This is a genomic window from Streptosporangium roseum DSM 43021 (assembly GCF_000024865.1).
Lineage (GTDB): Bacteria > Actinomycetota > Actinomycetes > Streptosporangiales > Streptosporangiaceae > Streptosporangium > Streptosporangium roseum.
The window spans coordinates 9,024,698-9,139,085 of the sequence record NC_013595.1 but is presented as its reverse complement, the minus strand read 5'-3'; the positions used below and the strand labels follow the sequence as shown (position 1 = coordinate 9,139,085).

The following is a 114,388-nucleotide window of genomic DNA, read 5'->3' as shown; positions in this document are numbered from 1 at the left end:
CGACGCCCGTACGGCGGCGCGGCCGGGCAGCCCGCTGGGGACGGTGGCCAGGTCGAGGCGGCCGAGCTGGGCGGTGTTGCCCCAGTCGAAGCCGCGGTCGCGCCAGATGTCGCCGGTGTGGTGCGGGGAGGCGAGCACGCGGTCCTGGAACTCCTTCTCACCGGTGGTGAGGTAGAGCTCGGCCGCCGCCCAGTAGAACTCGTCGGTCACGTCGCCGTCGTTGTAGGCGCCGCCGCCCACGCCGTCCGCCGGGTCGGCGTAGCGGGCCGGCTCGGCCTTCGCGGCGGCCCACGCCTTCCGGGCCGCCTGCAGGTTCCGCGCGGCGAACGCGGCGTCGTAGGGCGCGAACAGCCGGGCCGCCTGGGCCGCGGTGGCGGCCAGGTTGAGGGTGGCGGCGGTGGACGGCGGGTGCAGCTCCCGCCGCTGCGGGTCGAGGTGGGGCAGGAGCGGCAGGCCGGTCCAGGCGGCGTCATGGATCTTGTGGTGGGCCATCCCGGCGTGCGGTTCACCGTGGGGGACCTGCATGTCGAGGATGAACTCCTGCTCCCAGCGGGCCTCGTCCAGGATGTCGGGCACCCCGTTGCCGCTCTCGGGAATGTCCAGCTCCCCGTCCTCGAAGGCGCCCCGCGTCCTGCCCCGTTCGAACTCGGCCATCAGCTGGTGGACCGACACGCCGCCGTTGACCACGTACTTGCCGTGGTCGCCCGCGTCGTACCAGCCGCCGCTGACGTCGAGGGAGTAGTCGCAGACGCCCGGCTGGCAGGGCACGCTCACGTCGCCCTGGTTCGGGGTGACGCCGGCGTGGCCGGCGGGCCTGCCGTATCCGGGGCGGAGGGAATCCAGGATCTCGATGCCGCTGCGCTGGGGGTAGTAGAACTTCAGCGCGTCGGTGCGGAGCCGGTCGTAGAAGCCGCCGTCGAGGTCGAAGGGGCGGCTGGTCTCGCCGTCGGCCTCCAGCGTGTAGCCGGTGCCGGGAGCGGTGACCGAGCCGAAGTCGATCGAGTGCACGTTCTGGCCCGAGCTCCCGTCCACCCCTCTCGGGGTGGTGGTCCCGGTCGCGACGACCGTGGAGCCCCTCCTGAGCCTCCAGGTCACGGCCTCGGTCCTCTCGGTGACCAGGGTGGCGTTCTTCGGGCCCGCCGGCAGGTAGCCGGCCATGTTCACCCGGACGCGCGGTCCGGTGTCGGGCTTGTAGACGTCGGGCTCGGCGCCGCCCTTGAGCGAGACGTCGTCCACGCAGAAGCGCCAGGGAGTGGCGCTCCCCCCGAGCTGGAACACCACCTGGGCGTCCGGCAGGCCGACGGGGGAGGTGAAGGTGTAGGCGTAGTCGTTACCGGACACGCTCAGCTCGGGGTTGGCCGACAGATACTGCGTGTAGGGGTCGGCGGGGAGCTGGATGAGGGCCTTGGCGACGTGGCCGGGGGTCGCGACGCCGAAGAAGGAGTATTCGTAGGTCTCGTCCTTGACCAGCGCGACGTCGTTCTGGCCGACGATGACGTCCCACGGGTTGACGGTGCCGCCGGGGACGTCGGCGCAGAGCCGGCCGGTGTCGAGCTCCAGCGTGGTGTTGCCGGTGCTCCACCAGGGAGCCGTGCCGGTGTCGAAGGTGCCGTTGACGATCTGTTCCGGGGCGTCGGCGGCGGCCGAGGGGGCCGGCTCCGCCAGCGCGGCGGGCGAGGGGGTGAGCGTCACCAGGGCGGCGGCCATGGTGAGGGCGAGCCAGGCGGACGGTCTGATCACGGAGGATTCCTTCGGGCGGGGGATGCATGATCAGGTGGGAGCGCTCCCACAAGGAGATGGGCCGATGTTTTCAGCGCGTTTCGCCGCCGTCAACGGACGGCTCCCGGGACTCCGGGCTGACCGGGCGAATGACCGATTTGCCCGATGTAACTTTCAGGTTCCCGCAGGCGGTCCCGCCGGGACCGTCACCCGGCCGTCCAGTCGAGCTCCGGGCCGCGCGGCACGATCCGGCTCGGGTTGATGTTCGTCTGCGTCATGAAGTAGTGCCGCTTGATCTGGTCGAAGTCGGTCGTGTCGCGGAACGCCGGGATCGCGTACAGGCGCCGGGCGTAGGCCCACAGCACCGGATAGTCGGTCAGCCGCCGGACGGCGCACTTGAAGTGGGAGTGGTAGACCGCGTCGAACCTGGCGAGTGTCGGATAGAGCCGCACGTCGCTCTCGGTGAGCGCGTCGCCGTGCAGGTGGGAGCGGGTGGCGAGCCGTTCCTCCAGCAGGTCCAGGGTGTCGAAGACCTTGGTGACCGCCTCGTCGTAGGCCTCCTGGGAAGTGGCGAACCCGGCCCGGTAGACGCCGTTGTTGAGCCCGTCGAAGATCACCTCGTTCAGCGCGTCGATCTCCCCGCGCAGCGCGGCCGGGTAGAGGTCGGGCGCGCCCTCGGCGTGCCACGGCGCGAAGGCGGTCTCCAGCGTGAGGGTGATCTGCGGGTAGTCGTTGGTGACCAGCCGCTCGGCGGCGGCGTCCCAGACGCAGGGCACGGTGTAGCGGCCCCGGTAGCCGGGATCGGAGGCCAGGTAGAGCTCCGAGAGGTATTCCACGCCGGTGACCGGGTCGCCGCCGGGGATCCGCCAGCCCTTCTCGTCCCTGATCGGGTCGACGATCGTCACGCCGACGACGTCCTGGAGGCCGAGCAGCTCGCGCACGATGAGCGAGCGGTGCGCCCATGGGCAGGCGTAGGAGGCGTAGAGCCGGTAGCGGCCGGGCTCGGGCGGATGCTCGCCGCCCTCCTCGATCCGCGCCGTGAACCGGTTCGGCTGCCGCACGAAGCGTCCGCCGTCGGAGATCTCGCGTCCCAGCTTCATGAGGCGACGGTACGCCACCCCGCGTAGAACATGATTCGGTTCAGGGGGCAGAATGCGGGGCGACGAAGGGAGCCGGGGACATGGTGACGGCGGCGAACGAGGCACAGCGCGAGGCCTGGCGGGCCGGGGGGTTTCCCGAGGTGGAACGGGTGCGGCCGGGGCTCTGGTCGATCCCGGTGCCGATCCCGATCAATCCTCTCCGCTACGTGCTGGTCTACGCCCTCGAACTCCCCGACGGGGTGGCGATCGTGGACGCGGGGTGGGACACCGACGAGGCGTACGGCGCGCTGGCCGCCGGGCTCGGGACCGCCGGATACGAGGTGACCGACGTCAGGGCCGTCCTGGTCACCCACATCCACCCCGACCACTACGGGCTGGCCGGGCGGATCCGCGAGGTGTCGGGCGCCTGGATCGGGCTGCACCCGGCGGACTCCCGGCTGCTGCGCGACCGCTACGACGAGGCCGGCGTCGACGACCTGGTGGCGCGGGAGCGCCTGCTGCTGGTGCGGTCCGGCGTGCCGCTGCCCCTGCTGGACGAGCTGGCCGGGGCCTCGATGATGCTCCGGCACTACGTGACCATGGCCAGGCCCGACCGGCTGATCGAGGACGGCGACCTCCTCGGCCTGCCCGGCTGGGACCTGCGTGCGGTCTGGACCCCCGGTCACTCGCCGGGGCACGTGTGCTTCGTCGAGCAGGAGCGGCGGCTGCTGTTCTCCGGCGACCACGTGCTCCCCCGGATCACGCCCATCGTGGCGGTCCATCCGCAGTCCGCGCCCAACCCGCTCGCCGACTATCTTGAGGCGCTGGCGGCGGTGCGCAAGTTCGACGTGGACGAGGTGCTGCCCGCGCACGAGTACCGGTTCCTGGAGCTGGCCGACCGGGTCGACCACGTGATCGCCCACCATGAGGAGCGGCTGGCCGAGATCGAGACGGTGGTCGGCGCCGGGGACGGGATCACCTGCTGGGACGCGGCGACCAGGCTGCGATGGGCGCGCCCGTGGGAGACCATCCCGCCGTTCATGCGCCGGGGGGCGAACAACGAGACGCTGGCGCACCTGGTCTGGCTGGAGGCCAGGGGACGGCTGCGCCGGGTCGCCGGGGAGCCCGACCTGTGGTTTCCCGCGTAATCCCTGGTGAGGCCGGTTTGCTTGCTTCCCTCGGAGTATTTCATGCAAAACAAGTAGGAAATATTGACTTAGTGCCGAGTCGTGCGTAGCTTCTCCGGTATGGGCCTCTATCTGACCCGGTGTGCACATGTCGACTTCTGTCGAGTGTCCAGCGCCCAGTGTCCGTGATCACGAACCGACTCCACCGTCCCCCCCTTTCTCAGGACGTCACTCGTGATCAAGCTCAGACATGTCCCCCTCTCCGTGCTGCTGGTGGGGCTCCTCACCGCCTGCGGCGCGCGGGCCGCCGCGGAACCCGGCGGCCCCGAGACCCTGGAGCTCCGCTACCAGGGCAGCGCCGGCGCCGTCACCTTCCCCGAGTTCGCCGAGGAGCTCGGCTACCTCGGCCCCATCAAGCTCAAGTGGATCGGCAACACGATCTCCGGTCCGCAGGACATCCAGGCCGCGGCCACCGGTCAGACCGACTTCGGCGGCGCCTTCAACGGCGCCATCGTCAAGCTGGCCGCGGCCAAGGCCCCGATCAAGGCCGTGATCGGCTACTACGGCAGCGACAAGGACAGCTACATCGGCTACTTCGTGGCCGACGGCTCACCGATCAAGGGCCCGCGCGACCTGATCGGCAAGAAGATCGGGGTCAACACCCTGGGCGCGCATCTGGAGGCGGTGCTCAAGGAGTACCTCAAGCGCGGCGGGCTGACCCCCGATGAGATCAAGCAGGTCGAACTGGTCGTCGTGCCGCCGGTCAACACCGAGCAGGCGCTCCGCCAGGGCCAGATCGACGTGGCCGCGCTGAGCGGCATCCTCCGCGACAAGGCGCTGCGGCGCGGCGGGATCCGCCCGCTCTTCAAGGACGTCGACCTGTTCGGCCCCTTCACCGCCGGGAGCGTCGTGCTCACCGAGCGGTTCATCGAGCGGAACCCGAACACCACGAAGAGGTTCGTCGAGGCCTTCGCCAGGGCCGTCGACTGGACGCAGACCCACTCCCGCGAGGAGGTCGTCGCCAAGGCGAAAGAGATCATCGCCAAGCGGAAGCGGAGCGAGGACACCACCGCCATCGAGTTCTGGAAGAGCAGCGGGGTGGCCAACAAGGGCGGCGTGATCGACGCCAGGGAGTTCCAGACCTGGGTCGACTGGCTGGAGCGCGAGGGCGAGATCAAGAAGGGGCAGGTCAGGACCGAGGACCTCTTCACCAATGCCTACAACCCGTTCGGAGGCACCCGATGAAGATCCAGATCCAGGGAGTCGGCAAGGAGTTCCGCGTCCGCGGCGCCGACCGGCTGTTCACCGCGCTCGACGACGTCACCCTCGACGTGCGGGCCGGGGAGTTCCTCACCCTCGTCGGGCCGAGCGGTTGCGGCAAGTCCACCCTCCTCGACCTGCTCGCCGGGCTGACCGAGCCGACCAGCGGCCGGATCCTCCTGGACGGCGCCCCCGTCGACGGCCCCGGCCTGGACCGGGGGATCGTCTTCCAGCAGTACGCGCTGTTCCCCTGGCGCACCGCGCTGTCCAACGTCGAGTTCGGGCTGGAGGCGAAAGCCGTACCGAAGAAGGAGCGCGCCGAGCGGGCCAGGTCCTATCTGGACCTGGTCGGGCTGCGCGGGTTCGAGGAGCGCTATCCGCACGAGCTCTCCGGTGGCATGCGCCAGCGCGTGGCCATCGCCCGGAGCCTCGCCTTCGACCCGGACGTGCTGCTGATGGACGAGCCGTTCGCCGCGCTGGACGCGCAGACCCGCGAGTCCCTCCAGGAGGAGCTGCTGCGGATCTGGGAGAAGACCGGCAAGACGATCGTGTTCATCACCCACGGCATCGACGAGGCCGTCTATCTCGGCCAGCGGGTCGCGGTCATGACCTCCCGGCCCGGCCGGATCAAGCGGGTCGTCGACGTCGAGTTCGACTCCCGCGACGGGGACCTGCGGGCCGACGCGCGCTTCGGCGAGTACCGGCACCAGGTGTGGACGCTGCTCCGTGACGAGGTCGCGGCCGCCAGGGCGGAGGAGGCGGTCCCCGTTGGCTAGCCTCTCGACCGGCGTCACCGCCGCCGGTCTTCCGGCAGGCATCTCCTCCGGCCTGGGGCGCCTGGCCGTGACGGCGGGCCGGCGCGTCGCCGCCCTGGGCGTGCTCGCCGCGCTCTGGGAGAGCCTGCCCCGCCTGCGGGTGGTGGACCCCACCTTCCTGACGCCGCTGTCGGAGGTCCTGGTGGCCTGGTGGGACCTGCTCCTGTCCGGGGAACTGCTCGACCACACCCAGGCCAGCCTGATCAGGTCCCTGGCCGGGTTCGCCCTGGCGATCGTCGTGGCCATCCCCCTCGGCCTGCTGATCGGCTGGTACAAGCCGGTGGCCGACCTGCTCAACCCGGTGCTCGAACTGTTCCGCAACACCGCGGCGCTCGCCCTGCTCCCGGTGTTCGTGCTCATCCTCGGGCTCGGCGAGACCTCCAAGATCTCGATCATCCTGTACGCCTGCGCCTGGCCGATCCTGCTCAACACGGTCGCCGGGGTGAAGAGCGTGGACCCTCTGCTGATCAAGTCGGCCCGGTCGATGGGGCTCCGGCCGGTCCGGCTGTTCCAGAAGGTGATCCTCCCGGCCGCGGTGCCCACGATCTTCACCGGCATCCGGCTCGCCGGGGCCTACTCGATCCTGGTGCTGGTCGCCGCCGAGATGGTCGGCGCCAAGGCCGGCCTGGGCTACCTGATCACCTACGCCCAGTTCAACTTCCGGGTGCCCGACATGTATGCCGGGATCCTCACGATCTCCGTGCTCGGACTGCTCTTCAACCAGCTCCTCGTCCGTCTGGAGCACCGTTTCTCGACGTGGAGGACCTCCTGATGGGCACCAGGAAACTGCATCTGAACGCCTTCCTGATGGGCGTCGGCCACCACGAGGCCGCCTGGCGGCACCCGCGCGCCGAACCCGCCAGGATCGCCGACGTCCGGCACTACCAGGAGCTCGCCCGGACCGCCGAGCGCGGCAGGCTCGACTCGGTCTTCCTCGCCGACGGCCTGGCCCTGTGGGGCGACGTCAGGCACAACGCGCTCGGCGGGCTGGAGCCCCTCACGCTGCTGGCGGCGCTGGCCACGGTGACCGAGCACATCGGCCTGATCGCGACGGTCTCCACCACCTACAACGAGCCGTTCCACGTGGCCCGCAAGTTCGCCTCGCTGGACCACATCAGCGGCGGCCGGGCCGGCTGGAACATCGTCACCTCCGCGAGCGAGGCCGAGGCGCACAACTTCGGCGTCGAACGCCCCGCTCACAAGGACCGCTACGACCGCGCCGCCGAGTTCCTGGAGGTCGTCACCAAGCTCTGGGACAGCTGGGAGGACGGAGCGATCCTGGGCGACCGCCGCAGCGGGGACTACGCCGACACCACCAGGATCCACGCCCTCGACCACGTCGGCCACCACTTCCGGGTCCGAGGCCCGCTGAACACCTCCCGCCCCCCGCAGGGCCACCCCCTGCTGGTCCAGGCCGGATCCTCCGAGGACGGCAAGGAGTTCGCCGCCCGCTTCGCCGAGGCCGTGTTCACCGCGCAGCAGACCCTCCAGGAGGGCCGGGAGTTCTACTCCGACCTCAAGTCCCGTCTCGGCCGGTACGGCAGGCGCGGGGACGAGCTGCTGGTCCTCCCCGGCATCTCGCCGATCATCGGCTCCACCGAGCGGGAGGCGCTCCTGCTGGAGAAGGAGCTCGAAGAGCTGATCATCCCCGAGTACGGCGTGCGGCAGCTCTCAGGGATCCTCGGCGTGGACCTGTCGGGCCATCCGCTCGACAGTCCCCTGCCCGAGGTGACCCCGCCGGCCGACGGCCAGCAGAGCCGGTTCAAACTCGTCACCGATCTCGCCCGGCGTGAGCGGCTGACCCTGCGGGAGCTGATCAACCGCCTGGCCGGAGGCCGGGGGCACCGCGTGGTCACCGGCACTCCCGAGCAGGTCGCCGACCGGATACAGGAGTGGTTCACCAGCGGCGCCGCCGACGGCTTCAACATCATGCCGCCGGTCCTGCCGAGCGGCCTGGAGGACTTCGTCGACTACGTCGTGCCCGAGTTGCAGGTCCGTGGCCTGTTCCGCACCGAGTACGAAGGCCGCACGCTGCGCCAGAACTACGGCCTGGCGCGTCCAGCATCCCGTTTCGAGCAGAAGGTGCCGGTGGCTTCATGAGCATCGTGACCGTGGTGGGCAACCCGCGAGCCGGGTCGCGCACGTATGACGTGGCCGTCCAGGCCACCCAGACCATCGCCCGGCGGATCGGCCACGAGGGGCCGTCCGAGATCGTCGACCTGTCCGCCCTCGCCCCCCTGCTGTTCGTGCCGGAAGCGTCGTCCGCCGTGGAGGCCGCGCTGGATCTCGTCACCCAGGCGAGCGTCCTGGTGGTGGCGAGCCCGACCTACAAGGGCACCTACACCGGCCTGCTCAAGACCTTCCTCGACCGGCTGCCGGGAGGCGCGCTGGCCTCCACCGTCGCGCTGCCGCTGCTGGTGATGGGGGACGCGCGGCACGCCCTGGCGGTGGAGGTCCACTTCCGGCCGCTCCTGGTCGAGCTGGGCGCCACCGTCCCCACCCCGGGCCTGGCGCTGCTGGAGTCCGACATCCCCGGCCTCGACGCCGTTCTCGGCCGCTGGGCCGGCCGGGTCGCCCCTCAGGTCGCCGCGGCACTCAGGGAAGGAGCTTCGGCATGACATCGGGAAGAGATGGGGTTATGAATGGGTTGCCGACCATAAGCGTGTTTCATGCCGCCGAGGAGGAAACGTGATCGGGCGGAGCGAGGTAGCCGGAGAGCGGAACACCTTGACGAGGTTCGACGAGCCGTCGAGGTCCCACGAGCCCGCGCGTCCCCTCGGCCCCCCGAGCGAGGACTCATGACCGAGACCCTGCCCGGCCGGGCGGTCGACGGCGAGCGGTTCCGGCAGGCGCTGGCCGTCCACGCCGCCGGGGTGGTCGTGGTCACCGCGCAGTCCGAGGGGATCCCGGCCGGCCTGACGGCCACCTCGTTCTCCTCGGTCAGCCTCGCGCCCCCGCTGGTCTCCTTCTACGTCGACCAGTCCTCGACCACCTGGCCCTGGCTCCGCCAGGCCGACCACTTCGCGGTGAACGTGCTGGCCAGCGACCAGGCCGAGCTGGCCTCCCGGTTCGCGCGCAAGGGCGTCGACCGCTTCGCCGCCCCGACCTCCTGGCGGCCCGGCCCGCTGGGCGTCCCCCTCCTGAACGGCGCGTCCGCCCAGCTGATCTGCTCACCGCACTCCACCGTCGACATAGGAGACCACGTCCTCGTGGTCGGCCTCGTCACCGAGACCAACCTCGACCCCGGAGGCCGCCCGCTCCTCTACCATCAGGGCCGCTTCGGCCGCTTCACCCCGCACTCCTGACTCCGTACGGGGAACGCCCCCGCCAGGGGCGTTCCCCGTACGGAGGGCGGGTCAGCGGCGGCCGCCCTTGCGACGCCCGTTGAAGCTCGACCCGTTGCAGACGCCTGTGCACTGATGGCAACTGCTCCCGCAGCCAGTGGTGACGCGGCCGGTGTCGGTGGCCGTGTCGTCCGATCCGTCGTCTGTGTTGCTGTCTTCATAGTTTTCATATTCGATTGCGACTTTAGTCCCTATACCGCCCTTTTGGGGGGCGTTATAGGCGTCGCCGTACGGCACGTGGAACGAGCCAGCCTCGGCCTTCTCCCCGACCGCGGGGACGTGCCTGTCGATCCTGATGTAATACCACCGGAAATCGCGTTTCCTGCCGTTACAGGTGCGGTCGGAGACGCGTGTACGGGTTTCCTTCCGCACGCAGACCATGACGCGGTCCTCGATCTCCACAATGGAGATGTCGTCTCCCCGCCCGCCCTTCTTCGCGGCCCGCAGGATCTCGCCGGACGGCTCCCGGAGCGACCCCTTCCCGGCCCTCTTCCCCAGGGCGGGGACGCGCTTCTCCGCCGGGATGAAGTACCAGACATAGCCTCGCTCGGCGTCGTCGCAGCGCTGGTCACCGACGCGGATCCGGTTGTCCTTCCGCACGCACACCTCGATGTGGACCTTCTCCTCCTCGCCCTCATTCGGAATCTCCCCGTCGTCCTCCACCACGGACTGGACCGGGGGAGGGGGATTGCCGGCACGTGGAGCGGGCGCCGTACAGGCCGTAAGGGCGAAAGCGGTCACGAGAATGGAAATCAACGTACGCGGTGCGGATGTCAAAGGGCCCCTGACGTGATCGTTCTACTGATACGAGCGGAAAACGGATATCTCCGTACTGAGGTTCCGTATGTCGCATGCCAGTATCACTGATCTTTAATTCGTGGAGTTACGACGACTTGAGGAGTAGGCCGGTCCCGGCCAGGCAGCCGTCGATCAGATGCGGCCGGTACTGGATCTTCTTCAGCCCGCGCTTGATCACACGCACCAGGTGGTCCAGGCTCGTCGCGGCGAGGTTGGCCAGACCGCCGCGGTTCAGCAGCGACCAGATGCCCTCCACCGGATTGAGGTCGGAAGCATACGACGGCAACTGGAAGACCCGCAGCCAGTCGCCGTTGTCGGCGATGAAGTGCCGCATCTCCGGGCAGAGGTGCCGGTTCAGGTTGTCCCAGACGAGCACGATCGGCGCGCCGAGCTGCACATGGGCCATGACGATCAGATCGCGGTAGTGGCGCCAGGTGAAGCTCGCCGCCTCGCCCTTGCGCCGCCGGTAGCGATGCATCCGGTAGATCAGCCGGGACCGTTGCCCGGGCCGGTAGCAGGCCAGGGCGGCGACCGAGGCCCTGCCCTCACGGCGGCCCGGCACCTTCACCACCGGCGTCGCCCCGCGCCGTCCCCAGGTGCGGGCCACCGGTGGTCTCATCGTCGGGCCGCACTCGTCTTCGAAGCAGACCCACGCGCCCAGGTCCGCCGCGGTGGTTCCACCAGCGGCCACACCTCCGCCTTCCATGCCGCGATCGCCCCCTCGTCCCGCTCGCTCGCCCGGCGGGAGGGCACCTGACACGACCAGCCGTGCCGCTGCAGCAGCTTCCACACCCCCCGGCAGGGAGTACGACGGGTGGAACATCCGGCCGATCACCCGCCGGATGCGCGACAGCGTCCAGCACTGGTCGTCCCAGCCGTGCGCGGCCGGCTCCTGCAGCAGCGCGGCCTCCAGCCGAGTGAACTGCGCATCACTCAGCCGGGGCAGCGACGCCGGGCCTTTGGAGACCAGGGCCGCGCCACCGCCGCGGATCCAGGCCCGGCGCCACCGATTGGCCGACATCCGGGTGCCCCGTAGTTCTTTGGCGACTTCGGTGTCGGTGTAGTCACGGGCGAACAGTTCGGCCGCGCACAGCCGTACCTGCTCACGCTTGGCTCGTTGGGCGGTGGTCAGCCCACTGCCTTGCGCATACCGCATGACCTGGACATACTGCAGCAACCCGACCATTCACATGATCACCGAATATCACGAATTAAAGATCAGCAGTGGTAGGCGGCGAGGAAGACGCGGGCGCCGGCGGCGGCGTAGCGGTCGAGGTCGGCCTCGGCGTCCTGGGACCGGCCGGTGAACATGGCCTTGTTCACCGGAATCCACAGCAGCAGGCCGGAGAAGTGGTTCGCGGCCAGGAGGGCGTCGTCGATACGGAGCAGCCCCTGGTCAGCCAGGCGCTGGAAGGTCGCCGCCAGCGTGGCGAGCCCTCGTTCGAAGCCCCGCTCGTACCACTCGGCGCCCAGGTCGGGAAAGACGTCGGCATTGGCGATGATCAGGCGCCGCAGCTGAATGACCTGAGGGTGGGTGAGGGTGGTCAGGAACTGGCGGGCGAGTCGCGTCAGGCTCTCTTCCAGGTTGGAAGCGTCGATCGGGATGTCGGCCAGCAGGTCGATCGTGGTGTCGAGCCGGTCGGTGGTGGCCAGCACGATCTCGGCGAACAGTTTCTCCTTGTCCGCGAAGTGCTTGTAGACGGTCTGCTTGGACACCGCGGCCAGCTTCGCGATGTCGTCCATGCTCGTTCCCGGGTACCCCTTGTCCAGGAAGGCGCTGGTCGCGGCCTTCAGGATTACCTCGTGCTTGCGCGCTGAACGGCTGTCCATCATCGACTCCTTTTCCATCCGTCTCACCCTCCCGCAGAAGAGTACTGGACTGACCAGTACCCGTTTGGGTACTGTACCGTCTAGTTCCGAAGCGGGGCTTCCGGCCCTGCGTATCGCGCAGAAATTTGGAGTGGTTCCTCATGGACAAGGTGTTCTCTGCCGACGGCACGGTCATCGCATACGAGCAGCAGGGTTCAGGCCCTGCCGTGGTGCTCGTCGGCGGCGCTTTCATGACGCGCGGCGATTTCGCCGAGCTCGCCAGCCTGCTGGCCGAGCACTGCACCGTGATCTCGTACGACCGCCGGGGCCGCGGCGACAGCGGGGACAGCCCGGAGTACGACGTGCAGCGCGAGGTCGAGGATCTGGACGCGCTGATCGAGCGCGTGGGCGGCGAGGCGATGGTCTTCGGCATGTCCTCCGGTGCCGTACTGGCGCTGGAGGCCGTGGCCCGGGGCAGCGCCGTCTCCCGGCTGGCCGTGTACGAACCCCCCTTCATCACCGATGACAGCCGTCCGCCGCTGCCCGCCGACTACGTCGCCCACCTGACGGAGCTCGTGGGGCAAGGAGCGTACGGCGATGCCGTGGCCTACTTCATGACCGCGGCCGTGGGGATGCCCGCCGAGGCCGTCGCCGGGATGCGCCAGGCCCCCTTCTGGGCCGGTATGGAGGCCACCGCCCGCACCCTGCCCTACGACGGCCAGGTCATGGGCGACACCATGTCCGGCCGGCCGCTGCCCGCCGACCGCTGGCAGTCCGTGACGGTTCCCGTTCTCGTCGGCAGCGGGGACGCGGGCGCACCGCAGATGCTCACCGGCGGGCGGGAACTCGCCGCGATGGCCGACAACTTCGCCCTGCACGTCTTTCCCGGCCAGGAGCACAACATCGGCCCGGAGCTCCTCGCCCCCGTCCTGACCGGCTTCTTCACCACCGGGGAGCAGGCGTGAGCAAGGGCACCCGCTTGGTGCAGGAACTGCCCGCCTCGACCGACGCGTTCGTGTGGTTGCGGCTCTACCAGGTCGAGATGCAGGAGTTGATCCCCAGCGGGCGGCGGGCTGTACGGAAAACGGCGCCTATGGGTTGTCGGGCGCCTCGATGTTTTCGACACCTTTCTCACACATGATCAGCGCCTTTGCAGTCCCCGGCGCACCGCGAGCTGATCATGTTCATCAACCGATCGATTCTTGGACAAGGCCTGTGCCGCTGGAAACGCCCTCTGTGCTGACCGGCAAGCCCCGGCAGCCGGATCGCCGGCCTATGGAGTGGAAAGGACGCCATGGCAGACTCTGCACAGCCGTACCTGCTCACGCTTGGCTCGTTGGGCGGTGGTCAGCCCACCGCCTTGCGCATACCGCATGACCTGGACATACCTCAGCAACCCGACCATTCACATGATCACCGAACATCACGAATTAAAGATCAGCAGTGGCGCTTTTCCCGTGGCCCCCGAGCTCCACGGAGCGGATCCGCCACGACGGGGCGGGCGGTGGCGGTCAGGTGAGACGGACGGTGCCCCGGCCGGTGGCGAGGGGCAGGTCCAGGAGGGTGCGGATGCCGGGCGGGGCGGCGCAGAGGGCGGAGACCGTGTTGACCGCGTGGGCGGCGGCGCCGGCCAGGCCGTGGGACATCTCCTCGACGGCGAGCGTCATCTGGGGGACGCCCTCGATGTGGATGGTGAAGCCGGGCTCGGGCCAGCGGCGCACCTTGGTGGCGTCGGCCTTGTAGACGCACTCCACGGTCATGAAGGGACGGCCGCGGACGAGGCCGGTGAACGTCCAGCGGGAGGCGCAGACGGTGCCGACCCTGACCAGGCCCGCGGCGACCTCGAACTCCTCGGCGGCGAGCTCGAACTCGTCGCTCTCCTCGACCTCGTCGAGGGTCACGTCGAGGTTCCCCGCCACGAACTGCACACTCTCGGCGAACAGCGAGCGCTGGAAGGCGCGGAACGGGCGGACGGCGGCGGCGTAGTCCTTGGCCGAGCGGGTGAAGCCGAACAGGTCGACCACGATCTGGCGGGACGGGTGGCCCCGGAAGTCGGAGGACTCGCGGACGTAGATGTGGTCGATCCGGTTGGACAGCCCGGTCAGGGCGAGGGGGAGCATGTCGCTCATGAAGCCGGGGTTGATGCCGGTGCCGTGCAGGGAGGCGTTTCCGGCGCGGCAGGCGGCCTCCAGGCGTTCCACCACGCCGGGGCCGTAGCACTGGGGGTACACGAACCCGGTCGTGGTGACGACGTTCTTGCCCGAGGCGAGCAGGGCGCAGATCGTCTCCACGTCGGTCGGGTGGCCGCCGCCGAAGTAGGACGCGGGCAGCGGCATGTGCAGCACGCAGTCGGCCTCGGTGGCGAGGATCTCGTCGACGTCGTCGGTGCAGGTGACACCGGTCGCGGGCAGCCCGACGAGCGTTCCGGCGTCCTGTCCCAGCTTGTCGGGGTCGTAGACGAGGACCCCGACGAGATCGAACTCCGGACGGGTGATCAGAGCGCGCAGTGAGTAGCGTCCAACGGCGCCCGTAGCCCATTGGATCACTCGAAGGGGCGGAGATGAGGGCATGCGTTGCCTCCAGCCCGGGTCTCTGGGCGGGGCCGTGCTGGGAGGAGTGTCGTCGTTGACCCTCGCCCTGTTCGGGGCAGAAACTTTAGCAGAAATTCACACGCCCGATCACTATCCGCGACGATTCGGCGGCCTGTCGTCTCTCGTCATGGTCCTGCGGGGACCGGCAGGCTATGGTGCAAGAAAAACAGAACTATGTTCTCGTGGGAGAGTGCGGATGTCAGAGCTGAGGTTTGACGGCAAGGTCGCGGTCATCACCGGTGCCGGGCACGGTCTCGGTCGCTCACACGCGCTGTCGCTGGCCGAACGCGGCGCCAAGGTCGTCGTCAACGACCTCGGCGGCGCGCTGGACGGCACCGGCGCCTCCGCCGGCCCGGCCGCCGACGTGGTCGAGCTGATCAACAAGAACGGCGGCGAGGCGGTCGCCAGCACCGACAACGTCGCGACCCCGGAGGGCGCCAAGGCGATCGTGCAGGCCGCGATCGACGCCTTCGGGCGGCTGGACGTCGTCGTCAACAACGCCGGAATCCTGCGCGACAAGTCCTTCGGCAAGATGAGCGTCGAGGAGTTCGACCAGGTCCTCGCCGTCCACGTGCGCGGCTCCTTCCTGGTCAGCCGCGCGGCCTTCCCCTACCTCAAGGAGCAGGGCTACGGCCGGATCGTCAACACCTCCTCGCCCGCCGGACTGTTCGGCAACTTCGGCCAGGCCAACTACTCCACGGCGAAGATGGGCCTGGTCGGCCTGACCAAGACGCTCGGCATCGAGGGCGCCAGGGCCGGGATCAAGGCCAACGCGATCGCGCCGGTCGCCTGGACCCGGATGACCGAGGCGCTGCTGCCGGCCGAGTTCGAGGCCAAGTTCACCGCGGAGCGGGTCAGCACGCTGGTGACGTTCCTGGCACACGAGTCCTGCGAGACCAGCGGGGAGGTCTTCAGCGTCGGCGGCGGCCGGATCGCCCGGGTCTTCGTGGCCGAGGGGCCCGGCTGGCGGCAGGACGACCACACGGTCGAGGACATCCGGGACAACTGGGAGGCCATCATGGCCGAGCAGCCCTACCTGACCCCCACCACCCTCGGCCAGCAGGCGTCCGCCTCCATGAAGGCCATGCTCTGACCGGATGACCGCGGAAAGGGCGTCCGCTCGGGTGGGGACGTCCTTTCCGGCGGTCCGGGCCCGGACCGGTCCGTACGGTGGGACTCCGTTCCGGAGAAGGCCGGTCCGCGATGCCGTGGGGCCCGAGGACGCGCCGCTCGGGGCCGGCCGGATGGTCGGCGGGCGCCCCGGAGCGACCGGGACGGCGGCGACGCCGCTAGGCCACGGCCGACCGGATTCCCAGGGCGAGCAGGGTGACCGCGGCGATCCTGGTGACGACGGTCCTGAAACGGGGAGTGCCCAGCATCCGGCCCGCTCCGCCGATCAGGCAGGTCCAGACCAGCAGCCAGACCGCGATCAGGAGTGCGTGGGCGGTGGCGAAGGCGAGGATCTGGCCGGTGACGGGCCGGTGCGGAGCGATGAACTGGGGGATCAGGGTCAGGTATATGGAGGCGGCCTTCGGGTTGAGAACGTTGCCGAGCAGGGCCTGGACGTATGGAGATCCGGCGGCCTTGGGCAGGTGCCGGCGGGAGACGGCCGGTGCCCGTGGGGTGGCCGAGCGCCAGGTCCATGCGGCCAGGCCGATGAGGTAGGCCGCGCCGGCGAGCTTGACGGCGGTGAAGGCCTGGCTGGAGTGCATGATCAGGGCCGACAGGCCGGCGACGGCGAGTCCGGCGTGCACGTACAGGCCGGTGACCGTGCCGAGGATCACGGGCACCGCCCGGCGGCGGCCCTCGTGGGTGACCTGCCGGGTCAGCAGGGCCAGGCTGGCGCCGGGGGTGGCGATCAGCGGGAAGACCGCCGCCAGGAACGCGGCGAGGGAGTAGAGGGGGACCACGGTGCCTCCGGGGCGGCGCTCAGGGGGACCACGGCGCTGCCAGGACGCCGGTGCGGACGGTGGGTCAGAGCACGACGCGGTAGTGGGTGGTCAGCCGGAGATCTTCGGTCAGGACGTGGAAGGCGAGGCCGGGAGGCTGGTCGCGGTCCGCGGGACGGTCGCCTTCCCAGGGCAGGCGGAGAGTCCAGGTGATCGCCGGTCCGACGATCAGGGGGCGCCCGGCGAACGTGGAGGCGGCGGCGGTGTGGGCGTGGCCGGTGACGACCGCGGCCACCCGGGGGTGCGCGTCGAGCAGGGCGGCGAGGTCTTCGGGCCGCCGGAGCATCCCGGAGTCGGGCAGCGGGTGGTGGAGCTCGACCGGCGGCTGGTGGAAGGCGATGAGCGCCGGAGTGCCCTCCGGGAGGCCGGCGAGCGTGGTGTCGATCCAGTCCAGGGTTTCGGCGTCAAGGCGCCCCTCGTCGCGTCCGGGGATGGTGGAGTCGCACATCAGGATGGCGGTGCCGGTGACGTGGTGCACCCGGTTGATCGGGCCGTCGGCGGCCGGTTCGCCCAGCAGCGCCTTGCGGTAGGCCGGGCGCGCGTCGTGGTTGCCGGGACAGGTGAGCACGGGGAAGGGCGCGGACAGGATGCGGGCCGCCTCTTCGTACTCGGCCTCCGTGCCGTGGTCGGCGATGTCCCCGGTGACCAGGAGGGCGTCGACGGCGTGCGGCAGTGCCCGCAGGTAGTCCATGACGCGGGTGGCGCGCCGGGTCGCCCGCTCGCTGCCGTCCAGGTGCAGGTCGCTGATCTGTGCCAGCAGTGTCGTCATCGTCGGTCCTTCCCTCTGCTGCGGCGGAAACGGCCCGCCGGGGTGATGGTGGATCACCATAACGGAGAATTTCGTTTCTCCGTTAGTAAGGTAATGTGACGGCTGAGGATTCGGGTGCGCGGAGGAGGGGCATGGAGCGTCGTCTGGCGCTGGAGCTGGCGAGCACGGTCCGCCACGACGGGGACGGCGGTGTCGCCGACGACCTGGCCACCGCCGAGGGCACGACCCGCTGGCTCGGGGAGCGTGCCGGCCTGCTGACCGGCTGCGGCGTCGCCGGCGGCTTCGAGGCCGACGACGCCCTCATGGACGAGATCGTCGAACTGCGGCAGGCCGTACGCGCGCTGTTCGCCCGGGCCGTGAGCCCCGCGCCGGCCAGCCCGGCGGACGCCCACCGCCTGATGCCCGCCGACCGGGCACTGGCTCTCCTCAACGCGGCCGCCGCCCGGGAGCTGGTCGCCCCGCAGCTCGACTGGCCCGGTGAGTCGCTCCCCGAGGCCCGGCTGCTGTCCGCGGAGCGCGACTCGGGCCTGCGGATCGTGGCGGCCCTCGCCCGCGCCGCCATCGAGTTTCTGGCCGGTCCGGAGCGCGAGCGGCTGCGGGCCTGTGCCGCACCGCGCTGCGTGCGGTACTTCCTCAAGGAGCACGGCCTGCAGGAGTGGTGCAAGCCGTCCTGCGGCAACCGCGCCAGGGCCGCCCGGCACTACCGCCGTCAGCGCGCCGCGGACGCCGGCTGACCCACCCGGCGCGACCGGCCGCTCGGGAGCGGCCTCGACCACGGCCTCGACCACGGCCTCGACCACGGCCTCGACTACGGCCTCGGGACACGCCGCGGGCGCCGGCGCCTCCCATGTCCTCGTCGCGACTGTCCTCACCGCGACCTACGCAGGCAAGGGCGGCCTGTCCCTCGGTGCCGACCTGACCCCGTGGCCCCGGCGGAGGGCTGCACCGGGTCCTCCGGCGTCCGGGTGTTCAAGCCCCTGGCACGCCGGTTGGCAGTAGAAGCTCGCGCGGTGAGCTGACCCCGCGTCCCCGCTTCCCGTGCCTCGCGTCCCGCTTCCCGTGCCTCGCGTCCCGCTTCCCGCTTCCCGTGCCACCCGGCCAATGTCCGCCGACTTTTGTGGAAATCTGCAAAAGTTGGCGGACATTTCGATAAAAGCCTTCACAACGCGAGCAGAAGGGGGTTAGCTTCTGCACACCAACTCCCACTGCGGAGGTGCTGTGAAGCGCATTACCGCTCGGCCGGAGAACCCCCACCAGGCCGCGCTGCTCCGGCTGCTGCGAGAGCGGGCGCGGTCGCGTGCCGAGCTCGGCGACGTGGCCGAGCTCTCACGCTCCAGGCTCAACCTCGAACTCGACCGGCTGGTCGAGCTGCGGCTGGTCGAGCAGGCGGGCCTGGCGGCCTCGCGCGGCGGACGCAGGTCGGGCATGGTACGGCTGGCCGCGACCATGCGGTTCGCCGGCATCGACGTCGGCGCCACCTCGGTCGACGTGGCCGTCACCGACGGCGGGCTGGAGGTCCTCGGCCGCGCGAGCGAGCCCTGCGACGTGCGCGACGGACCGGTGGCCGTGCTGGACCGGGCCACCGAGATGCTCGCCAAGCTGCGCGACCAGGGACTGTTCACCCAGCTCCACGGAGCGGGGATCGGCGTCCCCGGGCCGGTCAGCTTCCGGGAGGGAGTGCCGGTCGCGCCGCCGATCATGCCCGGCTGGGACCGCTACCCCGTCAGGGAGACGCTCGGGCAGGAGCTCGGCTGTCCCGTGGTGGTCGACAACGACGTCAACATCATGGCCCTCGGCGAGCTCCACGCGGGGCTGGCCAAGCAGGTCGACGACTTTCTCTTCGTCAAGATCGGCACCGGGATCGGCTGCGGGATCGTGGTGGACGGCAAGATCTACCGGGGTGTCTCCGGCAGCGCCGGCGACATCGGCCACATCCGCGTCGACGACGCCGGCCCCATCTGCGCCTGCGGCAACGCCGGCTGTCTTGAGGCCTATTTCGGCGGTGCCGCTCTCGCCAGGGAGGCCACGGCCGCCGCCGAGCGCTCGCCGTACCTCGGTGAGCGGCTCCGGCGGACGGGCACGCTCACCGGCGAGGACGTCGCCGCGGCGGCCGCGCTGGGCGACGCCGAGGCGGTGCGGCTGATCCGTGACGGCGGCCACCGGGTCGGCCTGGTGCTGGCCGGGCTCGTCAGCTTCTTCAACCCCGGCCTTGTGATCGTCGCCGGAGGCGTGGCCCGGCTGGGCCACCTGCTGCTGGCGGAGATCAGAAGCGTCGTCTACCGCCGGTCGCTGCCCCTGGCGACGGGCAACCTGCCCATCGTGCTGTCGGAGCTCGGCGACAGCGCCGGAGTGATCGGCGCGGCCCGGCTCTGCAGCGACCACGTTTTCTCGGCTCCATGAACAACCAGCGAGGCCTCATGTCCGAAAACAGTCCCTTGTTGCTGATGAAGGGGATCGTCAAGCAGTTCCCCGGTGTCCGCGCGCTCGACGGCGTCGATCTGGAGGTGCTGCCCGGTGAGGTGCACTGCCTGCTCGGACAGAACGGTGCGGGCAAGTCCACCCTGATCAAGACTCTCGCGGGCGCGCACCAGCCGGACGAGGGCACCATCACCCTGGGCGGTGAGCCGGTACGGCTGAGCAGCCCGATCGCGGCGATCCGGCTGGGTATCTCCACGATCTACCAGGAGCTGGACCTGGTGGAGGGGTTGAGCGTGGCCGAGAACGTCTTCCTCGGTCATGAGCCGGCCCGGCTGGGGTTCGTCGGTCAGGGGGAGGCCAACCGGGCTACCCGGGCGCTGCTGGAACGGCTGGGGCACGGGGAGATCCGGCCGACGACGCAGGTGGGGCGGCTGTCGCCGGCGGCCAGGCAGGTGGTCAGCATGGCGCGGGCGCTGTCGCACGACACCCGGTTGATCATCATGGACGAGCCGTCGGCGGCGCTGGCCCATGACGAGGTGGACAACCTGTTCCGGATCATCCGGGAGCTGACCGCCCAGGGGGTGGCGGTGGTCTACATCTCCCATCGGCTGGAGGAGATCCGGGAGATCGGCGACCGGGTGACGGTGCTCAAGGACGGCCGCACGGTGGCGGTGGGACTGCCGGCCCGGGAGACCCCGACGCGGCAGATCGTGGCGTTGATGACCGGCCGCAACGTCGAGCACGTCTTCCCGCCGCGCCCTGAGGCGCCCGCGACGGGGGAGGAGGTGCTGCGGGTCGAGGGGCTCACCGTCCCGGGCGTGTTCGCCGACGTCTCCTTCGCGGTGCGGGCGGGGGAGATCGTGGGGCTGGCCGGGCTGGTCGGCTCGGGCCGTTCGGAGATCATCGAGGCGGTCTACGGCGCGCGCCGCTTCTCGGGCACCGTCGTGCTGGAGGGCCGGCGGGTACGGCGCGGCGGCACGGCCGAGACCGTCAGGCTGGGCATGGGCCTGGCCCCGGAGGAGCGCAAGGCCCAGGCGCTGCTGCTGGAGCAGAGCGTGGCGCGCAACATCTCGCTGGCCAGCCTCGGCCGCTACTCCCGGTTCGGCTGGCTGGACCGGCGCCGCGAGGCCGCGGACGCGCGCGCTCTGGTGGAGACGCTGGACATCCGCCCGCCCGATCCGGACCGGCCGGTCAAGACGCTGTCGGGTGGCAACCAGCAGAAGGCGGTGCTGGCGCGCTGGCTGCTCAACGGCCGCAAGCTGCTGCTGCTGGACGAGCCGACCCGCGGGGTGGACGTCGGCGCGCGGGCGGAGCTGTACGCGGTCATCCGCAAGCTGGCCGACGAGGGGATCGGGGTGCTGCTGGTCTCCAGCGAGGTGCCCGAGGTGCTCGGCCTGGCCGACCGGGTGCTGGTGATCCGGGAGGGCACGGTCATCCACGAGGCCGACGCCGGTGACCTGGACGAACATCGAGTACTGGACATGATCATGGAAGGCAGTGCGCTGTGAGCGACCCGCAAGGCCAGGCTCCCGCGAGCCCGGCGAAAGCTGCCCAGAGTCCGGTGGAGGCCGTCCGGAGTCCGGCGGAGAGCGTGCAGCCTCCGGGGGAGGCGGTGAAGGCGCCCGCCGATGAGCGCGGCCGGGTCGAGGCGTCCGGACACCGGTCCGCCGGGCCTTCCGGCCCGCTGGCCCGGCTGGGGGAGGTGCCGCATCTGGGGCTGGTGGCGGCGCTGGCGCTGCTGACGGTGGTCGGGCTGGTGACCGTGCCCGACACCTTCGCCAGCACCTCCAACCTGGTGAGCATCCTGGCGCTGGCGGCCACGATCGGGGTGATCACGGTGGGCGCGACCTTCGTGATCATCGGTGGCGGGATCGATCTGTCGGTGGGGGCGGTGATGGCTCTGGCGTCGGTGTGGGCGACCACGCTGGCCACCCAGTCCTACGGGCCGCTGGTGATGATCGTCTGTGCGGTGCTGGTCGGGACCGGGGCGGGGCTGGTCAACGGGTGGCTGATCGCCTACGGGCGGCTGGTGCCGTTCATCGCGACGCTGGCGATGCTGGTGGCCGCCCGCGGGCTGGCCCAGCGGATGTCGGATCGCAAGACCCAGCTGGTGCAGCAGGGCAACGAGATGATCGTGGAGCTGTCGACCACCAGGGTGCTGGGCGTCCCGGTGCTGGTCTACGTGTTCGCGGTCGTGGTGGTGGCGGGCTGGGTGCTGCTGAACCGCACCACGTTCGGCCGGCGCACCTTCGCGGTGGGCGGCAATCCGGAGGCGGCGCGGCTGGCGGGCATCGACGTGCGGCGGCACACGGTGTGGCTGTATGCGCTGTCGGGGTTGTGCTGTGGCATCGCGGCAGTGTTGATCATGGCGCGGACCACCACGGGTTCCTCCACGCACGGGGATCTGTACGAGCTGGACGCGATCGCCGCGGTGATCATCGGGGGGACGTTGCTGACGGGGGGCCGGGGGTCGATCGTCGGGTCGATCCTGGGTCTGCTGATCTTCACGGTGATCACGAATCTGTTCATTCTCAACGGGCTCAACACCAGCGATCAGCTGATCGCCAAGGGCCTGATCATCGTGGTGGCCGTGCTGCTGCAGCGGCGCAGCCTCCGCTCCTCGACCTGACGCCCCCGCCCGCCGCGGACCGTCAGGGGCCCGCGGCGGGCGGGGGCGCCCGCTCACCGACGGATCCGTCACCGTCCGGTCCCGGCCCTCGGGCCGCTGCCGGATCCGGATCCGTCCCCTTCCGAAAAGCCTTCCCGAAGCAGTCCTCCCCTCCGAAAAACCGGTCTTCCCCTCCGCGAAGGAGCATGGTCATGACAGAAAGAGTCGCCCGTCGGGGTTTCCTGGTCGGTGGAGCCGTCATCGGCGCCGGCGCGCTGGTGACCGCGTGCACCGGCAACACCCCGGCCCCCGAGGCAGCCGCCTCCAGCGCGGCACCGGCACCGGCGGCCACCGGCGGCAACGATGCCCCCGGTGACAAGGTCGTCATCGGGTTCTCGGCGCCGGCGGCCGATCACGGCTGGATCGCCGCGATCGCCAAGAACGCCGAGGCCGCGGCCAAGCAGTACAGCGATGTGGAGTTCAAGCCGGTCGAGCCGACCAACGACATCAACGCGCAGATCTCGGCGGTGGAGTCGCTGATCGCGGCGAAGGTCGCCGCGCTGGTGATCCTGCCCAACGACGGCCAGCAGCTCAACCAGATCGCCCGTCAGGCCTCCGACGCGGGCATCCCGGTGATCAACCTGGACCGGGTCTTCCCGGACAAGCTGTCGTATCGCACCTGGATCGGCGGCGACAACTACGGCATGGGGGTCGCGGCCGGGCATTACATCGGCAAGACGCTCAAGGACAAGGGGGTGGCCGACCCGGTGATCCTGGAGATCCAGGGCATCGCGACGCTGCCGCTGACCCAGGATCGCAGCAAGGGCTTCGAGGACGCGCTGAAGACGTACGGGTTCAAGGTGACGGCCAAGCAGGACGCGCAGTTCACGGTGGAGTCGGGCACGAAGGTGACCAGCAACCTGCTGCAGGCGCACAAGAAGATCGACGCGATCTGGAACCACGACGACGACCAGGGCATCGGGGTGCTGGCGGCGGTCAAGGAGGCCGGTCGCAGCGAGTTCTTCATGGTGGGTGGGGCCGGATCGGCCAACGCGATGCGGGAGATCCAGGCCGACAGCGGGGTGTTGAAGGCCACCGTGACCTACAGCCCGACGATGGCCGCCTCGGCGGTGAAGCTGGCCCGGTTGATCGCGCAGGGCAAGGGGATGAGCGATCTGCTGGAGAACCAGGTGCCGCAGTCGATCACGCTGGCCTCCGAGACCATCACCAAGGACAACGTGGCGAAGTACCTGCCGCTGGGATTCGAGTCCTGATGGCCGCTGACGACAGGCCGACGCTGGGGATCGGCATGGTCGGCTACGCGTTCATGGGACGGGTGCACTCACAGGCCTGGCGCAGCGTCGGCGCGTTCTTCGACCTGCCGGTCCGGCCGGTGATGGCGGCGCTGGGCGGCCGCTCGAAGGAGGCCACCACCGCCGCGGCCCGGGACCTGGGCTGGGCGGCGGCCGAGACCGACTGGCGTGACCTGATCGCCCGGGACGACGTGCAGGTGGTCGACATCTGCACCCCCGGCGACAGCCACGCCGAGATCGCGATCGCCGCGCTGGAGGCGGGCAAGCACGTCATCTGCGAGAAGCCGCTGGCCAACAGCGTGGCCGAGGCCGAGGCGATGGCCGCGGCCGCCCGCGCCGCGGCCGGGCGCGGGGTGCATGCCATGGTCGCCTTCAACTACCGGCGGGTGCCGGCGATCGCGCTGGCCCGCCGGTGGGTCGCCGAGGGCCGGCTGGGGCGGCTGCACCACGTGCGCGCCCAGTATCTGCAGGACTGGATCGCCGATCCGGCCTTCCCGCTGGTGTGGCGGCTGCAGCGGGAGCGGGCCGGTTCCGGCGCGCTGGGCGACATCGGCGCGCACGCCGTCGACACCGCCCAGTTCATCACCGGCGAGCTGCTGGCGGGGGTGTCGGCGCTGACGGAGACCTTCGTCACGGAGCGTCCGCTGGCCGGGGTCTCGGCCGGGCTGAGCGCCACCGGCGCCACCGCCCCGGCCGGCGGCGCGGCAGACGGCCCGGCAGGCGGCGCGGTGGCCACCGGGACGGTGGACGTCGATGACGCGGCGCTGTTCATCGGCCGTTTCAGCGGTGGCGCGCTGGGCTCGTTCGAGGCGACCCGGTTCGCCACCGGCCGGAAGAACGCGCTGCGGATCGAGGTCAACGGCTCCCGGGGGAGCCTGGCCTTCGACTTCGAGGCGATGAACGAGCTGTGGTTTCACGATCACACCCTGCCCGCGGCCGATGCCGGGTTCCGCCGGGTCATCGTCACCGAGGCCGAGCATCCTTACGCGGCGGCGTGGTGGCCGCCCGGTCACGGGCTCGGCTACGAGCACACCTTCACCCATGAGATCAAGGACTTCGTCGAGGCGGTCGCCGCCGGTGTCGCTCCGGTACCGTCCTTCGACGACGGGCTGCGGGTGCAGCGGGTGCTGGCCGCGGTCGAGGCGAGCGCGGCCGACGGAAGCCGTTTCACCCCTGTGGAGGAATCGTGACCCGACCCATCACGCTGTTCACCGGCCAGTGGGCCGACCTGCCGTTCGAGGAGGTGTGCCGGCTGGCCGCCGGGTGGGGCTACGACGGCCTGGAGATCGCCTGCTGGGGCGATCACTTCGAGGTCGACAAGGCCCTGGCCGACGACTCCTACGTCGAACGCAAACAAGCGGTGCTGGCCGAGCACGGCCTCAAGGTGTGGGCGGTCTCCAACCACCTGGTCGGCCAGGCCGTGTGCGACCACCCCATCGACGCCCGGCACAAGGCCATCCTGCCGGCCCGCATCTGGGGCGAGGGCGACGCCGAGCAGGTGCGCCGCCGCGCCGCCGAGGAGATCAAGGACACCGCGCGGGCCGCGGCCAGGCTGGGGGTGGACACGGTGGTCGGGTTCACCGGCTCGGCCATCTGGCACACCGTGGCGATGTTCCCGCCGGTGCCGGCGGCGATGATCGAGGACGGCTACGCCGACTTCGCCGACCGGTGGAACCCCATCCTGGACGTCTTCGACGAGGTCGGGGTGCGTTTCGCGCACGAGGTGCATCCCAGCGAGATCGCCTACGACTACCACACCACGGTGCGGACCCTGGAGGCGATCGGGCACCGGCCGGCGTTCGGGCTGAACTGGGACCCCTCGCACATGGTGTGGCAGCAGATCGACCCGGTGGGGTTCATCCTGGACTTCGCCGAGCGGATCTACCACGTCGACTGCAAGGACGCCAAGGTCCGTACCGGTGACGGCCGGCGTGGCCGGTTGGCCTCGCATCTGCCGTGGGCCGACCCGCGGCGGGGCTGGGACTTCGTCTCCACCGGACGCGGGGATGTGCCGTGGGAGGAGTGTTTCCGGGCGCTGAACGCCATCGGGTACACAGGGCCGATCTCGATCGAGTGGGAGGACGCGGGGATGGATCGGCTGGCCGGGGCGCCGGAGGCGCTCGGGGTGATCCGCGGGCTCAACGCGATCACCCCGCCGGCCACCGCCTTCGACTCCGCCTTCTCCTCGGAGTGAAGGAGGTACGGCCCGCACCCGCCGATCGCGCCGGCGAGGCGGGCCGTACCGGAACGGGTCAGTCCAGGACGACGATCTGGCGCAGGACCTCGCCGCCCCTCAGCGCGGCCACGGCCTCGTTGAGGTCGGAGAGCTTGATGCGGGCGCTGATCATGCTCTCCAGGTCGAGCTTGCCCGCCTTGTACAGCTCGGCGAAGAACGGGAAGTCCCGGCGGACGTCCGACCCGCCGTACAGCGAGCTGAGGATGTTCTTCCCCTCGAACAGCAGGTTGAAGGCGCTCAGCGGGACGATGTCGTCCATCGCGCCCGCACCCACCACGATCACGTCGCCGCCTCGGCGGGTGGCCTGCCAGGCGGTCATGATGGCGGCGGACTTGCCGACGGCCTCGAAGCCGTAGTCGAATCCCCTGCCGCCGGTCAGCGATCCGACCGCGTCCATGAGCTGGTCGGGGGTGATGGCGTGGGTGGCTCCGACCTTCTTGGCCAGCTCGTGCTTGGACTCCAGCGGGTCGATCGCCAGGATCGTGGTCGCTCCGGAGATCCGGGCGCCCTGGATCACCGACAGGCCGATGCCGCCGCTGCCGACCACGGCCACGGTCGAGCCGGCCTTCACCCGGGCGGTGTTGAGCGCCGCGCCGACCCCGGTGGTGATGCCGCAGCCGATCAGCGCCGCCGCCTCGTAGGGCACCTCGGGATCGACCTTGATCGCACCCTGCCAGGGCACGACGATCTCCTCGGACCAGGTGCCGCATCCGGCCATGCCGAACGCCGGGGTGTCGCCCCCGTAGCGGAAACGGGCGTTGACGAAGCTGTCCATGACGTAGGTCATGCACAGGAACGGCTGGTTCACCAGGCAGTTCGCGCAGGTGCCGCAGGCCGGGGTCCAGTTGACGATGACGTGGTCGCCGGGCTGGACCGTGGTCACGTGGTCGCCGACCTCGACGACCTCGCCCGCCCCCTCGTGGCCGGGGATGACCGGGAGCGGCATGGGCAGCAGCCCGCTGATCACCGACAGGTCGGAATGGCAGACGCCGGTCGCTTTGATCTTGACGCGGACGTCCGCCGGGCCTGTCGGGGCGAGGGTGAAGTCGTCGCGGATGTCGAGCTTGTCGTCGCCGACGGCATGCAGAAGCGCACCACGCATGGGGGGTCCTCCTAGTTCTCCTCAAGGGAGAGGGCGGCTTTGGGACAGGACCGCACGGCGTGCCGGACGCGGTCCATCATCTCCGGCGGCGGCTCAGGCAGCAGCAGGTGCAGCTGGTCGTCGTCGTCGAGCTCGAAGACCTCCGGGGCGAGTCCCGTGCAGACCGCGTTGGCCTCGCATACCAGATAGTCGACTTTGATCTTCATGTCAGCCTCCTAGACCGGGGTGGCGAGCTTACGGTGATCCCATGAGATCACTCGAGTGGGCTCCACCACGAAGGCGACCCTCTTGTGGCCGGTATAGGCGACATACTCCGTGAGAAGCTCCTCGGCGTCAGGCATTCCCGCCATCCGCCGGGCGACGTTCATGCCGATCTCAAGGATGCCCTCGGAGTCGTCGATCCGCCGGGCGGTGCCGTACAGCAGGACGCCGCGCAGGTCGGAGTACTCCTCCCCGGCCTCGATCAGGCAGCTCACCCGGGCGTCCCGCTGGATGTTGAGCGTCTTCTGGGCCTTCCCGTAGGTCCAGAAGGAGATCCTGCCCTCGGTCAGCCCGTAGAACATGGTCACCATGTGCGGTGTCCCGTCGGGGTTGATCGTGCCGAGCTGAAGTTTCCGCGACTCACCGATGAAGGCGGTGATCTCGTCCTCGGTCATCACGATGCGAGCGCGCTGGTTCACGGTGCAAAGTAGAACACGTTCCATAAGGCCCGGCAAGGGCCGTTCGGAATGTTGTTCGGTCTGGATAGTCTGCTCGGATGAGCAACGCGAGCATGCCTGCCGACCTGCTGTACGCGGCCCGGCGAGCCAAGGGTTTCATGCCTCACGCCGAAGGTCTCGCCCTGTTCGAGACCGCCGTCGAGTACGGCCCGCGCGGGCCGATCTGCGAGATCGGCACCTACTGCGGCAAGTCCGCCGTCTACCTCGGCGCGGCGGCCAGGCAGGCCGGTTCCGTCGTCCTCACCGTGGATCACCACCGGGGCTCGGAGGAGATCCAGCCGGGCTGGGCGCACCACGACCCCACGCTGGTGGACCCCCGCTTCGGCAAGATGGACTCGCTGCCCACCTTCCGCGCCACGATCGCCTCCGCCGGGCTCGAGGACGAGGTCATCGCGATCGTCGGCCGGTCGGAGCGGGTCGCCGCTCTGTGGCGAACCCCGCTGGCGGTGCTCTTCATCGACGGAGGCCACTCCGAGGAGCCGGTGACCAAGGACTACGAGGGATGGGCCCCGCACGTCATCCAGGGTGGCGCGCTGGTCTTCCACGACATCTACCCCGACCCCGCCACCGGCGGGCAGGCTCCGTACCACGTCTACCAGCGGGTCCTCGCCTCCGGCGCGTTCAAGGAGGTCAGGCAGGAGGGCTCGCTGCGGGTGCTGGAGCGGGTCGGCCCCGGCATCGGCTAATGGGAGCTACCGGGTCGGCTGTTCGGGCAGACTCGGTACCTGTAGCCGCTGGTGAGTGAGCACCCTCGTCGGCCGGACCTTGGAGTCCTGGGGTCAGATCGTGCCCTCACCGGTGGTCAGGGGTCTTGATCGCTGATGGGATGTCGTGCCCCCCGAGGATCTGGGGTGAGCACTGATCCATTAGTTCGCGGGCCGGCCCCTGCAGGCTGCTGACCGCTGTTGTCGATCGTCGTGGAGGTCGGGTTGCTGTTCGTCGGTGATGACTGGGCTGAAGACCATCACGATGTCGAGGTCCAAGACGAGGACGGCAAGGTGGTCAAGCGGGTCCGGCTGCCCGAGGGGATGGCCGGGATCACCCGGCTGCACGACCTGGTCGGCCGGTTCGTGGCCGAGGACGCCGACCCGTCCGACGTGCTCGTCTGCATCGAGGTCGATCGGGGCCCGTGGGTGCGGGCGCTGGTGGCCGCGGGCTATCGGGTGTTCGGCGTCGATCCCAAGCAGGCCGCCCGGCACCGGGAGATCCTCGGCAGCTCGGGGGCCAAGAGCGACAAGGGCGACGCCCACGCCCTGGCCGACATGATCCGCACCCGCCGCAACCAGCTGCGCCAGGTCGCCGGGGACTCGGAGATCGCAGAGGCCGTCAAGGTCGTCACCCGGGCGCATCAGACGTTGCTGTGGGAACGCACCCGGCACATGCTGCGCCTTCGGGTGGCGTTGCGGGACTACTTCCCCGCCGCCCTTGCCGCCTACAAGCCGCTCGGCCTCACCTCGGAGGCGGTGCTGAGGCTGCTGGCCAAGGCCCCCACCCCCGAGACGGCGGCCAAGCTGACGATCAACCAGATCAGCGCGACGCTCAAGGGCCGCCGCGACATCGGCGCCAAAGCCGCGGCGATCCAGGACGTGCTGCGGGGCGAGCACCTCGGCCAGGCCCCGCTCGTCACAGGTGCCTACGCCTCCACCGTGAAGGCCCTGGCCGCCGTCATCACCGTCCTGAACAGCGAGATCAAGACGCTTGAGGGTGAGGTCGAGGCTCATTTTGGCCGGCACCCGGACGCTGAGGTCATCCTCAGTCAGCCGGGCATCGGCGTCGTCCTCGGCGCCCGGGTGCTCGCCGAGTTCGGAGACGCCGAAGGCCGCTACGTGAGCGCGAGGGCCCGCAAGAACTACGCCGGAACCTCGCCGATCACCCGGCAGTTCGGCAAGACCAAGATTGTCCAGGCCCGGTTCGTCCACAACGACCGGCTCGTCGACGCTCTCCATCTCCAAGCCTCCTGCGCCCTCCTTCACGATCCTGAGGTCCGCGCTTACTACGACCAGCTCAAAGCCCGTGACGTCAGCCATAACGCCGCTCTCCGCCAAGTCGGCAACCGCCTGGTGGGCATCCTCCACGGCTGCCTCAAAACCCACACCACCTACGACCAGGCAACCGCATGGTCACATCGCAACCACGACCTCGCCGCTTGACATCTAACGTCCAGGGATGTCTGACCTCACCGCCGTTCCCCGGTCATGATCGAGACCGCGACCGGCTCCTCCACGCCCCTGACCCGGACCACCGTCGAGGCGATCAGGTCGGCGCCGGCCCGCAGCAGCAGCCAGCCACCCTCATGGCCGTCCACGACGGTGAGCGGCGTCGTCGGCGGGCGGCCCGCTCCGGACAGGCATTGGAGAGCGGTCCAGATCCGGGTGGTCACGGTCTCCTCGGGCTCGTCGCAGCACGGCCGCAGCTCGTCGATCAGCGAGACGGAGGCCGGTCCCAGCGTTCCCCGCGCCCGGCCCACCCGTTCCCAGGAGCAGTGGGCCGGGCCGTCCACGCCGAGCACGAGGTCGCCCAGCCGGCTGTGGGACGTCCCGCCGTCCATGGTCACGTGCAGCGCCGGATCGAGGCCGAGGGCGACCGCGGCCCGCTGCAGGTAGACGGCCAGCAGGTTCGGCGGCCACGGGTCACGCCGGGGGAGCGGGCCGACGTCCTTCATCCGCAGCCCGGTCCACGCCGCCACCAGCCGCCCGCGCACGTCGGTGGCGGTGACGTCCCAGACGTACTCGCCCCCGTCGTGGTGCCGCTCGGTGGCGTGCAGCCTCACGTCCCCCTGTGACGGGCGGACCACCAGCCGCTCGCCGCCGACCGGCAGCAGCCGCCGGTGCGGCACGCACGCCTGCAGCGCGTGGATCGTGGCGTCGCTCAGCCCCGGGCTGCCCAGCACCGGCCTGTCCTCGAACCAGCCGTCGGGGTCGTCGCCGTGCAACTCGCCCCGGCATCCCCGCGCCTCGACGAGGGTCAGCTCCCTGACCCGCTGGAACCGGCCGGTGTGGAAGCACAGCGCGCCGTACAGCTCCCCGGCGTCCAGCGGCTCGGCGCCGTCCCGGTTCAGCTGCGGTACGGCCAGCGTCTCGTCGGCCGGGTCCACCGGGAACACGGCCCTGAAATGGTCGACGCGGAATTCCGTCTCCTCGCTGCGGACCACCACCTCGACCGTCTGCCCGTGCCGGAGCGCGCATACCCGGATCGTGGTGCCGCCCTCGTCGGGCACGGCCACCGGCCGGTCGAACGTCATCTGCCCGGCCTCGTCCAGCGGCCGCCCCGCCAGCACTCCGGCGGCCTGCGCCATCGCCTCCAGCGCCACCACCGCGGGCAGTACCGCCAGGCCGTCGATCCGGTGGTCGTCCAGGTAGGAGTCGCTGCTGAGCGACAGGCGGCTGTCGGCGACCAGCTCCACGCCGGGGACGTGCACGCGGACCTCGTCGAGGAACCGCCCTCCCGCCGGGCAGGGGGCGGCGGGTCCGCCCAGCCTGCCGTGGACGGCCACGCTGGGCGGCAGGTTCCCGGTCCTGAGCAGCGTGAGGAACAGCTCCACCCCCTCCTGCGGCGTGATGGCCGTCACCTCCGCTCCGGCGGCACCCGGCCGCCGTTCGTGGCCGGTCCCGGTCCACACCGGCCAGTCGATGTGCAGCCCGCCGATCCTTCCGGCCCGCTCCCGCAGCAGCCCCTCGGCCAGCGCGCGGTGGCTCCCGCCGGCCAGGCCGTACCGGCCGGCCACCGATCCGAAGGTCACCACCCGCCGGGGCGTGGTCGCGGCCAGCAGGTTGTCCAGGCCGGTCAGCCCGGACACGATGTGCCTTTCGGCGTCCTCGGCGTGCCTTTCGGCGTCCTCGGCGGCGAGGTCGGTGAACCGGTCCGGCCGGTCGGCGTCCGCCTGGTGGATCACCATGGTGACCGGCCCCAGCGCGCTCTCCAGCTCCCGTACGGCGTGCGCCGCCTCCCCCGCGTCACCGGCATCCGCCGTCGCGCAGCCGTACCGGACGCCCCTGCGGGCCAGCTCCTCCAGGTCTCCCGCCGGGATCGCGTCGCGGCCCGGCCGTCCCCGCCCGAGCAGGGCCAGCCCGCACCCGCTCGCCTCGGCCAGCGCCATGGCACAGGCGACCGCGATCCCCTCGCCGCCCCCGCTGACCAGCACCACGTCCCCCGGACCCACCGGGAGCGGCCCCTGCCCGTCGAGGGTGAGCGGGACCCTTCCCGACGGACGCCCGGCATCGAGACCGAGGCCGGGATGCTCCCGCCCCAGCGACGCCAGGAACCCGGCCAGGGCGTCGCCCTCGCAGAGCACGGCCAGCCCCTCGCCGCCCGCGATCGCCTCGCGGACCGCCGTGACCAGCGTCCCGACCGCCCCCGGCCGCAGCGGATCGTCGATCACGACCCGCCTGACCGGCGCCTCTCCGTCCTCCGCCCCAAGCCGGACGCCGCGACGGCCCTTCCCCTTCCCGGGGCGGTCCTTCCCGTTCCCCGGGCGGTCCTTCCCGTTCGGGGCGGGAGGAGTCTGGCCGCCGGGACGCGCCTCCCCGGTCCCGGCGGGGACGGGCCGCTCGGCGGTCGCCGGGTCGTCGGCGAAACACCGCACCCAGCGCGCCACGCCGGCCACCGGCCCGGCGTCCGCCCGCTCCCGGCACGCCCTCCCGTCCGGGTCGTCCCCCTCCTCCGCGTCCTCTCGGGGGGTGGCCTCGGAGCCCCCGTACGGGACGGCCGGGCAGGGGCCGGAGATGAAGACGCGGTCGCGCCAGATGTCGACGGGCCGGGCCGGATGATCACCGTAGAGGGCGGTGAGATCCGGGATGGCCATGGCGGCCCAGAGGGCGGCGGCGGCCTCGGCCGAGGGGACCCCCGCGGGAGAGGGCGGCGCCGTTCCGTCCTGCGCGTCCGGTCCGAGATACACCCCCGGCAGGGTGGCCGGCAGGCCGGACTGGGCGCCGTCCAGCCAGTCCAGGGCGAGAGCGGCCCGCTCGGCGAGCTGTTCCGCCGACCCCGCCACGATCGCGATCCGCGACGGCCCGGCGGGAACGGTCCCCAGCGCGTACGCGAGATCGCACAGCTCTGCCTCCGACCACCGCGCCGCCTGGTCCGCGACCCGCTCCAGCACCGGCCGCACGGCTTCCAGACCCTCACCCGAGAACGCGAACACCACCGGCTCCTCCCGCGAGGGCCCGTCGGTCACCCGCCGTCGCGGAGCTGCTCCCGGTACGGCCTCCGGCGTGGTGGGGCGGCTGTCCCCGCCGGTCGGCACCGGGGCGGTCAGGACGAGGTGGGCGTTGACGCCGCCGGACCCCGTGGCGCTCACCCCCGCGTGGCGGGGCCCGGCGGGCCACGGTTCGGGGACGGCCAGGACCCGCAGGGGGGCGCCGGGGGCGGTCAGCAGGGGGTGCGGGGATCCGCAGCCGGTGGTCGGGGGCAGGACGCCGGAGGCGATGCCCAGGGTGGCCTTGATCAGTCCCGCGACTCCGGCGGCCGCCCCGGTGTGCCCGATGTTGGCGCTGACGGAACCGATCGCCGCCCCCCGCACGGCGCCGGGCCCGGTGGCCGCCCGGCCCGGTGCGCCGGATCCGGTCACCGCCCGCCGCGCGGCGTCGGACAGGCGCGCGGCATCCGCCAGCAGGCGGGTGAGTGCGGTGAGCTCGACGGTGTCGTCGCCGGCGCCGGCGCCCTCGAACAGGGCGACGGCGGCGGGGGAGACACGCGCGTGCGCGTAGGCGCGGCGCAGGGCCAGGAGTCGGCCGTCGGCCTCGGGGCGGGCGTCGGCGCCGGGGCGGGCGACGCCGTCCCCGCCGTCGCAGGACACGCCCCAGCCGGTGATCTCCGCGTGGATCCGGAGCCCGGCGGCGCGGGCGTCGGCCGTACGCGCCAGGGCGACGATCCCGCAGCCCTCACCCGGCCAGAAGCCGTCCGACCGGGTGTCGTAGATCCGCATGCGCTCGCCGGCCAGCGCGCCCGCCTTGGCGAGGCCGACCAGCTCGAACGGGTCGAGGCCGAGGTCCACGCCTCCGGCCAGCGCGAAGTCCACGCTTCCGTCCAGCAGCGAACGGCAGGCGGTGATCACCGCCAGCAGGGACGAGGCGCATCCGCCGTTCACCGTGTATCCGCCGCCGCGCAGGTCGAAGTGGTTGCAGATGCGCGCGGCGACCGTGCCGGCCAGGCTCTCCCCGGAGATCTCGGGCAGCGGCCGCAGATACTCGGCCTCCGCCTGGGCCAGCAGCCGGGCGGTCGTCTCCTCGGGGAGCTCGGCCAGGGCCGAGGACAGCACGCGCCGCACGTACGGCCAGCGCAGCCGGAGCGCGGAGGTCCGGGCGACCTCGCCGGTCAGGGTGTCGCCGACGACCACCGCGACCCGGTCCCGGTCGAGCCCCTCCCCGCCGGGCGAGCCCGCGTCCGCCAGGGCGCGGGACGCGGTGTCCAGGGCCAGCCAGTGGGCCGGGTCGGTGACGCGGTGGACCGGGTCGGGGACGCCGAAGGCGGCCCGGTCGAACTCCCAGCCCTCGATCAGGGCGGCACGGGTGCTGTGGGTCCGGTCGGGGGCCGACCGGTCGGGGGAGTGGTGGTCGGCCAGGTCCAGCCGTTCGACCGGCAGGCGCCGGAACGCCCGCCGCCGCGACACCACCGCCTCCCACAGTGCCCCCGGATCGGGCGCGTCCGGATAGGTGCAGGCCAATCCCACGATCGCGACGGACATTAGGAGTACCCCTCAGGTGTTCGCATGGGTCATGGCTGGGCGCCCGCCGGCACCTCGGACAGGCCGCGCGCGCCGGCGGGAACGGGGACGGTCGCCGGGCGGACGCGGGCGAGCAGGGCCAGGCCCGCCCCCCGGCCGGCGCAGACGATCAGGAGGGCGGACAGCAGCCCGGAGACGACGTGGAAGTGGAACTGGACCAGCAGGCCGTGTGCCGCCGCCGTGGCCAGGCCGAACACGACCTGGCCACGCGGCCGGGCGGGAGTCGTGCCCAGGTCGGTGAGCACGTAGCCGGTGGCGAGGACGGAGGCCACGCCGGTCATCGGCAGCAGGGCGCCGATGACCGAGACGTCGGTCAGCCCACCCCGGGCCAGCCCCTGCAGGACGGACCCGCCCACCCAGCCCAGGACCAGCGGCAGCCGCCCGACCAGTCCGGCGTTCACCGCCGAGCCCAGCACCAGCACCAGCCCGGCCAGCGGCACGAGCGAGCCGGGCGGCCCCGGAACCCATTCGGCGAGCCCGTACGGCGGCGCGACGCCGACCCACGGGAACAGCAGCACCACGGCGAGGGCGCCGGAGCACGACGGGTTCAGGTAGTGCCCGCCGGGCGTGTCGCCGGTGCGGTGCCCCGCCACGCCCGGCGCCCTGACCCGCAGGACGTACGTGCTGCCCACGCCGATCAGGACGGCCAGTACGACCGGCATCGGGTCGGCGCCGCCGTACAACAGCATCGCGCAGGTCAGCCCGGTGATGTAGGAGGGGAGGAAGAAGTCGGCCACCTGGCCGGGCGTCCCCCGGTAGCGGGCCGGGCGCCGCCACGCCCACGCCTCCACGGTCTCCAGCACGAACTCGGCGATCATCCCGGTGACCGCGCCCGCGATCGGTGTCAGGTAGGCCTGCTCGAAGCCGAGCACGGTGTGCCCGAGCACGGTCATCACGGTGATCGACCCGGCGAAGCGGCGGAGCGCCCGGCCGCGCTTCCAGGCGGCGTCCATGATCAGTCCATCTCCGAGGCGCGGCCGTCGGCCAGCAGGATCCGGTGCCAGCCGGGCCTTAAGGACACCGACGCGGTACGGAGGACGCCGCAGGCGTCGCGCCAGGACAGCTCGACCGGCGACGGGCCGCCCGGCGCGTCGCCGCCCAGGCCGAACAGCAGCTCCGGCGCGGAGACGCCGTTGTGCCCGTTGGCCGGGTAGAGCTGCCGGCTGAGCGTGCGCCCGCCGGGCAGGCGCACCGTGGCGGTGGCTCCGATCGCGGGACGCGTCCAGGTCCGGCCGGGCGCGGTGGGACGGGCCAGGGGCGGGCGGGACGGAGGGCCGGAGCCGGCTGGGGCGGGGCCGATCAGGGCGGAGAGCGTCAGCCTGGGCCGGGCCAGCGGGGGACGGGCCGGAAGGGGGCTGATGAGTGCGGAGAGCGGGGAGGCGGGACGGCGCGAGCGGGAGCCGGTCTGCGCGGAGAGCGGCGGGACGGAAGGGGGCGAGAGGGGGCTGATGAGTGCGGAGAGCGGGGAGGCGGGACGGTAGGTGAGGGGGCCGGTCTGCGCGGAGAGCGGCGGGACGGCGGCCGTGCCGCAGGATCCGGCGGGCAGGCGGAGCCGCAGGCCCACGAACGGGGCGGTGGCGCCGTTGTTGCGGTAGAGCACCGAGGCGGCCCACTGGTTGGCGACCGCGAAGTCCAGCCGCCCGTCGTCGTCCACGTCGCCGACGGCGAAGGACCGGCTGACCGTGTCGCCGCCGACCCCGGCCCGCCGGGCCACGTCCACGTAACGGCCGCCGGGACCCCGGACGAAGAAGCTGTTGGTGCCGCCGCCCGCCTCGCCCCCATTCCCGGCGCCGACCTCGTCTCCGGCTCCGGTGTCCGGCGTCGGCTCGGACGGGAGCGAGCCACCGGAGACCGCCGTTTCCAGTGGTGGCGCCCATCGGCCGCTCCCACCCCGGACGGGCCCGGTCGCGTGCATGATCTCGTCGGTGCCGTCGTTGTCGAAGTCGGCGGCCTTGACGTCCCAGGACCATCCGGTACGGCTCAGCCCCAGGTCCTCGCCGTGGTCGTCGTAGGGCGCGTGGCCCTCGTGGAGCCCGCCCGGCCGGGAGACGAAGGCGAAGTCGCTCTCGTGCGCCCCGGGGTCCCCGGTGATGTTGCTGACCAGGATGTCCGGCGTGCCGTCGGCGTTGAGGGCGGTGAAGCCGACCCCCATGCCCTTGGAGGAGTCCTGGCCGACGACGTTGGACCGGGGGGTGGTCAGGTGCCTGGTGCCGCGTGCCTCCCGGAACCTGATCCTCCCGGGTACCGACTCGTTGACCAGCAGCTCGTCCGGCCCGAAGTCGTTGGCCACGTACAGGTCGGGCCGCCCGTCGCCGTCCAGGTCCTGGGTGCCCAGCGCGAGCGTCCACCCCCTGCCCCCGGTCCCGGCCCCGTCGAACGCCCCCTCCGCCTCGGCGAACCGCGCGGGCCCCGTCGCCCGGTAGAGACGGTTGGCACCCCCGTCGCCGGCGTCGGACGGCGAGCCGGGCATCGCGCCGCCGGCGCTGTCCGCGGTGCCGTCCAGCACCCTGGCGCCGTCCGGGAAGTAGTTGCCGAAGACCAGGTCGAGGCGGCCGTCGCCGTCGAAGTCACCGGCCGTGGCGGCGCCGGTGTTCCAGATCTCCGGCTCCGGGGTCAGGTCGCGGTGGCGGAAGGCCGCGCCGGACGGCGGGGCGCCGGGGACCCGCACGAACAGTGAGGGGGAGCGGCCCCAGTAGTAGACGACCAGGTCCTGCCAGCCGTCCTGGTCGAGGTCTGCCGGCAGGCACCCCGTCGGCGCCTCGTACGGCCCGCGCTCCGGCGCGGCCAGTGCGAACGGCCGGTAGTGCTGCGGCGTGCCCGGCGCGGGACTCACGGTCACCGTGTCATGGCGCGGGTCGACCAGGCACACGTCGTCGGAGACGACCGCGTTGTCGGCGTCGAACAGCGCGACGCCCGCGCCCGTCGAGGACACCCAGGCACGGATGTCCCGGTAGGCGGGTGCGACCGGCCGGAGGTTCCGGTCGCCCGGCCGGTCGGCCGGGCCGAGAGGGCTGGCGGTGAAGGAGAAGCCCGCGGCGGCCTCCGCCGCGGAGGTGTCGGGCAGCCCGGTCAGCCTCCAGCCGGCGGTGCAGGCCGCCAGTGCCAGAGCCCCCGCCGCGTACTTGCGAATCCCCGATGTCGCTTTCACGGCTCCCCCGAGCTGTGGTCAAGAGTCGCGGTTGCGCCGCGCCCAGGCCTTCCTGATCCCCGCCCGCCAGGCCTGGTAGTGGTCGCCGCTGTGGGCGTTGTGCCCCAGGGCGATGAGCGCGGTGTCGGTCCAGCCGCCCGCCTCGTCGACCTCCACCCCGCACAGCGCGGGCGTGGCGGCGACCGTGTGCTCGGGCACGATCCCGGAGATCAGCCGGGAGGCGCACGCGAAGGCGCTGCCCTGCACGAGGTGGGCGCGGAAGCCGTCCTCGGCCGCGGCCACGCTCAGCCGCTCCAGCTCGGCGGCGCTCGCCCCGCCGGTGTAGGTGGCGGCCAGGCCCACGCCGCTCCACAGGTCTGCGCGGCGGCCCGGGGGGAACTCGGCGATGCGCAGGATGACGTCGTCCACGCCCGCGCACTCGTGGAACCAGAGCATCCGGCCCAGCCCCTGATCGAAGATCGCCCGCCGGGTCCGGTCCATCAGACCCGCCGAGCGCTGCCGCCCGACCGTCCGGTCGGTGACGAAGAAGCCCTGGTGGAAGCCGAAGCCGTCGAACGCCAGCCAGCGCAGCAGCGGGTGGACCGAGCGGATGCCCCACATCGGCCGCATGCGCAGCCGGGCGTACGCCCAGCCCACGCCCAGGTGGATCATGTGCGGATAGCGCATGCCCTGCCCGCTGAGCAGGTCCCTGAGCCGCCGGCCGCCGGTGATCGTCAGCACGTCGAGGGTGGTGCAGGCCATGCCCGCGCCCTCGTAGGCGAACCCGCGCAGCTCCTCGTGGATGTCGTCGATCCGCCCGGTCTCGCCCGCGATCACCGCGTTGAAGCCCGTCAGGAACGACTGGCTCGCGGTCTCCAGCCGCTCACGGGCCGGGCCCAGCCGGAACCGGCGCGGGCCGAAGTCGACCTGCGCGAGATCCTGCCAGAACAGGCCCGACAGCCCCCGGGGCCTGGTCAGCTCCAGCTCGGCCGGGTCCACCGGGTTCACCGGCGCCGTGGCGACCACCTGCGCCGCCGGTGCCGTGGCGACCACCTGCGCCACCGGCGCCGTCGCGACCACCGGGTCCATCGGGGCCGTCTGGGCTGTCAGGTCCATCGGGACCGCAGGGTCCACCGGGTCCGCCGAGGCGGGGACGGCCGGCTCTGGTGTGCCGCCGGCGACCTTCTCCGCCTCCGTGACCTGCCCAGACTTCGATCTCTCCGCACCGGGGGCCGTCCGGGCCCCGGTGTCGCCCGCGCAGGGGACCTTCCCCGTGCCGGGGATCTTCCAGGCTCCGGTCCTCCCACGCTCGGGGGCCTGTTCCACGCCGCCCTTCTCGACGTCGGCGACCCGTTCCGCGTTGGAGCTCCTCCCGGATCCGGCCGTCTCCGCGGCGGAGGCCCGCTCGGTGTCGGGGGCCCGCTCCATGCTGGGGGCCCGCTCCATGCTGAGGGGCCGCTCGGTGTCGGGGGCCCGCTCCGCGCCGGGGGGCCGCTCCGCGCCGGGGATCTGCTCCGCGTCGGCCCTACCGACTCCGTCGCTCTGAGCCACTACTCGGGTGCCCTCCGCATTGCTCACAGGCTTGAACGTAGTAAGTCGCATTCTGGCCTTCAAGCACTGTGTTTCGGATTCCTGGCAAAGAAAGCGCTATCGGCCCGGCACACAACCTTGGCGTGATGAGCCCCGAACCGTGTTGATCCTGGGTGGCCGAGACCTCTGCTGGAGCACGCGTACACCGATCGGTGTACGCGCGGGTGTCTGCGGATGGACGACGCCGGGGGCAGGGGGCCGTCCCTAACGTCTGGACCATGAAAAAGACAGTTCTTACCGGTGTCGGCATCGGCGTCGCGGCTTTCACGATCTCGGACGTGGTCAACAGGGAGATGAGCCCCGTTGGCGAGACCATCAGCAGGTTCGTCAACACGGGTGCCGGTTGGCTGGTCCCGCTCGGGCTGGTCGCCGTCGCGCTCGCCGCGGCGGCCCTGACGGTGGCGGTGGCCCGGACCGGTGCCAGCCGTGCGGGAACCTGGCTGCTCGGCATCTGGTCGCTGGGGCTCCTGCTGGCCGCGATCTTCCCCGCCGACCCGCCGGGGCAGTGGGACAATCCGTCGGTTTCGGAGAGCGTTCATGGTTTCTCCGCCTGGGCGGCTTTCGCGGCCTTCACGGCCGCCGCCGTGGTGCTCACCAGGGCTTGGCCGCGGAACGCCCTGCTCACCGGGGCGACTGTTGCCTTGGTGTCTGGAATGATCCTGTTTGTGGTCACCCTCGTCGATGTCATGGTCTCCCGGTCTCTGCCCCCGGTGGTGGGGCTGACCGAGCGCATCGCCGTCGCCGCCTGCCTCGGCTGGATGGCCCTGGCCGCCCTCCGCCTGCCTCGCACCAGTCGATGATCACCACTGTGCTGCCCGCCGTTCTCACGACTGTCGCCGTCCTGACCGGGATGGCGGCGGTCGGCGCCCCGATCGGCTGGCCGGCGATCACGATGGGGATCCTGCTCGGCGGGCTGTTGGTGGCGCGGCGGCGATGGCCGGTCGGCGTCCTGCTGATGTCGGCGGTCGTGCTGATCGCCTTCCAGGGGGCGGGGCTGTTCGAGGGCGGCTGGGTGTGGCCGCTGACGGTGGCCGCCTACACCGTCGCCGCGGCGGGCCGGACCCGCTGGGCCATCGGTGTGGGACTGTTCCTGCTGGTCTACGCACTGGCCTGGGACTGGGCCGTCACGAACGGCTCCCCTGCCCGCGCACTCGCGGCGGGTGGGGCCGAGACGCTCTGGCTGGCGCTCGTGCTTGCGATCGGCAATGCCCGGCACCTCCAGGCGCGCTGGCGGGCGCAACTGGAACAGGCGCGCGAGGCGGACGCCCGCCGACGGCTCGCCGAACAGCGGCTGGAAATCTCCCGCGAGGTCCACGACATCGTCGCCCACACCCTGGCCGTGGTCGGCGTCCACCTCAACGTGGCCGCCGACGCGCTGGAGGAGTCTCCCGAGGAGACGCGCGAGGCCCTGCGCACCGCGATGGACGTGCGCGGTAAGGCCATGGCGGACCTGCGCTCGCTCATCGGCGTCCTGCGGATCGACGGTGACACCGCCCCGCAGCCGGACCTGGGCGACATCGCCGCCCTCGTCACCGCCGCCAGGGCGACCGGCCTGAGCGTCGACCTGCACGAGGAGGGTGACCCCACGATGGTCACCGGCCCCCAGGCCGTCGCGGCCCACAGGCTCGTCCAGGAGTCGCTGACCAACACCATCAAGCACGCGAACGCCGACCACGTATCGGTACGGCTGCGCTACACGAGCGCCGCGGTGACGGTCGAGGTGATCGACGACGGCCACGGGGCGGCGGCTCCGGCAGAGGGGCACGGCCTGACCGGCATGCGCGAACGCGTCACCACGCTGGGCGGCACACTGAGCATCGAAGGGAGCGGGGGCTTCGCCGTGCGAGCGAGCATCCCCTTGGGAACATGACGATCAAAGTACTCCTCGCCGACGACCAGGCCCTCGTCCGGGCGGGTTTTCGCAGCCTGCTCAGCCGGTCCAAGGAACTCACCGTGGTCGGGGAGGCCGCCACGGGCGACGAAGCGGTACGGCAGGCCCGCTCCACCGAACCCGACGTGATCCTCATGGACATCCGCATGCCCGGGATGGACGGCATCGAGGCCACCCGCCGGATACTCGCCGAACGTCCGGCGACCAAGGTCGTCATCCTCACCACGTTCGACACCGACGAGCACGTCTTCGCCGCGCTGCGCGCCGGCGCCAGCGGCTTCCTCACCAAGGAGGTCGCGCCGGCCGAGCTCCGCCACGCGGTCGCCGTGGTCGCCGCGGGAGAGGCGCTGCTGTCGCCGAGCGTCACGCGGCGGGTCGTTCAGCAGTTCGCCCACCGGCCCGCACCGGTGAGCGGCGACGGGCTCGCCGTACTCACCGTCCGCGAGCGCGAGGTCGTCCGCCTGGTGGCCGAGGGGCTGTCCAACGATCAGATCGCCGCCAAGCTCGTGATCAGCCCGTTGACCGCCAAAACACACGTCACCCGTGCCCTGATGAAGCTGAACGCCCGGGACCGGGCGCAGCTGGTGATCCTCGCCTACGAGACCGGTCTGGTCCAGCCGGGCTCCTGAGCGGGAAGGATCGGCAGGTTCTCCCAGCAGGCCCGGAAGGCGTTGGCCCGTGCTGCAGCCCACACTTTTAGCAAGTGAAATGTGTTCTTAACAAGATTTGACTTTATATTTCACAGGGAACTTCTCAGGCTTCGCACGTCGTCGAGATAGCGGAGGTAGTGCTCCTCCAGGTCGTGGCGGGGCTCGTACCAGCGGGTGCCCGCGGTCCAGGCGGCCTCGTCCACGGCGACGCCGAACCGGCGGGCGGCGGCCAGCGCCGCGCCCCTCGCGCCCACCTCGGGCCCCCTGGCCAGCCGGAGCGGGCGCCCCAGCGCGTCGGCGAACAGTTGCAGCCAGGCCTCCGAGCCGGTGCCGCCGCCGCAGACGGCCACCTCCCCGGTGAGTCCCGCCGCCTCGAAGCAGTGCCTGGCCGCGAACGCCAGGCCCTCGCACCCGGCGCGGACGACGTCGGCCTTGGTCACGGCCAGTTCCAGGCCGTCGAGCCTGCCCCGCGCCGCCGGCTCGACGAACGGCGCACGCTCGCCCGACGGCGACAGGTAGGGCAGGAAGCGCACGCCCCGCGCGCCCGGCGGGCTCTGGGCGAGGAGGTCGCCGAGCTCGCCGTGCCCGGCGCCGACCAGGCGGAGCAGCCAGTCGAGCGCCGCGGTGCCGGTCATGGCGGGCATCGCCCGCAGCCAGCCGTCCGGCGTGCAGAGGGTCTGGCCCGCGGGCTCCCCGTCGAGGTCGAGACGGTCGGTGACCACCTCGCAGGCGAGCGTGGTCCCGATGATCAGCAGTCCGTCGCCCGGCCGGACGACACCCGCCCCGGCGGCGCAGGCCGGCAGGTCGTACGGCCCGGCGGAGAGCGGGACGCCCCTGAAGGCGCCCCGCAGGATCTCCCCGGCCGGCAGCTCCGCCGCGACGGGGGGCAGCAGCCCCCGCCGGTGCTCCAGGCCGCACAGGCGGAGGAGTCCGGCGTCGCGCTCCCGCGTCCGCGGATCGGTGAAGAGGTTGGAGGCGTCGGACAGGTCCGTGGCGCGCACCCCGGTGAACCGCTGCATGATCATGTCCTTGCAGCGCGCGGCGGTGGCCGCCCGGTCCAGCGTCGCGGGGCTGGTGCGGTCGAGGTGGGCGAGCAGGGGGGCGCCCGAGCCGGGGAAGGCGGCGTTGCCGGTGCGCCGGAAGAGCTCCTCGAACGTGCCGTCGCGCATCCAGCCGTCGACCAGTGGGGTGGCGCGGCCGTCCAGCCAGGACAGGGCGGGCCCGGTGGGCCTTCCCTCCCCGTCGAGCAGCCAGAGCCCGTCTCCCTGGCCGGTGAGCCCGGCGGCCCGGACCTCGCCGGTCCGGACGCCGCCGGCCGCGAGCCGGCCGAGGACGTCCTCGACGGCCGCGACCACCGCCTCCGCGTCCTGCTCCACCTGGCCGGGGCCCGGATGGCCGAGCGCGAGCGGCCGCGACTCGACCGCCAGCACCTCGCCGTCCGGCGCGAAGGCCACCGCCTTGACCCCGGACGTCCCGGCGTCGACTCCGACGATCATCTCCAACTCCTGTGTGTCGGGGGATTGCTGGAACCCGGGATCGCCGGCCCGGGACGGGGGAGACGCTCAGCCGGTGAGGGCCGGGGTGGCGACCGTGTAGGCGAGGGGCTCGCCGCGGCACCAGCGGGCGACCTCCTCGACGGCCATCCGGACCGCGCGGTCGGCGGTCTGCCGGGTGGCTCCCGCCAGGTGCGGGACGAGGAGGGTGTTGGGGGCGGACCTCAGCGGATGGGACGCGGGCAGTGGCTCCGGTTCGTAGACGTCCAGGCCGGCCCCGCCCAGATGCCCCGACTCCAGGGCGGCGGTGAGCGCGTCGGTGTCCACGAGGGCGCCCCGCGCGGTGTTGACCAGGACCGCGCCGCGGGGCATCAGGGCCAGCTCGGCGGCGCCGATCAGGCCGTGGGTCTCGGGGGTGAGCCGGGCGTGCAGGCTCACCACCCGGGAGCGCGCGAGCAGCTCGGGCAGCTTCACCGGGGTGACGCCCTCGGGCAGCGTGCCGGCGAACGGGTCGGCCACGAGGACGTGCGCCCCGAGCGCCTGGAAGGCGGCGGCGACCCGGCGGCCGATGGCGCCGAACCCGACGACGCCCACCTCGGCGCCGTCGAGCTCGCCGCCGCAGAGGTCGTAGGAGTACAGGTCCGAGCGCCACTGCCCGTCGCGCATCGTGGCGTGCACCTCGCTGAGGCGGCGCAGCACGCCCAGGGTCAGCGCCACGGCCAGCTCGGCTGCGGCGGGGGCGTTGCGTCCGGGGGTGGAGCACACCGTCACCCCGCGCTCGGCGGCCATGGCGAGGTTCACGTTGACGGGGCCGCCGCGGGTGACGACGAGCAGCTTCAGGGCGGGGGCGTCGGCCAGGACCCGCGCGGTGAACGGGGCCATCTGGGTGACGGCCACCTCGACGTCCCGCAGCGCGGCGATCAGCTCGTCCTCGTCTCCCGACGCCTCGTGCACCTCCGCGATCGGGCCGTACGGCCGCACCGGCCACGGCCCGGTCAGGGACGTCACCGCGACACGCTCGCCGAGCTCGGCGCGGAGCCCGTCGGCGACGGCGGAGGGCCGGACGAAATGGTCTCCGGCTGCGAGCACGTTCACTACATCTCTCGGCATGTCGTGAAACGCTACATCAGTGCTGTGAAAATTAACATAGAAAATGTTAAGTGTCTCGCCGTAGATCACCCCGGCGTCCCGGGGGGACGCAGGCCGGACGGACGCCACCCGGGTCCGCCGCTCTCCGGAGCTCGCCGCTCTCCGGAACCCGGCGCCCCTGGAGCTCCAGGGAGCCGCCGGAGCCCGGCGACCCTAGAGCTCGGCGATCTCGACGTTGCGGTGCTTCTCGCGCAGGAGCTGGACGGCTTCGGCGGGGGCGCGCGAGTCGACCACGATGGTGTCGAAGTCGTCGAGCGGCGCCACTTTGTGCAGTGCCACCCGGGCGAGCTTGGAGTGGTCTATCGCCAGGACGCGGCGCGAGGCGGAGCGGAGCATCGCCCGTTTCACCAGCACGATCTCCTGCTCCTGGTGGAAGGCGTAGCGGTCGGAGACCGCGGAGGTGGAGACGACCACCATGTCCGTGCTCATCGCCTCGATGGCGTCCACGCAGGCGACGCCGAGGAAGGAGTCGTGCGTGGGGTGGTACTCCCCGCCGAGCGCCATCAGCCGGATGCCGGGCGCCGCCGCGAGGAGCTTGATGGCTTCCAGGAAGTTGGTGACCACGGTCAGCGGGGTGACCTCGCCGAGGTGCCTGGCCACCGCGAGCGCGGTCGTGGAGTCGTCGAGCATGATCGAGCTGCCGGGCTCGATGAGCCGGGCGACGTGCCGCGCGATCGCCTCCTTCTCCTCCTGGTGGGCCGTACGCCGGTAGACGATGTTGCTCTCGAAGACGTTGGACGCCTGCGCGGTCGCGCCGCCCCTGAACTTGCGGACCATCCCCTGACGTTCGAGCTCGTCCAGGTCGCGGTGGACCGTCATCACGCTGACGCCGAAGGCCTCGGCGAGATCGGTGACCGAGGCCGACCCCTGGCGCATGACGTGTTCCGCCATCGCCTGGCGACGGGAGGCGCCGCCGGCCGTGTGCTGACGCGAATTCACCTGGCGAGCTCCAAGTCGTTGTTGATCGCGCATCGTAGCGCTATCGGATGGGAGAGTTGAAGCGCCGCAGAGCCGGTCCCGCCGGGCCGAGCGTCAGCTCGGTCACCGAGCCGTGCTCGATGAGCGGCAGCCGCCTGCGGTAGTCGGCCAGCGGGATGCCCAGGAGCCCGCACAGGGCCAGGCGCAGGATCGTGTTGTGCGCGACCACGAGGGTCCGTCCCGCCTCGTCCAGCTCCAGCAGGCACCGGGTGACCCGCTCCGCGGCCTCGACGGGGTCCTCCCCGCCGGGCAGGAAGTCCGCGACGGGGTCGGCCTGGAAGCGCCGCATGGCCTCGGGCTCCACCTCGGCGCGGTGGAGCCCCTCGGCGTCGCCGAAGTCCAGCTCGCGCAGGCGGGGGTCGGTGCGCAGCGTGAGCCCCGCCGCGCGGGCGGCGTCCGCGGCGGTGTCGCGGGCGCGCAGCAGCGGCGAGGAGACCACGCCGGTCAGCCCGGCCCCCCGCGCCCAGTCCGCGAGCAGCAGCGCCTGTTCCCGCCCCACCTCGTCCAGGGGGATGTCGCTGACGCCCGCGTAGCGCCCCTGGACGCTCCACTCGGTACGGCCGTGCCGGGAGAGGAAGATCGTCATGATGTGACCGCCTTCGCTGCGAGTTCGGTGGTGAGGTAGCCCCGCTCGGCGAGCGCGTCGACGAGCAGGCGGAAGCTCTGCTCGAACCGTGCCACGCGGTCCGGGCGGGGATCGAGCTGTTCGCCCCGGGAGACCATCTCCCGGGCGGTGTCGTCGAGCGAGCGCCCGGACGAGGCGGCGAGCACCGCCATGCCGACCGAGGCCTCGGGGTGGCGGGGGATCCGGACCGGCATGCCCAGGACGTCGGCGCGGAGCTGGCACCAGTAGCGGCTGCGCGTGGCCCCGCCGACCAGCGCGAGGTGCTCGGAGACGGGCGCGCCGAGCAGCGCGAGGGAGGCCAGGCCCAGCCGTTCCCCGTACGCGACGCCTTGCAGCAGCGCCGCGTAGTGCTCGGCCTCCGTCGCGGTCTCGCCGACCACGACCTGCTCGGCGTCCGGCCGGTAGAAGGGGAAGCGCTCACCCCGGGTGGTGAGCGGGTAGACGACGGCCCCCGCGGGCTCGTACCGGGCGGCGGCCTCGTCGAGGGCGGCCAGGTCGCGGCCGGGGAACGCCGAGGCCAGCACGCCGGCGCCGACGTTTGACGCGCCGCCGGGCAGCCAGCCGCCGCCGGGGTGGCGGTGGCTGTAGACGGCGCCGGCGGGGTCGCGCAGGAGCTTCTCGCTCACCCCCTTGAGCACCAGCGTGGTGCCCAGCACGGATACGCCGCTGCCGGGTGTCAGCGCGCCGGCGGCGATCTGGCCCGCGCAGCCGTCGGTCATGCCCGCGACGATCCCGCATCCCTCGGGCAGCCCGGTGAGGGCGGCGGCCTCGGCCCCCACCTCGCCGATCGGGCTGCCCGGCCGCGTGACGGGGCCGAACAGGTCGGAGGGCAGGCCGAGCCTGGACATCACCTCCAGGGGCCAGCGCTCCCTGAGCGAGTCGTAGCCGGTCTTCAGCGCGTGGCTGGAGTCGGTCGCGGTCAGCTCGCCGGCCAGGCGCGCGGTCACCAGGTCGGCCGAGTGCAGCAGTCGCGCGCCGGCGGGCAGCCCGCCGTTCTCGGCGAGCCAGAGCAGCTTGGGCAGCGCCCACGAGGCCTGGATCCGCACGGCCAGGTCGTCCCAGAGCTCCTGCCCGGCGGCGGTCACCCGTTCCACGTAGGGGCGGCCCCGGTCGTCGTCGTACATGAGTGCCGGCGAGACGGGCCTGGCCGCGGCGTCGGCGAGCACGATGGTGCCGGAGGTGCTGCACACCGCCAGCGCCCGGATCCGCCCGGGGGCGAGGCCCGCGGTGGCCTGCCGGCACGCGGTGACCGCGGCCCGCCACCAGTCCTCGGGGTCCTGCTCGTGTCCGCGTCCCTCGCCGCGCCGGCTGCGCAGCGGGGCGGACCCCGTCGCCAGCGGCGTGCCACGGCCGTCGACCACGGTCACCCGCACTCCCTGGGTGCCGATGTCCATCCCGGCCCACGCGGGTTCACCTGTGAATTTCTTGGAAACCATGCGCCCTCTCACGCCCCGGCTTCGGCGGAATCCCGCATCGGCCACCCTTGACACTCGGATCTGGTGGCTCATAGTCTCCACCCATCAATCACAAAATCACATCATAAATCGTTAGATTTAACAAAGAGATAGCAGGGAGGTGCGCATGATCGGCAACGCGGTCCACTGTGCCCCCGCCCAGACCTCGCCCTCCCGCTCCGATCCGGCCCCGCCGAGGCTGACGCCGTACGGCCTGCGCTGCGAGCACCGGCAGACGCCGCTCGGCGTCGGCGAGCCCCGCCCGCTGCTGTCGTGGCGGCTCGCGTCGGCGCGGGCGGGCGACGACCCGGTGGCCTACGAGCTGGAGGTGGGCGACTGGTCCAGCGGCAGGGTCGAGGACCCCGCCGCGATCGGCGCCGTCTACGGCGGGCCGCCGCTCCTTCCCCGCACGAGATACGCCTGGCGCGTCACGGTCTGGGCGCGGGACGGCGCCGAGGGCAGCGCGGAGTCGTGGTTCGAGACCGGCCAGGATGTCTGGCAGGCCTCCTGGATCGCGCACGACCCCGCCGCCGTCGCGCACATGGACCCGCCGACGGAGGGCGACCAGGCGCTCAGCCACCACGGCCTGCTGCCCTGCCCCCAGCTGCGCACGAGCTTCGAGAGCACGGCCGGGGTGACCCGGGCCAGGCTCCTCATCAGCGCCAAGGGCCTGTACGAGGCCAGGGTCAACGGCCACCGGGCCGGCGACGCCGAGCTCGCCCCGGGCTGGACCGACTACCGCAGGCGGATCCAGTACCAGGTCCACGACGTGACCCCGTTCCTGCTCGACGGCGAGAACGTGCTGGCCGCGACGGTCGCCGACGGCTGGTGGAGCGGCTTCACGGGCTTCGACCCCCGCCGCCCCGGCTACCACTACGGCCGCTTCCCCGAGCTCATCGCCGAACTCCACCTGACGTTCGAAGACGGCTCCACCCGGGTGGTCGCCACCGGAGAGGGCTGGCGCACGGGCCACGGCCGGGTCCGCTACGGCGACCTGCTCAAGGGCGAGTGCCACGACGCCCGCGCCGAGACCCCCGGCTGGGACCTGCCCGGCTTCGACGACTCCTCCTGGCGCCCCGCCGTGGTCACCGGGGACGACCACTCCCTCCTCGTCGCCTCCCGGGACGAGCCGGTGCGCGCCCTCGGCGAGCTGCTCCCGGTCTCGTCCGTCCTGGTCAGGCCGGGCGTGCACCTGGTGGACTTCGGGCAGAACATCGCCGGCCGGGTCCGGCTCGCCGTACGGGACCAGGAGCCGGGACGGCGGGTGACCGTGCGGCACGGCGAGACGCTCGACGGCGAGGACCGCCTGCACACCGCCAACCTGCGCACCGCCGACGCGACCGACGTGCTGATCACCGCGGGCGGCGCGGAGGAGGTGTTCGAGCCGCGGTTCACCTACCACGGTTTCCGCTACGCCGAGGTGAGCGGGATCGACCGGCTCGACGACATCCGGGCGATCGTCCTGCACAGCGACACCCCGTGGACCGGCACGTTCGAGTGCTCGGACCCGGAGATCAACCGGCTCCACGACAACATCGGCTGGGGTCAGCGCGGCAACTTCGTCAGCGTCCCCACCGACTGCCCGCAGCGCGACGAACGGCTGGGCTGGCTCGCCGACGCGCAGGTGTTCCTGCCGACGGCCTGCTTCAACGCCGACGTCTCCGGATTTTTCAGTAAATGGATGCGGGACGTGGTGGACGCGCAGTCCCCGGAGGGCGGTTTCTCCAACGTCGCCCCGCTGCTCAGCGGGGTGGCCGACGAGGGCGCGCCGGGCTGGGCGGACGCGGGCGTGCTGGTGCCCTGGCACCTGTACCGGGTGTACGGCGACGACAGGTTCCTCGACGTGGACTCCATGGTCCGGTGGGTGGACTTCGTCGCGCGGCACAACCCCGACCTGATCTGGCGGCACCGGACCGGCCCGCACTTCGCCGACTGGCTGGCCCCCGGCCCCGCCACCCCGCGCGAGGTGCTGGCCACGGCGTTCTTCCACCGCAGCGCGGCACTCACCGCGGAGGCCGCCCGGGTGCGCGGCCTGTACGGCGAGGCGGAGCGCATGGGGGCGCTGGCCGACCGCGTCCGCGCGGCGTTCGCCGCGGCGTTCGTCGGCGACGGCGGCCTGGTCGAGGGCGACACCCAGACCGGCTATCTCCTGGCGCTCGCCTTCGGCCTGCTCACACCCGAACAGGGCCGCGGTGCCGCCGCCCGGCTGGCCGCACTGGTCGAGGAGTCGGGCCCGCTGACCGGCTTCCTCGGCGTCAACCTGCTCTGCCCGGTGCTGTCCGCGCACGGCCGCGACGACCTCGCGCACGCCCTGCTCCGCCGCACCGATCCGCCGTCGTGGCTCTACCAGGTGAGGCACGGCGCGACCACCGTCTGGGAGCGCTGGGACGGGGTCGGGGCGGCCTCGATGAACTCCTTCAACCACTACGCCTTCGGATCGATCGGCGAGTGGCTCTACAGCGGCGTCGCGGGGATCGCCCAGGCACCCGGCTCCGTCGCCTTCCGGGAAGTGGTGATCCGCCCCCTTCCCGGCGACCTGAGCCGGGCCGGCGCCTCCTACGAGTCGGCGCGCGGCCTCATCTCGGTGAGCTGGCACAACGACGCGGAGGGCTTCCGCCTCCAGACGCGCATCCCGCCCGGCGCCACGGCGACGGTGCACCTGCCCGGCGGCGAGACCCGCCGGGTGACCTCGGGGGACCACATTTTCGAGCTAGTCCGAGGAGAGAAAGCATGACCGACCTTCGCCACGCCAAGATGAGCCGCGCCCAGTTCTTCCGCATGATGGGCGGCCTGGCGGCGGCAGCCGCGGCGGCCGGGTGCTCCACCAAGCCGCAGACGGGCGGCACCACCGGCGCGAGCGGCGCCGCGGCGCTCGACCTGAAGTTCGTGGGCGTCGCCGACCAGAAGACGCCGATGGACGAGCTGGCCGCCGCCTACCGGCAGGCCAGAGCCGGTGTGACGATCACGACCTCCTACGCCCCGACCGACCAGGTGCAGACCTCGCTCCGCACCCAGCTCGGCGCGGGCAACGCCCCCGACCTGCACGTCGTCTACCCGGGCAGCGGCAGCGCGATGTCGATGACCCAGATCGCCGGGGCCGGGCTGCTGGCGGACCTGTCCGCCCAGGCATGGACGAAGACGATCCCCACCGGGTTCAAGCCGGCCTTCCAGCTCGACGGCAAGACCCTCATGTACTCGGCGGGCTCGTCGGTCATCGGCGCGATCTACAACAAGAAGGTCTTCCAGGAGGCGGGCATCGACGCCCCGCCCACCACGTGGACCGAGTTCCTCGGGCTCTGCGAGAAGCTGAAGAAGGCGGGCAAGGTCCCGATCGCGCTGGGCGCGCAGACCCCGTGGGTCACCCAGCTCATCACCTACGCGCTCGTGCCCTCCACGGTCTACGCCAAGGACCCCACCTTCGACGACAAGCAGGCCGCCGGGCAGGCGAGCTTCGCCCAGTCCGGCTGGCGCGACGCCATGGAGATGTACCTGGAGCTGCAGAAGCGCGGCTACTTCAACGACAAGCCCAACGGCACCACCTTCGAGCAGCAGACCTCGATGGTCGCGACCGGCAAGGCCGCGATGGCGATCCAGGTGTCGGCGGTGCTGCCGTCCTTCCGCGACGCCGCCTCCAGCCCCGACGACCTGTCGATGTTCCCGCTGCCCGGTGCCGACGACGCCGCCTCGGTGTGGATCCCCGCCGGCGTCGTCGTGGGGCTCGGCGCGAACGCCAAGGGCAAGAACGCCGAGGAGGCCAAGGCCTTCATCGACTTCCTCGGCAGGCAGGAGAACATCAACCGCTGGGCCAAGGCGATCGCCGCGATCCCGCTGACCCAGGACGCGAGCTCCACCATCGACCCGGCCGTGGAGTCGTTCCTGCCCTTCACCAAGGACCGGGCGGTGCCGTTCATGGACCAGCGCTGGCCCAACGCGGAGGTGCAGCCGACCCACTTCGCGGTCGTCCAGGACCTGCTGGCCGGGAAGAGCAAGGTCGACGAAGCGCTGAAGAAGATGGACGAGGCGTACGCCAAGTGAACGGCCCGCACCCCATGACAGGCCCGTGCCGCGGTGAGGGGCATGCCGCCCCGGACAGACGGGAGGCCCCGTGACCCTGACGACCCTGCCGGTCGACACGCCACCCGCCGCGCGGACGCGGCGGGCCAGGCCCCTGGCCGGCCTCTCCCCCTCCTGGCTGTTCGCCGTCCCCGCCCTGCTGGTCTACGCGGCGGTGGTGCTCTACCCGAGCATCGTCGGCGTGTTCTACGCCTTCACCGACTGGAGCGGCGTCGGCGAGGACATGTCCTTCGTCGGGCTGTCCAACTTCCGGGCGATCCTCGGCGACGAGCAGGTCATGGGCTCCCTCGGGAACACGCTCCTGCTGACCGTGGCGATCCTGGTCGTGCAGAACGGCGTGGGGCTGCTGCTCGCGCTCGGCGTGCACGCCCGGCTGAAGAGCCGCGCGCTGCTGCGGGTGGTCTTCTTCGCGCCCGTCGTGGTCAGCCCGGTCATGGTCGCCTTCCTGTGGAAGTACGTCTACACCCCCGACCCCTCCATGGGACTGAACGGCCTGCTCGGCCTGGAGGTCGACTGGCTGGGTGACCCGTCGGTCGCGCTGTGGTCGATCGCGGGCATGGTCGTGTGGCAGTACGCCGGCTACTCGATGGTCATCTTCCTGGCCGGGCTGGAGGGCGTCCCGAAGGAGCTGCACGAGGCCGCGATGATCGACGGGGCGGGAACGCTCCAGCGCTTCCGCTACGTCACCTGGCCGCTGCTCGCCCCGGCGCTGACGATCAACCTGATGCTGTCCACGATCGGCGGGCTGAAGCTGTTCGACCAGGTGTTCGCGGCGACCAACGGCGGTCCCGGCTACGCCACCGAGACCCTGTCGACCGTCCTGTACAAGCAGGCGTTCGTCTTCGGCAAGTTCGGCTACAGCACGGCGATCGCCCTCGTCCTGGCCCTGTTCGTGGCGGCGGTGTCGCTCATCCAGATCTCCTACCTGCGCTCAAGGGAGGTGGCCCAGTGAGGTCGAGGACCTTCCTGCTGGAGATCGTCATGATCGCGGTGGCGGTCGCGTTCCTCTTCCCGGTCTACGCGCTGGTCACCCTGTCGCTGAAGGATCCCGGGCAGATCTCGCAGGCCCCCCTCGCGCTGCCGAACCCGCCCACCACGGCCAACTTCGGCGAAGCGTGGTCGGCGGCGGCTCTCGGCCCGTCCCTGATGAACAGCACCGTGATCACGGTGGTCAGCCTGGTCGCGCTGATCGGGCTCGGCTCGTTCGCCGCCTACTTCCTGGCGCGGACCGCGACCCGGCTCGGCTACGCGCTGTACGTCCTGTTCCTGCTCGGCATCGTGCTGCCGTTCCAGCTCGGCATGATCCCGCTGTACGGGCTGGTCAACGACCTGGGCCTGATCGGCACGCACACCGGGATGATCGTGTTCTACACCGGCATCCAGCTGCCGTTCACGATCTTCCTCTACACCGGCTTCATCCGGGCGCTGCCCCGGGAGTACGCGAGCGCCGCCCAGATCGACGGCGCCTCGCATCTCACCGCCTTCACCAGGGTCGTCTTCCCGCTGCTGCGGCCGATCACCGGCACCGTGCTGATCCTCAACGCGGTCTTCATCTGGAACGACTTCTTCACGCCGCTGCTCTATCTCGGCGGATCCGGCTTCGAGACGGTCCCGGTGAGCGTCTTCGCCTTCGTCGGCCAGTACGTCTCCGACTACGGCCTGGTCTTCGCCGGACTGGTGCTGGCCGCGCTGCCGATCGTGGCGGTCTTCCTGGTGCTGCAGAAGTACGTGATCAAGGGCTTCTCCAGCGGTCTCAAGGGCTGACGCCCGTCTCCGGCGGGAGGCCGGGGGCTCCCACCGGAGGTATTCGATGAACGTGTTCGACGCGCTGCGGAACCCGCCCCGCAGCCACTCACCCGCGGCGATCTGGTGGTGGAGCGGCGAGCCGCTGCGCAGGGAACGGCTGCGCTGGCAGATGGAGCGCCTCGTCGCGGGCGGCGTGCACAACCTGGTCATCCTGAACCTGGCGCCGTCGGGCCCGCTGTTCGGCGCCGACGCCGACGACCCTCCGTTCCTGTCGGAGGCGTGGTGGGAGCTGCTGGACGGAGTCTGCGAGGACGCCCTGCAGACCGGCGCGTACCTGTGGTTCTACGACCAGCTCGGCTTCTCCGGCGCCGACCTGCAGGCCCGCCTCGTGCAGGAGAACCCGGCCTTCGCCGGGCAGTGGCTGGACGCCGACGGCTCGGTGTCGCTCCGCGGGTTCGACTACCTGTCCCGCACGGCGTGCGAGGTGCTGCTCGACCGGGTGCACGGCGAGTTCGCGCGGCGGCTGGGCCACCGGTTCGGCAACGTGATCGTCGGCTCGTTCCAGGACGAGCTGCCGTCGATGCCCACGTGGTCGGCGACGTTCGCCGAGGAGTTCCTCGCCAGGCGCGGCTACCCGTTCTCCCGGGACGGCGGCCCCTCCGTCCGGCACGACTACCAGCGGACCAGGGCCGAGCTCGCCGAGGAGGCGTTCTTCCGGCCGCTGGCCGAGTGGCACGCCGAGCACGGGCTGCTCAACGGCTGCGACCAGCAGGACCCGGCCCGCGCGGGGCACCCGGTGGAGGGTGTCGAGCTGTACGCCGACTACACGCGCACGCACCGCTGGTTCAGCGCGCCCGGCTCCGACCACCACGGAGACGCGCGGGTGCACTCCTCCCTCGCCCACCTGTACGGCCGGCCCCGCACGTGGATCGAGGCGTTCCACTCCAGCGGCTGGGGCGGCACGCTGGAGGAGACGTTCGACTGGCTGCTGCCCTGGCTGCGGGCGGGCGCCAACCTCTACAACCCGCACGCGGTCTACTACACGACGAGGGCCGGCTGGTGGGAGTGGGCGCCGCCGTCGACCGACTGGCGCCAGCCGTACTGGCGGCACCACCGCGTCTTCGCCGACGCGGTCACCCGCCTGTGCGCGGTCCTCTCCCTGGGCCGCCACCTCTGCGACGTCGCGGTCCTGTTCCCCGCGGCCACCGCCCAGGCGGGCGGCGCGGGCGACGGGGACGCGGCGCGGGCGCAGCGGGTCTACCGGGAGCTCGTGGGCGACATGGCCTGGTTCCAGACCGTGCCCGGAGCGCTCGACCGGCTCTGCCTCGACGCCGACGTGATCGACGAGGAGTCCGTCCGGCGTGCGGTGGTCTCGGACGGCAGGCTCGCGGTGTCCACCGAGTCGTACGGGGTCGTCATCCTCCCGGCGGCCACCGTCCTCGACGAGGGGACCGCCGAGCGGCTGGACGGGTTCGTGGCGGACGGCGGCCTGCTGGTCGCCGTCGGGGCGCTCCCGGACTCCCCGCGACTCCGCCGCCACTTCGAGGGCGGTCCCGAGGGCGGTCCCACGGCGGGACCGGGGGAGGGCCCGGCCGGTGGATCCGGGCGCGGCTCCGGAGCGGGTCGCGGGCGCGGCGCGGCTCGCCTTGTCGCCTCGGCCGCGGATCTCGGGGAGGCGCTGGCGGGGCACGTCCCCCGGGTCGAGGCACCCGTCCCGCCGCTGGTGCGCGAGGTGGACGGCACGACCGTGGTCTTCCTGACCGCGGCCTTCCCGAGGGCGAGCGAGATCGGCGTCGGCAGGCCGGAGGAGCGCGGCGTCGAGCTGGGCTGGCTGGACGCGACCTGCGACTTCGACTCCGGCCGCTACCGGCGGGAGATGCGGGTCCGGGTCCGTGACGTCACGGGAACACCCCTGCTGGCCAGCCCTTTCAGCGGCGAGGTCCGCCCCCTGCCGTACACGCTCGACGACGGCGTCGTCGAGGTGACGGTCCCCTTCGAAGACGGCCCCGCCGCCCTGCTGCTGTTCCCCGGCCAGGGGACGGTCCCCGAGACGGGGGAGACGGCGGCCCCGGAGTCACGCACGCCGTACACGCGTGAGATCGACCTCGGCGACGAGTGGGACATGGAGCTGGTGCCGACGCTGGACGACACCTGGGGCGACTTCGGCACGTCCGCGACGGTCGAGCGGTGGACGCTGGAGACTCCGGACGGCGACCCCGTCCACGCGACGTTCGGCCCGCACGGGCTGTGGCGGACCGGCGACGGCGACTGGCGTCCCGCGGTCTGGTCGACCTCGCGCGGCCTGCACAAGGATCCGATCCACCGCGACACGCTCGGCCCGAAGGGGCACGTCCCCGAGGAGTTCCTCGACTTCGGCCCCGTCCCCGCGGGCCGGCCCGTCTGGTTCCGCGCGAGCGTCACCGTGCCCGGCACGCCGGAGGCCAGGCTCGTCGTCGGCGCGGCGGCGGCGAAAGAGGTCCGGGTGGACGGCAGGGAGCTGCCGCTCGACGACTCCGGGTACCTCGCCGTCGGCCTGAGCCCGGTCGAGCCCGGCGAGCACGTGCTGGAACTCCGGCTGGTCCCCGACGAGGACCTCACGCTGCGGGCGCACGTGTCCTTCACCGCGGATCCCGGGGCCGCGCGCAGGCCCGAGTGGATCGCCGGTCCGGTGCTGGAGACGGTCGTGCGGGCCGGTGAGGGCGGGGAGGACGGCGAGCACGTCCTCCAGATCGCCTCCACCTCACCCTGCATGGTGCTGGTGAACGGCACCGAGGCCGGCAGGCAGGGCGGGTTCGACCCGTACGCCGAGGCGGACATCCCGCGCGTGCGCCGCTACGACGTGTCGCACCTGCTCCGTCCCGGTCCCAACACCGTCCGCGTGGAGTCGGACGGGGCGGTGCTGGCCGACGGCCTGGTGGTCTCCGGCCCCGGCTGGACGAGCCGCCCCGGCGTACGGCGGCGCCAGCACGGCGACCCCGCCGCCCTCCACCTGCGTCCCCGTCCGCATCCCCTCCCCGGGGCCGGGTGGATCGACTCCCGCGCCACCGCCCTGCCCGCGATCTTCGCGGTGCCCGGCGCGGCGGAACGGGTCGAGCGGTTCCGGGTGGACGTCCCGCCCGGCGCGACGCTGATGGAGGCCGACGCCCACGGTCCGGTCCGGGTGCTCGTCGACGGCGTGGAGTCGGCTCTGCCCGCCGTCCTCGACGGCTCGGCCCGCCGGGCCGAGCTCCTGGTCACCACCCGCCCCGGCTTCCAGGGCGGCGCGGCCCTGGCAGGACCGGTCAGGTTCGCCTGCGGACCCGGACGGATCAAGCTGGGCGACTGGGAGGCGCAGGGGCTGGCCGGGTACAGCGGCGGCGTCCGCTACCGCACCGTCGTCCGGCTCCCCGCCTCCCCGGCGGGGCGGCCGGGACTCGCGGGACCCGGACCCGCGGGGGAGCGCGGGCGGGCCGAACTCGACCTGGGACGGGTGCGCGGCACGGCGGAGGTCACCGTGAACGGGCGCCCGGCCGGGGTGCGCGTCTGCTGGCCGTACGTCTTCGACCTGTCTCTGGACGAGGGGGAGAACACGGTCGAGATCCTCGTGCTCGGCACCCTCGCCCCCTACCTCGACGCGGTCAGCCCCACCCACTTCGTCTTCCCCGGCCAGCGGGTCACGGGACTGTTCGGCCCGGTGCTCCTGAGGACGTGACGGGCCCGCCGGCCCCGGGGACGGAGAGTCCCGCGGGGCCCGGCAGGCGCCGCGGGGGCGCCGGTCAGGCCCGTGAACCGGCGTGGCTGCAGCCGCAGGCCGACGTGGGACGGTCCGTCACGTATCTGCCCGCGTCCCGGAAGATGCCCGAGGCGGCGGTGTGCTCGGTCAGCGCGTCGGCGGCGAGCACCACGGCGGCCGCGGTGTAGGCGGAGCGCTCGTGCGGGAACCACTTCTCGTTCACGAACTGCCAGCCGGTCCAGTAGGAGCCGTCCTCGTGCCGCAGGTGCTGCATGTCGGCGAAGAGCTTCAGCGCCCGGTCCCGGTCGCCCACGGCGTCCAGGGTGAGCACCAGCTCGCACGACTCGGCGCCGGTCACCCACGGCTGGTCGGAGACGCAGCGGATGCCGAGGCCCGGCTCCACGAACGTGTCCCACTCCTCGGCCAGCCGCGCGCGGGCCGCCGGACCGCGCACCGCGCCGCCCAGGATCGGGTAGTACCAGTCCATCGAGAAGCGGCTCTTGTCGGCGAACGCCTCGGGGTGGGCGGCGAGCACGTGGCCGAGCTGGTCGGCCGCGAGCTCCCAGTCGGGCTGCGGATCGCTGAGCTGCTCACCCAGCAGCACACCGCTGCGCAGCCCCTGGTAGATGGAGGCGCAGCCGGTCAGCAGGGCGTACCGGGCGGGCCTGCCGTCGGCCGCCCGCTCCCAGACGATCTCGCCCCGGGTGGTCTGCAGCTCCACCACGAAGTCCAGCGCCGACCGGACGACCGGCCACATCTCGCGGGCGAAGTCCTCGTCCCCGGTGACCAGCAGCTCGTGCCAGGCGCCGACCGCGACGTAGGCGGCGTGGTTGGACTCCCCGCCCTGCTCGACCGCCCTGCCCCCGACCAGCTTCATCGGCCAGGAGCCGTCGGCCCGCTGGGTGCGGACCAGCCAGTCATAACCCTTGCGGACCGGCCCGGTCAGCCCGGCCACGCTCATCGCCATCAGGCATTCGACGTGGTTCCAGGCGTCCACGTGTCCCTCGGGCCACGGGATGCCGCCGTCGGACTCCTGCACGGCGGCGATGCTCTGAGCGGTCTGGACGACCTGCTCCCACCTCAACTGGTCGCTCACCGCTCCTCATCCGCTCCGCCGCCTGCTCCGTCCCTCGGCGGGCCACCGCGCTCCCAGTAGATCATGCAGGTTTCCGGACGTAGAGCACCACGCTCTTGCCGATGAGCGGGTTGAGCACCGCCTCGGCGATCCTGGTCGCGGCCGGGCGCTTCATGATGTCCCAGACCAGGATCTCGTGGTAGGCCTTGGCCAGCGGGTGGTCGTCGTTGTTGACGCCGACCGCGCACTTGATCCACCAGTACGGCGCGTGCAGGCCGTGGGCGTGGTGGTGCGGGCCGATCTCCATGCCGATCGACTTCAGCTTGGCGCTCAGCTCGGCCAGCGTGTAGATGCGGACATGCCCGCCGGGGGCGGTGTGGTAGGCCTCGTCCAGAGCCCAGCAGATCCGCTCCGGCAGGAAGCTCGGCACGGTGATGGCCGCCCGTCCGCCCGGCTTGAGCACCCGGAAGATCTCCCGCATCGCGGCCATGTCGTCGGGGATGTGCTCCAGCACCTCGGCCGCGATCACCCGGTCGAAGCTCGCGTCCTCGAACGGCATCTTGAGCGCGTCGCCGGTCACGGTCTCGGCCGTCGCGCCCGGGGGCACCTCGCCGGCCTTGTCCATCGCGGCGAACATGCTCGCCACGCCCTCCAGCTCCTCGGCGTCCATGTCGAAGGCCACAACGTCGGCACCCCGGCGCAGCACCTCGAACGCGTGCCGTCCGCCGCCGCAGCCCAGGTCCAGAACTCGGGTTCCGGGCCCCACGGGCAACCGGCCGAAGTCGACAGTCAGCACTCGCCGCTCCTCTTGAGCCTTTTGAGATGAATCGGGTTGAGATCGGTCACTTCGCGCGGCGGGCCTGGATGGCCTCGTGGTAGGCCTCCACGGTCCGCTGGGCGACGACGTTCCAGGTGTAGCGCTCCATGGCCCGCTCGTAGCCCTTCCTGCCCACCGCGGCCCGCTCCTCGGGGGAGTCGTGCAGGCGGCGCAGGACTGCGGCCAGTTCCTCGGGGTCGCCGGGGGCCACCTGGACGGCCGCGTCGCCGACGACCTCGGGCAGCGCGCCGGTGCGGCTGGCGACCAGCGGGGTGCCGCAGGCCATGTGCTCGACGGCCGGCAGTGAGAAGCCCTCGTAGAGGGAGGGCACGACCGAGATCTCCGAGGTGGCGATCAGCTCGCCCAGCGCGGTGTCGGAGATGCCGTGCACGAACGTCACCCGGTCGTGCAGGGAGAGCTCGGCGACCAGCTTCTCCGTCGGGCCGCCGGGGGTGGGCTTGCTGACCACGGTCAGGTTCACGTCCCGCTCGGTGGCGAGCTTCGCCACCGCCCGCAGCAGCGTCGAGACGCCCTTCATCGGGGAGTCGGCGCTGGCCACCGCGACGATCGAGCCCGGCCGTTTGGGCATCTCCGGACGGGGGTGGAAGTAGCGGGTGTCCACGCCGAGCGGGATGAGCCGCATGTTGGCCTGGGGCACGTTGAAGTCGCGGTGGATGTCGGCCAGTGAGGACTCGCTGACGGTCAGGATCGGGTTCAGCCTGGGCGCGACCTTGGCCTGCATCCGGACGAAGCCGTACCACCTTCTGAGCGAGAGCTTCTTGCGCAGCGGCGCGGCCTTCAGCTCGATCCGCCGGTCCACGCTGATCGGGTGGTGGATGGTGCCGACCACGGGGAACAGCTTCTGGATGCCGAGCAGGCCGTAGCCGAGCGTCTGGTTGTCCTGCACCACGTCGAAGTCGCCGACGCGCTTCTTCAGCTCGCGGTGCGCCCGGAGGGTGAAGGTCAGCGGCTCGGGGAATCCGGCGGTCCACATGGTCGCGACTTCGAGGCAGTCGATCCAGTCGCGGTACTCATGCGGCTTGGGGGTGCGGAAGGGGTCCTCGTCGCGGTACAGGTCCAGGCTGGGGACCTTGTTGAGGATGACGCCCTCGTCGAGCTCCGGGTACGGCTGGCCGGAGAAGACTTCGACGTGATGCCCGAGGGCGACCAGCTCGCGGCTGAGATGACGCAGGTAGACGCCCTGGCCACCACAGGTCGGCTTGCTGCGGTAGGACAGCAGCGCGATCCGCAGTGAGTCCGCACCTGGCACGGCAACCCCTTCCTCACCCTGTCCGGAAGGGGACAGGTACCGTGAAAGATGACCTTAGTACTCGGACCCTACCATTCGGTAGCTCTCTTGGACCCGGCGTGTAATTGTTCCTAGAACATGTCGCACTGGGTCCGAACTGCGACGTTACCCTGACCGAGCAAGATTCGGTGAAACGCGTTCTAGTCGTGCTCCAGCCGACATGGTGCCCATCCATGGGCATGGCGGTACATTCGCCAATCAGTGGTAAAAGGTCCGCTCGACGAACAAGGAGGACGCGTTGGCCAGGCGCGCACTGATCACCGGTATCACCGGGCAGGACGGTTCCTATCTGGCCGAGTGCCTGCTGAGTGAGGGGTACGAGGTGTGGGGCCTGGTCCGGGGGCAGGCCAACCCGCGCGTCTCCCGGGTGCGCAAGCTCCTGCAGGACGTCCAGCTCGTCCGGGGTGACCTGCTCGACCAGGGTTCGCTGATCTCCGCGGTGGAGAAGGTCCAGCCGGACGAGGTCTACAACCTGGGTGCCATCTCGTTCGTGCCGATGTCGTGGGAGCAGGCCGAGCTCACGGCCGAGGTCACGGGCATGGGCGTGCTGCGCATGCTGGAGGCCATCCGGGTCTGCTCGGGCATCTCGTCCTCGCGAACGGCCGCCGGATCCGGACAGATCCGCTTCTACCAGGCTTCGTCGTCGGAGATGTTCGGCCAGGTCCGCGAGACCCCGCAGACCGAGATCACCCCCTTCCACCCCCGCTCGCCGTACGGCGTGGCCAAGGCGTACGGCCACTTCCTGACCCAGAACTACCGCGAGTCGTACGGCATGTACGCGGTGTCGGGAATCCTGTTCAACCACGAGTCCCCGCGCCGGGGCGCCGAGTTCGTCACCCGCAAGGTGACCCTCGGCGTGGCCAGGATCAAGCTCGGCCTGGCCACCGAGCTGCGTCTGGGCAACATGGAGGCCCGCCGCGACTGGGGCTACGCGGGCGACTACGTCCGTGCGATGCACCTGATGCTGCAGGCGGACACGCCGGAGGACTACGTGATCGGCACCGGCCGTACCCACAGCGTCCGTGAGCTGGTGGAGGCCGCCTTCGCCGCCGCCGGGCTCGACTGGGAGCGGCACGTGGTCGGCGACCAGTCCCTGCACCGCCCCGCCGAGGTGGACCTGCTCTGCGCCGATCCGAAGAAGGCCCGCGTCCAGCTCGGCTGGGAGCCGTCGGTCTCCTTCGAGGAGCTCGTCGCGATGATGGTCGAGTCCGACGTCAAGCTCCTGTCCGACGGCGGCGACCCCGAACAGGACTCCTCCTGGCCCTGAGCTCCGGCTCCGTGATCGTTCCTGGCTCTGAGCTCCGGCTCCGTGATCGTCCTCCCTCCGGAGGATGATCACCTCCCCTCCGTTTCACTACTGTCAGTAACGGAAATGCAGCAGTGAGTAACGGAGGGGAGGTGTTTCGCGCGCCTCCCCCGACTGAGAGGCGGAACAGCCATGACCGAACAGCTGACGCAGATCCCCATCACCATCGACTCCGAGCGGGAGGACGACGCGGCCGCCGCGGGGACATACCGCCTGTACTGGTACGGGAAGGGTTTGAAGAAGACCCGTGAGGAGGCGCGCGCCTTCGCCGCCTCCCGTGGGGAGGGACACCAGCTGGCCGACCTCCCCTCCGACGTGTGGCGCACCAGCGCCGCCACGTACCTCGACGGCCCGGCGTGGATCTACTCCTGGAAGGGTGACAACTACGGCGACGGCAACGTCGTGCTCCACCCCAACGGGGCGATCGGCACGATGGAGGACGGCGCCGAGCAGCTCCCCTTCCTCATCAGCTACGTGGGGTGACGGCCCCGGCCCGGCGGTGCCGCGCCTTCCCGGTCTCCGGGTGAGACGGGCGCGTGAGGCCGCCGGGGCCGGCCGGCGTGAGCCGGTCCGGGCGTGACGGTGCCCCGCTCCCTCGCCGAGGGGGCGGGGCACCGTGGTGTGCGCGGCCCGCCCGTGACGGGTGCCCGCCGGCGGCCCGGGCCCTCTCGCGGCTAGCGGGTGATCATGACGGGGGTGCCCAGGGGGACCCGGGAGAGCGCGCGCAGCGCGGCGGCCGGGACGCGCACGCAGCCGTAGCTCACCTCGCGGCCGAACGCCGCCCTGTCCGGCCAGCCGTGCAGGGCGATCGTCGCGGGGCCGCCGGCGAAGGTCCTGAGAGCGCCCGAGTGCGCGCCGAGCGCGAGGAACAGCGGACTGTAGGTCGGGTGCTCCGGGGACACGGAGGCGAGCAGGAACGTGCGCCCCGCCGGGGTGGGGGTCCGGTCGGTTCCGACGGCCACCGCCCAGGACCCCGTCCTGCGGCCGGCGTCGAACAGCCTGAGCCTGCGGGCGGCGAGATCGACCCGGACCCGATGGGTGCTGCGGGCGGTGCGAACCCCGCCGTCGCCGGTGTGGATCCATCCCGTGGACCGGTTCGGCCGGCTCGGCAGCAGTATCCGCGCCCATCCCGGCAGCGTCTGCACCACCGGCACCCAGGTCGGGTCCTCCAGCTGCGTGGGAGGCAGAACCGCCACCGGTGGTCCACCGGGACGGGAATAGATCACCTGTTTCCCTTTGGGGTGGACGATGATCCCGCTCGCCGTTCCGAATGGCCGGGGATCCCGGGGCGCTCGGCGTAATGTCGCATAAGTCGTGGCAATTGGTAATTTCGCCATTTGGGCCGGCGATACGGGGGCCGGCTTTATCTTCTCCGGCGGGGTGGCCGGCGACGGCGCGGCGGGTGAGGTGGCCGGTGGCGCGGCGGGTGGCGGGTCATCGGTCCCGCAGGAGGAGCTCATGGCCAGGACGGCCAGCACGGCCGCACCCGCGGCTCCGGCGGCCGGGCGGACGGCCGCGCGGGACCCGTTTCCCTCACGCACGAGCTCTGTCCAACAAGAAATAGTGCATATCCGGATTTCCTGGTTTTGCGGTCCTCGGTTATTTCGATGAGGTCGGCTGATATGACGTCACATTACGTGATGGAAAGAGGCGTGTCCGTTTCCCGGGGACCGGCGTGGCCGGACCGTGCTCGCGCCGGGGGCGGAGGCCGGGCCGCCGTGTGGCGGTGGACCCGATGCTTTGACAGGGGGAGGGGTGGAGGGCACGATGGAAGCGTTCCGAGACGAGACGAGACGTTTCGTCGCGAAAATGGACGCAACCAAAGGGAGACCGCATGCCTCGGCGCGCGCACATAGCCATGGTCAGCATCCCGGCCCCCGGCCACGTCAACCCCAGCCTTGAGGTGATCAGGGAGCTGGCGGCCCGGGGCCACCGGGTGACCTACGCCAACGACCCGTCGTTCGCCGAGGTGATCGAGGGGGCCGGGGCCGAGCCCGTGCCGTACGCCTCGACGCTGCCCATGAACGATCCCGACGGCTGGCCGGAGGACACGATCGCCCAGCTCGACGTCTTCCTCAACGACTCGATCTCCATGCTGCCGCAGCTCCGCGCCGCCTACGGCGACGACCGGCCCGACCTGTTCCTCTACGACATCGCCGGCTACTCCGCGCGGATTCTCGCCGAGAACTGGGGGATCCCGGCGATGCAGCTCTCACCGTGCTACGTGGCGTGGGAGGGCTACGAGGAGGACACGGCGCCGATGGTCGAGCAGCTGAAAAAGGCGCCCGGCGGGGCCGAGCACTACCGGCGGTTCGAGCAGTGGCTGGTGGACAACGGCATCACCGGGACCGACTCCCAGGCGTTCGTCGGCTCTCCGGAGAGGGCGCTCGCGCTGATCCCGAGGATGATGCAGCCCAACGCCGACCGGGTCGACCCGGCGCGGATCACCTTCACCGGGCCGTGCCTCAGCGCCCGCACCCACCAGGAGGCCTGGACCCGGCCCGAGAGCGCCGAGAAGGTGCTGCTGGTCTCCCTGGGTTCCGCCTTCACCAACCTGCCCGGCTTCTACCGCTCCTGCCTGGCCGCCTTCGGTGACCTGCCCGGCTGGCACGTCGTGCTCCAGATCGGCAAGTTCGTCGACCCGGCCGAGCTCGGTGAGATCCCCGCCAACGTGGAGGTGCACAGCTGGGTGTCGCAGCTGTCGATCCTGGAGCAGGCCGACGCGTTCGTCACCCACGCGGGCATGGGCGGCACCCAGGAGGGCCTGTACTGCGGCGTCCCGATGATCGCGGTCCCGCAGGGCGCCGACCAGTTCGACAACGCCGACAAGATCGTGGAGCTCGGCGCCGGCCGCCGGATCGACGCCGGGCAGGCCACCCCCGAGGCGCTGCGGACGGCCCTGCTCGAACTCACCTCCGACCCGGAGGTCGCGCTGCGGCTGGAGAGGATCAGCGCCGAGGTCCGTGCCGAGGGCGGCACCACCCGCGCCGCCGACCTCGTCGAGCGACTGCTGGAGACGGCCGCGCCGACGCCGGAGGGCAGCCTGCCTGCCGCGTGACCGAGGTCTCCGGGAGCATCCCCGGCCGTGGGGCTTCTGTTACGGCAGGCCGGCGCCTATCGTCAACTCTTGGATCGAGGGTGGCTCCGGCTGTACCCCTTGGATCGAGGGCGGCCCCGGCCGCCCGCCCACGGGTCAAGGAGACGAGGTGCGGGGTGTCCGGTCCCGGCTCGCTGGCCGCGGATGATCCTGAGCGGATCGGCGGCTGCCGGCTGACCGGCGTGCTGGGTGACGGCGGCCAGGGCGTGGTCTACCGCGGCCGCGATCCGTCGGACCGCCAGGTCGCGGTCAAGCTGCTACACGTCCGGATGGCGGCCGACCCCACGGTGCGCCGGCGGTTCATACGCGAGGCGGAGGTCACCCGCCGGGTCGCGGCGTTCTGCACCGCCCAGGTCCTGGACCTGGGGATCGCCGGCGACCGTCCCTACCTGGTCAGCGAGTACATCCCGGGGCCCTCCCTGAGAGAGCTGGTCACCGGCGACGGGCCGCGGACCGGCAGCGGCCTGGACCGGCTCGCGGTCGCCACCCTGACGGCGCTGGCCGCGATCCACCGGGCCGGCATCGTCCACCGCGACTTCAAACCCGACAATGTGATCATGGGACCGGAGGGGCCCGTGGTCATCGACTTCGGCATCGCCCGCGTGCTGGACGGCACCACCACGTCATCGGGCCTGGTGGGCACCCCCGCCTATCTGTCGCCGGAACAGCTCGACGGTCACCAGGCCGGTACGGCGTCGGATGTGTTCAGCTGGGCCGCCACCATGGTGTTCGCCGCCACCGGGCATCGGGCGTTCCCCGGCGACGTCGCGGCGGCGGTGATGAACGCCGTCTCCAACCGCGAACCCGACCTCGCCGGAGTGCCCGAGCGTCTGCGCCCGCTGCTGGCCGCCTGCCTGGCCAAAGACCCCGCCGCCCGTCCTGCCGTCACCGGCCTGCTCGCCACCCTCACCCACGGGGAACCCACCCCCGTGGATCACCGGCCGAGCCCTCCCGCCGAGCCTCCGCTGTCCCGGGCTCCGAGTTCTCCCGCCACCTCCCCGGCATCCCGGGTCCCGAGTCCTCCCGTCGAGCCTTCGGTGTCCCGGGCTCCGAGTTCTCCCGCCACGCCCTCGGCATCCCGGCTCCCACGCCGTCCCGCCCGGCGCCGCCTCCTGGCCGCCGGAGCGGCCGTCACCGTCCTCCCCCTGGTCGCCGGGGCCTTCTGGCTGTGGCAGCCGGAGCTCCCCGGAATCTCCGGTCCGTCGCCCACGGGTCCCTCCGCGACCTCCGCTCCGACGCCCGACCGTTCTCCGAGCACCATCCCCCTCGGCATGCCGGTCGGCAGGCCGTTCACCGTCCGCACCGACCCGTCCTGGTCGGTGGAGGCGGTGACGGAGCTCAAGGGGCGGCAGGTCGTCGTCTCCGGCGGCGACAGCACGGTGCGGGTGTGGGATCTGGCCACCCGCAAGGAGACCGGCAGGCCGTTCACCGCCCACAACACCGGTGCTCACGCCGTGGTGACGGAGCTGGAGGGGCGGCAGGTCGTCGTCTCCGGTGGTGGCGACAGCGCGGTGCGGGTGTGGGATCTGGCCACCCGCAAGGAGACCGGCAGGCCGTTCACCGCCCACAACACCGGTGCTCACGCCGTGGTGACGGAGCTGGAGGGGCGGCAGGTCGTCGTCTCCGGTGGTGGCGACAGCGCGGTGCGGGTGTGGGATCTGGCCACCCGCAAGGAGACCGGCAGGCCGTTCACCGCCCACAACACCGGTGCTCACGCCGTGGTGACGGAGCTGGAGGGGCGGCAGGTCGTCGTCTCCGGTGGTGGCGACAGCGCGGTGCGGGTGTGGGATCTGGCCACCCGCAAGGAGACCGGCAGGCCGTTCACCGCCCACAACACCGGTGCTCACGCCGTGGTGACGGAGCTGGAAGGGCGGCCGGTCCTCCTCGCCGCCGACTTCGATGGCAAGGTGCGGGTGTGGAGCCTGGGCCAGCCCGCCCCGGCGCCCGGCTCCTGAACCTCGGCGTCCGACCCCCGGATTCCCGATGCCCGCAGTCTCCCCGGCCCCCGGCCCCCCTTTCCACGCGTCGCCGGGGCCCGCAGTCTCCCTGACCCGCGGTCCCGCTCTCCATATGTCGCCGGGGCCCGTGGCACAGTAAGGCCGTGACGGACATGCACGTAAGGGACGCGACCATCGGTGACCTGGAGACCATCGCGACGGTGGCGGTCGCGGCCGGGCAGGACGAGGAGTGGACGGGCGCGGACCCGGCCTATGTGGGGCACCTGCTCTCCTGCGGCCGGGTTGTGGTCGCCGAGCATCGCGGTGCGGTGACGGGATTCGGCGCGATCCGCCGGATCGGCAGCGGTCCGGAGGAGACCACCATGCTCTGCGACCTGTTCGTCGACCCCCGGTCCCACGGCCTGGGTGCCGGCCGGGCCATGCTCGCGGCCCTGTGGCGGGACGGTTCCCGGCGGATGACCTTCAGCAGCGTGCACTCTCACGCGCTGCCGTTGTACACGAGGTCCGGCCTCGACGGCTGGTGGCCCCTCCTCTACCTGGACGGGGACGTGCGGGCGCTGGGCGTCCCCGGAGGCTGGGCGGTCTCGGCGGCCGAACCCGGGGAGGTCGCCGAGCTGGAGGAGCGGTGGACGGGGATCGACAGGGCCGCCGATCACCGGGCCTGGGCCGCTCGCCCGTCCGGGCAGGCGGTCGTGGCCGGTCGCGACGGTGAGACGCTGGCAGCGGGTACGGTGGCCGGCGCCGGGACGGAGTACGGCATCGTGCACCTGGCGACGGCGCCCCATGCCGACGCCGACGCGGTCCGGGACGCGGTCGTCGCCGTGCTGGCCTCCCTGGACCCGCCCGGCGGCCGAGCGCGGGTCTGCCTGCCCGCGCCGCATCAGGCGACTCGGCCCCTGCTCGCGGCCGGATGGCGCAACGACTCCTTCGACCTGTTCATGGCGACCGACCCCGGCCTGCTCGACCCGCGCCGCGCCGTTCCCTCCCCCGCTCTGGCCTGACCCGGAGTCCGCATTGCCTCGCCCGGTCCACCACCGCCCCCTAACCAGGCCTCCCCACCCGCCCATCAGCCGGCCCTTCCTGAGCACCGCCCCCAGGCCACGAGGCACCGGCCCGCACGAAAAGGCGGTCCTCGGCCACTCCACTCGCCCTCGCTGCGCTTTTGACCTTCCACCCCATACGGCGCCGCACGAAAGGGCCGGCCCTGGGCCACTCCACCCACCCCTCGCCGCGCTTTTGACCTTCCACCATGTACGAAGCCGCGCCGGTTGACGGCGAACGACCTCAGCCCCCTGGCATCGGGTACTCGTACACCACGCCACTGGACGTGGCCTTCGCGGTAGGCGGGCTGAGAGAGGTCTCAGCGGCGCTCAGCGTCGCCTCAGCAAGGCTCAGCGTCGCCTCAGCGGTGATCGGGCAGCGTGGGAGGCGCTCGGTCAGGGGGCCGGGGCCGAGGAGAGGGAGTTGCCATGCTTGCCCATGTCGCGCGTCCAGAGGAGATCCTCAACAGCCCGGCGGTCTCGGCCGGGTTGCTGCGGGTGGAGAAGCGCATCCACCGGCTGAGCACCTCTTCCCGGCTGCCGCTCATCAACGGCGCGGCCGGGCGCATCACCGGTGCCGGGGGTAAACGGCTGCGGGCCGCGCTGACCCTGGCGACCGCGCTCGCCCTGGGCGGGCGGATCGACAACCGGGTGGTCACCGCGGCGGCGTGTGTGGAGCTGATCCACGCCGGGTCGCTGGTCCACGACGATCTCATGGACAAGGCGGCCGAGCGCAGGGGGGTGCGGACCCTCAACGCCGAGCTCGGTGACGCCAGGGCGCTGGTGGTCGGGGACTTCATGCTCGCCAGGGCCGGGCTCGCCGCGCTCTCCGTGGTCTCCAAGCCGGTCGCCCGGACGCTCGCCTCCGTGGTCGTCGAGCTGGCCGAGGGGCAGTTCCAGGAGGTCGCCGAGCTGTTCGACCCCGGCCGCACTCCCGAGGACGCGCTGCGGTCGATCACCGGCAAGACCGCGGCCCTGTTCCGGGCGAGCTGCCTGGTCGCCCACCCTGACGGACGGAGCATGGCCGAGTACGGCGAGCGGTTCGGCGTCCTCTTCCAGATCCTCGACGACCTGCTGGACCTGGCCTCCACCGCCGAGCGGCTCGGCAAGCCGGTGGGCAACGACATCAGGCAGGGCGTCTACACCCTCCCGCTGCTGCTGGCGCTCCAGCACGACCACGGAGACCTGCGGCCCCTCCTCGGCAGGCGGCTGAGCGAGGACGAGATCACGGCCCTGCTCACCCGCCTGCGAGGCGGCCGCATGGTCGACGACACCCTGGAGTACTGCCGGGGGCTGGCGTCCGACGCCCTGTCCTCGCTCCCGGTCATCGCCGACCCGGAGATCGCCGCCGCCCTGTACGGCCTGCCGGCCGCCTGTATCGACTGGACGGAGTCGCTGCTCGTCAGGTGAGGGTGACCGGCAGGTCCTTGATGCCGTTGATGAAGTTGGAGCGGAGCCGGCGGGCGGGACCGGCCTGGGTGAGGCCGGGCAGCCGCTCGGCCAGGACCTCGAACAGCACCCGGAGCTCCAGCTTGGCGCGATCGTGCCGTCTGCCGTACCGGAAGTGATCCCTCCTCCGGCGTCTCATCCCATGTTCCGGGCTGCTCGTCGTTGTAGGGGAACCGCCATGAGCCGATGATGGAGACCCACTGCATCGCCGGATGCGCCAGGCGCCCGTTGGCGTCGGCCACCTCTGCCCATGAAACCTCTTCGGCCCGCTCGCCGATCTTTCGGCGCGCCGGATGGAACACCCGCGCATAGGCTGCGACGACTGGCGGGACCAGGCATCCCACGGTGTTGTCGGTGAAGTCTCGTGCCGCTGCCACCGCCCAGTCGGCGGGGTGTGCATCGGTTTGCAGGGTCAGGCCGTTGATGATGAAGGGCTCGTCAACCCTGTGAGTATGGCGGCTCTTCTCGGTGAGTCGTGGGCTCGGGAACCGAGTAGACCGGTGAACCGTAATGTGCCATTTCATCGCTCTTCTCAGCAAAAGACGCCGGAGTCTGTCGCTTCGTCTCCCCTCGAGTTACATTTATTTCAGATAACATCTTGATGCTGGAGGTGATCATGTCTCGTCCCGGAGTTCTGGCCCATGCGACCCGTGTCGAGCCGGTCAATGCTGATCGCGAGGTGCTGGCCGAGTTGCAGGCAGCTGACCGCCCTCAGACACAACTGGTGCTGCGTGGGTCGGGTGGGCGGGACATCGTGCTCCCCGAAGGACTCGTGCGCTTGGTGCTGGCGGCCGCTCAGGATCTCGCGGCGGGGAACGCCGTTCTGGCTTTGCCGGTGGAGACACGGCTGACGCCGAACGAGGTCGCGCAACTGCTGGGTGTGTCGCGGCCCTTCGTCGCCCGGCTACTGGACGAAGGCGAGATCCCCTCTCAGTATCTGCCCGACAGCCGTCATCGTCTGGTCCGCCTTTCCGACGTCGTGGAGTTCCAGGCTCGTCGCGAGCGCCGCGCCGAAGGACGCCGCAGAATCACGGAAGTCGCCGAAGAGGCGGATCTGCCCTACTGACCTTCCGGGAGTGCCCGCCGATGGCGCGCGTCTTCGTCGACACCAACGTGCTGTTCCCGTTCTCGCTGATGGATCTGATGCTCGCCCTGACCGAGGACGCGGTGCACACCGTGGTCTGGAGCGATCATCTGCTGGATGAGTGGGAACGCGTCATCGTGCGCGAGCGGCATCGCTCCACGGCTGCGGCGGCACGTATCAGCGCGGCGATGCGAGAGTTCTTCGCCGACACCCGCGTGTCCGAGGACGACTACAAGCACGTGCTCGAACATTTGGACGGCCCTGATCCAGACGACTGTCACCACATGGCCGCCGCCATCGTCGGCCGCGCCCAGACCATGGTCACCTGGAACCTCACTGACTTCCCCGTCGCGACCCTGAGCCGATACGGGTTGACCGTCACCGACCCCGACACCTACCTGTGCTCGCTGCTGGCGCAGAGTCCCCACGAGGTGGTCGCTGTCTTGGCCCGGATGGCGAAGGGCAAGCGTCGCCCACCCATGACCGGGCTGGACATTACCCACGCGCTGGAGCGCGCCGGAGTGCCCGTCTTCGCCCGGCGGGCACGCAACCGCCTGCCCGCCGTATCCGATGAGCCGTGATCGGCCACATAGGCAGAGCGGGGAGCCTGGACCTCGTGTTCGGATCCGCACTCGCCTTCGGTGAATCGGTCATCCAGGACAGCCGGGCTCTTCCAGATCGGGCTGCTGTGATCGCCGCCGCCCTGTACGGCCTGCCGGCCGCCTGTATCGACTGGACGGAGTCGCTGCTCGTCAGGTGAGGGTGACCGGCAGGTCCTTGATGCCGTTGATGAAGTTGGAGCGGAGCCGGCGGGCGGGACCGGCCTGGGTGAGGCCGGGCAGCCGCTCGGCCAGGACCTCGAACAGCACCCGGAGCTCCAGCTTGGCGAGGTGGTTGCCGAGGCAGAAGTGGGCCCCGCCGCCGCCGAAGCCGATGTGCGGGTTGGGGTCGCGGCCGATGTCGAAGACGCCGGGGTCGGCGAAGATCTTCTCGTCCCGGTTGGCCGAGCTGTAGAAGACCACGACCTTGTCGTCCTCCTTGACCTCCTGCCCGCCGATCGTCGTGTCGGCGGTGGCCGTACGGCGGAAGAGGTTCACCGGGGAGACCCAGCGGACGATCTCGTCGGCCGCGGTGCGGGCGAGGGCGGGGTCGGCGACCAGGCGCTCCCACTGCTCGGGGTGCTCGAAGAAGGCGAGCATGCCGCCGGAGGCCGCGTTGCGGGTGGTCTCGTTGCCCGCGACCACCAGCAGCAGCACGAACAGGTCGAACTCCTCCTCGGTGAGCGTCTCGCCCGCCGCGTCGGGCATGATCAGCTTGGTGACGATGTCCTCGCGGGGGCGCTCGCGCCGCTCGGCCGCCAGGGCGTTGGCGTAGGCGTAGACCTGCATGGCCGCGTCCGGGCCCCCCGAGGAGTCGGCCGCGTAGTCCGGGTCCTCGGCCCCGATCATCTGGTTGGACCAGTTGAAGATCTTGTCCCGGTCCTCGACGGGGGCGCCGAGCAGCTCGCAGATCACGTACAGCGGCAGCGGGGCGGCGATGTCCCTGACGAAGTCGGCCGATCCGCGTCCCTTGGCCTCGTCCACCAGCTCGTGGCAGATGTCGCGGATGTGCTGCTCCAGGGCTCCCATCATGCGCGGGGTGAAGCCCCGGTTGACCAGGGAGCGCCGCCGGGTGTGCTCCGGCGGGTCCTGGTTGAGCATCATCATCCGCTGGAGCGCGCGCTGGTCCTCGGGCATCTCGTCGAACAGCGCGAGCTTCCTGCTCGACGAGAACAGGTCGGAGCGGCGGGAGACGTGGACCACGTCGGCGTGGCCGGTGACGGCCCAGAACCCGGGCCATCCTCGCTCGGCGTCGCCCGGGTGCGGGTAGACGGGCGCGTTGGCCCGCAGCCAGGCGAGCTGGTCGTGAGGCGCGCCGTTCTGCCAGTAGAAATCCTGGTCGACAAGGTTGATGTCCATTGATCCTCCTGGGCGAACCGTACGCGCGTCTCCCCGATGCCGCTGACGGAACCGGAACGGCCGCCGCGCTTTCCGGCGGGCGTGGCGCCGACTGTTTGATCAAGTGCTTGGCCGGACAGCTTTCTAGAACGTGTTCTATTACGGGTGGGCGGGAGAGTCAAGTGAGGGCACGCCGCCTCCGGGGCGCGGGGCCCCCGGAGGCGGCGTGCGGGCCGGGCGGGATGGGGGTCAGAAGGCGAGGTCGCGCCAGGTGCCGATCTCCGCCGCGGTCAGTGCTCTGGGCAGGATGGCCATGCGGTCGACGGCTCCGGTCAGCCGCTGGCCGCCGCCCTGGTCGGCGGCGAAGCGCAGGGGCCGTGAGGCGCAGCCGGTGATGCCGGCGGTGGTGGCGGTGCCGCCGCCGATCCGGGCGCCGTCGACGTAGACGGTGACGGCTCCCGTCCGGTCCATCGTGACGACGAGGTCGACGTAGCGGCCGGTCGGGACGGTGGCATCGGTGGTCACGTTGAGCCCGGCGCCGATGAAGCGCAGCTTGTTCGCCGGGGTGATGTCGACGATGACGCCGTCGGTGCCGGGGTTGCCTGAGGGCTGGGAGTCGAACAGGCGGCGGTAGCCGCTCCCGCCGACCTTGACCTCGGCGGCGAAGGTGGCCTCCCGCAGGAAGCCCAGCGTCGTGTTGCCGGTGGTGAGGTAGGTGGAGCCGCCCAGCACCAGCCCGCTGCCGGTCGGCGCCGAGGCGTCGTAGGCCGCGGTGCCGGAGACGGTGGCGTTGCGGCCGTTGCCGGAGGCGTCGGCGACCGCCGTACCGGAGGTGGGGTCCCACGCGACGACCGGGCGGTCCGCCGGGGCCGGGGCGCACGGCGTGGCGCCGTCGTCGTCGACGATCGTGTAGGTCTTGCCCGCCTGGGCGTTCCAGGTGAGCGTCTCGCCGTCGCGGACCGCGCCGACCGTGGCGCCCGTCTCGTCCTGGACCCGGTGGCGGCCCGCGATCAGGGCCGAGCGGACCTTGACGGCCCCGGTCCTGCCGGGACGCAGGGTGATCCTCTCGCCGGAGCCGTTCCGCCAGGAGACGTCCACGGTCACGTCACCGCGGGCGCGCAGGCCGGTGACCGAGCCGGTCGGCCAGGCCGACGGCAGCGCGGGCAGCACGTGGATGGTGTCGTGCTGGCTCTGCAGCAGCATCTCGGCCACACCCGAGGTGGCGCCGAAGTTGCCGTCGATCTGGAACGGGGGGTGGGTGTCCCACAGGTTGTCCAGCGTGGAGGTCTTGAGCTGCTCGCTGAGCATCTTGTGGGAATGGTCGCCGTCCAGCAGCCGGGCCCAGAAGTTGACCTTCCAGGCCTTGCTCCAGCCGGTGCCGCCGTCGCCGCGCGCGGTGAGCGAGACCTTGGCCGCCGTGGCCTCCGGCGTGCCCGCCACGATCTGCCGTCCGGGGTGCAGGGCGAACAGGTGCGAGACGTGCCGGTGGGTGTTGGCGCGGTCGTCCCAGTCGCTCTTCCATTCCTGGAGCTGCCCCCAGGAGCCCACCCGGATGCCCCGGTCGAGCTTGGCCAGCGCGGCCGTCACCTCGGCCTGGAAGGCGGGGTCGACGTTCAGCTTCCTCGCGGCCTCCAGGCTGTTGGTCAGCACGTCGAAGACGATCTGCTGGGACATCGAGGCGCCCGCGGAGAAGTCGCCCTGCTCGGGGGAGTAGCTCGGGGAGACGACGAGCTTGCCGTCACGCGGGTCGGCGTGCAGGTTGTCCAGCCAGAACTCGGCCGCGCCCTTCATCACCGGATAGGCGGTGTCCCGCAGGTAGGCGGTGTCGCCGTTGAAGCGGTAGTGGTCGTACATCTGCTGGGTCACCCACGCCGCCGCCTCGGGGAACCAGAACGCGGTGGCCCAGTCGTGCACGCCGGTGAAGCCGAACGGGTTGGTCTCGTTGTGCACCACCCAGCCGCGTGAGCCGAACATCTCCTGCGCGGTCTTCCTGCCGGGCGCGACCATGGCCTTGATGTAGCGGTCGTAGGCGACGGTCGTCTCGGCGAGGTTGGTCTGCTCGGCGAGCCAGTAGTTCATCTGCAGGTTGATGTTGACGTGGTAGTCGGCCGACCAGGGCGGGCTGGTCGAGTTGTTCCACACCCCCTGCAGGTTGGCCGGGAGCGCCTCGTCGCGCGAGGAGGAGATGAGCAGGTAGCGGCCGTAGGCGAAGAACATCGCCTCCAGCGCCCGGTCGTCGGCCGAGGCGCGGCCGGTGTAGGCGGCGCGGAGCCGGTCGGTCGGGATCGCCGGGACCCGCTGGCCGAGGTCCAGCCTCACCCGGTCGAACAGCTTCCGGTAGTCGTTCTGGTGGGCGGTCCTGAGCTGGTCGAAGGTCCGGGCGGCGGCCGCGTCGACGGCGGCGGTCACCTTGGCGTGCGGGTCCGGGCCCCGGTAGGCGGGGTGGGTGCCGGCGTAGTCGGTGCCCGCCGAGAGCACGAACATCGCGCTGTCGGCACCGGTGACGGTGACCCGGTCGGTCCCGTCGGTACGGCTGCCGCCCTGGGTGACCACCTGGATCTGTGACTCGAACCGCATGCCGTTGTCCGCGAGCGTGCCCCGGACGGTCAGGCGGCCGTTGGCGACCGAGACCTGCTTGTCCGAGCGGGGGGAGGAGGTCCGGAGCGTGAAGGAGACCTTTCCGGCCTGGCTGGCGGAGATCCGGCCGACGATGACGCCGCCGGGGTGGCTGGCGAAGTACTCGCGGGAGTAGGTCACGCCGCCGGCGGTGTAGCCGACCCGGGCGACCGCCTCGCGCAGGCTCAGCTCCCGCCGGTAGCCGGTGGGGCTCGCCGGGGCGTCGGGCACGTCCAGCCAGAGGTCGCCGAAGGTCTGGTAGGCCCCGAAGCCGCTCTTGGGCTGGCCGAGCTTGGCGGTCACGGCCGAGGGGGACATCCTGCCGTCCCGGTCGATCTGCGCCTGGACCTCGGCGATCGCGTTCGGCCGGGGACTGGTCCAGTTGCCGGCGTTGTAGCCGCCGGAGCCGGGGCCGCCCGTCCACAGCGTCTTCTCGTTGAACTGGATCTGCTCGCTCGCGACCCCGCCGAACACCATGGCGCCCAGCGCGCCGTTGCCGATCGGCAGTGCCTGGGTCTCCCAGTTGGTGGCGGGCTTGTCGTACCAGAGCGTCAAATCGTCGGGTGTCTGTACGGCTGCCGCGCTTTTTTCCGGCTCCGCGTTGGCCATGTTCTGTCCATAAAGGCAGGTGGTGAGGGTGAGTGTGGCTAGCAGGGTGATGCCGAGTCGTCGTCTTGGGGGGTGAGACAACCGATTCCTCCGATCACAGGGCCGACCTACCTCAAGGAGATAGCACCGAAACCCCGCGGTAACAAGACTCATCCTCCGATGTTTGAGGGGTATCGATCCGTGGGATCGCCGCTCACGCCAGGGGATCCCGAGAGGTGAGCCTCGCCGACGCCCGCGCGGTTAAATCCGATGACTGGCGGAGGAAGTGTGGGGAAGATCCCGTTATAGCACTGCCACCTGCGGTTTATCCTCTATAACAGATCGGATGTATCCCCCGCTGAAGGGTTGACATAGAGGTTCGGTGTCGTTCAGCATCACGAGACAAGACATCCGATGTATGACTGAAGGGTGCGGTGTGAAGCTGCTGCGAGTTGGACCCGTCGGCCAGGAGCGACCGGCCGTCATGGACGAGGCCGGTAACCTCCGTGCAATCTCGGAACCCGAGATCGACGGGGCTTTCCTCGCTTCCGGGGGAGTGGCGCGCGTCCGCGAGGCGCTGGAGCGGGACGAACTGCCCGTGCTGGAGAGCGAGGGGCTGCGGATCGGCCCGCCCGTCGCCAGGCCGGGGAAGATCGTGTGCATCGGGCTCAACTACCGCGACCACGCGGAGGAGACGGGCGCCCCGATCCCGGCCGAGCCGATCATCTTCATGAAGGCCCCCAACACGGTCGTCGGCCCCTACGACGAGGTCCTGATCCCCAGAGACAGCGTGAAGACCGACTGGGAGGTCGAGCTGGCCGTCGTCATCGGCCGGACCGTCCGCTACGCGGAGACCCGCGAGGAGGCCCTCGCGGCGGTCGCGGGCTACGCGATCTCCAACGACGTCTCCGAGCGCGAGTTCCAGCTTGAGCGCGGTGGCCAGTGGGACAAGGGCAAGTCCTGCGAGACCTTCAACCCGCTCGGCCCCTGGCTGGTCACCGCCGACGAGATCGCCGACCCGCAGGCCCTGGGGCTGCGGCTGTGGGTGGACGGCGAGCCGTACCAGAACGGCGACACCAAGAACATGATCTTCCATGTCGCCGAGGTCGTCCGCTACCTCAGCCGGTTCATGGTCCTGGAGCCCGGCGACGTCATCAACACCGGCACCCCGGCCGGCGTCGCGCTCGGCCTGCCGGGCACGCCGTACCTGCGCGCGGGCCAGGTCATGGAGCTGGAGATCGACGGGCTGGGCCGCCAGCGCCAGACGGTGGGGCAGGCATGAGCGCCTACCGCATCACCGCGCTGGAGACCCACGACATCCGCTTCCCCACCTCGCTGGAGCTCGACGGCTCCGACGCGATGAACCCGGACCCGGACTACTCGGCCGCCTACCTGGTGCTGAAGACCGACGACGGGTTCGAGGGCCACGGCTTCGCCTTCACGATCGGCCGGGGCAACGAGGTGCAGACCGCCGCCATCAAGGCGCTGGAGCCGTACGTCGTCGGCAAGGACGTCGAGGACCTGGGCGCGCTCTGGAAGGACATGGTCCACGACTCCCAGCTGCGCTGGCTCGGCCCGGAGAAGGGCGTCATGCACATGGCGATCTCCGCCGTGGTCAACGCGCTCTGGGACCTGAAGGCCAAGCGGGAGGGCAAGCCGCTGTGGCTGCTGCTCGCCGAGATGTCGCCCGAGGAGATCGTCGCGCTGGTGGACTTCCGCTACCTCAGCGACGCGCTCACCCCGCAGGAGGCGCTGGAGATCCTGCGCGCCGCGGAGCCGGGCCGGCGGGAGCGGATCGCCCATCTGAGGGAGCACGGCTACCCGGCCTACACCACCTCGCCCGGCTGGCTCGGCTACAGCGACGACAAGCTGCGCCGCCTGTGCAAGGAGGCGATGGCCGAGGGCTTCACCCAGATCAAGCTGAAGGTCGGCGCCGACCTGGAGGACGACCGGCGGCGGATGCGCATCGCGCGTGAGACCTGCGGCGACGACTTCCCCATCGCCATCGACGCCAACCAGCGCTGGGACGTGGACTCCGCCATCGCCTGGATCAACGCCCTGGCGGAGTTCCGGCCGCACTGGGTGGAGGAGCCGACCAGCCCCGACGACGTGCTCGGCCACGCCGCCATCGCGCGGGGCATCGCGCCGATCCCGGTCGCCACCGGCGAGCACGTGCAGAACCGCATGGTCTTCAAGCAGCTCCTGCAGGCCGAGGCGATCTCCTACCTGCAGATCGACGCGGCCCGGGTCGCGGGCGTGAACGAGAACATCGCGATCCTGCTGCTCGCCGCCAAATTCGGGGTCCCGGTCTGCCCGCACGCGGGCGGCGTGGGCCTGTGCGAGCTGGTCCAGCACCTGTCGATGTTCGACTACGTCGCGGTCAGCGGCTCGATGGAGAACCGGGTGATCGAGTACGTCGACCACCTCCACGAGCACTTCGCCGACCCGGTAGTGATCAAGAACGGCGCCTACGTCGCGCCGAGCCTGCCCGGCTTCGGCGCCGCCATGCACCCCCGGTCGATCACCGACCACACCTACCCCGACGGCCCGGTCTGGAGGTCCCTCAATGGCTGAGTTCGACGGCCTGCGCGCCCTGGTCACCGGCGGCGGCTCCGGCATCGGCCTGGCCACCGCCACCCTGCTCGCCGCGCGCGGAGCGGCGGTGGCCTGCCTGGACCTCAACCCGCCCGGGGAGCCGTTCGTCCCGGTCAGGGCGGACGTCACCGACGAGGACGCGGTCCGTACGGCGGTCGCCGAGGCGGCCGAACGGATGGGCGGCCTGGATATCCTGGTGAACAACGCCGGGATCGGCGCGGCCGGGACGATCGAGGACAACCCCTACGAGGAGTGGTCCCGGGTCCTGGACGTCAACGTCCTCGGCATCGTCCGGGTGACGCGGGCGGCCCTGCCGCACCTGCGGCGCTCGGCGAACGCGGCGATCGTCAACACCTGCTCCATCGCCGCCACGGCGGGCCTGCCCCAGCGGGCGCTCTACAGCGCGTCCAAGGGGGCCATCCAGTCGCTCACCCTGGCGATGGCCGCCGACCACGTCCGCGAGGGCATCCGGGTCAACTGCGTCAACCCGGGCACCGCGGACACCCCCTGGGTGCAGCGCCTGCTCGACGCGGCGGCGGACCCGGCGGCCGAGCGGGCGGCCCTGGAGGGACGTCAGCCGATGGGCCGCCTGGTGAGCGCGGAGGAGGTCGCGGCCGCGATCGCCTACCTCGCGAGCCCGCTCGCGGCTTCGACCACCGGCGCGGCCGTGGCGGTCGACGGAGGCATGCAGGGACTCAGGCTCCGGCCCGCGACGTGACACGGCGCGACGTGGCGTGAGACGGCACGGCGTGGCCTGACCGGGCGGAGTCCCCTGTCCGGCGGCCGGACGCCGAACGATATATCGGTCTGGCAATAATTCACCCCCCACATGGTTTCGAATCGAGGCAACGGTATGAAACTCGGAACTGCGGCGACGGGCGCGGCACTGCTCGCGCTCGCTCTCACCGTCTCGGCATGCGGCTCGTCGGAGACCACCGGCGCGGACAGCAGCGCCAAGCCCGCGGCCGACGCCGGGGCCAAGGGCGGCAAGGTCGGGATCGACTTCCCGCGCGCCGACTCCGACTTCTGGAACTCCTACAACAAGTACGTCCCGCAGCTCGCCGGCGAGCTGGGCGTCGACCTGATGCCGCCGACCAACTCGCAGAACGACGTGGCCAAGCTGGTCGCCAACACCCAGGCGATGATGGGCCAGGGCGCCAAGGCGATCATCATGGCCCCGCAGGACACTGGCGCCATCGCCTCCACGCTGCAGACCCTGGAGAACAAGAACATCCCGGTCGTCTCGGTGGACACCCGCCCCGACAAGGGCAAGGTCTTCATGGTCGTGCGGGCCGACAACAAGGCCTACGGCACCAAGGCGTGCGAGTTCCTCGGCGAGAAGCTGGGGGGCAAGGGCAAGGTCGTCCAGCTCATGGGCGCGCTGTCCTCGATCAACGGCAGGGACAGGGCCGAGGCGTTCGGCGCGTGCATGAAGGAGAAGTTCCCCGGCATCACGGTCTTCGAGGAGCCGACCGAGTGGGACGGCACCAAGGCCGCCTCGATGCTGCAGACCCGCCTCCAGCAGCACCCGGACGTCAAGGGCATCTACATGCACGCCGGAGGCGTCCACCTGGCCCCGACCCTGCAGGTGCTCAAGGCCAAGGGCCTGATCGCGCCGCCGGAGGACCCCAAGCACGTCTTCGTGATCTCCAACGACGGGATCCCGCAGGAGTTCGAGGCGATCCGCAAGGGTGAGATCGACGCCACGCTCTCCCAGCCGGCCGACCTGTACGCCAAGTACGCGCTCTTCTACGCCAAGGCCGCGATCGAGGGCAAGACCTTCCAGCCGGGCCCGACCGACCACGACAGCACGATCGTCCAGCTGCCGAACGGCCTTGAGGACCAGCTTCCCGCCCCGCTGGTGACCAAGGAGAACGTGGACGACAAGAGCCTCTGGGGCAACCAGGTCAAGTGATGACATCTTCCGTTAAAGCTGTTGAAGCGCTTGGTATCACCAAGCGCTTCGGCCCGACCATCGCGCTCAACGGTGCCGGGATCGCCATCACCGAGGGGGAGACGCACGCGCTGGTCGGCCGGAACGGCGCGGGCAAGTCCACGCTGGTGTCGATCCTGACCGGGCTCCAGCGCCCCGACGAGGGCGAGGTCCGCTTCGGCGGGGAGCCCGCGCCGCCGCTGGCCGACCGGGACGCCTGGCGGCAGCGCGTCGCGTGCGTCTACCAGAAGTCGACGATCATCCCCACGCTCACCGTCGCGGAGAACCTCTTCCTGAACCGGCAGACCGACCGGGGCGCGATCAGGTGGCGCGGCCTGCGCGCGCGGGCCAGGCAGCTCCTGGAGCAGTACGGCGTGGACGTGGACGCCGACGGCCTCGCCGGAGACCTGAGCGTCGAGCAGCGCCAGCTTCTGGAGATCGCCCGGGCGCTGTCGTTCGGCGCCCGGTTCATCATCCTGGACGAGCCCACCGCCCAGCTCGACGGCCCGGCCATCCAGCGGCTCTTCGACCGGATGCGCTCCCTCCGGGAACAGGGTGTGACGATGATGTTCATCTCGCACCACCTGGATGAGGTGTACGAGATCTGCCAGAGCGTCTCGGTCTTCCGCGACGCCCGGCACATCGTCACCACCACGGTCGGCGACCTCCCGCACGCCCAGCTGGTCGACGCGATGACCGGCGAGGCCACCGCCGCCTACGAATACCGCTCCCGTACGGCCGACGCCTCCGCCCCCGTCGTCCTGGCCGCCCGGGGGCTCAGCCTCGCCGGCCGCTACGAGGACGTGGACCTGGCCATCAGGTCCGGGGAGATCGTCGGCCTGGCCGGCTCCGGCAGCAGCGGCAAGGTCGGCCTGGCCGAGACGCTGGTCGGCCTCCGCCGGGCCGACACCGGCACGGTGACCGTCAACGGTACCGAGGTCAAGCCGGGAGACGTGCCCTCCGTGCTCGCCGCGGGTCTCGGCTTCGTTCCCCAGGACCGGCACCACCAGGGCTTCGTGCCGCTGCTGTCGATCGCGGAGAACGCCACCATCCCGATCGCGGGCAAGCTCGGCCGGTACGGAATGATCTCCCCGGCGAGACGGCGTGAGCGCGGTGCCCGGATGATCGCCGAGCTGGACATCAAGACGACCGGACCCGACCAGCCGGTGGCCGACCTGTCCGGCGGCAACGCGCAGAAGGTCGTGCTGGCGAGGGCGCTCGCGGACGACCCCCGGGCGCTCGTGGTCATCAACCCGACCGCCGGTGTGGACGTGAAGGCCAAGCACTCGCTCCTCGGCGCCGTGGAGGACGCGGCGGCCCAGGGGACCGGAGCCGTACTGGTCTCCGACGAACTCGACGACCTGCGGATCTGCGACCGGGTCCTGGTCATGTTTCACGGCAAGGTCGTGAAGGACGTGCCCCGCGGCTGGACCGACAGCGAGCTGGTGGCGGCGATGGAAGGTATCGAACACTGATGGCCACTACAAAGACGACGCCCGTGGCGAACCTGCCCGCACAGGGCCGGCGGATCCAGCTCGGGCGGTTCCGGGACCTCACGCTGGTCCCGGTGATCATCGTGCTGCTGATCGCCGGGTCGTTCGTGGACCCGGTCTTCCTCACCCCCGGCAACCTGACCAACGTCCTCCAGCAGCAGTCGGCCCTGGCGCTGGTGGTGCTCGCCGAGGCGTTGATCCTCATCGCCGGCAAGTTCGACCTGTCGCTGGAGTCCACGGTCGGCATGGCCCCCGCCGTCGGCGTGATGCTGGTCATCCCGGTCGCGGCCGGCGGGTTCGGCCTGGAGCTCCCCGGGATCCTGGCGATCCCGCTCTGCCTGCTGATCGGCGGGCTGGTCGGCGCCTTCAACGGCTTCCTGATCATGCGGTTCCAGCTCTCGGCCTTCATCGTCACCCTGGCGATGATGATCGTCGTCCACGGTCTCCAGCTCGGCCTCACCCAGGGCAAGAGCCTGTTCGAGCTGCCCGAGTCGTTCCTCTACCTCGGCAGCGCCACCTGGCTGGGCATCCCGGCGGCCATCTGGATCACCGGTCTGCTCTTCGCCGCGGCCATCGTCGCGCTCGGCTACTTCCGGGCCGGGCGCTCGCTCTACGCCATCGGCGGCAACGCCGACGCCGCCCGTGCCGCGGGCATCCGGGTCGAGCGGGTCGTGTGGATCGTCTTCATCATCGGCGGCGTGATCGCCGCGCTCGCCGGAGTGCTGGAGACCGGCCGCCTGGGCGGCATCAGCGCCAACCAGGGCGTCGGCTGGATCTTCATGGCCTTCGCCGCCGCGGTCATCGGCGGGGTCAGCATGGACGGCGGAAAGGGCACGATCCTCGGCGCCCTCACCGGTGTCCTGGTGATCGGTCTCGTCGAGAACATCCTGACGCTGAAGGGCGTCCCCGGCGAGTGGAAGCAGCTCGTCTACGGCTCGATCATCCTGATCGCCCTGATGATCAGCCGCCTCGCCGGCGGCAAGGCACAGGATTGACGACGGCCGTACCCGCTCCCGGGCGGGTCCGGCAGGGCGCGGGGGCGGGGATCGCTCCCGGCCGGGTACGGCAAGGCGCAGGATCGACCACCACCCCCTCCCCCGGGGACTACGGCAAGGCGCAGGATTGACGGCTATGACCCTCTCCGTGAGCAAGTACGGCTTCGGCGCCGCCCCCATCGGCAACCTCTTCACCGCCGTGAGCGACGCCGAGGCCGGTGCGGCGGTGGACGCCGCCTACGACGCCGGGTTCCGCCTCTTCGACACCGCGCCCCACTACGGGCTCGGCCTGTCGGAACGGCGGCTCGGCGCCGCCCTGGCAGGGCGGCCCCGTGACTCCTACGCCCTGTCCACCAAGGTCGGCCGCCTGCTCGTGCCGGCGCCCACCGGCGGCCCCGCCGGCCGGGACGACCAGGGGTTCGACGTCCCCGCCGACCTCCGCCGGGTGTGGGACTTCTCCCGTGACGGCGTACGGCGGTCGCTGGAGGAGAGCCTGCTCCGGCTCGGTCTCGACGCGGTCGACATCGTGCTCATCCACGACCCGGACGACCACTGGGAGCAGGCCGTCTCCGAGGCCTACCCGGCCCTGGCCGAGCTGCGCGACCAGGGGGTCGTCAAGGCCGTCGGGGTCGGCATGAACCAGTCGGAGATGCTCGCCCGGTTCGTCCGCGAGACCGGCGTGGACATGGTCATGCTGGCCGGCCGCCACACCCTTCTCGACCAGTCGGGGGAGGAGGAGCTGCTGCCGCTCTGCCAGGAGCGGGGCGTCTCGGTGGTCGCCGCCGGGGTGTTCAACAGCGGCCTGCTGGCCACCCACGACCCGTCGGGCACCTACGACTACGCCCCGGCTCCCGCGCCGCTGCTCGCCCGCGCCCGCCGCATCGCGGCCGTGTGCGAGAGCCACGGCGCCACCCTGCCCCAGGCGGCGCTGGCCTTCCCGCTGCGCCACCCGGCGGTCGCCTCGGTGGTCGTCGGCGCCAGGTCCGCCGCCGAGGTCGCCCGCAACGCCGCCCTGACCGCCCGGCCCGTCCCCGACGACCTCTGGGCCGAACTGGCGGCTGAGGACCTGATCTCCGGCTGAACGGGGCGGCAGCCGGCCGGCCGCCACTGCCACGCAGGCGTGATCAGACGAAGAAGCCGTCGATCCGGCGGATCGACCCCTTCTCGAAACGGACGACGTCGTAGCCGGTGGCCACCGGCGGCTCGCCGGGCCGCCCGAGGCGCCAGGTGAACAGCATGAGGTCGTGGCGCTCGTTGATCACCTCGCCAAGGCTGAAGGCGAGGTCGCCGAACTTCTCCCGGGCCCGGCCGATCATGGTGTCGATGTCGTCGCGGCCCTCGACCGCCTCCCAGTCGGGGTCGCTGTAGACGCTGTCCTCGGTGAGGACCGCGTCGATCGCGGATCGGCGGCGGCCGGCGTCCCTCTCGTTCCAGATCTCGATGTACTTCTGTGCGAGGTCGGTGCGGTTCACCTGTTGATCCCTTCCATGGAGGTGGTGGTCGTCTCCTGCGCGGCGGCGGTCGGCCGCCGCTTGAGGGTGAGTGCGATGAGGGCGCCCGCGATGGAGGCCGCGGCCGCCACCCAGCCGGCCGTACGCAGGCTGCCGACTCCCGGCTCGCCCGCGTTGGCCACCGCGATGATGACGGCCAGGCCGATGGCCCCGCCGATCTGCTGGGCCGTGGTCGCCAGCCCCGAGGCGACGCCCTGTTCTGTCGGGGCGATGCCGGACCCGGCCGCCGCGAACATGGCGACGAAGGTGAAGCCGCCCGACAGGCCCCAGATCACGGTGCCGGGCATGAGCGCCCAGAAGGAGCCGTCCGCCGACATGCCCGCGTAGAGGGCGGCCATTCCGACGCCGCTGCCCAGCATTCCGGCGATCAGGGTGGTCCGCACTCCCCACCGTCCCAGCAGGGCGGGTGCGAGCCGGCCGGCGGCGACCATGGACAGCAGCGTCAGCGGCAGGAAGGCCAGACCGGCCTGCAGGGCGCTGTAGCCGAGCACGGGCTGCAGATACATCGTGAGCAGGTAGTAGCCGCCGCCGAGCGCGCTCTGGAAGAACAGGATCACCAGCATCGAGGTGGCCAGGTTGCGGTCGCCGAGCAGGCGCGGCGGGGCGAGTGGTTCCCGGGCGCGGGCCTCGACCAGGAGGAAGGCTCCGATCAGGACGACCCCGGCGGCCAGGGAGCCCAGGCCGCGGAGTGTGGTCCAGCCCGCCTCGGGGCCGCTGACGAGGCCGAGCACCATCAGCGTCGAGCCGGCGGTGGCCAGCAGCGCGCCCAGCGCGTCGAAGCCGCCGTGCCCGCGTGACGGGTCGGGGGGCAGCAGCCGCAGCGCCGCGATGATCGCGACGAGCGCCAGCGGGACATTGACGTAGAAGACCCACTGCCAGCCCCACGTCGCGGTGAGCACGCCACCGAGCAGCGCACCCGCGGCCAGGCCGGCGCTGCCCGCGGTTCCCCAGGCGCCGAGCGCCCGGTTGCGCGCCGGCCCTTCGGCGAAGCCGGAGTAGATCAGTGCCAGGGTCGCGGGGGCGAGCAGTGCGCCGCCCAGTCCCTGGACCGCGCGGGCGGCCACGAGCAGGCCCGGACCGGCGGCGAGCCCCCCGGCCAGCGACGAGATGCCGTAGAGCGCGAGGCCGAGGACGAGCATGCGCCGCGCGCCGAGCCGGTCGACCGCACGGCCACCGAGCAGCAGGAAGCCGCCGAACCCGATGGCGTAGCCGCTGACGACCCATTGGAGGCTCTGGGGGGAGAAGCCGAGCTCACGCCCGATATCGGGGAGCGCGACATAAACGATGTTGTAGTCGAGGGCGACGATCAGTTGGGAGAACGCCAGGAGGATCAGTCGTTTCGCATTCACGCGTCGAGCTTTCTCTGCATGCCGAACATTTACTACACGGCATTAAGCTGGAACACGCCGTACGGTACCGCAACCCTGTAAAGTGTCAACCATGGGAGTCTCAACGCCGAGCCGCCGGGAACGCCTGCGAGCGGAGACGGCCGCCGAAATCAAGACGGTCGCGCTCGGGCTGATGGCCGAGGGTGGGCCCGACGCCATCACGCTGCGGGCCATCGCCCGTGAGATGGGCATGACGGCGGGAGCCATCTACGGCTACTACGAGACCCGCGACACGCTGGTCAGCGCGCTGATCACGGACGTCTACACCTCGCTGGTCGACAGGGTGGAGGCGGCGCGCGACGCCGTGCCCGCCGACGACGCGGCGGGCCGGATCCTGGCCTGGGGGCAGACGTTGCGGGAGTGGGCCCTGGCCAATCCCGAGGGCTTCCGGCTCATCTACGGGGACCCGGTCCCCGGCTACCAGGCGCCGGAGGGCGGGGCAGCCGCCGAGGCCGCGCACCGCGCCTGCGCGGGTCTCACCGGCCTGGTGGCCGCGGCCTGGCCGCAGGCGGTGGCCCGGCAGCCGGGCGGATACGACTGGACCGACTTCGATCCGATCCTGACGGGCCTGGTCCGTGCGGAGTTTCCTGGACTGCCTCCCGCGGCGGTGGCGCTGGCACTACGCGTCTGGGGCCGCATGCACGGCCTGGTCGCCCTTGAGGTCTACGGCCACCTGCGCGGCCAGACGAGGGACGCGGGCCGGGTATACCTCGACGAACTGCGCGACCTCACCCGCAGTCTGGGGCTTGAGGGAGGGCCGGCCGCTCCGGCGTGAAGGGGCGTCGCCCCTCATGGGCCTGCGATCGCCGGCTGAGCCGGCCGGGCCTGCCCGCACGGAGGCGCCCCGGGCCCGCCCGCACGGAGGTGCCCCCGGGCCTGCCTGCATGGAGGCGGCCCCGGGCGACCGCCGGTCAGTGGCCGCCGAACCAGCCGGGGACATCGAGCGGGAAGGTATCCGGCGGGGTGACCTTGCGCAGGTCGGCCTCCAGCGCGCGCAGCCGCTCCTCACCGAGCGTCTCGGCCCAGCGGGCCCGCAGCTCGTCGAAGATGCGGGCCGAGCGCACCAGGGAGTCGACGCCGTGCTCGGTGAGCCGTACGACCTTGCGCCGCGCGTCGTGCGGGTCGGAGCCGCGCTCCACGTAGCCGAGCCGCTCCAGCGCGTCGACGGTCTTGCCCGCCGCCTGTTTGGACACCCCCAGGCGGCGGCCGAGCTCGGCCGCCGTCGTGCCGTCGACGCCGATCGCCTGGAAGACGAAGCCGTGCATCGGCCGCATGTCCGGATGGCCCTGCCGGGCCAGCTCGGCGTGGAGTTCGTCGATGAGGACGCGGAAGCCGAGGAACAGTCGGAGCGGCAGCTCGAATCCGGGAGGGTCACTTGACACGATAGACAACCTGGTTCACTATTTCGGCAACCACGTTGTCTAATTTAGGGGATTACGCGATGACTGTCATCCGCCATGCGGAAAGCCGCCGGACCGAGACGCCCAACGCCGTCATGACCACGCTCGCCTCACCGACCCAGGGAGGTTCGGGGCAGGCCGTCTGGCGCGTCGACATGCGCCCCGGCCAGGCGGGCCCGCTGCACGCCATCGACACCGAGCAGGTGTGGACCGTGCTGGACGGCGGCGCGACCGTCGAGCTCGACGGCGAGAAGCTCACCATCGGGCCGGGCGACACCCTCGTCATCCCGGCCGACGTGCCGCGCCGTCTGACCTCGGACCCGGCGGCCGGCCTCGCCGCCATCGTCGTCGCCCTCGCGGGCATGCGCGCCTACGTGATCGACGACACCCGGGTCTCGGCGGACTGCGCCATCCCCGACGGCGACAAGGTCCTGCCGGCCTGGGTCCTCTGAGAGACGGCCATCCGGGCAGGCCCGGCGCGGACGGCCGTGCCGCCCGGGTGAGTCCGGGTGGAGGGTCCGCCCGAGTGGGCCGGGGCGAGCGGCGGGCGGTGCCGCTGCCGTGGGCGACGGCCGTATTCCTGCTCGTCGCGCCTGTCGCCGCACTGGACTTCGACACCGCCACTGCTGCCCGCGATCCCCGTGGCCTGCATGGCCGCCGCGCTGGGCGTCACGAAGAGGCGATGGGCCCGGCCCAGCGCTCCACCCGGCCGGCTCGCTTGATCATGAAGCCGCGCTTGAGCGACCGGAGCATCATGGTCGTCTCGATGGCCCGGATGCCCGGCAGCCCGCCGATCTCCCGGAGGAACCCGTACAGCTCCGGCCGGCCGGGCATGGCGACCTGCGCCACCAGCTGGTGGTCGCCGGCCACGGCCACCGCGTATCTGACCTCCGGGCGGGCGGCCAGCGTGTGGCCCACGGCCTCCACCTCGTTCTCGGCCACCCGCAGCCAGAGCACGGCTTCGGCCGGCAGCCCCAGGTAGGCGGGCTCGATCTCGGCCCGGATGCGCAGGACGCCCCTGCGGAGCAGGGAGTCCAGGCGGCGGCGGGCCGTCGACTCGCTGATCCCGGTGGCCGCCGCGACCTCGGCGTGGGTGGCGCGGCCGTCGGTGACCACCGCCGCGATGATCCGTCCGTCCTCGGCGGAGGGCTCCTCGGCCCCGCGCGGGGAATGCTCCGGCGGGGCGTACTGCTCGCGCAGCCCCTCGACCTCCTGCGGGGTGAGCACGCCGAGGTGCCAGTCGAGGGGCGTGCTGAAGTATTTCAGCGCCGGGTAGGCGGTGCTCTCCAGCACTCCGTCGATCGCCGGGATGTCCCGGAAGAGCAGGTCCACCAGCGACTCGTCGGCCACGGAGAGCTCCGCCGCGCAGTCCACCGAGCCCGAGACCAGCGCGACGGAGCGGGTCTGCGGCAGCTCGGTGAGGGCCGTCCCCACCTCGATCGCCGATCCGGGGCGGCAGCGCAGCCGGAGCGCGGCCGAGCTGAGCCGCCGGTCGTCGAGCAGCCCGATCACCGAGAGCACGCCCGAATCCATCAGCCGGGTCGCCCGCCGAGCCACGTTGCGGGTGGGCTCCGCCAGCACCCGGCCGATCCGGTCCCAGGTGGCCCGCCCGTTGACCTGGAGGGCGGCGACCACCCTGAGATCGGCTCCGTCGAGTGGCTGCATCGGGTCATCCTCGTGGTCGCAGGACCGGTCCGCCCCAAGAGTACGACTTTGTGATCTTTCCTGATGCGCGAATGGCTCAGGCGAGAGCGCTGCGGAGCCACTCCTCGACGCCGGCGATGTGGACCGTCGCCCAGGCGCGGGCGACCTCGGGCTGCCGGGAGGCGATGGCGTCGCAGATCGCGGCGTGCTGCTCGCGGGTCTTCTCCAGCGCGTTCTCCTGGGTCAGGCCCCGCCAGATCCGAGCCCTGGTGGTGGGGCCCGACAGGCTCTCTATGAGGGAGCACAGCACCGCGTTGCCCGAGCCCGCCGCGATGTGCTGGTGGAACTCCAGGTCGTTGGCGACGAGCTGTTCGACGCTCGGGTCGGCGGGCAGCTCGGCGAGGATCTTGCGCAGCTCGGCGACCTCGGACTCGCTCATCCGCGTCGCCGCCATCGCGGTCGCCGCCGGTTCCAGGATCCGCCGGACCTGGAAGAACTGCAGCACGGTGTCGTCCTGGTGGAAGTCCACCACGAACGACATCGCGTCCAGCAGGAGCCGGGGCTCCAGGCTGGTCACGTAGGTGCCGTCGCCCTGGCGCACGTCCAGCACGTTGATCAGGGCCAGGGCGCGGACGGCCTCACGCAGGGAGTTGCGTGACAGCCCGAGCCGCTCGGCCAGGTCGGCCTCCTTCGGCAGCCTGCTGCCCGGGGCGAGCTCGCCCGAGAGGATCATCTGCTTGATCTTGTCGATAGCGGCGTCGGTGACCGCCACGCTTCACCATCCTCGGGTCCCTCAGACATCGGATGTCTAAGAGTGTAGGGCGTAGCGGACCGGTTCCACCCCGGGTACGCGGCGGATCACACCTCGGACCTCCAAGGTGCGCAGATGGGCCGCGGCCTCGCCGGCGGCCATGCCCCGCAGCGTCGCGGGGAGCTCCTCCCAGGGGCGGTTCCAGGTCATCCGGCCGGCGGTCTCCCAGATGGTGAGGGGCTCCCCGGCCTCGGCCAGCAGGGCGGCCAGCCGTACGAGCTTCTCCTCGTGATGGGTGTGGATCTCCGTCGCCCGGGTGGCAGTGTCTTGAAATATCCATTCATGGGCGGGCAGGGCTTCAAGCATGCCCAGGTCCGCCACCTTCGCCAGCGAGTCCAGGAAGTCGCTGAGCGGATCCACGTCGGCGCGGTCGTAGGGATAGAGGCCGATGTGCGGGGTGATGGCCGGCAGCACGTGGTCGCCGGTGAAGAGCCGGCCGGTGTCCTCCAGGTGCAGGCAGATGTGGCCCGGGGTGTGGCCGGGGGTCCAGACCGTGCGGAGCCCGCGTCCGGGCAGGTCGACCAGGTCGCCGTCGTGGAGCGTCCGGTCGGGCAGCGCGGGCGGGCGCGACCGCTCCGCCGTCACCTCCTCCACCTCGACCTTGGCGGCCCCCGCCCGGCGCAGCATGTCGGCCTGGAAGTCGCGTTGCGCGCCGTCCCCGAAGCTCCGCATGAGCTTGACCAGCGCGGCGTCGGCCTCGTGCATGGCGATCCAGGCCCCGGACTCCTCCCGGACCTGGCCGGCCAGCCCGGCGTGGTCCGGGTGGAAGTGGGTGACCACCACCCCCCGGACCTCGCGGACGTCCATGCCGGCGGAGGCCAGCCCGTCCCGCAGCGCCAGCCAGGCCTCCGGGTGGTTCCAGCCCGCGTCGACCAGCACCGGCCCGGCGGGGGACTCGATCGCGTAGACCAGGGTGTAGCCGAGCGGGTTGCCGGGGATCGGGACGGGCACGCTCCACACCCCGCCGCCGACGTCGATCGGACGCTGCTCGCTGTACGGCCTGCGGCGGGATTTCAAACGGTGCTCCTTGCTCCTACAGTCGTTCGAGGACGGTCGCGGTGGCGAGCGCCCCGCCCGCGCACATCGTCACCAGCGCGGTGGACGAATCCGACCTCTCCAGCTCGTGCAGGGCGGTGGTGATCAGCCGGGAACCGGTGGCGCCGACCGGATGGCCGAGGGCGATGGCGCCGCCGCCGGTGTTGACCCGGTCCATGTCCGGCTCGTGCACCGACGCCCAGGAGAGGACGACCGAGGCGAACGCCTCGTTCACCTCGAACCGGTCGATGTCCGCGACAGTCATGCCCGTGGCGGCCAGGACCTTGGCGGTCGCGTCCACCGGCCCGTCCAGGTGGTAGTAGGGCTCGGAGCCGACCAGGGCCTGGGCGAGGATGCGGGCCCGGGGGCGCAGGCCGTGCCGGGTGGCGGCCTCCTCGCTCATCAGCAGCACCGCCGCCGCGCCGTCGGAGATCTGCGAGGCGGTGCCCGCGGTGTGCAGGCCGCTGTCGCCCGTCACCGGCTTGAGCCGGGCCAGCCCCTCGACGGTCGTCTCGCGCAGCCCCTGGTCCCTGTCGACGGTGCGGCTCTCGCCGGTCGGCTGCCCGTCCTCGCCGAGGACCGGCGCGGTCACCTTGACGATCTCCCGGTCGAACCGGCCCTCGGCCCACGCCCCGGCGGCCAGCCGCTGGGACCGGGCGCCGAACCGGTCGAGCCGCTCGCGGGTCAGCCCGCGCCGCTGGGCGATCCGCTCGGCGGCGGTGAACTGGTCGGGCAGGTCGACGGCCCAGTCGTCGGGCCGGGGCCTGGCCGGGAGCACGTTGCTGCCGAGCGGGGCGCGGCTCATCACCTCGACGCCGCAGGCGATGCCGACGTCGATGACCCCCGACTGTATGAGGGCGGCGACCAGGTGGACGGCCTGCTGGGAGGAGCCGCACTGCGCGTCGATCGTGGTCACGCCCGTCTGGTACGGCAGGCCGGCGTAGAGCCAGGCGTGCCGGCCCACGTGCCCGCCCTGCTCGCCCGCCTGGGTGACGCAGCCGGCGAAGACCTGGCCCACGATCGCCGGGTCGATCCCCGCCCTGTCCACCAGGCCGTTCAGGGCCGCCGCGAGCACCGCCTGCGGCTTCAGCCCCGCCAGCCAGCCGTTACGCCTGCCGATCGGGGTTCTCACGGCTTCGACGATCACTGCACCCATACGATCCCCTCGCCCGGCGGCCTGGGGCCGGCGTCCGCGGGCCGGCCCCTCGGCGCGTCGCTCTAGAACGTCGCTCTGGTCGTCTTCCGACTGTGACTGTAACGCGTTCTAATTTCAGGCGGAAGGAGGAGGCTGGAAATCGACGAGCAGGCGGGTGGCGGCGATCTCGATGCGGCGCTGGATCTGCTCGTACGTGCGGCGGCCGCGGAGCATCTCCAGCAGCTCGTGCACCCAGACGCTGGCCAGCGAGTCCGCGAGGGCGAACTGCTCCTCGGTGGCGGTCTCGGCGGTGAGGCCGTCTCCGGCGACGCGGAGCAGCAGGCCCGCCATGCGGTCCCCGAAGGGGGTGTCCACCTCGGCCAGGATCAGCGAGCGGATGAGGGCGTCGGCGAGCTCGGGCTCGCGCATCAGGCCGCGGGTGGCGCGCATCAGGACGTCGACGGCGCGGCCCGGGGGTGTGGTGGCACCGGGCGGGCGGCGCTCGATGCTGCTCTCCAGGAGGTCGATCTCCTCGCCGACGACGGCGACGACCAGATCCATCTTGGAGGGGAAGTAGCGGTAGAGGGTGCCGAGGGCGACTCCCGCACGCTCGGCGACGGTGCGCATCTGCATGGCCTCGACGCCGCCGCGCGAGGCGAGGGCGGCGGCCGCCTGGACGATGCGCTTGCGCCGCTGGTGCTGGCTTCTCGTGCGGACGCCGGTGGACGCCGATTCGCTCTGCACGCCGGGTGCCCCCTTGGTCTTGGCCGGTCCGGCGGCGCTCGGGGGCGGCGGGCCGGGGAGGCGCGAGGCGACCGGCGCCTCGATGGTCACATGCGGGGTACGCATGAGAACACGTTATCTGATTTCCGGATACTCCGATGGGTTACTCGCCGGTCACAAAGTCGCCCCGTCCGTGCACCGGATATGTGTTAAGGCGGTATGCCGTGGCTTATTGCGGCCGCTCGCCCCTGGACAAATAATAGAATGTGTTCTACTTTTCGGAACTGCTGGCCTGAGCTTCATTGCTGGGAGGCGTGATGTCCGGGGAGACGTTGGCGGAGCTGCTGGAGCGGCGTGCCGGGGACGATCGGCCCGGTCTGTTCTTCGAGGACCAGGCGTGGAGCTGGCGTGAGTACGTCGCGGAGTGCCGGATCAGGGGCGCCCGGATGGACGCCCTGGGCCGGGCCGCGCACGTCGGGGTGCTGTCCGACAACGTTCCCGAGATGCTCTTCCTGCTGGGCGGTGCCGCCCTGTCCGGCCATGTGCTCGTCGCGCTGAACACGACCAGGAGCGCCGCCGAGCTCGCCCGCGACGCGGACGCGACCCACGTGGACCTCATCGTCCACGAACCGCCGTACGCGGAGCTGGCGGAGGAGGTCGCCGGACTCCGGGACGCGGCCCCGCCCGCCGAGCGCGACACCGGAGACGGGCTGGTCATGCTGATCTTCACCTCGGGGACGTCGGGCCGGCCCCGGGCGGTGCGGGTCACGCAGCGGAAGATCGCCGTCCCGGGCGTCAGCCTGGCGGCGATGCTCTCGCCGGAGGACGTCGTCTACTGCTCCATGCCGCTGTTCCACTCCGGGGCCGTCATGGCGGCGTACGCGCCGGCGGTGGCGTCCGGGGCGGCGCTGGTGATCCGGCGCAGGTTCTCCGCGTCCGGGCTGATGGCCGACGTCAGGCGCTACGGGGTCACGTATCTGCACTACGTCGGCAAGGCGCTCTCCTACGTCCTGTCCACCCCGCAGGAGCCCGGCGACCGGGACAACACGCTCAGGATCGCCTTCGGCAACGAGGGGAGCGCCACCGCGGTCCGCAGGTTCGGGGAACGGTTCGGCTGCCACGTCATCGACGCGTTCGGGTCCACCGAGACCGCGATCGCGATCACCCCCGACCCGGCGGGGCCGAGCGGCTGCCTGGGCAGGCTGCCCGACGGCGTCGAGATCCGCGACCCCGCCGGCGGGCGGAGGTGCCCGGCCGCGGTCATCGAGGACGGGCGGCTGCTCAACGGGGACGAGGCGATCGGGGAGCTGGTCAACACCGGGGGGCCGGGCCTGTTCGACGGCTACTACAACGACCCCGAGGGCGACCGCGAGCGGATCAGGGAGGGCGTGTTCTGGTCGGGCGACCTGGCCTACGCCGACTCCCGGGGCTACGTGTTCTTCGCCGGGCGGGGCACCGAGCGGCTCCGCGTGGACGGGGAGAACCTGGCGGTCGCGCCGATCGAGGCGGTCGTCCGCGAGTTCCCCGGCGTGGTCGAGGCGGCCGTCTACCCGGTGCCGGACGCGGCGGCGGGCGACCAGGTCATGGCGGCCCTGGTGCTGGAGAACGGCTTCGACCAGGCGGCCTTCGAGGGCTTCCTGGCCGGCCGGAGGGACGTCGGCCCGAAAGCCGTACCCCGATATATCCGCATATGTAAGGAGTTGCCGCAGACCGCCTCGCACAAGGTCGTCAAGCGGATCCTCGCCAAGGAGGCCTGGCACACCGGCGACCCCGTCTGGTGGCGCCCCCCGGGGCAGCGGGGATGGCGGCCGCTGACCCCCGACGACATCACCGAGATCGACGACGAGTTCGTCCGGCACGGCCGGCCGCATCCCCTGGAGCGCTAGTGGACTTCAACCTTGACGAGACGCAGAGTGACCTGCGCGACCTCGCGGCCGAGCTGCTCGGCCGCGAGGTGACATCCAGCAGGCTCGAAGCCCACGAGGCGAGCGGCGCGCCGTACGACGCGAAGCTGTGGCGCTCCCTGGCCCAGGCCGGGCTGCTGGGCGCCTGCCTCCCGGAGGAGGCGGGCGGCGCCGGTCTCGGGCCGGTGGGGCTGGCGGTCGTCCTGCGGGAGATCGGCGCGCATGTGGCCCCGGTCCCCGTCCAGCAGAGCCTGGTCACCGCGCTGGCCATCGCCCGGTACGGCTCCCGCGAGCAGCGCGAGGCGCTGGCCCCCCTGGCCGAGGGCGGCCTCGTGCTGGCCTCCGCGCTGCGCGAGCCGGGCCGCGACCTCGGTGCCGCACCGACCGCGACCGCCCGCGAGGAGGGCGGCGGATGGGTGCTGCACGGGCGCAAGAGCACGGTGTCGTACGCGGCCCAGACGTCGAAGGTCCTCGTCCCGGCCACCACCGACGAGGGAGTCGGGCTGTTCCTGGTCGCCCCGGAGGCGATGACCGTGCGGGCGGAGCAGGTCTCCACCGGCGAACCCGCCGCCACGCTCACGCTGGACGGCGCCCCGGGCGAGCCGGTGGGCGCGCGGGACGGCGAGGCGTTCGCCGGGCTGCGGCGGCTGGCGCTGGCCGGGATCGTCGCCGTCTCCTCCGGCGTGCTGGCCGGGGCACTGGCGCTGACCACGGAGTACATCAGGACCCGCAGGCAGTTCGACCGGGCGCTGGCCGAGTTCCAGGCGGTGACCGTGCAGATCGCCGACGTCTACATCGCCGGCCGCGCGCTGGACGTGGCCGTGTGGTCCGGGGCGTGGCGGCTGGCCGAGGGATCGGCCGAGGAGGCCGAGACGGACCTGGCGGTCGCGGCCCTCACGGTGACGGACCCGGTGCTCAAGGCGCTCTACACCTGCCAGCACCTGCACGGCGGGATCGGCCTGGACGTGACCTACCCGCTGCACCGCTACTTCGCCTGGGGCAAGCACCACGCCCACCTGCTGGGCGGCGTGGAGGCCCGGCTCGACACGATCGGAGCGCTCGTCTGATGCTGATCGACCTGACCCCCGAGCAGAGACGGCTCCGCGACGAGCTGCGCGACTACTTCCGGGGCTGCCTGACCGCCGAGGACCGCAAGAAGATCTCCACCGACCCGTTCGGCCAGGCCTACATGGAGCACTGCCGCAACCTCGGCCGCGACGGCAAGCTCGGGCTGGGCTGGCCGAAGGAGTACGGCGGCGGCGGGTACGGCCCGCTGGAGCAGCAGATCTTCGCCAACGAGATCGCCCGTGCCGAGGTGCCCTACCCGATCATCACGGTGCAGACCGTCGGCCCCACCCTCATGCAGTACGGCACGGCGGCGCAGAAGGAGTTCTTCCTGCCGCGCATCCTGGCGGGGGAGTGCCACTTCGCGATCGGCTACAGCGAGCCCGGAGCGGGCACCGACCTGGCGTCCCTGCGCACCACCGCGGTCCGCGACGGCGACCACTACGTCGTCAACGGCCAGAAGATCTTCACGTCGGGGGCGCACTACTCCCAGTACATCTGGCTGGCCGCCCGGACCGACCCGGCGGCCAAAAAACACCGCGGCATCACGATGATGATCGTCGACTGCGCCGACCCCGGCTTCTCGTGGACCCCGATCACCACCATGGACGGGCGCCACCACACCAACTCCACCTACTACGCCGACGTGCGCGTGCCGGTGGACATGGTGGTGGGGGAGGAGAACAAGGGCTGGGACCTGATCGTCAACCAGCTCAACCACGAACGGGTCACGCTGGGCCCGGCGGGCAACATCGCCCACACCTACGACCGCTTCCTTCGCTGGGCGCGTGACACCGGCCTGATCGAGGAACCCGCCGTACGGCGGGCGCTCGGCCGGGTCTACGCCTACTTCCGGACCAACGAGCTGCTGAACTGGCAGGTCGCGGCCAACATGGACCTGGGCTGGCTGGGCGCCCCCGACGCCTCGGCCACCAAGATCTACGGCTCGGAGCGGATGCAGGAGGTCGGCAGGATCGTCGGCGACGTCCTGGCCCGCTTCGGCGACCCGGCCGACCCGGCGACGGCCGACTTCGTCGACCGCCTCGACCACGGCGTCAAGGGCGCGATCGTGCTCACCTTCGGCGGCGGTGTCAACGAGGTCCAGCGCGAGCTGATCGCCATGCTCGGCCTGAGCCTGCCGAGGCCGCCCCGATGACCGCGACGGCGGAGGCGGACCTCCACGACCGGCTCATGGCCCTGGCCGAGCGGCAGATCGCGGTCGGCGAGGTCCGGGGCGTCGCGGCGGCGGACCCGGTGAACCTCCCGATGATCCGGCACTGGGCCGCGGCCATGGGGGACGCCAACCCGGTCTACACCGACGCGGAGGCCGCGGCGGGCAGCGTGCACGGGGAGGTGGTGGCGCCTCCGGCGATGATCCAGGTCTGGACCATGCCCGGCATGGACAGGGACGGCAGGCAGGCGACCACCCCGGTCGACGACGTGCTCCGGGCGCTGGACGGCAACGGCTACACCGGGGTGGTCGCGACCAACTGCGAGCAGACCTACCACCGCTACCTGAGGCTCGGCGAGCGGCTGGTCCCGGCCACCCGGTTCGCCGGGCTCTCCGGGCCGAAGAAGACGGCGCTCGGCGAGGGCTACTTCGTCACCTGGAACATCACGTGGTACTCGCAGGACGAACCCGTGGCCGACATGCTGTTCCGGGTACTGAAATTTCGCCCCCGGGAGCGGAAAACCAAGCCCGAGGCGCGCGAGCCGTACCCGCTGAAGCCCGCGATCAACAGGGACACCGCGTTCTTCTGGGAAGGTGTCGGCAGAGGCGAGCTCCGGATCCAGAAATGCGCCGACTGCGGTGAGCTCCGGCATCCCCCGGGGCCGGTCTGCCCGTCGTGCCGTTCGGTCGAGCGGACGCACGTCGTGGCGAGCGGCGCGGGTGAGGTCTACAGCTACGTCGTGCACCACAACCCGCCGGTCCCGGGGCGGAGCACCCCCTTTGTGGTCGCAGTGGTGGAGCTGCCGGAAGGTGTGCGGATCGTGGGCAATGTTGTGGACTGTCCCCCTGAAGAAGTGGGTATCGGTATGCAGTTGCGTGTGACGTATCGCCAGATGGACGACGAGCTGATCCTGCCGATGTGGGTCCCCCAGGAGTCGTGATGCGGACGCTTACCGAAGACCAGGTCGAGATCGGATCCGTCCTCCCCGATCTCGTGATCGAGCTGACTCCCACCGCGATCGTCTCGACGGCGCTGGCGACGATGGACTTCACCCCGGTCCACCACGACGCCGGACGCGCCAGAGCCCAGGGTTCCAAGGACATCTTCCTCAACATCCTGACCACGATGGGCCTCGTCGAGCGCTACGTCACCGACTGGGCGGGCCCCGAGGCGCTGATCCGCGGCATCAACGTCAAGCTCGGCGTCCCCGCCTACGCGGGTGACACGCTGACCTTCACCGGCGCCGTCGTCGCCTGCGAGAACGGCGAGTTCGCCGTGGAGGTCCGGGGCAAGGTCAGCCTCGGCGACCACGCCTCCGGCACCGTCCGGTTCGCCCTCCCCGACCGCTGACCGCGGCCTCCGCGCGCTCCATCCGAAGAAAGGCACCCATCACCGTGGTCTCCCTTCCGGGGAGTACGGCTGTCGCCGGCATCGGCGCGACCGAGTTCTCCAAGCAGTCAGGGCGGTCCGAGCTCCAGCTCGCCGCCGAGGCGGTGTTCGCGGCGCTGGACGACGCGGGCCTGAGCCCCGCGGACGTGGACGGGCTGGTGACCTACACCCAGGACACCAACCAGGAGATCGCCGTGGCCCGCGAGGTGGGCATCGGCGATCTGACGTTCTTCTCCCGCGTGCACTACGGCGGCGGCGCGGCGTGCGGCACCGTGCTGCACGCGGCGATGGCGGTCGCCACCGGGGTCGCCGAGACCGTGGTCTGCTACCGCGCGTTCAACGAGCGCTCGGGGCGCAGGTTCGGCCAGCCCGACGCCCGGATCGGCGGCGAGCCCTCGTCGCAGGGCCTTGAGATGAGCTGGCACGTGCCGTACGGGCTGATGACCCCGGCGGCCTGGGTCGCCATGTTCGCCCGGCGCTACATGCACGCCTACGGCGTGACGTCCGAGGACTTCGGCCGGGTGGCCGTGGCCATGCGACGGCACGCGGCCACCAACCCCGCCGCGTGGTTCCACGGCCGCCCGATCACGCTGGAGGAGCACCAGGCCTCCAAGTGGATCGTCGAGCCGCTGCACCTGCTCGACTGCTGCCAGGAGAGCGACGGCGCGGTCGCCCTGGTGGTCACCTCCGCCGAGCGGGCCAGGGACCTGCGCAGGTCGCCCGCGCTGATCAGCGCCGCGGCCCAGGGCGCCGGCGCCGGCCAGCTGATGATGACCAGCTACTACCGCGACGAGATGACCGGCCTGCCGGAGATGGGGGTGGTCGGCCGCCGGCTCTGGGAGCAGTCCGGCCTGGGGCCCGCCGACATCCAGACCGCCATCCTGTACGACCACTTCACCCCGTTCGTGCTGACCCAGCTGGAGGAGCTCGGCTTCTGCGGCCGGGGTGAGGCGCGTGACTTCGTGGCCGGCGGCGGCATCGAGATCGACGGCCGCCTGCCGGTCAACCCGCACGGCGGCCAGCTCGGCGAGGCCTACATCCACGGCATGAACGGCATCGCCGAGGCCGTCCGGCAGATCCGGGGTACCTCGGTGAACCAGGTCGCCGGGGTCCGCAACGTCCTGGTCACCGCCGGGACCGGCGTGCCCACCAGCGGCCTGGTCCTGTCGGCGGAGTGACGGCCGCACCGGTGCCCACGGCGAGCCGGGCGACCGGCCGCACCGGTGACCGGGGCGGCGGTACGGCTCCCGCCCGTGTGGTGGGCGAGATCCGTGTCCGGCGGTGCGCGCCCGACCTGGACGGCCGCCGCCCGTGACGCGCGCGGCGGCCGTGCTCGCCCGCGAGGTCAGGAGGGGGGGCGCGCTCCCTTCTCGAACGGGTTCTCCGGCAGGCGCTCGGGTGTCACGAGCAGCCGGATGACGCCGGCCTTCACCTGCCAGGCGTGCCAGACGGTCCAGTCGCCTCGCACCTGGTCCGCGGAGAGCGGCTCGAAGGACAGGGCGCCGGTCTCGGCGTCCGGCCGGATGCGGCTGAACTCCACGGTCAGGTCGCGCCTGCGGGCCTCGGCCAGCATGGCGTCCACCGGGCGGCCGTCCTGCAGCTGCACCCCGCCGAACATCTCACCGGGTGCGGTGGCCCAGTCGGGATTCTTGTACTCCTCTCCCGGCTCTGCCCGGCGCCCCAGCGAGAGGCTCATGTTGCCGGTGTAGTCGGCGGGGACCCGCATCGTCAGCTCGCAGCCGGCCTGGTTCGGCTCGCCGCAGTTCTCGGGGGTGAACTTCAGGGTGGGGAGGGAGCCGCCCGAGGCGGAGCGGGCAGGTCCGGCACCGGAGGATTTGCTCCACCTGACGCTCAGGAACTTCCCCACTGCGGTCGGCGAGGCGGGCACCAGGCGGAGATCGATGTCCAGGCCGACCGCGTGGAACGCCTCGGTGTACTTCGCGTGGTCGGCGAGCGGGTCCTTGATGCGGGCCACGTACTGGTCGCCGTCCAGTTCGATGGCGATGGCGGAGTTCGCGTAGCTCGTGGCGCTCTCGTCTCCGAGCACACCGGGGCCGACGATGACACCGATGACGAGCGCGCCGGCCGCGAGCGCCCCGGCCACCAGGCGCGGCATCCGCAGCCGCCACGGTGACGGCGCGGTGACAGCGGTGGTGGTCGCGCCAGGGCCGGCGACGATCGAGGCGAGCAGTGCCTGCGCCCCCGCGGCAGACACCTGATCGGTCAGTTCGCCGTCGTGGACGCGGGCCAGCCGGTCCAGCGGCTCATGGATGTTCCTCACAGTGGCCTCCCCGTCGTGAGCCGCACGTCCCGGCTCATCGGAATGGATTCGACGCCCTCCGCCGCCAGCCCGCGCGAGAAGCGCCTGCGGGCACGGTGCAGCCGGATGCGTACGGCGTTGCGGGAGCCGCCCAGGACGCGTGCGATCTCCCCGGCGTCCAGGCCCTCCCAGACGACGAGCGACAGCAGCTCGCGATCGTCGTCGGACAGCTCACGGAACACGCGGCCTATCGCGCCGCGTTCCACGTGTTCTTCGGGCGAGGGCGTCCGGGCATAGCGATCGGCGATGTCCTCGCGCAGCGCCGTCTGGTGGGTGTGGCGGCGGAGCCGGCCCCGGCGATGGTTGGCGAGGACGTTGCGGGCCACGCCGTACAGCCAGAGCCTGGCCTGCTCGCCGGACGGCAGGTCGTCGACCTTCCGCCACGCGATCTCGAACGTCTCGGCCACCACGTCCGCCGCGTCTTCCGGAGAGTCGCAGCGGCGCATCGCGTAGCCGAGGATCTGGCCATAAGTATCGAGATAAACCCTCTCGAACAGGATTTTTCGGTCGTCACCCATGGGCGGTTCCCACGGCGGCCTCCTCGGTGATGGGGTCGTGTGCACCCACTCATGTCGGAGGTGCCGCGATCATTTCTCCTCAATCAGAGAAATATTGGGAAATGTCGCTTGCTCCGGCCTCGCCGCCAGGACGGGGCCGGGTCCGCGGTGCCGGGCGGGCCGGGACGGCCGGCGGCGGACCGCCGCCCGAACGGGTGCGGGATGTTCCCCGTGCCTCCGCTCACCATGGCGGCCTTGACAGGGTGCGGTGAAGTTGCGCCCGTTATGCGTGTTTCGGATGGCATTATTGCGACATGTTGGAAACGGTCGGGCTGGATCCGCTGGAGGAACGCGTCTACCGGTTCCTGGTCACGGCAGCCGAGGCCGGCGTCACCGACCTGGTCGGCGAGCTGGGGCTCGACGTCGCGACAGCCGAGGCGGCGCTGCGGTCGATGGAGGCCAGAGGCCTGGTCCGGCCGGCCGTCCCGGAGCCGGCCGCCCCGGCGGAGCGGCGTTTCACCGCGGTGGCCCCCGACATCGTGCTGGGCGCCCGGCTGCTGCGCCAGCAGCAGTCGCTCGACTGGGCGCGGCGCGAGGTGGAGCAACTGGCCGAGGAACACCGGGGCAACGCCCGCCGCCGCGACGCCGACCGGCTCGTCGAGGTGCTCCCCAACCGGATCGCGATGCGAGAGCAGCTCGAACACCTGCAGGAGAACGCCCGCGAGGAGGTCCTCTGCTTCTGCCGGGGACGCGCGATCGTGATGCACGCGACCGAGAACGACGCGGAGCTCGACGCGCTGCGCCGCGGGGTGGTCTACCGGGTGATCTACGAGCGCGACCTGCTGGAGGAACCGGGGATGCAGGCCAACGTGGCCTATGGCGTCAAGCTGGGGGAGAGCGCCCGAGCCCTGCCCCGGCTGCCGGTCCGGCTGATGGTCGTGGACCGGGAGATCGGCCTGATGCCGCTGGTACGGCATGCCGGGACGTCGGAGCCGACGGCCGCGCTGATACGGGGCGGCGAGCTGCTGGAGGTGCTGATCGCGCTGTTCGAGAGCTACTGGGACCGGGCGACGCCGCTGCGGATCGCCGAGGACGGCGTCCTCACCGAGGGAACCCATCCCTGCCCGCTGAACTCCGACGACCTGTACCTGCTGTCGCTGCTGGTCGCCGGGGTGCCGGACAAGTCGATCGCCAGCCAGCTCGGGCTCAGCCAGCGGACCGTGCAGCGCCGCCTGTCGCACATCATGGAGCTCGCCGGCGCGCAGACCAGGATGCAGCTCGCCTGGCACGCCGCCCGGGAACGATGGCTCTAGAAGCTGTTTGAAGTTCGGATCTAGATGAGGATCGGTGGTTAGCTGCCGTGATTGGTAGAACTCGGATGTGGCGCGCTTTGATGTGACCGATGCCGAGTGGGCTTTGATCGAGCCGCAGCTGCCGCTGGCGGCGACCGGACCGCTGCCACGGCGGGTGCGCGACCAGTTCAACGGGATCTTGTGGTGGTTTCGCACCGGGTCCAGCTGGCGTGACGTCCCGAAACGCTACGGGTCTTGGTCCACCGTCTACTCCCGGTTCAACTCCTGGGCCAAAGCCGGCGTGTTCCAGGGCCTGATGGACGCGCTGATCGCCGAGGCCGCATCGCGAGGACAGGTCGGGCTGGAACTGGTCAGCGTGGACTCCACGATCGTGCGGGCGCATCAGGACTCGGCCGGGCCGGCGGTCGCCGGGGAAACCCTGGACGCGTTGGAGCAGGCGCTGACCGAGGAAAAGGGGGCTCCGCTTCCCGAGCAGCCGCCGGTGCTGCGGGTGACGCGCCGCAGGCCCCGCCCGATGCCGACGCGCCACAGGCGGACGATCGCGCCGCCATCCGGCGACGCCGTGAAGCTCGGGCGGAGGCGGCCGCGCTCGGCCGATCCCGAGGCGGACTGAGCAGCAAGATCCATGCCGTGGCCGATAGCGCGGGGTTGCCGCTGGTTTTCGTGCTCACGCCTGGGCAGGCCGCTGACTGCCCGCGGTTCACCACCGTCTTGGACGAGATCCGCGTGACCGGGCCGGTGGGCCGGCCCCGGACTCGCCCTGCCGCGATGGGGTCGTAGCGGGTGTCGGCAGGCAGGGTCTCCAGAGCGGTGTAGACCTCCTTGACCAGGCCGTCCTGATGGTCAGGCTTCGGCTCGCCGGAGGCGGTGTACAGGCGGTCGATCAACTTGATCTGAAGCGCATGCACGCCGGCGCTGACCCGGCCCTGCACGACGTATTCCTCGTATTCCTCGGGCGTGAGGATCATTGCTCTTCACCTCCTTGGTCGCTGGTAGTCAGGGATCAGTTGGTGCCCGTTCGGGACTTGCACCCGAAGGTCTGCTGGTCGGGCCGGCCCCGGTGGGTTCCCCGGGGTCGGGCGATGATCAGCTGGTGCGGAGCGATGACCCGACGAAGATCGTGCTCTCGGACTCAAGCGGACCGGCCGACCAGTCGTTCCGCTGTTCTGTGCCACCACTCCACGAACGGTCATCGCAGCGCGTCGACCGGCTCCATGCGGGCCGCGCGCAGCGCCGGATACAGGCCCGCCAGGAGCCCCACCAGCGCACCCGCCACCGGCGCGACCAGCGCCAGCCGTACGTCGAGGACCGGGGTCCACTGCCGCACGGCCGCCACCGCGACCACAGCCACCATCCCCAGGCTGGCCCCGATCACCCCGCCGGTCAGCCCGATCAGGCTGGACTCCAGCAGGAACTGGGCGGCGATGTGCCGGCGGGCTGCGCCCAGCGCGCGGCGCAGGCCGATCTCGGAGACCCGCTCCATGACCGTGACCAGGGTGACGTTCGCGATGCCCACCGCGCCGACGACCAGGGAGACCAGGCCGAGGACGAGAAAAAGGCCGTTGACGTCGTCCTGGGCGCCGTCCCGCGCCCGCTTGGGACTGGGCGGGGCGATCACCTGCAGTTCCCCGCTGCGGTCGGGGCTGAGCGCGAGCGGCGCCTGGCGGGCGATGAGCTCGGCGGCGCCCAGCTGGGTGGCGACCAGGACACGGGTGACGTCCTTCAGGCCGAAATCGGGACCCAGGCCAGGCGGGACGAGCACCGCGCTGGACAGGATCTGCTCGCGCCGCAGGCCGCCGACAATGCCGATGACCGTATAGGCCCGGTCCTTGATGAACACCGCCGGCGAGTGCTCCAGGCTGGTGATCCCGAGCATCTCGGCGGCCTGCTCGCCCAGCACGACCACCCGGTCGTGGCGGGCCACGTGGCCGGCGTCGTAGAACCGCCCGGCCACCATCCGGCCACGGGTGGTCTCCGGCAGGTCGGGGGTGGCCGCGACGACCGCGAGGGTCTGCCCGGCCACTCGGGTCGGGTCGAGCAGGTTGTTGGCGGTCACGACGAGGTTGGAGCTGTCGTCGCTCTGCGCCAGCGCCGTCGCCGACGTCACGCCGCGCAGGCCTCGCAGCTCTTTGGCCGCCCCCCAGGTGACCAGAGGGTTGTGGCCGCCTCGGGGCACCTCGACGGTGATGCTGGTGGCCAGCAGCTCGTCGAAGCGACCGACGATCTGGTTACCCGCGGTCGCCGCGATGCCCAGGGTGACCACCAGCGTGGTGATGCCCAGGACGGTGCCGAGAGTGGTCAGGGCCGAGCGCATCGGACGGGCGAGCATCCCGGCCAGGGACTCTGCCCACAGGTCAAGGAGCTTCACTGAGCGCCCCGTCCGCGATCCGGACCCGCCGTTTGGCCCTGGCGCTCACCTCGTCCTCGTGCGTGATCACCAGGATGGTCAGGCCCTCGGCGCGCAGGCCCTCGAACAGATCGAGGATGGCCTCGGTGTTGCGGCTGTCGAGGTTGCCGGTCGGCTCATCGCACAGCAGCAGGGCGGGCTTGGCCATCAGCGCGCGGGCGATGGCCACGCGCTGGCGCTCGCCGCCCGACAGCCGGTCGGGGCCGAAGCCGACGCGATGGCTCATGCCCACCTGCGCCAGCGCCCGCTCGGCACGGGCCCGCCGGCCGGTGCGCGGGTGCGGGCCGTACACCTCGGCGAGCATCACATTCTCCACGACCGTCCGGTGGGGCAGCAGGTGGAAGGACTGGAAGACGAAACCGATACGGGTACCGCGCAGCCGGGTCCGCGCGCCGTCGCGCAGCGCCGTGGTCTCGACGCCGTCCAGGCGGTAGGAGCCGGAGGTCGGCCGGTCCAGCAGTCCGAGGATGTTGAGCAGGGTGGACTTGCCGGAGCCGGACGGCCCGACGATGGCCACGTAGTCGCCCGGATCGACCCGCAGCTCCACGTCGGCCAGCGCGCGCACCGGCGGCTCGGAGGGGAAGTCACGGCACACGCCGGCCAGCTCGATGACGGGCTCAGACATCGCTCACCACGACCCGGTCGCCCTCCTCGAGCTCGCCGGCGCGTACCGGCGTGACCTCCACGTCGCCGTCGGCGGTCAGCCCGGTCCGAACCTCGACCTCGCGGGTACGGTCGCCGTCCAGCGCCACCCTGACCCGCGGCCGGCCGTCGGCGGAGGTGACCACGGCGGACACCGGCACCGCCAGCACCTCGCCCTCGGTCGAGCCGACCGAGATCCGCACCGTCATCGGCGAGCCGACCAGCGATTTGAGCCCCTTGGCCGAGCCGGGCGTGAGCAGGACGGGCACCGAGCCGGTATCCGACCCATCGTCCTTCTCGCCTTCCTCACCCTCCGCCGGGCTCACGCGGGCCTCCTCACCGGTCGCGGTCAGCGTGGCGGGCAGCTGGGTTCCGTCCATGGTCTCCATCGACGCCTCCTGGCCAGGACGCAGCAGCTTGGCCTCCTTGGCGTCGACCGACCCGGTGACCGCGAAGGCGGAGCTGGTCACGGTGGCGACCTTGCCCTCGATGGTGTCGCCGGGCTTGACCTCCGCCTTGTCGATGCGGGCAGGCAGGGTCGGCAGGAAGACGATCTCACCGGCCGGAACGCTCACCCCGTACGTCTTGAGGAACTCGGCCAGCATGGTGTGGGCGTCGGCCAGGTTGCCCTTGCTGTGGGCGACCTTCATCCGCAGCGGCGAGACCTTCCTGGCCCGGCCGAGCGCCTGGGCGGCGGTGGCCTCGGCCTCCTTCGCGGTGCGCACGCCCTTGTGCAGCTCCTCCAGCCGCTTGTCCCGCTCGACGCGGATCTGCTCCTCGTAGGCGGCGACCGCCTGCTGGGCCTCGTAGAGGTCCTGCCGGGTGTTGGCCAGCTTCATCTCCAGCAGGCTCGTGTCCACCGCACTGGGCATGGGCGCGGGGGTGGGCGCCGGCGTGGTGGGAGGGGTGGTGGTCGGCGTGGGGGCCGGTCTCACGGCCTCGGCCAGGGCCTGCTCGGCCGCGAGGACCTGCTCCTCGGCAGCTCGGACGGCACGGCGCAACGCGGCCAGCTGAGTCTCCTGTTCGGGCGTGATCTCCGGCGCCTCCTCCAACGCCTTTTCGGCGGATCGCAGGTCACGCCGGGCGTTGTCGAGGCGAATCCTGAGCGGCCGCACGTCCACCCCCTCGTCCAGGGCCTTGCGGTCGGCGGCCAAGATCTCCTTGGCGGTCTGTACGGCCTGGCGCAGCTGCTGCAGCGTCTTGCGCGACTCCAGGTCGGGTTCCTGCGCCTTGTAGCCGCGCTTGGCGTACCAGCGCTTCACCGCCGCCACGGTGGCCGCGTCGAAGACGCCGGTCACCTTCACCCGCAACGCGCGCTGGAACTGCTTGACGTCGTCGCCCTCGGTGCCCGGCACGAGTGGCCGGTACATCGGCTTCTTCCCCTCCATGGCGAACACCGGCCGCCCGTTGACCTGCATCAGCACCTGACCCGCACGGATCGGGCCGGGTTTGGGCGCCGTGGTGACGCGCTGCGGCGTGCCGCCGGCGCCACCCGCGCCGCCGTTCCCACCTGCCCCGCCCACCGTGCCGGCCAGCGTGACCGGCAGCGGCGAGCCGTACGTGAGCGTGCCGCTGACCGTGACAGTACTGGTGAGCCTGCGCAGCTCGACCGGCGCCGTGACCAGGGAGGGCTTGGGCGGGCGGCGCGCGGACGCCTCATCTGCCGGCGAACGCAGCCGGGAGCCGACCGCCCACCCCGCCCCGGCGATCACCAGCACTCCTGCCACCACGAGGGCGAGCACTCTGGACCTGCGCACGTCACCCCTTGACCGTGACGGCCATGCCCATGCCCATGCCGGGCAGGAGCTGGGCACGCTCGTAGACCTCGTTCAGCTTGGGCCGGTAGGCGGCGTAGAAGTCCTTGCCGCACTCCAGGTCGTCCAGGGCTGCCTTGATCTCGCGCTGCAACAGGGGTCGCGCCTCGTCCGCCGTCGGGGTCTGCTCCCTGGCGAGCTCGCCGAACTCCGTCATGAACGAGTTCTCGGTGCTGCGCGCGATGTCGGAAGGGCGCTGCGAGGTGACCCGGTAGCCTTTGCCCTTGAGGCAGTCGGCGAACGCGCCCGCCAGCTCCACCAGCTTGGGATCGCCGTCGATCTCGCGGCTGATGATCTGCTCCATCATCTCGCTCTGGGCCTTGCCCGCTTCCTGCATCGACTTGTGCTTCTTGCCGGTGGCCTTGTTGATCATCTCGAGGTGGCAGGCGCTCATCGCGTCGAAATACGCCTCCCGCTGCGGCTTCGACAGCCCGGCGATCACCTTGCCGTTGGGGTCGTCGCCGCCGTCCCCGTCACCCATCCGGCGGGCCATCCGGCCGACCCCGTCGTTGGGGTAGACGAAGGAGGCGGCGAACCCGAAGCCGTACTTACTGCGATATTTCTTCATCCCGGCGTAGTCGCCGGACATCTCCTGCTTGATCGCGTCCGGCGGCTCCGGCATGGACACCATCGGGTGATAGGTGAAGCCCTTGCCCTTCATGCAGGTGGCGAGCTGGGTCTGGGCCTGGCGCTGCTGGTTGGCGGGATCAGCGGAGGGCGTCGCGGCCGCCTCGGTCCCGCCGGACGAGGCGCAGCCCGTGAGGGTCGCCAGGATGGTCGCGGCGATCGCGAGCGGCACTCGGGAGTCGGTCATGGAGCTTCACTCTCACGAGTGCATGCTAAAGCGAACCTGAAGACGGCTGAACTGGCCTTCAGCCCGCGGCAGGCACAGCCCGCGACAGACCATCCGGCGAGCTGAACGCGGCCACGGACACGAGCCGTCTGTCGTCGCCACCATCACCCGAGCGAGAGTCCGCGATGGCCGGTGACGCGCCCCCCACGCGTCCGCTCTCATCCACGACGGGTCCGGGGAGGGCTCGGCCGCTCCGGAGGCAGAACCTCGACGGAGGTCTTGCGGATGTGGTCGTAGACCAGCGAGGTGCGCACGTCGGCGATGTTCCGATGCCGGGAGACGTGGTCGAGGACGAAGTCGCGCAGGTGGCCGGCGTCGCGGACGGCCACCTGGATGATGAAGTCGTCGCCGCCGGACACCACGAAGACCGCGAGAGTCTCGGGGAGCGCGGCGACATAGTCGCGGAAGCCCTCGACCGCCTCGCGGATCTTCGGGTGCAGCCGGACGTTGATGAGCGCCTGGACCGGGCGGCCGATGGCGGCGAGATTGACCTCGGCGTGGAAGCCTTCGATCACTCGCCTGCTCCGCAGCGATCGCACCCGTTCCAGGCAGGTCGAGGGCGCGATGCCGATCCGCTCGGCGAGCTCGCGGTTGGTCTGGCGGCCGTCACGCTGCAGCTCGGCGAGGATGGCCGTATCAAGTTCGTCCACGGACACATCTTCGCAGAAATCTCCGAACTTTCTTCGGAAAGAGTGATCTGAAGTTGTATGACCTGCGGCAAAAATGCAATTGTCCTTTTGGAAATTCAGCGAAAGGACTGTAGATGACTGTGCTGGCCGACTGGATCGACAGCCTCGAACGCCAGACCGGCCTGCCCACGCGGCAGCTTCCGGTGAAGTGGGTGATCGTGATCGACCGTGACCTCCCCCGCGGCCTGCAGGCCAACGCCGCCGCCTGCCTGGCCGCCTCCGTGGGCGAGGCCGTACCGGCGATCCTGGGTTCGGCCGGCACCGACGCCTCAGGCCGGGCGCACGCCGGGCTGCCGTGGACCGGATGCACCGTGCTGGCCGCGCCCGCCGCGACCGTCCGCCGGGTCAGGAACGACGCGGCCGGGGAACCGGAACTGGTCGTCACCGACATGGCGGCCATCGCGCAACAGACCAACGTCTACGACGAGTATCTGGCCGAGCTCGCCCGCACCGGCGGCGAGGACCTCTCGTACTACGCGGTAAGCCTGCTGGGGCCGCGCGCGGTCGTGGAGCGCCTCACGGGGAGGCTCCCGCTGCTGCGCTAGCGGTGCTCTCTCCGTACTCCAGTCGCGGATCGTGAGACGGGGCGAGAGCGTGCGGACAGGGCCACGACCACGACGGACGGCCACCACTGTGATCGTTCAGGTGTGAGGGTTTCCGACACCGCGCCTGCGGGCCGGGGGAGGGGCCGGTACGGCTCGCCGTACCGGCCCCGGAGAGTCCGGCCTCTACTTCACGCCGTAGGCGCGGAGCACGGTCTGCTCGACCGCGTTCCCGGCGGCGTCGTTCGCGGTGACCCGAAGCGAGACGTACTGTCCCCTGCCCGCCTGGTGGGAGACCAGGGTGGAGTAGCGGTCCTTGCCGCGGGGCAGCAGCACCAGGCGCTTCCAGCTCTTTCCGTCGTCATAGGAGAGCTCGGCCGTGACCTGCCGCAGGGCGAGGCCGGGCGCGGTGCTCCGCACGCTGAAGTCCAGCGGGACCGGCAGCGTCCGGCGGACCCGGCCGTCGAGGTCGGCGGGCACGGTGTAGTCGACGCCGAGCAGCGGCAGCGGTTCGGAGCCGGACTTCGGGCGGGCGGACCCGAACGTCCACGCCGTGCTGGTCTCGGTGGCGTACGTCCACTCCTCCGACGAGCGCTTGGTGGACAGCTCCATCCGGTAGGTGGCCTTCCCGGGAACGGCGGGGAAGTTCCCCACGGCCCGTCGCGGCTCCTCGACGAGCGTGCCGTCGCGGTAGAAGCGGGCCGAGACGGTGTCCTCCTCGTCGGAGCTGAACGCGTAGCCGTAGTGGCCGGCGGCGTCGACGAACTCGGGGATGTCGAGCCTCAGGGTGTCCCCCGTCCGGGTCGGGACGGACTCCGGCCTGCCCGGCGGGACCGCCGGCCGCACGACGGGGCCGAACCATCGCTCGCCGACCTTCTCACCGGCGGCGTAGCTGCGCAGCCCGCCGGTGAGCCCGGGGGTGAGCGGGCGCATCGACTCCCAGGTGAACATGTGCTGCGCCACGTGCTCCCACTCGGTGTCGCCCGAGGTGACGTACTCGGCGCGCGCGGATCCCGTGCGGACCCACCGCTGTCCCTCGTTGGAGAAGACCTGCCACGGCCGCCAGCCGAACCGCTGCTCCTTGGCCCAGCCGAAGCCGCCGGTCTCGTGGTAGCCGGTGTCCACCCGGGCCAGGTTGGAGGCGTTGGCCTCGTAGACGATCTGCTCCGGGATCCGCCCCTTGGAGACCTGCGAGATGTCGTAGAGGTAGGGGATGGCCATGTTCCCGGTCACGTCGAGGACGGCCTTGCCCTTGCGGACCCGCTCCAGCAGCTTCTTCCCCTGCTCATAGGGGATCGCGGCGGCCGGGATCGCCTGCCTGTCCATGACCGGCGACCAGTACTGCCACGGGCTGTCGTCGGCGGCCGGTACGACGACGGCCGCCGCGGCGCCCGCCTCGGCGGCGGCGGCGATCATCTCGTCCCACTGGGGGTCGTCCTGCGAGGCGCTCGACATGACGACCGCCCGGCCGCGCAGCTTGAGAGCGCCGAGCTCCTCGGGGGTGCCGTGTCCACCGTCGACGAGCTCCCACCGGTACCTGCCGTTCCACTCCGGTGACCTCACCGTCGGGGAGAGGTCCAGCGGCCCCTTGAGGCCGCTGACCCGTGACGACAGCCTCGGCGCGCCGTACTGCCAGCGCGAGGTGAACTCGAAGGCACCCTGGCGGACCGGCTGCGTCTCGGCCACGTGCAGCTCGTCGACCGAGGGGAAGTTCATGAACGACGAGGAGATCTTCCGGGTGCCGGTGTCGCGGTAGCTGGCGAACGTGGAGATGCCCTCCTGGACCGCCGGCTGCGGCGTCTTGATCACGATCGGCCGCGTCTTCCGCGCGTCGAACACCAGCTCCGCGTCGCCGGTCACCGGGAACTCGGGGATGTCGATCTTGATGTCGATGACGCGCGAGCCCGACCGTTCCTCGCCGAACTGACTCTGCGCGTAGTAGGTGCCCTCGGGGACCTCGAAGGTTTTCCCCTCCTCGGCCTCCCACGGCATGATGTAGGTGAGGAGGTTGTCCCGCGTGCCGGGGCCGAACATGAAGACGGTGCTCACGCTCGCCGGCCTGCCGTCCTTGCCGACGGCGCTGATGCGCACCTTGTGGGTGCGGGGGCTCCTGGTCAGCGCCAGCGTGGTCTGCAGGGCGACCGAGCCGTCCGCGGTGGTCGCGGTGAGATGGCCGGAGTGCCGGCCGTGGGCCAGCTTCGCCAGGTCGGCGCTCACCGGGACCGTGACCGTGGCGCCGGCGTCGACGGTGATCGACGCCGACCCCAGGGTGAGCGCGCCCTGCGCGGGGGCGTCACCGTCCAGGTTGCTCAGGGTGGCGGTCAGCGCCAGGGAGACGGCCGCCTGGGTGGAGTTGGTGTAGGCGACGGTCCCGGAGGGGGCCGTGGAGCCGCCGTCCTGGTGGGTGCCCAGGTCGAGCACGCCGGTGGCCGTGACGTCCTGCCGTACGGCGCGCGCGACGTCCACCCGGCCGCCGCCCTGCTCGTAGACGGTCAGATCCCGCGCGGTCCTGGCGGTCGAGATCAGGGCGTCCTTGAGCTGCTTGGCCTTCCAGTCCGGGTGCCGCTGCTTGAGGATCGCGGCGGCGCCGGCCACGTGCGGGGTCGCCATCGAGGTCCCGGACGCGGCGGTGTAGCGCTCGTCGGCGGGCTGGCCCATCGAGGTGCCCTCGGCCCGCGCGGCCACGATCGCCACTCCCGGGGCGGTGATGTCCGGCTTGGCGCCTCCGTCGAGACGCGGGCCACGGCTGGAGAAGGGGGCGAGCGTCTCGTCGGCGCCGACCGCGCCGACGGTCAGCGCGGAGGTCGCGGCGCCGGGGGTGCCGACGGCGTACTCCCGGCCCTCGTTGCCGGCCGCGACGACGAAGAGGGTGCCGGTCTGCTCGGTCAGCGCGTTCAGGGCGGCGCTGGCGGGGTCGGTGCCGTCGGTCGCCTCGCCGCCGAGGCTCAGGTTCACCACGTCGGCGCCGGACGCCGCGGCCCACTCCATGCCCTCGATGATCTGGGAGAACTGGCCCGAGCCGCCGCTGTCCAGCACCTTGCCGATGATCAGCTCGGCGCCGGGGGCCACGCCCTTGCGGCGGCCCTGGGAGGCCGTCCCGAGGCCCGCGACGGTGGTCGCCACGTGGGTGCCGTGCCCGTGGCCGTCCTGGGTCGAGGGGTCGGCGGTGAAGTTGCGCCTGTCGGTGATCTTTCCGGCGAGGTCGGGATGGTTCTCGTCGGCGCCGGTGTCGAGGACGGCCACCTTGACGCCCTTGCCGTCGAACCCGCTCTTCCAGGCGTCGGGGGCGCCGATCTGCGGAACGCTGTGCTCCAGGTCCGCGGTGACCTTGGCGTCCAGCCAGATCTTCCGGATTCCCGAGGCCAGCCGGGGCCCGCCGGAGCGGGCCGACGGCGCCGCCTCGACGGCCTTCCAGAACGCGGCCAGCTCGCCCTTGCCGGCGTCCACCGCCCGCGCGCCGATGCTTTCCAGCTCGGTCCCCGCCTTGGCGCCGGGCAGGGCGCCGGAGGTCCGTGCGCCCTTGTCGTAGGCGAGCAGCAGCGGCAGCGTGCGGCTGCCGGCGTCGTCGTACCCCTGCTCGATCAGGTCGCCGACGGCGAAAAGACCCTTGTCGACCAGGTTCTCGGCCACGTACGGGACCATGTCGTCGGGCAGCACCTGAAGCTTCCCGTCGAGGTCGTGGGTGGTGAACCTGACCTTCTCCCGGCCCTTGGCGGGATCGACCGTGACGGCCCACTTCCCGGCCGCGGCCTGGCGGACGGTCACCACGTCGCCGGTGATCAGGGTGATCCGGTGGAGACCGGCGGCCGGGGGCGGGGCGGAAGCGGTCTCGGCTCCGGACGGTAACGCCGGTAGGGCGAGGGAGAGTGCCGCTCCGGCGGCGGTAAGACGCGCGAGCCAGTGCATGAGGGGCCTTCCGTGATTCGGTACTGCTGATCACGAGAGTGGGCGACGGGACTCTCTCACGTCACGGGTTTCGGCCTGCCAAAAATGCGACATGTCGCCAATGCGACACCTCAAGATCCCGGGGCCCGATCTCACGACGGGACCCGCGCCTGCGGCCTGACGGTCGCCGGGCCCCGTCCTCAGGGGGTGACGATCGTGCCTGCGGCCTGACGGTCGCCGGGCCCCGTCCTCAGGGGTGACGGTCATGGGGGCCGTGCCTGCGGGCCGGCGGTCGTGGGCATCCGTGCTCGGGGGCCGGCGGTCGCCGGCGCCCGCCTTCAGGGGGTGACGATCGTGGGGACCGCAAAGAAGACGATCATTGCGATCGCCACGCAGATGAGGAAGCCGATCAGCTCCCACACCCAGTCGTGGTGGCGGCGCTCGGCGCGCACCACCCTGTGCCTGCGACGTGCCCGCCTGCCCGTCCGCTCCGGCCGGACGGCCTGCGCCGTCCCGGCCTCCGCCTCGCCTGAGCCGGCGCTGTCCGGTGTGATCGCCTCCGCCCGGGGGCTGCCCGGTCGCGCGACGCCGGACGGGGCGGCGTGCCTGGGCCGCCTGATGTGCGGTCCCCGGCCTGCACCCGGCTGCTCCCCGGACGTCGCCCGGCCTGCACCCGGCTGCTCCCCGGACGTCGCCCGGCCGGCGTCGGTCCGTTCCGCGGGCGTCCAGCCAGCACCCGGCCGCTCCGCGGGCGCCCCTTCGGCGTCGGGCCGCTCCGCGGGCGTCCAGCCGGTGCCGGTCCGTTCCGTGGACGCCGCCTGGCCGGGACCCGGCCGCTCCGCGGGCGCCCCTTCGGTGTCGGTCCGGTCCGCAGGCGTTGTCCGGTCGTAGCCAGGCCATTCCGTGGACGTCTGCCGGCCGATGCCGGGCCGCTCCGCGGATGCCTGGCCGGTGCCGGGCCGTTGTGCGGGCGTCGCCCGGCCCTGGTGGGCCGGTCCGTCCAACTCGTCCGGGCGCAGGGGCCAGCCGGGGAGGGGCGGCTGCGCCTCGGCGGTCCCGCCGGGGGCCGCCGGCGCCGGTGCGGCGTCCGGGGGCTCCGGCGGCGCCACGGGCGTCGGCCAGGTCGCGAACGCGGCGGGGATCGGCTCCTCGCGGGGCGCGGAGGCGACCAGCTTGTCGGTGTAGGCCAGGGCCGCTCGCGTCTCGGGGGTGAGGGGGCGGAACAGGTTCTCCGGCGGGGGGAGGTCGGCGGGCGGCGCCGGAGGGTCGTCGAGCACGTCGGCGGGGAGCGGAGCGGGCAGCGGGGGCGCGGCCGGCCACGGTGACGGGGCGGCGGCCAGGGACGGCCCGGCGGGGGCCGGCGTGGTAGGGGCCGGCGTGGTGGGAGGCTGCGTGGCGGGGGCCGGTGGGGCGGCGGGCAGAGGTGCCGCGCCGCGCGGCCTCGGCCGCTGGAGCCGCGCCCGCCGGGCGCGGGGACCGGCCCCGTCGAGCGCCGTCAGGACCGCGTCCTTGAGCTTGGGCATCGGCTCGGTGGCGGCCTCGTGCGCGGAGACCACGCCGGGCTCCGGGGCGGCGAAGGGGTCGGGGAGGGGATCGGCGAACGGGTCGGGGAAGCGGTCCGGCGGGGAGAACGCGCCGGTGCCGGTCCGCGCGCCGGCCTCGGCCGGAGGCAGCGGCCAGGCAGGGGTCGTCGGCCAGAGCGGCTTGACCTGCAGGACGGGCGGCGGCTGGGCGGCGGCCGGAGCGGACGGCGACCCCAGCGCCAGGGTCCGCAGCGTCGCGGGCGGGAGGGCCCAGGGTGCGCGGACGAGCACGTCGCGGACCGGGGCGACGGCGAGGGCGCCGAACACCTCGGCCAGATGGTCCGGCACCCGTACCGAGGCCAGCGCCAGGCTCAGCGACTGGGCGAAGCGCCGGCAGGCGCTCACGGTCAGCTCGTCGGCGGTGTCGGCCGCCACGTCGAGCACCCAGGACAGCTCGGAGGTGTCCATCTCGCACACGCCGGACAGGTACAGTACTTCGCGCTGGTGCGGCCGCAGGTCGCGCAGGACCCGCTCGACGAAGGCGGAGAGCGGGTCGGCGCCGGCGGCG

At 71.7% G+C, this 114,388-nt stretch carries 95 protein-coding genes and 3 pseudogenes (2 of these 98 cut by a window edge); 54 read left to right on the top strand and 44 right to left on the bottom strand.

What is annotated here, in order from left to right:
- Together SROS_RS39955 and SROS_RS39950 are read right to left on the bottom strand one after the other, a co-directional pair.
- Positions 1 to 1,707 carry the 5' portion of a glycoside hydrolase family 9 protein gene (locus SROS_RS39955; RefSeq protein ID WP_043657942.1) on the bottom strand. 816 nt of this gene lie to the left of the window's left edge, so the window shows 1,707 of its 2,523 coding nt (coding positions 1-1,707); it begins with the start codon at positions 1,705 to 1,707; its stop codon lies beyond the left edge, outside the window.
- 218 nt (positions 1,708 to 1,925) lie between these two features.
- Complete coding sequence (locus SROS_RS39950; protein WP_012894656.1) at positions 1,926 to 2,819, bottom strand: glutathione S-transferase family protein; 894 nt, start codon at positions 2,817 to 2,819, stop codon at positions 1,926 to 1,928.
- An 80-nt stretch (positions 2,820 to 2,899) separates the two neighbouring features.
- Between SROS_RS39950 and SROS_RS39945 the strand changes: the two genes are divergently transcribed.
- The 7 genes from SROS_RS39945 (at position 2,900) to SROS_RS39915 (ending at position 9,305) form a co-directional block, all read left to right on the top strand.
- A complete protein-coding gene (locus tag SROS_RS39945; protein ID WP_012894655.1) occupies positions 2,900 to 3,946 on the top strand; it encodes an MBL fold metallo-hydrolase in 1,047 nt (348 codons plus the stop codon).
- 213 nt (positions 3,947 to 4,159) lie between these two features.
- Positions 4,160 to 5,170, top strand: coding sequence for an ABC transporter substrate-binding protein (locus tag SROS_RS39940; RefSeq protein WP_012894654.1), 1,011 nt, complete (start codon positions 4,160 to 4,162; stop codon positions 5,168 to 5,170).
- Positions 5,167 to 5,961, top strand: a complete 795-nt coding sequence (locus SROS_RS39935; protein ID WP_012894653.1) for an ABC transporter ATP-binding protein — start codon at positions 5,167 to 5,169, stop codon at positions 5,959 to 5,961. Before SROS_RS39940 ends, SROS_RS39935 begins: the two co-directional genes overlap by 4 nt.
- Positions 5,954 to 6,772 (top strand): ABC transporter permease, encoded by an 819-nt coding sequence (locus tag SROS_RS39930; RefSeq protein ID WP_012894652.1) that lies wholly within the window; start codon positions 5,954 to 5,956, stop codon positions 6,770 to 6,772. Before SROS_RS39935 ends, SROS_RS39930 begins: the two co-directional genes overlap by 8 nt.
- The gene (locus SROS_RS39925; RefSeq protein WP_012894651.1) at positions 6,772 to 8,100 is read left to right on the top strand and encodes an LLM class flavin-dependent oxidoreductase; all 1,329 of its coding nucleotides are present in this window, start codon (positions 6,772 to 6,774) and stop codon (positions 8,098 to 8,100) included. Before SROS_RS39930 ends, SROS_RS39925 begins: the two co-directional genes overlap by 1 nt.
- Positions 8,097 to 8,618, top strand: coding sequence for an NADPH-dependent FMN reductase (locus SROS_RS39920; RefSeq protein WP_012894650.1), 522 nt, complete (start codon positions 8,097 to 8,099; stop codon positions 8,616 to 8,618). Before SROS_RS39925 ends, SROS_RS39920 begins: the two co-directional genes overlap by 4 nt.
- 180 nt (positions 8,619 to 8,798) lie before the next feature.
- Positions 8,799 to 9,305, top strand: a complete 507-nt coding sequence (locus SROS_RS39915) for a flavin reductase family protein (RefSeq protein WP_012894648.1) — start codon at positions 8,799 to 8,801, stop codon at positions 9,303 to 9,305.
- A gap of 51 nt (positions 9,306 to 9,356) precedes the next feature.
- Here the strand turns inward: SROS_RS39915 and SROS_RS39910 are convergent, their stop codons facing one another.
- The 3 genes and pseudogenes from SROS_RS39910 to SROS_RS39900 all read right to left on the bottom strand — a co-directional run bounded on the left by SROS_RS39910 (position 9,357) and on the right by SROS_RS39900 (position 11,972).
- Positions 9,357 to 10,010: a hypothetical protein gene (locus tag SROS_RS39910; RefSeq protein ID WP_012894647.1), complete on the bottom strand. Its 654-nt coding sequence runs from the start codon at positions 10,008 to 10,010 to the stop codon at positions 9,357 to 9,359.
- Positions 10,011 to 10,227: 217 nt separating this feature from the next.
- A pseudogene (locus tag SROS_RS54675) lies at positions 10,228 to 11,298 on the bottom strand (IS630 family transposase).
- A gap of 62 nt (positions 11,299 to 11,360) precedes the next feature.
- Positions 11,361 to 11,972 carry a TetR/AcrR family transcriptional regulator gene (locus SROS_RS39900; RefSeq protein WP_245564451.1) on the bottom strand — a complete coding sequence of 204 codons (612 nt, stop codon included), beginning with the start codon at positions 11,970 to 11,972 and terminating at the stop codon, positions 11,361 to 11,363.
- 140 nt (positions 11,973 to 12,112) lie between these two features.
- On the opposite strand from SROS_RS39900, the gene SROS_RS39895 reads away from it, so the two are divergent.
- The gene (locus SROS_RS39895; RefSeq protein WP_012894644.1) at positions 12,113 to 12,916 is read left to right on the top strand and encodes an alpha/beta fold hydrolase; all 804 of its coding nucleotides are present in this window, start codon (positions 12,113 to 12,115) and stop codon (positions 12,914 to 12,916) included.
- Between the two features lie 546 nt (positions 12,917 to 13,462).
- On the opposite strand, the gene SROS_RS39890 is transcribed toward SROS_RS39895, so the two are convergent.
- Positions 13,463 to 14,497 (bottom strand): NAD(P)H-dependent amine dehydrogenase family protein, encoded by a 1,035-nt coding sequence (locus SROS_RS39890; protein ID WP_245564449.1) that lies wholly within the window; start codon positions 14,495 to 14,497, stop codon positions 13,463 to 13,465.
- Between the two features lie 241 nt (positions 14,498 to 14,738).
- Here SROS_RS39890 and SROS_RS39885 point away from each other — a divergent pair, with 241 nt between their 5' ends.
- Positions 14,739 to 15,635, top strand: a complete 897-nt coding sequence (locus SROS_RS39885; RefSeq protein WP_012894642.1) for an SDR family oxidoreductase — start codon at positions 14,739 to 14,741, stop codon at positions 15,633 to 15,635.
- A 196-nt stretch (positions 15,636 to 15,831) separates the two neighbouring features.
- Here the strand turns inward: SROS_RS39885 and SROS_RS39880 are convergent, their stop codons facing one another.
- A complete protein-coding gene (locus tag SROS_RS39880; protein WP_012894641.1) occupies positions 15,832 to 16,452 on the bottom strand; it encodes a LysE family translocator in 621 nt (206 codons plus the stop codon).
- Between the two features lie 64 nt (positions 16,453 to 16,516).
- On the bottom strand, positions 16,517 to 17,260 hold the full coding sequence (locus tag SROS_RS39875; RefSeq protein ID WP_012894640.1) for a phosphodiesterase: 744 nt from the start codon (positions 17,258 to 17,260) through the stop codon (positions 16,517 to 16,519).
- A gap of 131 nt (positions 17,261 to 17,391) precedes the next feature.
- Here SROS_RS39875 and SROS_RS39870 point away from each other — a divergent pair, with 131 nt between their 5' ends.
- The 7 genes from SROS_RS39870 (at position 17,392) to SROS_RS39840 (ending at position 25,793) form a co-directional block, all read left to right on the top strand.
- The gene (locus tag SROS_RS39870; protein WP_012894639.1) at positions 17,392 to 17,994 is read left to right on the top strand and encodes a CGNR zinc finger domain-containing protein; all 603 of its coding nucleotides are present in this window, start codon (positions 17,392 to 17,394) and stop codon (positions 17,992 to 17,994) included.
- 484 nt (positions 17,995 to 18,478) lie between these two features.
- Positions 18,479 to 19,660, top strand: a complete 1,182-nt coding sequence (locus SROS_RS39865; protein ID WP_012894638.1) for an ROK family protein — start codon at positions 18,479 to 18,481, stop codon at positions 19,658 to 19,660.
- 17 nt (positions 19,661 to 19,677) lie between these two features.
- On the top strand, positions 19,678 to 21,186 hold the full coding sequence (locus tag SROS_RS39860; protein WP_043653902.1) for a sugar ABC transporter ATP-binding protein: 1,509 nt from the start codon (positions 19,678 to 19,680) through the stop codon (positions 21,184 to 21,186).
- Positions 21,183 to 22,307 (top strand): ABC transporter permease, encoded by a 1,125-nt coding sequence (locus SROS_RS39855; RefSeq protein ID WP_012894636.1) that lies wholly within the window; start codon positions 21,183 to 21,185, stop codon positions 22,305 to 22,307. Before SROS_RS39860 ends, SROS_RS39855 begins: the two co-directional genes overlap by 4 nt.
- Before the next feature lie 191 nt (positions 22,308 to 22,498).
- Positions 22,499 to 23,560 carry a substrate-binding domain-containing protein gene (locus SROS_RS39850; RefSeq protein WP_012894635.1) on the top strand — a complete coding sequence of 354 codons (1,062 nt, stop codon included), beginning with the start codon at positions 22,499 to 22,501 and terminating at the stop codon, positions 23,558 to 23,560.
- Positions 23,560 to 24,789: a Gfo/Idh/MocA family protein gene (locus SROS_RS39845; RefSeq protein ID WP_012894634.1), complete on the top strand. Its 1,230-nt coding sequence runs from the start codon at positions 23,560 to 23,562 to the stop codon at positions 24,787 to 24,789. Before SROS_RS39850 ends, SROS_RS39845 begins: the two co-directional genes overlap by 1 nt.
- Entirely contained in the window at positions 24,786 to 25,793 is a 1,008-nt protein-coding gene (locus tag SROS_RS39840) for a sugar phosphate isomerase/epimerase family protein (protein ID WP_012894633.1), read from the top strand. The genes SROS_RS39845 and SROS_RS39840 overlap by 4 nt, the downstream gene beginning before the upstream one ends.
- A gap of 58 nt (positions 25,794 to 25,851) precedes the next feature.
- On the opposite strand, the gene SROS_RS39835 is transcribed toward SROS_RS39840, so the two are convergent.
- Genes SROS_RS39835 through SROS_RS39825 form a run of 3 tightly spaced genes read right to left on the bottom strand, consistent with a single transcriptional unit; the run spans position 25,852 to position 27,617 of the window.
- A complete protein-coding gene (locus SROS_RS39835) occupies positions 25,852 to 26,937 on the bottom strand; it encodes a Zn-dependent alcohol dehydrogenase (protein WP_012894632.1) in 1,086 nt (361 codons plus the stop codon).
- An 11-nt stretch (positions 26,938 to 26,948) separates the two neighbouring features.
- Positions 26,949 to 27,143, bottom strand: coding sequence for a ferredoxin (locus SROS_RS39830; protein ID WP_012894631.1), 195 nt, complete (start codon positions 27,141 to 27,143; stop codon positions 26,949 to 26,951).
- Between the two features lie 9 nt (positions 27,144 to 27,152).
- On the bottom strand, positions 27,153 to 27,617 hold the full coding sequence (locus tag SROS_RS39825) for a pyridoxamine 5'-phosphate oxidase family protein (RefSeq protein WP_012894630.1): 465 nt from the start codon (positions 27,615 to 27,617) through the stop codon (positions 27,153 to 27,155).
- Positions 27,618 to 27,694: 77 nt separating this feature from the next.
- On the opposite strand from SROS_RS39825, the gene SROS_RS39820 reads away from it, so the two are divergent.
- Together SROS_RS39820 and SROS_RS39815 are read left to right on the top strand one after the other, a co-directional pair.
- Positions 27,695 to 28,342 (top strand): class I SAM-dependent methyltransferase, encoded by a 648-nt coding sequence (locus SROS_RS39820; protein ID WP_043653892.1) that lies wholly within the window; start codon positions 27,695 to 27,697, stop codon positions 28,340 to 28,342.
- A 243-nt stretch (positions 28,343 to 28,585) separates the two neighbouring features.
- Positions 28,586 to 29,806 (top strand): IS110 family RNA-guided transposase, encoded by a 1,221-nt coding sequence (locus tag SROS_RS39815; protein WP_012890821.1) that lies wholly within the window; start codon positions 28,586 to 28,588, stop codon positions 29,804 to 29,806.
- Between the two features lie 26 nt (positions 29,807 to 29,832).
- Here the strand turns inward: SROS_RS39815 and SROS_RS46635 are convergent, their stop codons facing one another.
- From SROS_RS46635 to SROS_RS48315, 4 genes are read right to left on the bottom strand one after another with little or no spacing between them, the layout of a single operon-like run.
- Positions 29,833 to 34,338 (bottom strand): beta-ketoacyl synthase N-terminal-like domain-containing protein, encoded by a 4,506-nt coding sequence (locus SROS_RS46635; protein ID WP_012894628.1) that lies wholly within the window; start codon positions 34,336 to 34,338, stop codon positions 29,833 to 29,835.
- Positions 34,339 to 34,367: 29 nt separating this feature from the next.
- Complete coding sequence (locus SROS_RS39805; protein ID WP_012894627.1) at positions 34,368 to 35,330, bottom strand: hypothetical protein; 963 nt, start codon at positions 35,328 to 35,330, stop codon at positions 34,368 to 34,370.
- 2 nt (positions 35,331 to 35,332) lie between these two features.
- Positions 35,333 to 37,525 (bottom strand): FG-GAP repeat domain-containing protein, encoded by a 2,193-nt coding sequence (locus SROS_RS39800; protein WP_012894626.1) that lies wholly within the window; start codon positions 37,523 to 37,525, stop codon positions 35,333 to 35,335.
- A gap of 18 nt (positions 37,526 to 37,543) precedes the next feature.
- A complete protein-coding gene (locus tag SROS_RS48315; RefSeq protein WP_148269359.1) occupies positions 37,544 to 39,082 on the bottom strand; it encodes a DUF1702 family protein in 1,539 nt (512 codons plus the stop codon).
- Positions 39,083 to 39,312: 230 nt separating this feature from the next.
- On the opposite strand from SROS_RS48315, the gene SROS_RS46625 reads away from it, so the two are divergent.
- The 3 genes from SROS_RS46625 to SROS_RS39780 are packed head-to-tail and all read left to right on the top strand — an operon-like array spanning position 39,313 to position 41,614.
- Entirely contained in the window at positions 39,313 to 39,894 is a 582-nt protein-coding gene (locus tag SROS_RS46625) for a DUF998 domain-containing protein (protein WP_012894624.1), read from the top strand.
- Complete coding sequence (locus tag SROS_RS39785; protein WP_012894623.1) at positions 39,891 to 40,964, top strand: sensor histidine kinase; 1,074 nt, start codon at positions 39,891 to 39,893, stop codon at positions 40,962 to 40,964. The genes SROS_RS46625 and SROS_RS39785 overlap by 4 nt, the downstream gene beginning before the upstream one ends.
- Positions 40,961 to 41,614: a response regulator transcription factor gene (locus SROS_RS39780; RefSeq protein WP_012894622.1), complete on the top strand. Its 654-nt coding sequence runs from the start codon at positions 40,961 to 40,963 to the stop codon at positions 41,612 to 41,614. The genes SROS_RS39785 and SROS_RS39780 overlap by 4 nt, the downstream gene beginning before the upstream one ends.
- A 110-nt stretch (positions 41,615 to 41,724) precedes the next feature.
- Here SROS_RS39780 and SROS_RS39775 read toward each other — a convergent pair whose 3' ends face one another.
- The 5 genes from SROS_RS39775 to SROS_RS39755 all read right to left on the bottom strand — a co-directional run bounded on the left by SROS_RS39775 (position 41,725) and on the right by SROS_RS39755 (position 47,316).
- On the bottom strand, positions 41,725 to 43,131 hold the full coding sequence (locus SROS_RS39775; protein WP_012894621.1) for an FGGY-family carbohydrate kinase: 1,407 nt from the start codon (positions 43,129 to 43,131) through the stop codon (positions 41,725 to 41,727).
- A 66-nt stretch (positions 43,132 to 43,197) separates the two neighbouring features.
- Positions 43,198 to 44,238 (bottom strand): 2-hydroxyacid dehydrogenase, encoded by a 1,041-nt coding sequence (locus SROS_RS39770; RefSeq protein ID WP_012894620.1) that lies wholly within the window; start codon positions 44,236 to 44,238, stop codon positions 43,198 to 43,200.
- Between the two features lie 192 nt (positions 44,239 to 44,430).
- Positions 44,431 to 45,216: a DeoR/GlpR family DNA-binding transcription regulator gene (locus SROS_RS39765; protein WP_012894619.1), complete on the bottom strand. Its 786-nt coding sequence runs from the start codon at positions 45,214 to 45,216 to the stop codon at positions 44,431 to 44,433.
- Positions 45,217 to 45,256: 40 nt separating this feature from the next.
- Positions 45,257 to 45,841 (bottom strand): histidine phosphatase family protein, encoded by a 585-nt coding sequence (locus SROS_RS39760; protein ID WP_012894618.1) that lies wholly within the window; start codon positions 45,839 to 45,841, stop codon positions 45,257 to 45,259.
- Entirely contained in the window at positions 45,838 to 47,316 is a 1,479-nt protein-coding gene (locus SROS_RS39755; protein WP_012894617.1) for an FGGY-family carbohydrate kinase, read from the bottom strand. The genes SROS_RS39760 and SROS_RS39755 overlap by 4 nt, the downstream gene beginning before the upstream one ends.
- Before the next feature lie 145 nt (positions 47,317 to 47,461).
- Between SROS_RS39755 and SROS_RS39750 the strand changes: the two genes are divergently transcribed.
- From SROS_RS39750 to SROS_RS39730, 5 genes are all read left to right on the top strand, one after another.
- Positions 47,462 to 50,068: an alpha-L-rhamnosidase gene (locus SROS_RS39750; RefSeq protein WP_012894616.1), complete on the top strand. Its 2,607-nt coding sequence runs from the start codon at positions 47,462 to 47,464 to the stop codon at positions 50,066 to 50,068.
- Positions 50,065 to 51,369, top strand: a complete 1,305-nt coding sequence (locus SROS_RS39745) for an extracellular solute-binding protein (RefSeq protein ID WP_012894615.1) — start codon at positions 50,065 to 50,067, stop codon at positions 51,367 to 51,369. Before SROS_RS39750 ends, SROS_RS39745 begins: the two co-directional genes overlap by 4 nt.
- Positions 51,370 to 51,439: 70 nt before the next feature.
- Entirely contained in the window at positions 51,440 to 52,360 is a 921-nt protein-coding gene (locus tag SROS_RS39740) for a carbohydrate ABC transporter permease (RefSeq protein ID WP_012894614.1), read from the top strand.
- Entirely contained in the window at positions 52,357 to 53,172 is an 816-nt protein-coding gene (locus SROS_RS39735) for a carbohydrate ABC transporter permease (protein WP_012894613.1), read from the top strand. Before SROS_RS39740 ends, SROS_RS39735 begins: the two co-directional genes overlap by 4 nt.
- Positions 53,173 to 53,218: 46 nt before the next feature.
- A complete protein-coding gene (locus SROS_RS39730) occupies positions 53,219 to 56,845 on the top strand; it encodes a hypothetical protein (protein WP_012894612.1) in 3,627 nt (1,208 codons plus the stop codon).
- 64 nt (positions 56,846 to 56,909) lie between these two features.
- Here SROS_RS39730 and SROS_RS39725 read toward each other — a convergent pair whose 3' ends face one another.
- From SROS_RS39725 to SROS_RS39715, 3 genes and pseudogenes are all read right to left on the bottom strand, one after another.
- Positions 56,910 to 57,962: a prenyltransferase/squalene oxidase repeat-containing protein gene (locus tag SROS_RS39725; RefSeq protein WP_012894611.1), complete on the bottom strand. Its 1,053-nt coding sequence runs from the start codon at positions 57,960 to 57,962 to the stop codon at positions 56,910 to 56,912.
- Positions 57,963 to 58,023: 61 nt separating this feature from the next.
- Positions 58,024 to 58,749, bottom strand: a pseudogene (locus SROS_RS39720) (class I SAM-dependent methyltransferase); the annotation flags it as partial.
- A 34-nt stretch (positions 58,750 to 58,783) separates the two neighbouring features.
- Positions 58,784 to 60,028: a glycosyltransferase family 4 protein gene (locus tag SROS_RS39715; RefSeq protein ID WP_012894609.1), complete on the bottom strand. Its 1,245-nt coding sequence runs from the start codon at positions 60,026 to 60,028 to the stop codon at positions 58,784 to 58,786.
- 277 nt (positions 60,029 to 60,305) lie between these two features.
- Here SROS_RS39715 and SROS_RS39710 point away from each other — a divergent pair, with 277 nt between their 5' ends.
- Complete coding sequence (locus tag SROS_RS39710; protein ID WP_012894608.1) at positions 60,306 to 61,334, top strand: GDP-mannose 4,6-dehydratase; 1,029 nt, start codon at positions 60,306 to 60,308, stop codon at positions 61,332 to 61,334.
- Positions 61,335 to 61,505: 171 nt separating this feature from the next.
- Positions 61,506 to 61,856 (top strand): hypothetical protein, encoded by a 351-nt coding sequence (locus SROS_RS39705; protein WP_012894607.1) that lies wholly within the window; start codon positions 61,506 to 61,508, stop codon positions 61,854 to 61,856.
- A 191-nt stretch (positions 61,857 to 62,047) separates the two neighbouring features.
- Here the strand turns inward: SROS_RS39705 and SROS_RS51470 are convergent, their stop codons facing one another.
- A complete protein-coding gene (locus SROS_RS51470) occupies positions 62,048 to 62,569 on the bottom strand; it encodes a L,D-transpeptidase (RefSeq protein ID WP_169369483.1) in 522 nt (173 codons plus the stop codon).
- Between the two features lie 638 nt (positions 62,570 to 63,207).
- Here SROS_RS51470 and SROS_RS39695 point away from each other — a divergent pair.
- From SROS_RS39695 to SROS_RS39675, 4 genes are all read left to right on the top strand, one after another.
- The gene (locus SROS_RS39695) at positions 63,208 to 64,431 is read left to right on the top strand and encodes a macrolide family glycosyltransferase (RefSeq protein ID WP_012894605.1); all 1,224 of its coding nucleotides are present in this window, start codon (positions 63,208 to 63,210) and stop codon (positions 64,429 to 64,431) included.
- Positions 64,432 to 64,586: 155 nt separating this feature from the next.
- The gene (locus tag SROS_RS46620) at positions 64,587 to 66,425 is read left to right on the top strand and encodes a serine/threonine-protein kinase (protein WP_012894604.1); all 1,839 of its coding nucleotides are present in this window, start codon (positions 64,587 to 64,589) and stop codon (positions 66,423 to 66,425) included.
- Between the two features lie 155 nt (positions 66,426 to 66,580).
- Entirely contained in the window at positions 66,581 to 67,429 is an 849-nt protein-coding gene (locus SROS_RS39680; protein WP_012894603.1) for a GNAT family N-acetyltransferase, read from the top strand.
- Between the two features lie 468 nt (positions 67,430 to 67,897).
- On the top strand, positions 67,898 to 68,878 hold the full coding sequence (locus tag SROS_RS39675; RefSeq protein ID WP_012894602.1) for a polyprenyl synthetase family protein: 981 nt from the start codon (positions 67,898 to 67,900) through the stop codon (positions 68,876 to 68,878).
- On the opposite strand, the gene SROS_RS39670 is transcribed toward SROS_RS39675, so the two are convergent.
- Positions 68,871 to 69,056 (bottom strand): hypothetical protein, encoded by a 186-nt coding sequence (locus SROS_RS39670; RefSeq protein WP_043653883.1) that lies wholly within the window; start codon positions 69,054 to 69,056, stop codon positions 68,871 to 68,873. The two genes, SROS_RS39675 and SROS_RS39670, sit on opposite strands and share 8 nt — an antisense overlap.
- A gap of 462 nt (positions 69,057 to 69,518) precedes the next feature.
- Between SROS_RS39670 and SROS_RS39665 the strand changes: the two genes are divergently transcribed.
- Genes SROS_RS39665 through SROS_RS51465 form a run of 3 tightly spaced genes read left to right on the top strand, consistent with a single transcriptional unit; the run spans position 69,519 to position 70,761 of the window.
- Positions 69,519 to 69,983, top strand: coding sequence for a helix-turn-helix domain-containing protein (locus SROS_RS39665; protein ID WP_218919758.1), 465 nt, complete (start codon positions 69,519 to 69,521; stop codon positions 69,981 to 69,983).
- A 20-nt stretch (positions 69,984 to 70,003) separates the two neighbouring features.
- Complete coding sequence (locus SROS_RS39660) at positions 70,004 to 70,582, top strand: PIN domain-containing protein (protein WP_012894600.1); 579 nt, start codon at positions 70,004 to 70,006, stop codon at positions 70,580 to 70,582.
- A gap of 35 nt (positions 70,583 to 70,617) precedes the next feature.
- A complete protein-coding gene (locus tag SROS_RS51465; RefSeq protein ID WP_012894599.1) occupies positions 70,618 to 70,761 on the top strand; it encodes a hypothetical protein in 144 nt (47 codons plus the stop codon).
- Here the strand turns inward: SROS_RS51465 and SROS_RS39650 are convergent.
- Together SROS_RS39650 and SROS_RS39645 are read right to left on the bottom strand one after the other, a co-directional pair.
- Entirely contained in the window at positions 70,754 to 71,959 is a 1,206-nt protein-coding gene (locus SROS_RS39650; RefSeq protein WP_012894598.1) for a cytochrome P450, read from the bottom strand. The genes SROS_RS51465 and SROS_RS39650 overlap by 8 nt on opposite strands.
- 228 nt (positions 71,960 to 72,187) lie before the next feature.
- Entirely contained in the window at positions 72,188 to 75,163 is a 2,976-nt protein-coding gene (locus tag SROS_RS39645) for a glycosyl hydrolase family 95 catalytic domain-containing protein (RefSeq protein WP_012894597.1), read from the bottom strand.
- A 415-nt stretch (positions 75,164 to 75,578) separates the two neighbouring features.
- Here SROS_RS39645 and SROS_RS39640 point away from each other — a divergent pair, with 415 nt between their 5' ends.
- The 7 genes from SROS_RS39640 to SROS_RS39610 all read left to right on the top strand — a co-directional run bounded on the left by SROS_RS39640 (position 75,579) and on the right by SROS_RS39610 (position 83,239).
- A complete protein-coding gene (locus tag SROS_RS39640) occupies positions 75,579 to 76,424 on the top strand; it encodes a fumarylacetoacetate hydrolase family protein (RefSeq protein ID WP_012894596.1) in 846 nt (281 codons plus the stop codon).
- Complete coding sequence (locus SROS_RS39635; RefSeq protein ID WP_012894595.1) at positions 76,421 to 77,716, top strand: L-fuconate dehydratase; 1,296 nt, start codon at positions 76,421 to 76,423, stop codon at positions 77,714 to 77,716. The genes SROS_RS39640 and SROS_RS39635 overlap by 4 nt, the downstream gene beginning before the upstream one ends.
- A complete protein-coding gene (locus SROS_RS39630) occupies positions 77,709 to 78,455 on the top strand; it encodes an SDR family NAD(P)-dependent oxidoreductase (RefSeq protein WP_012894594.1) in 747 nt (248 codons plus the stop codon). Before SROS_RS39635 ends, SROS_RS39630 begins: the two co-directional genes overlap by 8 nt.
- Positions 78,456 to 78,590: 135 nt before the next feature.
- Positions 78,591 to 79,652 carry a sugar ABC transporter substrate-binding protein gene (locus SROS_RS39625; protein WP_012894593.1) on the top strand — a complete coding sequence of 354 codons (1,062 nt, stop codon included), beginning with the start codon at positions 78,591 to 78,593 and terminating at the stop codon, positions 79,650 to 79,652.
- Complete coding sequence (locus SROS_RS39620) at positions 79,652 to 81,145, top strand: sugar ABC transporter ATP-binding protein (protein WP_012894592.1); 1,494 nt, start codon at positions 79,652 to 79,654, stop codon at positions 81,143 to 81,145. The genes SROS_RS39625 and SROS_RS39620 overlap by 1 nt, the downstream gene beginning before the upstream one ends.
- Positions 81,145 to 82,158: an ABC transporter permease gene (locus tag SROS_RS39615; RefSeq protein WP_012894591.1), complete on the top strand. Its 1,014-nt coding sequence runs from the start codon at positions 81,145 to 81,147 to the stop codon at positions 82,156 to 82,158. Before SROS_RS39620 ends, SROS_RS39615 begins: the two co-directional genes overlap by 1 nt.
- Before the next feature lie 136 nt (positions 82,159 to 82,294).
- Positions 82,295 to 83,239 (top strand): aldo/keto reductase, encoded by a 945-nt coding sequence (locus SROS_RS39610; RefSeq protein WP_012894590.1) that lies wholly within the window; start codon positions 82,295 to 82,297, stop codon positions 83,237 to 83,239.
- 43 nt (positions 83,240 to 83,282) lie between these two features.
- Here SROS_RS39610 and SROS_RS39605 read toward each other — a convergent pair whose 3' ends face one another.
- Positions 83,283 to 83,630 (bottom strand): nuclear transport factor 2 family protein, encoded by a 348-nt coding sequence (locus tag SROS_RS39605; protein ID WP_012894589.1) that lies wholly within the window; start codon positions 83,628 to 83,630, stop codon positions 83,283 to 83,285.
- The gene (locus tag SROS_RS39600) at positions 83,627 to 85,018 is read right to left on the bottom strand and encodes an MFS transporter (protein WP_012894588.1); all 1,392 of its coding nucleotides are present in this window, start codon (positions 85,016 to 85,018) and stop codon (positions 83,627 to 83,629) included. Before SROS_RS39600 ends, SROS_RS39605 begins: the two co-directional genes overlap by 4 nt.
- A 91-nt stretch (positions 85,019 to 85,109) precedes the next feature.
- Here SROS_RS39600 and SROS_RS39595 point away from each other — a divergent pair, with 91 nt between their 5' ends.
- Entirely contained in the window at positions 85,110 to 85,832 is a 723-nt protein-coding gene (locus SROS_RS39595; RefSeq protein WP_012894587.1) for a TetR/AcrR family transcriptional regulator, read from the top strand.
- Positions 85,833 to 85,968: 136 nt separating this feature from the next.
- On the opposite strand, the gene SROS_RS39590 is transcribed toward SROS_RS39595, so the two are convergent.
- Entirely contained in the window at positions 85,969 to 86,439 is a 471-nt protein-coding gene (locus SROS_RS39590; protein ID WP_012894586.1) for a MarR family winged helix-turn-helix transcriptional regulator, read from the bottom strand.
- Positions 86,440 to 86,498: 59 nt separating this feature from the next.
- On the opposite strand from SROS_RS39590, the gene SROS_RS39585 reads away from it, so the two are divergent.
- Positions 86,499 to 86,909, top strand: coding sequence for a cupin domain-containing protein (locus tag SROS_RS39585; RefSeq protein ID WP_012894585.1), 411 nt, complete (start codon positions 86,499 to 86,501; stop codon positions 86,907 to 86,909).
- Between the two features lie 217 nt (positions 86,910 to 87,126).
- On the opposite strand, the gene SROS_RS39580 is transcribed toward SROS_RS39585, so the two are convergent.
- From SROS_RS39580 to SROS_RS39560, 5 genes are all read right to left on the bottom strand, one after another.
- Positions 87,127 to 88,122, bottom strand: coding sequence for an Lrp/AsnC family transcriptional regulator (locus SROS_RS39580; RefSeq protein ID WP_012894584.1), 996 nt, complete (start codon positions 88,120 to 88,122; stop codon positions 87,127 to 87,129).
- 76 nt (positions 88,123 to 88,198) lie between these two features.
- Positions 88,199 to 88,873 carry a FadR/GntR family transcriptional regulator gene (locus SROS_RS39575; protein ID WP_012894583.1) on the bottom strand — a complete coding sequence of 225 codons (675 nt, stop codon included), beginning with the start codon at positions 88,871 to 88,873 and terminating at the stop codon, positions 88,199 to 88,201.
- A 36-nt stretch (positions 88,874 to 88,909) separates the two neighbouring features.
- Entirely contained in the window at positions 88,910 to 89,929 is a 1,020-nt protein-coding gene (locus SROS_RS39570; protein WP_012894582.1) for an MBL fold metallo-hydrolase, read from the bottom strand.
- Positions 89,930 to 89,945: 16 nt separating this feature from the next.
- Entirely contained in the window at positions 89,946 to 91,103 is a 1,158-nt protein-coding gene (locus tag SROS_RS39565; protein ID WP_012894581.1) for a steroid 3-ketoacyl-CoA thiolase, read from the bottom strand.
- A 114-nt stretch (positions 91,104 to 91,217) separates the two neighbouring features.
- Positions 91,218 to 91,931, bottom strand: a complete 714-nt coding sequence (locus SROS_RS39560; RefSeq protein ID WP_012894580.1) for a TetR family transcriptional regulator — start codon at positions 91,929 to 91,931, stop codon at positions 91,218 to 91,220.
- 191 nt (positions 91,932 to 92,122) lie between these two features.
- On the opposite strand from SROS_RS39560, the gene SROS_RS39555 reads away from it, so the two are divergent.
- Genes SROS_RS39555 through SROS_RS39530 form a run of 6 tightly spaced genes read left to right on the top strand, consistent with a single transcriptional unit; the run spans position 92,123 to position 98,513 of the window.
- Positions 92,123 to 93,691: a long-chain-fatty-acid--CoA ligase gene (locus tag SROS_RS39555; protein WP_012894579.1), complete on the top strand. Its 1,569-nt coding sequence runs from the start codon at positions 92,123 to 92,125 to the stop codon at positions 93,689 to 93,691.
- Entirely contained in the window at positions 93,691 to 94,776 is a 1,086-nt protein-coding gene (locus SROS_RS39550; RefSeq protein WP_012894578.1) for an acyl-CoA dehydrogenase family protein, read from the top strand. Before SROS_RS39555 ends, SROS_RS39550 begins: the two co-directional genes overlap by 1 nt.
- Entirely contained in the window at positions 94,776 to 95,930 is a 1,155-nt protein-coding gene (locus SROS_RS39545; protein ID WP_012894577.1) for an acyl-CoA dehydrogenase family protein, read from the top strand. Before SROS_RS39550 ends, SROS_RS39545 begins: the two co-directional genes overlap by 1 nt.
- Positions 95,927 to 96,886: a bifunctional MaoC family dehydratase N-terminal/OB-fold nucleic acid binding domain-containing protein gene (locus SROS_RS39540; RefSeq protein WP_012894576.1), complete on the top strand. Its 960-nt coding sequence runs from the start codon at positions 95,927 to 95,929 to the stop codon at positions 96,884 to 96,886. The genes SROS_RS39545 and SROS_RS39540 overlap by 4 nt, the downstream gene beginning before the upstream one ends.
- Positions 96,886 to 97,296 carry a MaoC/PaaZ C-terminal domain-containing protein gene (locus SROS_RS39535; RefSeq protein WP_012894575.1) on the top strand — a complete coding sequence of 137 codons (411 nt, stop codon included), beginning with the start codon at positions 96,886 to 96,888 and terminating at the stop codon, positions 97,294 to 97,296. The genes SROS_RS39540 and SROS_RS39535 overlap by 1 nt, the downstream gene beginning before the upstream one ends.
- A 44-nt stretch (positions 97,297 to 97,340) precedes the next feature.
- Positions 97,341 to 98,513, top strand: coding sequence for a lipid-transfer protein (locus SROS_RS39530; protein ID WP_012894574.1), 1,173 nt, complete (start codon positions 97,341 to 97,343; stop codon positions 98,511 to 98,513).
- Between the two features lie 167 nt (positions 98,514 to 98,680).
- Here the strand turns inward: SROS_RS39530 and SROS_RS39525 are convergent, their stop codons facing one another.
- Together SROS_RS39525 and SROS_RS39520 are read right to left on the bottom strand one after the other, a co-directional pair.
- On the bottom strand, positions 98,681 to 99,616 hold the full coding sequence (locus SROS_RS39525; RefSeq protein WP_012894573.1) for a hypothetical protein: 936 nt from the start codon (positions 99,614 to 99,616) through the stop codon (positions 98,681 to 98,683).
- Entirely contained in the window at positions 99,613 to 100,173 is a 561-nt protein-coding gene (locus SROS_RS39520) for an RNA polymerase sigma factor (protein ID WP_012894572.1), read from the bottom strand. Before SROS_RS39520 ends, SROS_RS39525 begins: the two co-directional genes overlap by 4 nt.
- Before the next feature lie 293 nt (positions 100,174 to 100,466).
- Between SROS_RS39520 and SROS_RS39515 the strand changes: the two genes are divergently transcribed.
- The 3 genes and pseudogenes from SROS_RS39515 to SROS_RS53550 form a co-directional block, all read left to right on the top strand.
- On the top strand, positions 100,467 to 101,465 hold the full coding sequence (locus tag SROS_RS39515; RefSeq protein ID WP_012894571.1) for a helix-turn-helix domain-containing protein: 999 nt from the start codon (positions 100,467 to 100,469) through the stop codon (positions 101,463 to 101,465).
- A 67-nt stretch (positions 101,466 to 101,532) separates the two neighbouring features.
- Positions 101,533 to 102,078 carry an IS5 family transposase gene (locus SROS_RS39510; RefSeq protein ID WP_043653876.1) on the top strand — a complete coding sequence of 182 codons (546 nt, stop codon included), beginning with the start codon at positions 101,533 to 101,535 and terminating at the stop codon, positions 102,076 to 102,078.
- A pseudogene (locus SROS_RS53550) lies at positions 102,039 to 102,155 on the top strand (IS5-like element IS711 family transposase); the annotation flags it as partial. The gene SROS_RS39510 and the pseudogene SROS_RS53550, both read left to right, overlap by 40 nt.
- A gap of 499 nt (positions 102,156 to 102,654) precedes the next feature.
- Here the strand turns inward: SROS_RS53550 and SROS_RS39500 are convergent.
- From SROS_RS39500 to SROS_RS39480, 5 genes are all read right to left on the bottom strand, one after another.
- Positions 102,655 to 103,833 (bottom strand): ABC transporter permease, encoded by a 1,179-nt coding sequence (locus SROS_RS39500; RefSeq protein WP_012894570.1) that lies wholly within the window; start codon positions 103,831 to 103,833, stop codon positions 102,655 to 102,657.
- Positions 103,820 to 104,497, bottom strand: coding sequence for an ABC transporter ATP-binding protein (locus SROS_RS39495; RefSeq protein ID WP_012894569.1), 678 nt, complete (start codon positions 104,495 to 104,497; stop codon positions 103,820 to 103,822). The genes SROS_RS39500 and SROS_RS39495 overlap by 14 nt, the downstream gene beginning before the upstream one ends.
- Complete coding sequence (locus tag SROS_RS46615) at positions 104,490 to 106,271, bottom strand: peptidoglycan-binding domain-containing protein (RefSeq protein WP_012894568.1); 1,782 nt, start codon at positions 106,269 to 106,271, stop codon at positions 104,490 to 104,492. Before SROS_RS46615 ends, SROS_RS39495 begins: the two co-directional genes overlap by 8 nt.
- A 1-nt stretch (position 106,272) precedes the next feature.
- Complete coding sequence (locus SROS_RS39485) at positions 106,273 to 107,142, bottom strand: hypothetical protein (RefSeq protein WP_012894567.1); 870 nt, start codon at positions 107,140 to 107,142, stop codon at positions 106,273 to 106,275.
- Positions 107,143 to 107,339: 197 nt separating this feature from the next.
- Complete coding sequence (locus SROS_RS39480) at positions 107,340 to 107,831, bottom strand: Lrp/AsnC family transcriptional regulator (protein ID WP_043657902.1); 492 nt, start codon at positions 107,829 to 107,831, stop codon at positions 107,340 to 107,342.
- 113 nt (positions 107,832 to 107,944) lie between these two features.
- Here SROS_RS39480 and SROS_RS39475 point away from each other — a divergent pair, with 113 nt between their 5' ends.
- A complete protein-coding gene (locus SROS_RS39475; protein WP_012894565.1) occupies positions 107,945 to 108,415 on the top strand; it encodes a DUF2000 domain-containing protein in 471 nt (156 codons plus the stop codon).
- Positions 108,416 to 108,598: 183 nt separating this feature from the next.
- Here SROS_RS39475 and SROS_RS39470 read toward each other — a convergent pair whose 3' ends face one another.
- Together SROS_RS39470 and SROS_RS39465 are read right to left on the bottom strand one after the other, a co-directional pair.
- On the bottom strand, positions 108,599 to 112,318 hold the full coding sequence (locus SROS_RS39470; RefSeq protein WP_012894564.1) for a S8 family peptidase: 3,720 nt from the start codon (positions 112,316 to 112,318) through the stop codon (positions 108,599 to 108,601).
- 317 nt (positions 112,319 to 112,635) lie between these two features.
- Positions 112,636 to 114,388: the 3' portion of a hypothetical protein gene (locus tag SROS_RS39465; protein WP_012894563.1), read on the bottom strand. It continues 236 nt past the right edge of the window; only the last 1,753 of its 1,989 coding nucleotides appear in the window; its start codon lies off the right edge, out of view — the gene reads right to left on this strand; its stop codon occupies positions 112,636 to 112,638.

Excerpts from the sequence above, each read along its gene's own strand:
- SROS_RS39950 (WP_012894656.1), bottom strand. The coding sequence starts at position 2,819 with ATGAAGCTGGGACGCGAGATCTCCGACGGCGGACGCTTCGTGCGGCAG.
- SROS_RS39945 (WP_012894655.1), top strand. The coding sequence starts at position 2,900 with ATGGTGACGGCGGCGAACGAGGCACAGCGCGAGGCCTGGCGGGCCGGG.
- SROS_RS39935 (WP_012894653.1), top strand. The coding sequence starts at position 5,167 with ATGAAGATCCAGATCCAGGGAGTCGGCAAGGAGTTCCGCGTCCGCGGC.
- SROS_RS39925 (WP_012894651.1), top strand. The coding sequence starts at position 6,772 with ATGGGCACCAGGAAACTGCATCTGAACGCCTTCCTGATGGGCGTCGGC.
- SROS_RS39920 (WP_012894650.1), top strand. The coding sequence starts at position 8,097 with ATGAGCATCGTGACCGTGGTGGGCAACCCGCGAGCCGGGTCGCGCACG.
- SROS_RS39915 (WP_012894648.1), top strand. The coding sequence starts at position 8,799 with ATGACCGAGACCCTGCCCGGCCGGGCGGTCGACGGCGAGCGGTTCCGG.
- SROS_RS39900 (WP_245564451.1), bottom strand. The coding sequence starts at position 11,972 with ATGGACAGCCGTTCAGCGCGCAAGCACGAGGTAATCCTGAAGGCCGCG.
- SROS_RS39895 (WP_012894644.1), top strand. The coding sequence starts at position 12,113 with ATGGACAAGGTGTTCTCTGCCGACGGCACGGTCATCGCATACGAGCAG.
- SROS_RS39885 (WP_012894642.1), top strand. The coding sequence starts at position 14,739 with ATGTCAGAGCTGAGGTTTGACGGCAAGGTCGCGGTCATCACCGGTGCC.
- SROS_RS39875 (WP_012894640.1), bottom strand. The coding sequence starts at position 17,260 with ATGACGACACTGCTGGCACAGATCAGCGACCTGCACCTGGACGGCAGC.
- SROS_RS39870 (WP_012894639.1), top strand. The coding sequence starts at position 17,392 with ATGGAGCGTCGTCTGGCGCTGGAGCTGGCGAGCACGGTCCGCCACGAC.
- SROS_RS39860 (WP_043653902.1), top strand. The coding sequence starts at position 19,678 with ATGTCCGAAAACAGTCCCTTGTTGCTGATGAAGGGGATCGTCAAGCAG.
- SROS_RS39850 (WP_012894635.1), top strand. The coding sequence starts at position 22,499 with ATGACAGAAAGAGTCGCCCGTCGGGGTTTCCTGGTCGGTGGAGCCGTC.
- SROS_RS39845 (WP_012894634.1), top strand. The coding sequence starts at position 23,560 with ATGGCCGCTGACGACAGGCCGACGCTGGGGATCGGCATGGTCGGCTAC.
- SROS_RS39835 (WP_012894632.1), bottom strand. The coding sequence starts at position 26,937 with ATGCGTGGTGCGCTTCTGCATGCCGTCGGCGACGACAAGCTCGACATC.
- SROS_RS39830 (WP_012894631.1), bottom strand. The coding sequence starts at position 27,143 with ATGAAGATCAAAGTCGACTATCTGGTATGCGAGGCCAACGCGGTCTGC.
- SROS_RS39820 (WP_043653892.1), top strand. The coding sequence starts at position 27,695 with ATGAGCAACGCGAGCATGCCTGCCGACCTGCTGTACGCGGCCCGGCGA.
- SROS_RS46635 (WP_012894628.1), bottom strand. The coding sequence starts at position 34,338 with ATGTCCGTCGCGATCGTGGGATTGGCCTGCACCTATCCGGACGCGCCC.
- SROS_RS39805 (WP_012894627.1), bottom strand. The coding sequence starts at position 35,330 with ATGGACGCCGCCTGGAAGCGCGGCCGGGCGCTCCGCCGCTTCGCCGGG.
- SROS_RS46625 (WP_012894624.1), top strand. The coding sequence starts at position 39,313 with ATGAAAAAGACAGTTCTTACCGGTGTCGGCATCGGCGTCGCGGCTTTC.
- SROS_RS39785 (WP_012894623.1), top strand. The coding sequence starts at position 39,891 with ATGATCACCACTGTGCTGCCCGCCGTTCTCACGACTGTCGCCGTCCTG.
- SROS_RS39780 (WP_012894622.1), top strand. The coding sequence starts at position 40,961 with ATGACGATCAAAGTACTCCTCGCCGACGACCAGGCCCTCGTCCGGGCG.
- SROS_RS39775 (WP_012894621.1), bottom strand. The coding sequence starts at position 43,131 with ATGATCGTCGGAGTCGACGCCGGGACGTCCGGGGTCAAGGCGGTGGCC.
- SROS_RS39770 (WP_012894620.1), bottom strand. The coding sequence starts at position 44,238 with ATGCCGAGAGATGTAGTGAACGTGCTCGCAGCCGGAGACCATTTCGTC.
- SROS_RS39760 (WP_012894618.1), bottom strand. The coding sequence starts at position 45,841 with ATGACGATCTTCCTCTCCCGGCACGGCCGTACCGAGTGGAGCGTCCAG.
- SROS_RS39755 (WP_012894617.1), bottom strand. The coding sequence starts at position 47,316 with ATGGTTTCCAAGAAATTCACAGGTGAACCCGCGTGGGCCGGGATGGAC.
- SROS_RS39750 (WP_012894616.1), top strand. The coding sequence starts at position 47,462 with ATGATCGGCAACGCGGTCCACTGTGCCCCCGCCCAGACCTCGCCCTCC.
- SROS_RS39745 (WP_012894615.1), top strand. The coding sequence starts at position 50,065 with ATGACCGACCTTCGCCACGCCAAGATGAGCCGCGCCCAGTTCTTCCGC.
- SROS_RS39730 (WP_012894612.1), top strand. The coding sequence starts at position 53,219 with ATGAACGTGTTCGACGCGCTGCGGAACCCGCCCCGCAGCCACTCACCC.
- SROS_RS39705 (WP_012894607.1), top strand. The coding sequence starts at position 61,506 with ATGACCGAACAGCTGACGCAGATCCCCATCACCATCGACTCCGAGCGG.
- SROS_RS39695 (WP_012894605.1), top strand. The coding sequence starts at position 63,208 with ATGCCTCGGCGCGCGCACATAGCCATGGTCAGCATCCCGGCCCCCGGC.
- SROS_RS39680 (WP_012894603.1), top strand. The coding sequence starts at position 66,581 with ATGCACGTAAGGGACGCGACCATCGGTGACCTGGAGACCATCGCGACG.
- SROS_RS39675 (WP_012894602.1), top strand. The coding sequence starts at position 67,898 with ATGCTTGCCCATGTCGCGCGTCCAGAGGAGATCCTCAACAGCCCGGCG.
- SROS_RS39670 (WP_043653883.1), bottom strand. The coding sequence starts at position 69,056 with ATGAGACGCCGGAGGAGGGATCACTTCCGGTACGGCAGACGGCACGAT.
- SROS_RS39665 (WP_218919758.1), top strand. The coding sequence starts at position 69,519 with ATGCTGGAGGTGATCATGTCTCGTCCCGGAGTTCTGGCCCATGCGACC.
- SROS_RS39660 (WP_012894600.1), top strand. The coding sequence starts at position 70,004 with ATGGCGCGCGTCTTCGTCGACACCAACGTGCTGTTCCCGTTCTCGCTG.
- SROS_RS39650 (WP_012894598.1), bottom strand. The coding sequence starts at position 71,959 with ATGGACATCAACCTTGTCGACCAGGATTTCTACTGGCAGAACGGCGCG.
- SROS_RS39645 (WP_012894597.1), bottom strand. The coding sequence starts at position 75,163 with ATGGCCAACGCGGAGCCGGAAAAAAGCGCGGCAGCCGTACAGACACCC.
- SROS_RS39635 (WP_012894595.1), top strand. The coding sequence starts at position 76,421 with ATGAGCGCCTACCGCATCACCGCGCTGGAGACCCACGACATCCGCTTC.
- SROS_RS39630 (WP_012894594.1), top strand. The coding sequence starts at position 77,709 with ATGGCTGAGTTCGACGGCCTGCGCGCCCTGGTCACCGGCGGCGGCTCC.
- SROS_RS39625 (WP_012894593.1), top strand. The coding sequence starts at position 78,591 with ATGAAACTCGGAACTGCGGCGACGGGCGCGGCACTGCTCGCGCTCGCT.
- SROS_RS39620 (WP_012894592.1), top strand. The coding sequence starts at position 79,652 with ATGACATCTTCCGTTAAAGCTGTTGAAGCGCTTGGTATCACCAAGCGC.
- SROS_RS39615 (WP_012894591.1), top strand. The coding sequence starts at position 81,145 with ATGGCCACTACAAAGACGACGCCCGTGGCGAACCTGCCCGCACAGGGC.
- SROS_RS39610 (WP_012894590.1), top strand. The coding sequence starts at position 82,295 with ATGACCCTCTCCGTGAGCAAGTACGGCTTCGGCGCCGCCCCCATCGGC.
- SROS_RS39595 (WP_012894587.1), top strand. The coding sequence starts at position 85,110 with ATGGGAGTCTCAACGCCGAGCCGCCGGGAACGCCTGCGAGCGGAGACG.
- SROS_RS39585 (WP_012894585.1), top strand. The coding sequence starts at position 86,499 with ATGACTGTCATCCGCCATGCGGAAAGCCGCCGGACCGAGACGCCCAAC.
- SROS_RS39580 (WP_012894584.1), bottom strand. The coding sequence starts at position 88,122 with ATGCAGCCACTCGACGGAGCCGATCTCAGGGTGGTCGCCGCCCTCCAG.
- SROS_RS39565 (WP_012894581.1), bottom strand. The coding sequence starts at position 91,103 with ATGGGTGCAGTGATCGTCGAAGCCGTGAGAACCCCGATCGGCAGGCGT.
- SROS_RS39560 (WP_012894580.1), bottom strand. The coding sequence starts at position 91,931 with ATGCGTACCCCGCATGTGACCATCGAGGCGCCGGTCGCCTCGCGCCTC.
- SROS_RS39555 (WP_012894579.1), top strand. The coding sequence starts at position 92,123 with ATGTCCGGGGAGACGTTGGCGGAGCTGCTGGAGCGGCGTGCCGGGGAC.
- SROS_RS39545 (WP_012894577.1), top strand. The coding sequence starts at position 94,776 with ATGCTGATCGACCTGACCCCCGAGCAGAGACGGCTCCGCGACGAGCTG.
- SROS_RS39540 (WP_012894576.1), top strand. The coding sequence starts at position 95,927 with ATGACCGCGACGGCGGAGGCGGACCTCCACGACCGGCTCATGGCCCTG.
- SROS_RS39535 (WP_012894575.1), top strand. The coding sequence starts at position 96,886 with ATGCGGACGCTTACCGAAGACCAGGTCGAGATCGGATCCGTCCTCCCC.
- SROS_RS39520 (WP_012894572.1), bottom strand. The coding sequence starts at position 100,173 with ATGGGTGACGACCGAAAAATCCTGTTCGAGAGGGTTTATCTCGATACT.
- SROS_RS39515 (WP_012894571.1), top strand. The coding sequence starts at position 100,467 with ATGTTGGAAACGGTCGGGCTGGATCCGCTGGAGGAACGCGTCTACCGG.
- SROS_RS39495 (WP_012894569.1), bottom strand. The coding sequence starts at position 104,497 with ATGTCTGAGCCCGTCATCGAGCTGGCCGGCGTGTGCCGTGACTTCCCC.
- SROS_RS39485 (WP_012894567.1), bottom strand. The coding sequence starts at position 107,142 with ATGACCGACTCCCGAGTGCCGCTCGCGATCGCCGCGACCATCCTGGCG.
- SROS_RS39475 (WP_012894565.1), top strand. The coding sequence starts at position 107,945 with ATGACTGTGCTGGCCGACTGGATCGACAGCCTCGAACGCCAGACCGGC.
- SROS_RS39470 (WP_012894564.1), bottom strand. The coding sequence starts at position 112,318 with ATGCACTGGCTCGCGCGTCTTACCGCCGCCGGAGCGGCACTCTCCCTC.